The sequence below is a fragment of the Deinococcus sp. AJ005 genome, assembly GCF_009017495.1.
Classification (GTDB): Bacteria; Deinococcota; Deinococci; order Deinococcales; family Deinococcaceae; genus Deinococcus.
Genome location: NZ_CP044987.1, coordinates 1 through 96101 on the forward strand (window position 1 = coordinate 1; position 96101 = coordinate 96101).

General features: G+C 64.8%; 62 protein-coding genes and 1 pseudogene. 26 read left to right on the forward strand and 37 right to left on the reverse strand.

The genetic code is table 11. The features are described from left to right. The 3 genes from DAAJ005_RS00005 to DAAJ005_RS00015 all read left to right on the forward strand — a co-directional run bounded on the left by DAAJ005_RS00005 (position 1) and on the right by DAAJ005_RS00015 (position 4285). Positions 1-2991 (forward strand): BTAD domain-containing putative transcriptional regulator, encoded by a 2991-nt coding sequence (locus DAAJ005_RS00005; RefSeq protein ID WP_192930681.1) that lies wholly within the window; start codon positions 1-3, stop codon positions 2989-2991. Positions 2992-3049: 58 nt separating this feature from the next. Further along, complete coding sequence (locus DAAJ005_RS00010) at positions 3050-3361, forward strand: hypothetical protein (protein WP_151845292.1); 312 nt, start codon at positions 3050-3052, stop codon at positions 3359-3361. A gap of 255 nt (positions 3362-3616) precedes the next feature. Then, positions 3617-4285, forward strand: a complete 669-nt coding sequence (locus DAAJ005_RS00015) for a hypothetical protein (RefSeq protein WP_151845293.1) — start codon at positions 3617-3619, stop codon at positions 4283-4285. A 109-nt stretch (positions 4286-4394) separates the two neighbouring features. On the opposite strand, the gene DAAJ005_RS00020 is transcribed toward DAAJ005_RS00015, so the two are convergent. The 16 genes from DAAJ005_RS00020 to DAAJ005_RS00095 all read right to left on the reverse strand — a co-directional run bounded on the left by DAAJ005_RS00020 (position 4395) and on the right by DAAJ005_RS00095 (position 19461). Further along, positions 4395-4898: a hypothetical protein gene (locus DAAJ005_RS00020; RefSeq protein WP_151845294.1), complete on the reverse strand. Its 504-nt coding sequence runs from the start codon at positions 4896-4898 to the stop codon at positions 4395-4397. Further along, positions 4895-5854: a PASTA domain-containing protein gene (locus DAAJ005_RS00025; RefSeq protein ID WP_151845295.1), complete on the reverse strand. Its 960-nt coding sequence runs from the start codon at positions 5852-5854 to the stop codon at positions 4895-4897. The genes DAAJ005_RS00020 and DAAJ005_RS00025 overlap by 4 nt, the downstream gene beginning before the upstream one ends. A 234-nt stretch (positions 5855-6088) precedes the next feature. Beyond that, positions 6089-7006, reverse strand: coding sequence for a hypothetical protein (locus DAAJ005_RS00030; RefSeq protein ID WP_151845296.1), 918 nt, complete (start codon positions 7004-7006; stop codon positions 6089-6091). Next, complete coding sequence (locus tag DAAJ005_RS00035) at positions 7003-7539, reverse strand: phage tail protein (protein WP_151845297.1); 537 nt, start codon at positions 7537-7539, stop codon at positions 7003-7005. The genes DAAJ005_RS00030 and DAAJ005_RS00035 overlap by 4 nt, the downstream gene beginning before the upstream one ends. Then, entirely contained in the window at positions 7520-10051 is a 2532-nt protein-coding gene (locus tag DAAJ005_RS00040; RefSeq protein ID WP_151845298.1) for a baseplate J/gp47 family protein, read from the reverse strand. Before DAAJ005_RS00040 ends, DAAJ005_RS00035 begins: the two co-directional genes overlap by 20 nt. Beyond that, positions 10051-10506: a GPW/gp25 family protein gene (locus DAAJ005_RS00045; RefSeq protein ID WP_192930682.1), complete on the reverse strand. Its 456-nt coding sequence runs from the start codon at positions 10504-10506 to the stop codon at positions 10051-10053. The genes DAAJ005_RS00040 and DAAJ005_RS00045 overlap by 1 nt, the downstream gene beginning before the upstream one ends. Beyond that, positions 10503-10844, reverse strand: coding sequence for a hypothetical protein (locus DAAJ005_RS00050; protein ID WP_151845299.1), 342 nt, complete (start codon positions 10842-10844; stop codon positions 10503-10505). The genes DAAJ005_RS00045 and DAAJ005_RS00050 overlap by 4 nt, the downstream gene beginning before the upstream one ends. Next, positions 10845-12263 (reverse strand): phage baseplate assembly protein V, encoded by a 1419-nt coding sequence (locus DAAJ005_RS00055; RefSeq protein ID WP_192930683.1) that lies wholly within the window; start codon positions 12261-12263, stop codon positions 10845-10847. Positions 12264-12328: 65 nt separating this feature from the next. Next, positions 12329-13087, reverse strand: a complete 759-nt coding sequence (locus DAAJ005_RS00060) for a hypothetical protein (RefSeq protein WP_151845301.1) — start codon at positions 13085-13087, stop codon at positions 12329-12331. A gap of 868 nt (positions 13088-13955) precedes the next feature. Continuing rightward, entirely contained in the window at positions 13956-14387 is a 432-nt protein-coding gene (locus tag DAAJ005_RS00065; protein ID WP_151845302.1) for a phage tail protein, read from the reverse strand. Next, complete coding sequence (locus DAAJ005_RS00070) at positions 14384-15598, reverse strand: phage tail sheath C-terminal domain-containing protein (RefSeq protein ID WP_151845303.1); 1215 nt, start codon at positions 15596-15598, stop codon at positions 14384-14386. Before DAAJ005_RS00070 ends, DAAJ005_RS00065 begins: the two co-directional genes overlap by 4 nt. A 66-nt stretch (positions 15599-15664) precedes the next feature. Then, entirely contained in the window at positions 15665-16312 is a 648-nt protein-coding gene (locus DAAJ005_RS00075) for a carboxypeptidase-like regulatory domain-containing protein (RefSeq protein WP_151845304.1), read from the reverse strand. A 773-nt stretch (positions 16313-17085) separates the two neighbouring features. After that, a complete protein-coding gene (locus DAAJ005_RS00080) occupies positions 17086-17412 on the reverse strand; it encodes a hypothetical protein (RefSeq protein ID WP_151845305.1) in 327 nt (108 codons plus the stop codon). A gap of 2 nt (positions 17413-17414) precedes the next feature. Continuing rightward, positions 17415-18086, reverse strand: coding sequence for an AAA family ATPase (locus tag DAAJ005_RS00085; RefSeq protein WP_192930684.1), 672 nt, complete (start codon positions 18084-18086; stop codon positions 17415-17417). A 329-nt stretch (positions 18087-18415) separates the two neighbouring features. Next, entirely contained in the window at positions 18416-18994 is a 579-nt protein-coding gene (locus DAAJ005_RS00090; protein WP_192930685.1) for a PIN domain-containing protein, read from the reverse strand. Between the two features lie 8 nt (positions 18995-19002). Then, on the reverse strand, positions 19003-19461 hold the full coding sequence (locus DAAJ005_RS00095) for a helix-turn-helix domain-containing protein (RefSeq protein ID WP_151845308.1): 459 nt from the start codon (positions 19459-19461) through the stop codon (positions 19003-19005). Positions 19462-19630: 169 nt separating this feature from the next. Between DAAJ005_RS00095 and DAAJ005_RS00100 the strand changes: the two genes are divergently transcribed. Next, on the forward strand, positions 19631-19939 hold the full coding sequence (locus tag DAAJ005_RS00100; protein WP_151845309.1) for an HNH endonuclease: 309 nt from the start codon (positions 19631-19633) through the stop codon (positions 19937-19939). Positions 19940-20054: 115 nt separating this feature from the next. Here DAAJ005_RS00100 and DAAJ005_RS00105 read toward each other — a convergent pair whose 3' ends face one another. After that, entirely contained in the window at positions 20055-20693 is a 639-nt protein-coding gene (locus tag DAAJ005_RS00105) for a type IV toxin-antitoxin system AbiEi family antitoxin domain-containing protein (protein WP_151845310.1), read from the reverse strand. A 120-nt stretch (positions 20694-20813) separates the two neighbouring features. Here DAAJ005_RS00105 and DAAJ005_RS00110 point away from each other — a divergent pair, with 120 nt between their 5' ends. The 10 genes from DAAJ005_RS00110 (at position 20814) to DAAJ005_RS18825 (ending at position 35270) form a co-directional block, all read left to right on the forward strand. Continuing rightward, positions 20814-21755: a tyrosine-type recombinase/integrase gene (locus tag DAAJ005_RS00110; RefSeq protein ID WP_226342326.1), complete on the forward strand. Its 942-nt coding sequence runs from the start codon at positions 20814-20816 to the stop codon at positions 21753-21755. Positions 21756-22180: 425 nt separating this feature from the next. Continuing rightward, on the forward strand, positions 22181-22705 hold the full coding sequence (locus tag DAAJ005_RS00115; RefSeq protein ID WP_151845311.1) for a hypothetical protein: 525 nt from the start codon (positions 22181-22183) through the stop codon (positions 22703-22705). Continuing rightward, positions 22702-23379: a VWA domain-containing protein gene (locus DAAJ005_RS00120; RefSeq protein ID WP_226342327.1), complete on the forward strand. Its 678-nt coding sequence runs from the start codon at positions 22702-22704 to the stop codon at positions 23377-23379. Before DAAJ005_RS00115 ends, DAAJ005_RS00120 begins: the two co-directional genes overlap by 4 nt. After that, positions 23360-24118, forward strand: coding sequence for a protein phosphatase 2C domain-containing protein (locus DAAJ005_RS00125; RefSeq protein WP_151845312.1), 759 nt, complete (start codon positions 23360-23362; stop codon positions 24116-24118). The genes DAAJ005_RS00120 and DAAJ005_RS00125 overlap by 20 nt, the downstream gene beginning before the upstream one ends. Before the next feature lie 10 nt (positions 24119-24128). After that, positions 24129-25502, forward strand: coding sequence for a hypothetical protein (locus DAAJ005_RS00130; RefSeq protein WP_192930686.1), 1374 nt, complete (start codon positions 24129-24131; stop codon positions 25500-25502). Continuing rightward, entirely contained in the window at positions 25489-28776 is a 3288-nt protein-coding gene (locus DAAJ005_RS00135; protein WP_151845314.1) for a DEAD/DEAH box helicase, read from the forward strand. The genes DAAJ005_RS00130 and DAAJ005_RS00135 overlap by 14 nt, the downstream gene beginning before the upstream one ends. Before the next feature lie 121 nt (positions 28777-28897). Beyond that, positions 28898-30361, forward strand: coding sequence for a hypothetical protein (locus tag DAAJ005_RS00140; protein WP_151845315.1), 1464 nt, complete (start codon positions 28898-28900; stop codon positions 30359-30361). Between the two features lie 9 nt (positions 30362-30370). Then, positions 30371-32773, forward strand: a complete 2403-nt coding sequence (locus DAAJ005_RS00145; RefSeq protein ID WP_151845316.1) for an AAA family ATPase — start codon at positions 30371-30373, stop codon at positions 32771-32773. Between the two features lie 8 nt (positions 32774-32781). Continuing rightward, complete coding sequence (locus DAAJ005_RS00150) at positions 32782-34899, forward strand: DUF2357 domain-containing protein (RefSeq protein ID WP_192930687.1); 2118 nt, start codon at positions 32782-32784, stop codon at positions 34897-34899. A 206-nt stretch (positions 34900-35105) separates the two neighbouring features. Continuing rightward, positions 35106-35270 (forward strand): D-alanyl-D-alanine carboxypeptidase, encoded by a 165-nt coding sequence (locus DAAJ005_RS18825; RefSeq protein ID WP_192930688.1) that lies wholly within the window; start codon positions 35106-35108, stop codon positions 35268-35270. Positions 35271-35665: 395 nt separating this feature from the next. Here the strand turns inward: DAAJ005_RS18825 and DAAJ005_RS00160 are convergent, their stop codons facing one another. The 3 genes from DAAJ005_RS00160 to DAAJ005_RS00170 form a co-directional block, all read right to left on the reverse strand. Next, positions 35666-36562, reverse strand: a complete 897-nt coding sequence (locus tag DAAJ005_RS00160; protein ID WP_151845319.1) for a hypothetical protein — start codon at positions 36560-36562, stop codon at positions 35666-35668. Further along, positions 36562-38541: an AAA family ATPase gene (locus DAAJ005_RS19335; RefSeq protein ID WP_151845320.1), complete on the reverse strand. Its 1980-nt coding sequence runs from the start codon at positions 38539-38541 to the stop codon at positions 36562-36564. The genes DAAJ005_RS00160 and DAAJ005_RS19335 overlap by 1 nt, the downstream gene beginning before the upstream one ends. A gap of 126 nt (positions 38542-38667) precedes the next feature. Continuing rightward, complete coding sequence (locus DAAJ005_RS00170) at positions 38668-40425, reverse strand: hypothetical protein (RefSeq protein ID WP_151845321.1); 1758 nt, start codon at positions 40423-40425, stop codon at positions 38668-38670. 540 nt (positions 40426-40965) lie between these two features. On the opposite strand from DAAJ005_RS00170, the gene DAAJ005_RS00175 reads away from it, so the two are divergent. After that, entirely contained in the window at positions 40966-41280 is a 315-nt protein-coding gene (locus DAAJ005_RS00175; protein ID WP_151845322.1) for a hypothetical protein, read from the forward strand. Positions 41281-41598: 318 nt separating this feature from the next. Here the strand turns inward: DAAJ005_RS00175 and DAAJ005_RS00180 are convergent, their stop codons facing one another. After that, entirely contained in the window at positions 41599-43056 is a 1458-nt protein-coding gene (locus tag DAAJ005_RS00180) for a replication initiator protein A (protein ID WP_151845323.1), read from the reverse strand. A gap of 650 nt (positions 43057-43706) precedes the next feature. Between DAAJ005_RS00180 and DAAJ005_RS00185 the strand changes: the two genes are divergently transcribed. The 6 genes from DAAJ005_RS00185 (at position 43707) to DAAJ005_RS00210 (ending at position 55253) form a co-directional block, all read left to right on the forward strand. Further along, positions 43707-48563 (forward strand): UvrD-helicase domain-containing protein, encoded by a 4857-nt coding sequence (locus tag DAAJ005_RS00185; protein WP_151845324.1) that lies wholly within the window; start codon positions 43707-43709, stop codon positions 48561-48563. Between the two features lie 571 nt (positions 48564-49134). Further along, positions 49135-49782 (forward strand): hypothetical protein, encoded by a 648-nt coding sequence (locus DAAJ005_RS00190; RefSeq protein WP_151845325.1) that lies wholly within the window; start codon positions 49135-49137, stop codon positions 49780-49782. A gap of 1797 nt (positions 49783-51579) precedes the next feature. Beyond that, on the forward strand, positions 51580-52125 hold the full coding sequence (locus DAAJ005_RS00195; RefSeq protein ID WP_151845326.1) for a hypothetical protein: 546 nt from the start codon (positions 51580-51582) through the stop codon (positions 52123-52125). Between the two features lie 241 nt (positions 52126-52366). Further along, positions 52367-53716, forward strand: coding sequence for a zinc ribbon domain-containing protein (locus DAAJ005_RS00200; protein ID WP_151845327.1), 1350 nt, complete (start codon positions 52367-52369; stop codon positions 53714-53716). After that, entirely contained in the window at positions 53713-54576 is an 864-nt protein-coding gene (locus DAAJ005_RS00205) for a hypothetical protein (protein ID WP_151845328.1), read from the forward strand. The genes DAAJ005_RS00200 and DAAJ005_RS00205 overlap by 4 nt, the downstream gene beginning before the upstream one ends. Before the next feature lie 11 nt (positions 54577-54587). After that, positions 54588-55253: a hypothetical protein gene (locus tag DAAJ005_RS00210; RefSeq protein ID WP_151845329.1), complete on the forward strand. Its 666-nt coding sequence runs from the start codon at positions 54588-54590 to the stop codon at positions 55251-55253. Positions 55254-55327: 74 nt separating this feature from the next. On the opposite strand, the gene DAAJ005_RS00215 is transcribed toward DAAJ005_RS00210, so the two are convergent. Then, positions 55328-55990 (reverse strand): hypothetical protein, encoded by a 663-nt coding sequence (locus DAAJ005_RS00215; protein WP_151845330.1) that lies wholly within the window; start codon positions 55988-55990, stop codon positions 55328-55330. A gap of 555 nt (positions 55991-56545) precedes the next feature. On the opposite strand from DAAJ005_RS00215, the gene DAAJ005_RS00220 reads away from it, so the two are divergent. Beyond that, entirely contained in the window at positions 56546-58540 is a 1995-nt protein-coding gene (locus tag DAAJ005_RS00220; protein WP_192930680.1) for an ATP-binding protein, read from the forward strand. A 23-nt stretch (positions 58541-58563) separates the two neighbouring features. Here the strand turns inward: DAAJ005_RS00220 and DAAJ005_RS00225 are convergent, their stop codons facing one another. Continuing rightward, entirely contained in the window at positions 58564-59691 is a 1128-nt protein-coding gene (locus tag DAAJ005_RS00225) for a DNA cytosine methyltransferase (RefSeq protein WP_226342325.1), read from the reverse strand. A gap of 147 nt (positions 59692-59838) precedes the next feature. Between DAAJ005_RS00225 and DAAJ005_RS00230 the strand changes: the two genes are divergently transcribed. After that, complete coding sequence (locus DAAJ005_RS00230; protein WP_151845332.1) at positions 59839-60255, forward strand: very short patch repair endonuclease; 417 nt, start codon at positions 59839-59841, stop codon at positions 60253-60255. A 105-nt stretch (positions 60256-60360) separates the two neighbouring features. Here the strand turns inward: DAAJ005_RS00230 and drmC are convergent, their stop codons facing one another. The 7 genes from drmC to DAAJ005_RS00265 all read right to left on the reverse strand — a co-directional run bounded on the left by drmC (position 60361) and on the right by DAAJ005_RS00265 (position 76816). Further along, positions 60361-61104 carry a DISARM system phospholipase D-like protein DrmC gene (gene drmC / locus DAAJ005_RS00235; RefSeq protein ID WP_151845333.1) on the reverse strand — a complete coding sequence of 248 codons (744 nt, stop codon included), beginning with the start codon at positions 61102-61104 and terminating at the stop codon, positions 60361-60363. Further along, positions 61101-62957 carry a DUF1998 domain-containing protein gene (gene drmB / locus DAAJ005_RS00240; RefSeq protein ID WP_151845334.1) on the reverse strand — a complete coding sequence of 619 codons (1857 nt, stop codon included), beginning with the start codon at positions 62955-62957 and terminating at the stop codon, positions 61101-61103. The genes drmC and drmB overlap by 4 nt, the downstream gene beginning before the upstream one ends. Then, complete coding sequence (drmA, locus tag DAAJ005_RS00245) at positions 62954-66892, reverse strand: DISARM system helicase DrmA (protein WP_151845335.1); 3939 nt, start codon at positions 66890-66892, stop codon at positions 62954-62956. The genes drmB and drmA overlap by 4 nt, the downstream gene beginning before the upstream one ends. Then, on the reverse strand, positions 66889-71343 hold the full coding sequence (locus DAAJ005_RS00250; RefSeq protein ID WP_151845336.1) for a type IIL restriction-modification enzyme MmeI: 4455 nt from the start codon (positions 71341-71343) through the stop codon (positions 66889-66891). The genes drmA and DAAJ005_RS00250 overlap by 4 nt, the downstream gene beginning before the upstream one ends. Next, positions 71340-74420, reverse strand: coding sequence for a DISARM system SNF2-like helicase DrmD (gene drmD, locus DAAJ005_RS00255; protein ID WP_151845337.1), 3081 nt, complete (start codon positions 74418-74420; stop codon positions 71340-71342). The genes DAAJ005_RS00250 and drmD overlap by 4 nt, the downstream gene beginning before the upstream one ends. Before the next feature lie 696 nt (positions 74421-75116). Next, positions 75117-75314, reverse strand: coding sequence for a hypothetical protein (locus tag DAAJ005_RS00260; RefSeq protein ID WP_151845338.1), 198 nt, complete (start codon positions 75312-75314; stop codon positions 75117-75119). 395 nt (positions 75315-75709) lie between these two features. After that, positions 75710-76816: a hypothetical protein gene (locus DAAJ005_RS00265; RefSeq protein WP_151845339.1), complete on the reverse strand. Its 1107-nt coding sequence runs from the start codon at positions 76814-76816 to the stop codon at positions 75710-75712. A gap of 468 nt (positions 76817-77284) precedes the next feature. Here DAAJ005_RS00265 and DAAJ005_RS00270 point away from each other — a divergent pair, with 468 nt between their 5' ends. Both DAAJ005_RS00270 and DAAJ005_RS00275 read left to right on the forward strand, forming a co-directional pair. Beyond that, entirely contained in the window at positions 77285-80188 is a 2904-nt protein-coding gene (locus DAAJ005_RS00270; RefSeq protein ID WP_151845340.1) for a DUF262 and DUF1524 domain-containing protein, read from the forward strand. Between the two features lie 114 nt (positions 80189-80302). Continuing rightward, a pseudogene (locus tag DAAJ005_RS00275) lies at positions 80303-80497 on the forward strand (hypothetical protein); the annotation flags it as partial. A 24-nt stretch (positions 80498-80521) separates the two neighbouring features. On the opposite strand, the gene DAAJ005_RS00280 reads toward DAAJ005_RS00275, so the two are convergent. The 4 genes from DAAJ005_RS00280 to DAAJ005_RS00295 form a co-directional block, all read right to left on the reverse strand. After that, positions 80522-83287, reverse strand: a complete 2766-nt coding sequence (locus DAAJ005_RS00280; protein ID WP_151845341.1) for a TerD family protein — start codon at positions 83285-83287, stop codon at positions 80522-80524. A gap of 1040 nt (positions 83288-84327) precedes the next feature. After that, positions 84328-86505: a hypothetical protein gene (locus DAAJ005_RS00285; RefSeq protein ID WP_151845342.1), complete on the reverse strand. Its 2178-nt coding sequence runs from the start codon at positions 86503-86505 to the stop codon at positions 84328-84330. Positions 86506-86869: 364 nt separating this feature from the next. Beyond that, positions 86870-88804, reverse strand: coding sequence for a caspase family protein (locus tag DAAJ005_RS00290; protein ID WP_151845343.1), 1935 nt, complete (start codon positions 88802-88804; stop codon positions 86870-86872). Next, positions 88801-90129, reverse strand: a complete 1329-nt coding sequence (locus DAAJ005_RS00295; RefSeq protein ID WP_151845344.1) for a hypothetical protein — start codon at positions 90127-90129, stop codon at positions 88801-88803. The genes DAAJ005_RS00290 and DAAJ005_RS00295 overlap by 4 nt, the downstream gene beginning before the upstream one ends. A gap of 324 nt (positions 90130-90453) precedes the next feature. On the opposite strand from DAAJ005_RS00295, the gene DAAJ005_RS00300 reads away from it, so the two are divergent. Further along, positions 90454-90897, forward strand: coding sequence for a helicase-related protein (locus tag DAAJ005_RS00300; protein ID WP_151845345.1), 444 nt, complete (start codon positions 90454-90456; stop codon positions 90895-90897). A 471-nt stretch (positions 90898-91368) separates the two neighbouring features. On the opposite strand, the gene DAAJ005_RS00305 is transcribed toward DAAJ005_RS00300, so the two are convergent. From DAAJ005_RS00305 to DAAJ005_RS00315, 3 genes are all read right to left on the reverse strand, one after another. Further along, on the reverse strand, positions 91369-92973 hold the full coding sequence (locus tag DAAJ005_RS00305) for a hypothetical protein (RefSeq protein WP_151845346.1): 1605 nt from the start codon (positions 92971-92973) through the stop codon (positions 91369-91371). A 678-nt stretch (positions 92974-93651) separates the two neighbouring features. Then, complete coding sequence (locus DAAJ005_RS00310; RefSeq protein WP_151845347.1) at positions 93652-95205, reverse strand: thiol-activated cytolysin family protein; 1554 nt, start codon at positions 95203-95205, stop codon at positions 93652-93654. A gap of 76 nt (positions 95206-95281) precedes the next feature. Beyond that, the gene (locus DAAJ005_RS00315; protein ID WP_151845348.1) at positions 95282-95686 is read right to left on the reverse strand and encodes a hypothetical protein; all 405 of its coding nucleotides are present in this window, start codon (positions 95684-95686) and stop codon (positions 95282-95284) included. Positions 95687-96101 lie beyond the last annotated feature (415 nt).

Consider the following 96101-nt stretch of genomic DNA (forward strand, 5'->3'; position numbering starts at 1 on the left):
ATGCCCGCACGCGATCTGTCCGGCCTGTACCGTAGCGTTCCCCGACCGGTTCCCAACGAGATCACCCGTGACGCGCTGTTGAGTGTTCTGCAGAAGAGCGAGTGTCCGCTCATCGTCTTGGTCGCGCCGGCGGGGTACGGCAAAACCACACTGCTCGCCCACTACGCCCGTGAGGAACCGCAGCGGGCCGTATGGCTCAGCCTGCGGGAGGACGACGCCGACCCGGCCGTGCTGTGCGCCCACCTGCGAGGGGCCCTCACGGCGCTCCTGCCCTCCCTCGGGCTGGACCGCAGCGCTGCCGCTCTCGTCGCGGGCGCAAGCAGTTCCGTTCATGCCCGCGCTCTGGCAGGTGATCTGTCACTCAGCCCCGTCAACCTCAACATGTTTCTGGACGGTGCCGAACTTCTACAGGAAGCTGCCGAGGACTGGCTGGGCCATCTGCTCGATGGTCTCGGAGAGGGCCACCGGGTGTTCCTCGCATCCTGGAGCGAACCACGACTGCGGTTTGCGCAGCGCGTCGCGGCGGGTACCGCCGAAGTCATCGGCGCCGGTCATCTCGCTTTCACGCGTGACGAGACGGCCCGCTGTCTGGGCCCGCGTGACGATGACAGCGTGCATCGCCGCCTGGACGGTTGGCCGATCGGCGTCAACCTCGCCGCGCTGGGCATCTCCCCCGTGCTCGGTGCCGAGCACATCCTCGACGAGGCGCTGTCCCGTCTTCCCCTGCCCCTCCGGCGACGGCTGCCCGACGCCAGCGTGCTCGACCTCTGGACAGAAGACACTGCGACGGACCTGGGCGTCGACCTGCCTGCCGGATGGCTGCGCGACGTCCGCCGCGCCGGCCTGCCCCTCATTCCACTGGACGGCGCGTACCGCCCGCACCATCTGCTGCGCGAGCGGCTGGACCGTGACCTCCGGCAGGACCCGGGCGTCTATGCGGCCCTGCACGTCCGCGCGGGCCGCCGCGCAGAGACACGCGACGACAGTTGGCAGGCGCTCGAACACTACCGACAGGCCAGGGCGGAACGTGATCTGCTGCGGGTCGCCGGAGGCCTGGCCCCACACCATGAACGCCGCGGGGAATACCGTCTGGTGCGTCAGGTGCTCGAGCCGCTCGGCGCTGCCTTGCCAGTCCCGCTCCGCACGGCGCTAGGTCTAGCGCTGTACGAGACGGGTGATCCGGTGCGGGGCGAGGCGACCCTGCGTGGCCTCTACGCCCAGGGGGAGCGCGATCCGGGACTGCTGTTCGCGCTGGGCATCCTCTGTGCACGAACGGGCCGGCCGGGCGAGCAACTGGCCCTCGTCGAAGAAGGCCTGCGCGGCCCACACTCCCCACGGGACGCGGCTCGTCTCACGCGCCTGTGGGCATCCGCGCAGTTGGCCCTTGGCCGGGCCGACGATGCCGTGAGCACCGCACGCACCGCACTGAAACAGGCACGTACCCTGGACGATCCGATCGAGATCGGCGCCGTCCTCGACGTCCTGCAAGTGGCCTGCCGGGAGACCGGTGACCTGGCAGGCGGCGAGGCGGCGCTGCGTTGGGCCCTGTCGCTGTACCAGCAAGTGGGCATGCCTGCCCGCGCGCTGATCGCCAGCAACGACCTCGCCATGCTCCTGTGGACGCTGGGCCGCCCGCAGGAAGCCGCGCAGACGGTCGATGAAGCGCTCGCCGTCGCCGAGCAGGAGCACAGCGCCGTGCAGGCCCTGCTGCTCGAGACCCGTGCCGACCTGGCTTTCGACCAGCGGGACATGGCCGCCGCCGCCAGCGACTACCAGGCCGCCCTGCGCAGTTGCGAGCATTACGGCGTGGCCACGCTACAGTCCCGGATCCTCCCCCGGCTCACTGACGCCCTGTTACACGCTGGAGATCCGGCCGCTGCGGTCCAAGCCGTGATGCACGCCCGCCTCAGCTTCGGGGACACGGAACACGCACGTTCCGCCCTCGTCTTCAGCGACGGCCTGCTGGCCGGCGATCGTGGCGACTGGCCGGCCGCCAGCCTGGCCTTTTCGGCAGTGACCGTCAGTGGTTTCGGGGCTCCTGAGTCGGTCTACCGGCGCGCCGTCCTGCGCCGCGCCCAGGCCGACCTGCGGGCAGGCACGTTCAGCGCCGCGCGCGTCCAGAGTACGGAAGAGCAGCTGAGGCATGCCGGTCCACTCGACTTCACGGTGACCGACGAGGCGGCCGTGGCCGAAGTGCGCGCCGCGCTCTCTCAGTTCGGGCACGCCGTCAGTCCGTGGGCCGACGCCCTTCCCCGGACCTCAGACACGCCTGTTCCGTCAGACCGGCCGTCCCCCGTGATGCTCCACCTCAAAACCCTGGGCCCCTTAAACGTCACGGTCGACGGCCAGCGGGTCCACATCCCCCTGAGCCGTTCGGCGGAAGTGCTGGTGTGGCTCGCCTGGCACGGAGGCACGGCCACCCGCGGCGAGATCATGAACGACCTCTGGGACGGATCCACCGAGCAGCGTCACATCGAGTACTTCAAAGTCGCCGTCCGGCACCTCCGGACTGCCCTGACGTCGCACCCGGCGATCACGTTCAATCCGGTCCCGTTCGAAGCTGGCCGGTACCGTCTGGCTGAGCAGCTGCAGGTCCACCTGGACGCGCGGCTCCCGGCGCAGGCGTTGCGGGAACGCACGTGCGCTGCCCTCCAGGCTGCTCTCGACGCATATGGCGGCCCCTTCTTGAACGACAGCAGCGTGGAGTGGGCATGCGTCCGGCGCACCGAGCTGCTCGAACAGTCCCTGTCTGCCGGACTGACGTTGGCTGCCACGCTCGAGGACGAAGACAGCGTCGTGGCCGCCGCCACCTACGAACGGTGCCTGGAACTCGACCCACTCAGCGAGGAAACGCACATCAGGCTGATCCGGCTGTGGTCACGCCTGGATGAACCCGAAGGTCTCCGCCGCAGCTACACGCGCTACCAGCGCATGGTGCACGACGAGTACGGGCAGACGCCTGACCCTGCCATCCGTGCACTGGCAGAATGACCGTGAAAGACTTCCCCCTCAGCCCAGACTCGCAGTGGACCCCAAAAAGGAGACGAACATGACCTTCGACGAAGCGCTGGAAATCCTCGTTCAGTTGACCAAAGACCACGGGGGCAACGGTGGCGGACCGTACGTACACCTTCTGCCGGAGCGCCGCCCATTCGAACTGCCCATCACGGTGCTGACGGGGATCGAGATCGCGCTGGTTACGAGTTCGAAAGCTCCAGTCGCGGAGCGCGTGGACGGTCTCAAAGCAGTCGGGCAGTTCCTGATGAGCACGGCCACTCGCGAAACGCGCGTCCACTACGAGGAAATACCACTCCTCGTCCTAGTGAAGGCCCTCACGCCCTTGAAGGGACGTATCGACTAGTGTGCAGCAGGCCGTCCCGCTCCGATCAAAAGCGCCCTATTGCCGCCACGGGTCCTGTCTAGGATCAGAATTCCCGCCCCGTTTTCACCACTGCTTCAGTGGACGCAGCGGTCCATGGCGACAACGGATTTAACTGTCGCGGCAACTGCGTTCCTGTGGCGGGACTTTCTGCACCGGGAAATCCCCGCCCCCGACAGCCTCAGGCTCCTTCCCTGTCGGTGGGGCTCCAGGCAACGAAACCACGTACTATTGAGCATGGACACCCTCCGAAAACCGTACTTTCTGGCTGCGACACTCTGCTTGCTGCTGGTCGTGTTGGTCGAGGTGGGTCAGTCCTTCCGGGGCGACGCCGGACAGGCACGGCCCGGCTTCGGCATCCCCTACCTGGCGCTGATTGACGGGATATTGCTCTACAACATCGCGCTGATGGGTCTGGCACTAATTATCCCGGAACGCGTGCAGGGACGGGTGCAGGGCCTCGTGACGCTGATCCTGTCCACCGCACTGCTGCTGGGGACCCTTGTTCTGGGGCTTGTTGCCTTCGCCACGCTGAGCCTCATGCTGGCCATGGTGTTGTCTTTTTTCGGGTGGCCCATCTATCTCGTCGCCTTCGGGGGGTTCGACAGACACGGGGCCGCGATCACCCTCGCCCTGCTGATGACCTTCAAGCTGGCATTCACGGTTCTGCTGGTGATGGCCCATCAACGCTTCTTGCAAAACCGGAGCCTGGTGATGTTGATCCTGACCTCCTTCATCTGTGGGTTGGTCCTGGTCTGGCTGCACGCCCTGGTCCCCGGAGTACTGGTCAGCGTGACCGATGCCATCGGGGCCATCGTCATTGCCGTTCTGGCGTTCATCTGGGGGCTCCTGCTGCTGATCGGCGGTGCCGTCTCCACCGTGAAAAGCATCCGGTTGCACGTCTGACCCAGCGCCCACGGCCCGTTGCCAGCGAGCCCTCCCTGAGCGCATGAACGAGGCGAGCACCTGGGGCAAAACGGTTCACTGGCCGGACACGACGTCAGTGTTTTTGCGTCTACGGCGATAGCAACGCGATCAGACAGTTGGCCTGCAGACAGGTCACGAGGACCTGCCCACCGTCTCTGAACACGTCCACCAGCACCTCGAGGCGTCCATTGTCGTTCTTGGCGGGCATCGCCTGTCCCCGCTGCACGGTGCCGTCCAGAGCCGTGAAGACGACCTGGGCCTGAAAAACCTGTGAACTCTGCAGCCGCAGCTCACGGGTCACGGCGCTACGCCCGGCGAGAGGTTTGAACAGGACCGAGCAGCTTTGCCCCTGACCCATCTGGAGGCGCTGACGATCGCGGTCGTCGCAGGCCCCCAGCACGAGTTGGATGTCCATGGCCGTGACCGGGCGGCGGCGTACCAGCACGGTGCCCAGTTGCCCGGTCCAGGCGGCATTGCCGGGTGGCTGCTCCGGATTTGGGGGGCGGCTCACCCCGATCAGACTCTGTCCCACCGCCACGTAGGCCGCCAGGACCAGCAGCACCAGAACGACGAAGAACACCCGTGGGGTCATGGTTGCCTGATCATTTCCTTCAGGGTTGTCCCACTGCGCTGGAGATCGAGATAAGGCCTCACGATAGGGTCCTTAAGACAAAAGATGAGTACCGTAGACTGGCATTGTCCTCTCGATATCGCCAGTGTCACCGTGTCGTTTCTCGTGACTTCCTGACCCTGAGGAGGAGTGGTCGACAGGACTGTCCCCACGGGCTCGTTGTTCGTGCTCCATCTCTTGCTGAGCAGGATGTTTTCCGGTTTCAGTCCCCATTGAACCAGTTCCTTCAGCACGTCTGTCCCGTCCTTGCCGACAAAATTCATCGGATGCCGGGACGGCCCGTTGGACAGCACCAGGGTCACGGCGCTGCCCTTCTTGAGCTTGCTGCCCTCACCGGGCTCACTGCGGATCACGACGCTCTGGGGCACCGCCTCGTCGTTCTCCGTCTTGAGCGGATCGGCCACCGTCAGCCCAGCGCCGGTAATGACTGCCCTGGCCTTTTCCAGGCTCAGGCCCGCCACGTTTTGGACGGTGGCGTCACGGCCCAGCAGTAGAAACGCCCCCACGCCCCCGAGCAGCACCACGGCCGCAACGGCCAGCACCCACCACGGGAACTTGCCCCTGGGGACTGGGGGAGCAACTTGCAGAGTCACGCTCTGACCTTGGACCACGTCGTCTGGGAGGCTGACGTCCTGCATATCCAGCCGCAGGATGTGCTGACCTTCAGACGCCGTAGGCGGCAACGTGAATTTGACAGTGTATTGCTGTGTCCCAGCGATCGGGAAAACCCGTTCGGCCTCGCCCTGTACGGCGGCCCAGCTCGCGCGGTCGGTGGCTCTGGGTTGCCATTCGAGGAGCGCGCGGCCCTGCATGGGGCGGCCACTGACGTTGGTGACCACGAAGGTCGCTTCGCCGTGACGGTCTGAGCCGAGCGTGACGGTGTTGGTCGCAGTGGTGACGGTGAATGCAGCGGGCATAGGGCCTCCTTGAAAAAATCCTTCCTCAGCGAAACTTTGGGCAAACGTCTGGCAGTGCGTCGGCCGGATCTGTGACGCCGGACCGTGAGCCGGGCGCGACGAAACCACCGGCCTGGACTGGTTTTGACCTTTGCGGTTTTCGGCCGGCTGTCTCTTCGCTCAGTCCTGTTGGTCGGATAGGACCCGACGGCGCTGCGACACCACGGCGGCCGTCCGCAGACGGCCGCCGCCCGTTCATGTCCAGCCCCAGGGCAGGACGACGCGCCACACCAGCAGGCCGAACGCTGCAGCCAGCAGCACGGCGAGCGTCACGGTCCAGGCCGTGCCGAGGGCGACGCGGGGACTGTGGCTCCCACCCACGGCGTAGCCCATCGCCTCCCAGGGGTTGCCGTCGTAGCAGTACCCCTCGATGCCGTCGGCCACGCCCCCATTCTTGCTGCGGGACCCGGCCACCAGACCCGGAATGAACAGCAGCGCCATCCACGCGGCGTAGGACAGCACGAAGAACGGTCCCACCACGAGATTCTGGAGGACGTGGACGAATTCGTGTCCAAAGAGGCCGGGGCTGGTGTTGCTCATCACGGAACCCTGTGTGAAGGCGTAGTCGCTCTTGATGCGGAAACCCGAGGAATACCGGTGCGCTTCCCGGCGCGTCTCGTCGCTGTGTCCGCCCCACGCAAAATTGATCAGGTGAAGCAGCAGGCCGTTGGTATTGCCGCCCAGGCCCCAGGTCACGTTCAGCGGAAAGGTAAGGAAGCCGAGAAGCCCATGGATGCCCCACAGGCCGTTCATGAAGCCCACGCCTGCGCCGACTGCCGTGACGATGTTCAAAAGTCGGTCTGGACTGGTCAGCCATTGGGAGCCGAACAGTGTGGGCAGCGTATCGAGCAGGCCCGGCCACAGCAGGAACGCCCAGCCGAGGACGAAACCGGCCCGCTCGGGGTGGACGGCCAGACTGAGCAGCCACGCGATGAACACCCGGGCCAGAAAGGCCCCCAGAACGAGCAGCAAGGCGGCTTCGGTGCCGCGCAGCAGCGCCCAGCCCGCCTGCCGTTTGGCCAGTCCCACCACGACACCCACGATGAACGCTGCGGCAGCGGCGATGAGCACGGGGACGAGAGGGGCGAGGAGCAGGGTCCACGTCAGGGTCACGGCGCACCTCCGGGGGCGTTCCACACGATTTCGTGGGTCAAGGCCACGGGTTTTTCCATTTCGCAGAGTTGCAAGACCAGTTCACTCACGGATGCTGACGCCGCCGGCGCGAGCACGAGCAGGTGAAACGCCCGGTGCTGACCGCCGGCGGTGACGTTTTCCCGGACCCCGAAGCCCTCGACACCCGTGGCCGTCTCGAGCATCTGCGCCAGGCCCTGAGCCGTGCCCCGTAGGCGGTTCAGCGGCATGGTGCGGGCGATCAGGCGTCTCAACTGACCCAGACCCGCAGCGTATTGCTGCTCCAGCGGACCGGGACGCAGCAGCCCGTCCAGATCCAGCCAGGAGGCCAGGAAGGGAACGAAGGCGTCCGGCGTGCGGTGGGGATCGAACACCGCGTCTACCTGGGCCAGCGCGGTCTCCAGCGGCGTGATCAGGTCGGCCATCACGTCCAGCGCCGCGCCGAGCGGCTGGTCCGCCTGCGCCGCGCGCTGAAGCACTTCCGGCAGCAGCCGCTCAAGTTCGGCGCGTTTCATCCTCACTCACCACCTCGATGTCGTGTGCCCCCGAACAGAAGAGCCAGGTGGGCGGCAGCGTCACCGCGTCTGCCCCGTCCTCCTGAACGACCGACTGGTAACTCCGGCCTGAAGTGCGGCTCAGCCGCAACCCCCAGGGGCCGCCGGCCAGGGTCAGGCTGCGCGCGGCGGCCACCGCACGCACCGGTTCGAAGCGCCGCACTTCGTTGAGCGGGAGACCGCTGTCCACGCTGGGATTGATCCAGGTGGGCTCGGCCTGCCCGAGGCGCAGTGACGCCACCCCCATGTGGTGCGACGCGGCGTACGCGGTCTCCCCGGTAAATGCCAGGTCCAGGCAACTGCCTCCTGTCCAGCCGGTCTTAAGGGTGATCCAGCCTTCGGGCGGGTCTTCCGCGCCGCGCAGCTCCCAGCGCCGGCAGCCGGGACCGTCCTCGTCGCCCTCGGCGGCCAGCCCGGCCCATAGGAAGGCCCGCGTGCCGTCGTGCTGGACGGCCAGTACGCGCACGTCCTGTTGCTCGAGTCCCATGGCCCGGAAGGACTTGCTGGCGCCCCCACTGGACAGCAGCACCCCGCCGCGGGACTGCGCGGCCACCGCCACCACCGGATCACCCTGTGGAGCGTGATGGACCCTGACCGCGTAGAGGGGGAGGTTGGGCTGGCCCGGCGTGACGGCCACCGGGGTGACCGTGGCCTGCCCCGGCGTCACCCGGACCTCGAGCAGCCCCGTGTCGGTGGCCAGTAGGAGCCAGGACTGGTCGCCGCGCCTGACCCAGTCGGCGTCCCTGACCACCACGTCCAGGGTCAGCGGCGGCTGCCAGCTTTCCCCACAGTCGAACGACACCAGCAGGTGCGCCACCCCGTCCCCGGCCTCGGTGAGCACAGCCAGAAATCCGGCCTGAGCAGCGTGCGCACGGACCAGCCGGAGGTTTTCACCTGCAACGGTCAGGACCGCTTCCCAGCCCTCACCGTCGTTCAGGGAGCGGAACAACAGGTCGTCGCAGGCCGCGTACCACGTCTGCGGCTGAAAGGTGTCGGTGGCCAGGGCGCGGACGGCGCCCCGCGGCTGTTCGTCCACCAGCAGGCCCACCTGGTCGGCCCAGGCCACGCCGGGTTCGGACAGGGCCACGGCGAACACGTGGGAACTACGCAGGGTCTGCCCGAAACGCCAGCCCTCCTCGGTGGATTCGGTGGGCAGGGGATTGATGCCGAGGCGCAGGCGTCGGACGACGTTGGCCCTGATCTGTTCGTGGTTCTGGTAGCGCCGCGCCACGACCCGGGCCCGGACACGTACGGTTTTGACGCGCGCCCACTGCACGTCGCAGGCGGTGCCCAGAATGCGCCTGGCGTCGATCGCCCGCGCGATGTCACCGAGTACCTCGGGTTGCTGCGCGTCTAACAGCAGTGCCGACGTGAGCTGGGCGCGGCTGTCCGGCGCCACCTCCGGCACCAGCACCAGCCCCACGGTGCCCGGGGTCCCGTGCGCCCACAGGGCGCTTTGCGTGAAGGCGCGCGCCCGGGCGACCGAGCGGGCGTGGTCCAGGGCGATGAACTCGTAATCCGACGCCGTGACCGCCCGGTACTGATGACGCACGTGCATCGGCCCGCGCACCAGGGCGTGTTCCAGCGACTCGGCCGCCTGCCCGCCGGACGCCGGGGCGGGATTGGTCACGCCCACGCCTGGAAGCGCGGCCCTCACGGTGGTCAGCGAGCCGGCCGCCACGTTGCCGGCTTCGCCGCCGCCCCGCCAGTACCATGCCCGGATTTCCCGACCGGGTTCCGGCGCCGCCTGTCCACGTAGGACCGGGGCGAAGGTCACCGTCCCGGCCAGACGGTCGGCCAGGTACGTCTGCTCGGTCTGAATCCCGGAAGCGAAGAACGGCACTTCCCGGCAGATGCGGTAGGTCTTCTCCAGCCAGGTCATGACGGGCGTATTGGGATCCACCTCGTCCAGGCGGGTCTCCACGGCGACGATCAGGTCGGCGCCCTCGGCCTCTGGCATCGGCGCGATCAACGGTGGACGGGCCAGTTGCATGGCCGGCCCCGCACTCACCCCGGTGTGGCCCAGCAACTCGGCATGCACGAATTCGGCGTGGAGGGCGGGCACGTCCACCGACGCGGTCCCTGGCGGGAGTTCGGCGTCTCTCATGGTCGAGAACACGGCGGCGGCACCCTGGTCCGCCCGCCCCACGCCTACTTGAGTGCCGGCCGGAAGATGGAGCGTACCGGCGGCGCCGTCCGTACGCGAGAAACGCAGGGTCACCCGGGCCGCCGACGGTGGCAGCAATACCACGCCCAGCAGCCGCAGGAATTCCACGAAGGCCTTGTCCGGCAGGCGGTTCAGACGGTAAATCATGGTGTCGGTGAGAAAGGCGAACAGTTCCAGCAGCACCGTTCCTGGATCGCCGGCTGAGAAGTCCGTCCATTCGGCGCAGCTCTTGCGCGCCCGGGCGATGGCTGCCGCGCGGAGTTGCTCGTAAGTGCAGTCGTCCAGATTGGGCGTGGGCAGCGGCATCAGCGCTGCCCCGCCTCGTCGCCGAGGTTCAGCGCGAATTGCAGGTGGTCTTCTTGCCGCGTGCCCCGGATCCGGTACTGGAAGGTCAGGCGCAGCACCTGCGGGGCATCGGTAGCGCGCCCCGCGTCGAGATGCAGCACCACCGCCCGGGGTTCCCAGCGCTCGACGGCCTGCCGCACGTAATGGATGGCCAGCCCGGCGGTGGTGTCGTCGTTTGGCGCGAACATCAGCCGGGAGAGGTGACAGCCGTACTCGGGGCGCATGACCCGCTCGCCGGGCCGGGTCGAGATCAACATCAGCAGCGACTGGCGCACCAGCGCTGGGCCGCCAACCATTTGAATGCCTCCCCGATGCAGCCGCAGCCCTGCCGGTTCGCCGCGCCGCTGTGGATCGTCCAGGTCCGGATGCACGAAACGCCATCCCTGCTCTGCGGCCCCCCGCTCAGGCGCCGTCATGGCCGTTCCGCCAGCAGATTCTGGCCAGGCCGGCGAACCAGGTATTCCACGATGCCGGGCGGCGTGCCGTCGGTCAGCCCCCGCACGCTGTCGAGCGCCACGCGGCGGCTTTCGATCCACAGCAACCCGGAATAGCCCACCTTGACCTTCAGGGTCCGCTGGCAGGGCTTGATGCCGACCCCGTAATTCGGGCAGAAGCGGATAGGCCGTCCTTCGGGGTCGCTGTCCACCAACAGTGCCTGGCCCTCCACGAACACCAGAGACTGCGAGGCTTCCAGGCCAACCCGCCCGATCTCGTGCTTGCACACCAGTTGGGCTCGGTCCGTCAACAGTTTCATTCAGGCCCTCTCAAAGTTGATGCGTTCACCGCGAATGACCACTTCCTGCCCGGGCGCTTCGAGCACCAGTCGCCGGGCCGCGTGCACCCGGACATGCTCTGGCGTGAGTTCCACGACGCTGCCCTGCCCGTCTTCCAGCACCAGGGTCCGGGCTGCCGCATCGAGTACGACCTTCTGCCCGGCGGCGCTGCGGAGGGTCAGGCGCCTGGCCCGTCCATCCACCACCCCGCTGTCGGGGAGGCCGGCCTGACCGTACAGGCCGCCGAGTAGGATGCCGGGGCTGCCCTCTCCATGCGGCAGCAGCACCAGCACCTGGTCGCCCACGTCGGGCAGCGCCATCAGGCCCCGTTCCGCGCCCGCAGCCACACTCAACACCTGGAGCCAGCCGCTCAGCAGGCCGGCCTGCGCCGGCATCCTGACCTGCACCCGGCCCAGGTCGGCGGGGTCGTCCACCGCCGCCACCACCCCCAACGTCGCCGCCAGCGGCGCGGACGGCCCACGCGGCGGATTGGGCCGGCTGCAAAATTCGGTGACGTAGCCGGATCCGGCCTCGACCCGGTGAACGACTTCCGTGAGCACGAACTCGCCGTTCAGATGTGCGTCCAGACCGTCGAGCCGGACCCCGCTGCCGGGCCGCAGCCGCCCGTCGCCGTCACACACGCCCCAGCAGGTGTGGCTGGCCCCCGAGCGCCAGTCGAGTTCGGCCTGGGCCGCCCACTGCGCCTCCTCATCGCTGTCGACCGGGACCCCCACCAGTTTCCGCACGCCTGCGCCCAGGACCTCCGACTTGGCGGTCGCCATCGGGGTGGGCATGCTCGGTGCCGTCGCCCGGCCCTGCACCGCCGTCACCTGCAGGGCGTTCCAGCCGTACACCTCGACCTCGGGACAGGCCGCGTCCACATTCGATTCGATCCGCGCTTCTAGCAGGTTGCGTCCGAGTTCTAGGACCACGCGCGTCCCGTTGCCTGCCGGCCCTAGAAATTCCAGACAGTCGCCCTGAAGCTGAAAATGTCGTCCGTTCTGCACGCTCAAACCCGTCAGCAGCTCGAGGTCGGACTGCCGCAGCTGCGCGGTCCAGACGCGGGGCAGGGCCTCCCGGTCCAGATCGAGTCTCACCCCCAGCCTGTCGCTGAGGGCCTGGGCGACGTCTCGCAGGCCCTGACCGTCGAGGGTTTGCGCCGGCATGCTCTTGCGCAGCCGGTGTAGCCGGTCGTAGGCCCGTACGCGCACCTCACGGAGGCCGCCCGGCAGGTATTCCACGCTTAGGGCGGTCACCTCGCCGTCAAACAGGGGCAGGCCGCTCCACTCCTCAACCAGGAGACCGTCGCCGATGGTGACCGGCAGGGGCCCGTCGCCCACCAGGCCCAGCTCACAAGCACTGGGCAGGGAGAGCTTGCGCACGACCCGCAGTTCGCGCACGGTCCCCCCCCAAGCGTCCAGCGTCTGGTTGCCCAGGCGCAGACGCAGCGGCGCTCCAGGCGCCGTCATGCCTCGTCCCTGGCGCCGACGGCGCGGCCGAAACCGGACAGGAGTGGGAGTTGGAGCACTTGGCCGGCGCTCAGTTCGAGGGGATTGACCAGCTGGTTGACTTGGGCGATCAACCGCCAGGCCGCCGGGTCACCGTAGGCCTCGAAAGCCAGGGCGTCCAGACGGCTACCGACGTTCAGACCGTCACCCTGGATCTCGACCGTGTCGGCCGGCGCCGGCGGCAGGCCGTCCAGGCCGGGCGGCCACGCGGTCCAGGATCTGGGCGCCGGGGGTTGCGTCTGCGCCGGCGTTGCCTGCGGGGCGGCCAGTTCGGGAATTCGGCGCAGACGCATGCGCAGCCAAGAGCGCTGCGGTGCGCCGCTCGCGGCAAAAGACTCGAAACGCTCGCTGATCGCCAGGATGACTCCGGGGACATTCCACGACTTGCCCCACAGAAACCGGACCCGGGCCAGCGCCGGTCCTGGTCCTCCTGCCTCGGCCAGTCGCCACAGCGGCCGCGTCAGTTCGCGGACGTCGCCGGCCCGCACCGGCTGCTCTTGCAGCGACGTGTCGAACAGCAGGTCCAGCTCCAATTCAGTCACGCCGCCCCCGGCGGCCAGCAGCGGGTCATCATCCTGGAGCCGGGCCCCGAGCAGCCCGCCCACGGACCGCCGCGCCGTGGTTCCCGCCTGTCGCTTGACGGTCAGTTGCTCGGGGTTGAGCAGACACGAGATCCGCTCGTTGCTGGATTCAATCAGGAAGTTGACCCGTTCCACGGTTCACCTGCCTGTTCCCGCTGCACCTCTTTCCAGCGTGCCCGGTCGCGCTGAAACGCCTGGAGATCCTCGGGAGCGTCCTCACGCAGCGGCAGGTCAGCCCAGCCGTCTGGCGCTTGGACGGCCCCTGGTGCGTCTGAGATCGTTTTCCGGGGCGCCTGGGCCGCCGCCAGTGCAGTCGTCATCAACACAGAGCGCCGGGGCTGATCCAGCCAGGCCACGCGGGGCACGGACGTAGGCATGGGCGCATCCATGGCGGCCATCGGGGCTATGGGAGGGACCGTGGCGGCAGCCCGGAAGACGTCACGTTTCGGTGATACGAACGGCGTGCGGGGCGGAGCGGGAAAGGCGGGCCTGATCCCATCGCCTGGGGCAGGAGCGAGACGTTCAGGCGGCCTGGGCGGATTGATCATGGCGTGGGAGCGGGGCAGCTCCCGCAGCTCAGAGTGGACGGTCAGACGAATCGGTGACGCCGCCGGCCAGCGTGGCTCTGCCGAACCGGACGCCGCGTCGACCGAGAACTGGATGCGTCCGGGACGCCCTGCAAGCATGTTCGCGGGCATGGCGACCGTCCCCGGGACAACGGCCTCCGGTGGTGTGGCTCGCGGAGGCGGCCGACCAGCAGGACGTGGGGCGGCCGGACGTGCCGGTTGGGAGCTGGGCGTGGCGGTACTCAGCCCTGTCCACTGGAGCTCAGGCCGGCGAACGTGCGCCAGCCAGTCCTTTGGCGGGGTCGAGGGGAGCCGCCCCGGCTGCATGGGCGGTGCGTCAGCCCGGTCGGGCCCAGTCTCCCACTCTTCGAGGCGGCGCGAGAGGGCCTGCACCCCGAGCCGGAGCCAGCGGCGCAGCCAGGAGGGCGGACGCCGGTTCACGCGCGTTCCAGCGAGTCGTACACGAGGGTCAGGTGTTCCAGGGCCGCGTCCTGACTCATGGCGTCCAGCAGGGCGCCGCGCCACTGCGACGGCCAGGCGTTCAGCAGGTTCCAGCGCATGACCTCGACCGTCCCCTGGGGGTCAAGCATCAGGATGGACACGTTCTTCCGGACCACCTCGCCCCGCACGGCGCTCATCAGCCAGTCCCACAGCTCGTGCGACTGGGTCAGGCCGTACTTCAGTTCCACATCGGCGTATTCCACCCGCCCAGGCAGGGCGCGGGTCACCTGGCCGTTGCCGCCCTCGCGGTAACGGATGACGCCGAGGCGGACGCCCAGGCCGCTGCACTGCGTGAAGTGTCCCTCGACCACGCCCTGGATGACGACTTTGAAGTTGTAGCTGCGGAAGGGGTCTTGGATCAGGGTCATGCGGAATCACCCAGGCTTTCGGTGTCGCTGCGTTGGTCCATCTGGCTCAGCCGGAAGACGATGAACTCTGCCGGTTTGACGGGGGCCACGCCGATCAGGGTGACGACCTGCCCGGCGTCGATCACCTCCGGCGGGTTGGTCTCACGATCGCATTTGACGAAGAAGGCCTCCTGGGGGGTCCGGCCCATCAGGGCCCCGTCGCGCCACAACCGCAACAGAAAGGCGCTGACGTCCCGGCGAATGGATTTCCAGAGCGTCTCGTCGTTGGGCTCGAAGACGATCCAGCGGGTGCTCAGGGCGATGGATTCCTTGATCATGTTGAACAGTCGCCGGACATTCAGGTAACGGAATTCGCTGGCACTGTCCGCCACGGTACGCGCCCCCCAGACCCTGACGCCCTCGGTCGAGAAGAACCGCACGGCGTTCACGCCGTGGCTGTTGAGCTGTTCCTGCTCGGCGCGGGTCAGGTGGTATGTCAGATCCAGTGCGCCGCGCACCGATTCGTTGGCCGGGGCCTTGTGCACGCCGCGTGTCGCGTCGGTGCGCGCCCAGATGCCCGCCATATGGCCGCTGGGGGGCACGTCCACCAGCACGTCGGTCTTGAGTGGATCCCGCACCCTCAACCACGGGAAATACACGGCGCCGTACCCGTCATCCGACTGTCGGGGCCGCAACCCCACCAGTGTGCCCGTGGGCGCTCTGGTGGCCGGGTCGGCGTCGCCGGGAGCACGGTCGGGTGCGGCGGATTTCGCCACGACCGTCAGGGCCATCACGTCCACAACGGCCAGCGGCGCGTCCAGAACCGCGACGCGGTCGCCCAGCTGCTCGCAGTGGCCGAGCAGGGCGTCGTAACTGGCCGCGTCGGTCAGGCCAGGTGCGGCGACGATGGCGACGTCGTCGCGCTGGGCCACTAGGTCCAGCGCCCGCATCAACTCGCCCGCGCTCCCCATGTTGACCACGTAACATCGCTGTCCTCCGTTCTGGAAGAACCCGAACACCGCCTGCGACAGATCGGTGCTCTCCTGCCCACCTGCGGCGTAACTTCGCTGGAATTCCGACCAGTTGGTCACCGCACGGATGTCCATGGGAAAGGCCTTGTGGTCGGGCGCGACTCCAATCAGGGCAGCAGTGCTCGTCCCGACCGCTTCGATGGGTCTGGGGCCACCCGGCACTTCTTCCACATAGACGTCGGGGGCCAGATAATTCGGCATGGAAGGTTCTCCTTCTGGGACCCGCAGACGGGCCGGACGCAAAGCGAGGTGAACAGGATGCGGCACCTATTTGGGCGGGAGAAGCGGGATCTGCCAGTCTGCGGGAGGAAGGGGCGGACGCGCCAAGACGTGCTGGTGGGCGGTCATGACCTCCACGGCGTCTTCTGGACGCACCACCATCTCGAACTGCCCGGAGCGGTCAGTGTAGATGGCGTCGCCCAGACCGTCCACGGTGATGCGGGCGCCGGCGACCGCCTGGCCGTCTCCATCGACCACCCGGCCGCGCCGCAGGGTGGCCGGCGAGGATGTCACGTGGATGGTGTGGCGTGTCGGGAACGGGGCCACCGTCTCGTCCAGCGGCACCGTGACGGGAACCAGCAGGGAGAAAGCTGGTTGGGGCGGCCAGCCCAGGGCCAGCCACAGCTCAGGGGCGACGTCTCCCAGCTCCACCTGGAACTCAGGCTCCTGCATGGCGCTGATCAGCAGTCTCCCCATCTGTTCCCTGACCGAATCGTCGGTGCAGGTCACCAGATAACGGAACTTGACCCGGAGCGGTGCGCGTCCCAGCGTGCGGGGCGGCGGCATGGGCAACAGGCCCAGCAGGGTGAACCGCACGGAGGAGCCATCCTCCCTGGGCGCATCCGAGAACTGTACGGGGTCCAGGCCGCGGGCAGCGGCCCAGCCGGTCAGTTGTCGCGTCACATGGTCAAACATGGTCAGCCTGCCTACGGATAGAGGTTGTTTGGTTCGACGCGGCGCAGGCAGGGATCTTTGCGCTAGGGCAGCCGCACGCCCGATGACACGAATAGAAACGACGATCAGTTCGGCGGGAAGGACTATTCGGATGGTGTGCCGAACTCTCCATGCTGTGCCTCCTCGAGTTGTGGCCGGTGTGCCGCACGGGTACCGTCTGTACCCCATGTCCAGTGTCGACATGCACCGTGACCGGACCGTGATCAGGACACCGCGAACCATCCATGTCGAGTTCGAGTGGAGCGGCCGCTCGCCGAAGACCCGTTGCTGGAAACCGGAGGAGTGCTCGAAGGGGATGTCGCGCCTGGCTGGAGCCCTGATGCCATGTCGTCCAGAATCGCTGGTGAGAAGGTGTTCGACGGCGTCGTCAGTGGAAAACGCGGATCACCAACATGAGGGTCGTCAGGCGAAGATGATCCGGCGTCCCCCCGTATTCGTGCTGAACATCCTGACTCTACTCCGCTCTCAAGCGTAGATAAAGCGCCTCAACCCGAGTCCGGAAAAACGCCCTACTCCATGGCCGAGATCCTGGGGGAGCGAATGTGCCGTGTCATCTCGACCGAAACGGACTGGGCTGGCGGGGAATGCAGCTTAAAGCCCTTGCGCCCGGTGGGCCACGAGGGAAAGAGGACATCGCCTCAAGACGGTTGCTGTCGCCAACGAAGCTGGGTGTCCGTCAAGCATTCCTAACATTGAAAGCAACGTTGAAACATATATTGAGATCAATATATGTTTCAACGTTGCTTTCGGCGTTCCCGTTCCAGCTTCTCTTCAACTGCATCGAGCAACCAGGCGTGCCGTGAGGCAGGTCGACGTCCCCTGGCCTGGGCGTGGCGCAGCCGGTCGATTTCCTGCAACGTACTTTCATAGACCCGCAACTGCACGTTTTTCAACTCGTCGGTGACAGTAGACTTGCCGCCCTCGCCCGAATCGGAAGCCGGCGCCATAGGCATAGAGGTGAGGTCGGCGGCCACGGTACCGCCGCGCCGAATGATTTCCTGCACGCGGTCCTCGGGAATATCGGCAGCGACCACACGCTTCGGAGCCCGGGAGATCGCCATGCCTACTCTCCCCCACTCGCAGCGGCCTGTGCCTTCTGGCCTACCACCTGCCGGTAGAGTCGCTCGAACTCCTGTGTCGCCTTGGAATCATGCGGGTGAAGCTCCAGCACACTCAGGCCCTGAGCTGCGGCGTTGGAATACGCCTTGCGGTTGCCGAGCGAGGTGTCCAGATACTCCAGGGCGTCGGTGTCTTTCAAGGCCTCGGCTGCGTCGTCGTTGTCGCTGCCCCGGGGATCGGCACGGTTCAGGAAGGCGTAGGCCCTCAGATCCGGGTTGACGGTCCGAATCTCCTCGATCAACCGGGCGACTTTTGCCAGGGTCCACACGTCGAAACTCCGGGGGTTGAACGGAACCAGATAGACGTCGGCCAGCGTGAGCGCTGCCCGCTGGCTGGTGGTGTCGCGGCCTCCCGTATCGACCACCACGTCCGCGAACTTGCTGGACAGACGCTGGAGTTCCTGGCGGGCCGCCTTGCCCGTCAACTGGACGGCGGTATAGCCCGCCTTCCCTTCCAGGCGTTCGTTCCGCCAGGCAGAGAAATCCGTGGCGGTTTCCTGATCGTCCGCGTCGACCAGCAGGACGTCGCGGCCGTCGCGCGCAAGCGCGACGGCCAGATTGGTCGCCACCGTCGATTTGCCGCTCCCACCTTTGATACCGCCCACCACATAGATCATGTCATTCTCCATTCCAGATCAAACGTCATCTGTAACGTTGAAATTGATCTGGCGTTCTGTTCAGTTTAGCAGACGTTCCGGGGTATCAGTCGGGATGCCGTGCAGACTGTCAACTCCGTCGCTTCGACGGAGTGAGTCATGTTGATCGAGACTCTAAAATAGACGTTTCCCGTAACGTTAAAACCAAGGTGATCATCGTCCAGGTTGAGAAGACCCGACGGACCTATGCGTGCCTGTCTCTCGTCCCATTCAACGTATGTCTGGCTTGCAAAAGCACGTTAAAACTCAAGCCAGATCAAACGTCATTCGTGACGTTGAAAATGACCTGCCTAACAGATGCCCTGGGCGGTCATGTCCTGCACGACGCTGGACGACTGTGGAAGCTGCAGGCGGGCGAGCCGCTCCGCCACTTCCGGAATCGTGACCGGGGGACGCCGGAACGGGGCCACGAGTTTGCGCAGCACCCGGCAGGTGGCTTGGAGATCCCAGGCCAGCACCGGAGCCAGCCAGAGGTCGGGATGAATGACCTGGGGCGCGCGGGCCGGAAGCGCATGACCCGGAAAATCACTCAGATTGAAGGTCAGCAGGTGGGGTGCGCCGCTCTGAATGGCGGCAGCCAGCACATGCCGGTCGTCAGGATCTGGCAGCGTCAGTTTGGAAATGAGGGGACGAAACCCGGTGACCGACGCTCCAGGAAGGGCCCGGTTCATCAGCGCCAGGGTCTGATCCAGCGGTCCACGGGGAAGACCACGGTCACGCACGAGGGCGTTGATCCATTCCTCGTTGACGTCTGCCGACCAGCGCAACCGGCAACGCTGCTCGATGGCGAGACGGATCAGCAGGTCGCGCAGCAGGGAAGGGTAGAGGATGTTGGCATCGCAGAACGCCTCCGGCGGTGCGGTGGTCAAACCACCGGTCACTTCAGCGTGGCCTTGTACTCCGCCGCATACAGGTCCAGATCCTCGGAGAGTTGGCTCAGGGCGTCTGCCGCCGCGTGGCGCTGTGCGCATTCCGTCTGGTACGCCAGCAGATCGGCCACCGCGATGCGGTGGTGCTTGCCGACCATGCGGTAGGGAATCTCGCCGGTCTGGAGCAGAGTGTTTACGACGTGGGGGCGGCTGACGCCCAGCAAACGCGCAGCACGTGCCGGCGTCACCTCTTCCTCGGTGGTCACCAGAGCCACCGTATGTCCGGCCCCCAGTTCCTGGAGCGAGGTCTGGAGCAACTTCGCCAGCAGCGGCGTGAGCGTAATCCGCTGGGCCTGCGTCCCCTCACCGAAGAGGATCTCCACCTGACCACCAGCCTGCGCGAGATGCTCGGCCAGCGTTCTGAGGTGTTCCCGATCTTCGTGTGGGGGGGTGAAAGCGATGGTCATACGAACAGTCTAGCGTAGTTAACTGAAACAACTGAAACCATGAGCATGAGAGGCTTCGCGAAAATAGATGTTGAAAATAACGTTGTTAGACACGTTATAATAACGTTGTATCTAGGATATTTTACAATGTTTGATTTTGCATGATTTTGCCGACTGGAGGCTGATAAAGGTGAGGCGATCAAAGAATTACGCTACGGTCAAAGATGTAAACACGGGTCAGCGCCGCAAGCTGCACCGCGTTCTGGCTGAGCATGCCCTGGGTCGGCCCCTGTTGCCCGGCGAAGTTGTTCACCACAAGGACGGCGACTGCACCAACAACGCGATCGAGAACCTGATCGTTCTTCCGAGTCAGCGCTACCACGCCCACATCGAGTACCACCTCCGCTGCACGCGGCGCGGCATGCCCTTTCTCTTCCCTGAATTGTTGAGCGGCGTTCAACAGGAACGGCCCGGCACGCTGTTTGAGTATCTCCACTGAGGTGTGGTGGTGCAGGCGTCAGGTGAAGATGATCGGTATCAGAACAAGCGGCAGGTCCGGATACCGGGTGCATTCCAGGTGCCGCAGCCGGGCCAGCACGGGCATCTGCTCCGGATCAGTGGTCCTGGTCATGGCTCAGCACCTCCAGATCGTGGCCGAGGATTTTCCAGACTCCCTGGTCTTTGCCCATCGCCACCAGGGTGTGGACAGAAGCCTCTGGGCGGCGGAGGTAGTTTTTCAATCCTTCAAGATACAGCTCCCGGCCGTACCGGGAGCTGTATCGCAGCAGATCGGTCAGCGTCTTTTCCGCCGTGTAAGTGGTCAGTGACCGGCCCCGCACGTCCTGCACGGCGAGACCGGCGCCGTAGAACTTGGTGCCGAAATAAAACACCTCCAGCCTCGGGTAGTCCAGCACCGGGCGGCGGTGGTTGGCCGGGACGGCGAACTGGAGGGCAGCGGGCCGGGTGGTGGTCAGTCCGTGCAGGTGCAGCGCGCTCACCAGGCAGGGCCGGGCGTACGGAAAACGGAGCTGGACCTCGAGGAGATCGTCTTGTTCTGACGGCACACTCTCCAGCCCACCAGTGTCGGCCAGTCGATAGACCCCCCGCTGGGGACGTTCGATCATGCCGCTCCGCAGCAGTCGGGTCAGGGTGGTGCCGGGGATGCCGGCGCCAGCGGCATCCCCGGCGGTCAGGTAACCGCCCCGACGCGCGAAGAGGTCCAGCACCCGGTCAGTCATGGGCGTGTCGTTCATAACTGTAGGAAGTGTATCAGACTACTCCTACAGTTCTGAACATCGACTGTTTGCATCTCTGAAGGCTTGTTTTCAGTCAGGGGCGCCGACCCCAGAGTTAAGTCATGTTAACTATGGGGTATGGGAATGCAACTGGATGTCTACCGTGTAGAGATTTTTGACCGGGCGAGAGCCTGGACAGACCTCAACCCTGAGGAGAGGAGACGGAGAGGAGTTGAAGCTTGCCGGGACCGGGACACCGAAGCGCTCTGGAGTCTGACCGAGGCTTACCTCACCCTATACGGCACAAGCGGAACAGGCACCACTCCACGAACCCTCAGAACGTATCGCTGGGCTGTAAATAGATTCCTCGACTATGCCGGGCATCAAGCGGTCAACCTCCTGCGCGCGACTTCAGCAGATGGGGTGCGGTTCGTGCGTGCGACGGAGGCTGAAGGGCTCAGCGCCTCAAGTACACGGGTGCAACTCGCCGGGGTTCGTCTGCTCTATTCGGCGCTGCGCTGGGCTGAGGTCACACAGGCTGCCCCTTTTTCAGACGTCAAACCGGTACGAGAAAAAACAGCACCCTGGGACAAGCGCACCCCCTACACCCACGAAGAGCTGCAGGCCCTCGTGGCCGCCGCCGACGCCCGGATGCGCGCGCAACTCCTGCTCTGCGCCCATGGCGGACTGCGGGTGAGCGAGACTCTAGATTTGCACTGGGACGACGTGACCATAGAGGCTAGAGTGCTGACGGTTCGCAACGGCAAGGGCGGCAAACAACGCCGGGTAGCGATGGGGGAGAGCCTGAAGACAGCGCTGGAGGCCCTCCCTGAAGGCGACTGGGTAATCGGGGGCAGCTACCCCGCTGCGGTCGAGCGCCTGCAGCGGCTCTGTACCCGCGCCGGCGTCCCTTACCGGGGACATCACGCGCTGCGGCATTACGCGGGTACGCGGTTGACACGGGAGGGAGCTTCACTCGACGATGTCGCCCGGCACTTGGGCCACGCGGCGCTGGAGACGGCGCGCATCTATGCCAAATGGAGCGATGAAGGGCTGAGGGGACGTATGGCGGGATGGTAGGCAGCTCAACAGAATTTCGGTCCTAGAACGTTTCGGCACTGCCCTTGCACCCGCCCGAAACCAGTTGCGAGCTGTTCAACGGAGTGCTGGACCACACGTTGGTGGGTGGGCAGCCCAGCGAATCAGGTCTGGGTCTCTTTTCCAACCTGCTGCGTGCGTAGCTCTGCAACGACAGTGCCCTGGACACGGCGTGAATGGGCCCAGATCTCTGTTCCCGGCCGTCGGGTCTTCGTGAGGCACCCTGGGCCGGCTCCAAAGTTTGCAGCAGTCCAGTTTCACCTGGTACAGGCCGATCCGGGGCACCCCGGTTCTTTACGGAGTCATCGCGACCGCCCAAGTCAGACAGCAGTGACAGGGAAAATACTTTGCTGGGGGCATGGGCTCACACCGCGATCGGACTCTGCAACTCTCGGCATCCTCCAACTTTGCCTTCTGCTGCCGTAAAACTCTCCTCGCACAGCGCGCAGCGGCGCTATCTTGAGGCGCACATGCCCAAATGGTCCGGCCGCGTCTTCTTTCCCACCTCCGGTGCTGCCAACCGCGCCCTGGCCCAGGGCCGGTATCCGCGTTTCCAGCCGGAGAGCTGGAAACGTCCGGACCGTGGCCCGCGACGTGACCTCCACCGGGAACAACTGGACAGCATCCTGATCACTCTGCAGTACGGCCTCAACCACATGTCCGCCCGCCATCTCCAGCTGCTGGAGACTCTGTTGCAAGACGCGGAAGAGCGCAACCGCCACCGTTGGGCACCGCAAACGCTGGGTGGCGTCTCAGATGGCCTGCGTTCCATCAAGGGCGAGTGGGGCCGGCGGCAGTCGATGCTGAACGGGGAGGTTTTGCTGGAGCGGTGGCCCACGGCGCTGCATCCCCGCAGCCTGACCAGTTGGTCGGTGCAGGATGCCTCCACCCTGGAGGACCGCTGGGCGCAGTTCATGGATGAGCCGTCGTGAGTCTCGCGGGCATCCTCAGTCAGATCACCGTTCAGGCTCCCCGTCCCCTGCCTGTCCTCCTGCTCATCGACGTGAGCGGCTCGATGGCGGAGGACGGGAAGCTGGCCGCGCTGAACACAGCGCTGCGCGACATGGTCCAAGCCTTCGGCGAGGAACGCACCGGCGGCGCGGAGATTCAGGTCACGGTGTTGACGTTCGGTGGCCGTGAGGCGCGCGTCCACCTTCCTCTACAGCCCGCGAGGGACGTGCGCTACGAGGTGATGGAGGCGGCCGGTCATACGCCCCTGGGGTCGGTGCTCGCCCTCGCGACCCGTATCCTGGAGGACCGCACGCTGATTCCTGGCCGTGCTTACCGGCCCACAGTGATCCTGGTGTCCGACGGCGTCCCCACCGACGACTGGGAAGAGCCGCTGGAGGCCTTGCTCGGCGCGCCGCGTGCTTCGAAGGCGCTGCGCCTGGCCCTGGCCGTCGGAGAAGACGCCGATCTCGACGTGCTGACGCGCTTCGCCGGAGACGGACAGGTCCGGCAGGCACACGAGGCCCGGCAGCTGCGGCGCTTCTTCCGTTTCGTGACCATGAGTGTGACCGCGCGCTCGCGCTCGGCGACACCGGATCAGCCGGTGACGTTGCCCGACCTGGGAGAGGACGACGGCTTTGACGACCTGGATGCCTGAGCAGAGCGTGCGCTTCGGCGCTTCGGTGACTGGCCCCGCCCACCGGGAAGCCGACCTCCCCAACCAGGACGCGTGGACGGCGGGGCAGTTCCGGACTGCCGACAGCACGGTGGTGCAGTACCTGACTGTCTGCGATGGTCTGGGTTCCCGGCCGCGCGCACGCGAAGGCGCGCGCGCGGCCACGCGTGCTGCCCGTCTCGCCATACGCCACTGGGGACCAGCGGCGCAGGCCTCGCCCGGCCAGCTGGTCCGGCTGGTCGAGCTGCTCTGGCGTCTAGAAGTCTCGGCACATGATCCCCAGACGTGCGCGACCACCTGTCTGATCGCGGCGGTGCAGACCAAAGGGGACTGTTCCCGCATCACGGTCGCCACGCTGGGTGACGGCCTCGCCGCATACAGCGAGAACGGAGTCGTGACGACGGTGGGTGGACGCGGGGACGGGTATGCCAACCAGACGGTCGCCCTGGGTACACCGCATCACATGGACGCGTGGGCCACCCGGACCTGGGAGACGGCGACCCCCTTCAGCTTGATGCTCGCCACAGACGGAGTCGCCGACGATCTGCGTCCAGCCGCCCTCCCGGCGTTCGTCGACTGGCTCGACGGTGTGGGTCGGCACACACCCCGGGCACGTGGTCCGACCCTGCGGCGGGCGCTCGAGCGCTGGCCGGTTCCCGGCCACAGTGACGACAAGACGATCGCGGTCCTGCAGATGCAGAGGAACCGAGGCAAAGAGTGAAGGTGACAGTGTGAAAGTAAAGGATGAGGGAGGACGCCAGCACGTCCTGACAGGCGAACTGGGGTCCGGTGGACAGGGTGTGGTGTACCTCACTGCGGACGACCGGTACGTGGTGAAGGTGCTCCGGCTCTCGGAAGCCGAGGCGCGCGAGAGCTGGACGCGCCGTCTGAGCAGCGTGCTGACACTGCCGCTGGAGGATCTACGAGTCACGCGCCCTATCCGGCTGCTCGCGCGGCCCAACGTCGGGTACGTCATGGAACGCGTTCCTGGAGCTCAGCCGCTGTCCACTCTGTCGGCCATTCCTCACGCGGCCCCCTCCGCCGTCGACTGGTACCGGGAGACCGGCAGCCTCCGCCGGCGGCTCACAGTCCTGGCGAGGACAGCGGGCGTGCTGAGCCGCCTGCATGCCCGGGGCATGGTGTACGGTGACCCCTCGCCCACCAACGTCCTGTTCGACGAAGCACTGAACGTGCACCTGATCGACGCCGATAACTTGCAGTACGCCTCTCGCCCCAGCGCGCAACGGATTCTCACCCCCTGGTTCGCCGCACCCGAGGTCTACGCGGGTCGCAGCGGCGTCAACACGCTTACGGACGCTTTCGCCTTTGCGGCGATGGCCTTCCAGGCCCTGACCCTGTTGCATCCCCTGCTCGGGGATCAGGTGAGCGAGAACAGTGCAGAGGCCGAAGAGGCCGCCCTGCGTGGGGAATGGCCCTGGGTCGATCATCCCGCAGATGACCGCAACCGGGCCCAGCATGGCCTGCCCCGCGCCGTGGTACTCACGCCCACGCTGCGCGGGCTCGCCCAGCAGACCTTCGGGGAAGGCCTGCTGGACGTGACGCGCCGACCGGGCCTCGCCAGCTGGGAAGAGGCCCTCTGGGAGGCGGTCGATCGTCTGTTGCGCTGCCCCGCATGTGGAGAGGACGCCGACCACGCTCTCCCGGAGTGCCCCTGGTGCGCCGCTCCGCAGCCTGGCCACGTTCAGGTCCAGGTCCACGTGGCCGACTCGGAAAGCGAGGCCCTCGCCCACACCCTCGGGCTGCCCCTGCCCGACCGTCCGGTCGCGCCCCTCATCTGCGGTCCCGGGCTCCCCTGCCTGGTTCTGCCCCGGCATGTCACCGGGCAGCCCGAAGGGCAGGCCCATGTGGAACTGGTGTTCGACGGTGAACGGCTGCAGGTGCGCAGCCTGGATGGCCGTCCCTATACCCTGCAACGAACACAGCGCGATAAGGACGACGTGTCCGTCGACCCGCAGGCCCGTCCGAAGCGGTTTCCCCTGCTGCCCGGCCGCAGCGCCTGGGAGTTGCACCTCGGGGAGTTGGATGGCCGTCACCGCTACCTGACCTTCGACCGGGTGCTGGAGGTGAGTCGTGCGGGCGCATGAGGTCTCGGCCGGCCATACGCAGGTCTATACCCTGGAACGCCTCACCGGCGAGGGTCAGCTGAGCAAGCAAGACGAGGTGCAGCTGCGCTATTCGGAGGCGATGGACGAATTCCTCGTGGTTGCTGAAGGGAGCCGCTGGACCGTGCGGGGGAGTGACGGTCCTGGTCAAGCGCTTCAGTTGATGGTGGCGCGTGGACTGCCGCACCTCGCTTGGGTGGCCAGTCTCCAGGACCGGCAGCTCACCGTGCAGGTTCACACCTTCCCACTGGGCTACCAGTTACCGGAACCACGAGTCATCGGTGTGGACGAGGTCATCATCGACCGGATGCGGCAGTTCGCCGGTACGCGACTTCAGGAACAGGACGTGGTGGACCTGCTCACCCGCGACCTGACCCTGCCGGTCCTGCCAGGCGGAACCATCCGTTTTCTCTACGCGGGGGCGCCCAACCGGCACCCGGAACGGGAGAAGGCACTGCGGCTGATCGGGAAGCGCTGGAACCTCGATGTGGTAGAGCATGACGGAGTCTGGCTGGCCTCACGCATCACCGAGCAGAAGGGAAAGCGCAGTCAGCGCCTTCCCGTGACCCTGCTGGAAGCGCCTTGGACGTTCCAGAGCGTCACCGTCGCGGCACGTGACCGGGAATGGCTGCGCAACCAGAACCTTTCCCAAGCGCTGGACAACCAGAGTTACCTGCACCTGTGGGAGCAGTACCAGAACATCGAGCGGGAGCGGAGCCTCAGGCGCGCCCGGGAACTGGGCGCGCTGCTGTATGCCCGTCGCCCAGAGTACCGGGCCGGCATCTGGCGCTTCCACGTCCAAGCCACCCCGGAACAGTTCGGCCTGCTGCGTCAGGGCGGCAACCTGACCCTGCAGGTCGCAGCCGAGCGGCCCGCGCACTTGCAGGAAGGTCAGGAACCCGTCACGGGCACGACACGTGGCCGGATCCAGGAATTCCTGGCCGAATTTGTTCGGGCCGACGAGGCGGCCGGCATCCTGGATCTGCGCCCGCTGGACCGCGAGGAGAGCGAGCCGCCGCCTGCCGGATACGTCGCAGTGAGTCTCCTGGGGGACCGTATGCAGTTTGAGCGCCGTGACCGGGCACGGCAGGCCATCGTGATGGCCGACACCCCGATGCCGCAGCTGGCCGCCCTGCTGGAGGGCCTGGAGGTGCCACAGCGCCGGCTCCAGCGCCAACCGGCGCTGACGCGCAGCAGCCAGGCGGACGCGGCATTCCGGGGAACCCCCACCACCCGGCAGATCGAGGCGCTCGACATCGCCCTGAACACCCCGGACATCGCCCTGATCCAGGGGCCGCCCGGAACCGGCAAGACGCGGGTCATCGCAGCGCTGCAGCAGCGGCTGGCCGAATTGAGCCCGGACCCCGGAAAACTCGCTGGCCAGACCCTGCTGACGAGTGCCCAGCACGCCGCCGTCGAGAACGCGGCCTCGGCCACCGTGGTCTTCGGGCTGCCCGCCGTGAAGGTGGGACGCAACCGGCGGGTCCGGGAGGAGTTCTCGGACGCTGTCGAACACTGGCGCCAGAGGACGGTGACGCAGCTGCGCGCGCAGCTGGCCGATCAGAACACCCTGCCCCTGGAGGTCCGGTACGCCCGGTTGAGGGACGCCGTCTTGAGCGTGACGACAGCCCCCAGTTCCCGTGACCGGATCAATGCCATCATCCGGGAGATCCTCGAGGTCGGGGGCGAGCACCTGAAGCCCGGGACGCGTGACGGTCTGCGCGAGCTTCTGGACAACCACGAAGTCTCGGCGGCGCCCGTAGAGCAGGACCTCGATTTCATGCGGGCCGCCGTTCGTGGCCTACGCACCGAGGAGGCCTCCTTCCTCGACGACGGAACGATCGCGGCGCGCCGGGTGCTGCGGCGCTTGGACGGCGCTCTTCTCCCCCCGGAAAGTGCGGCGTTGCTGGCACAGGCGGCCAGTTGGGACCACCCGTCGGCCCCACCCTTCTTGCCGCAGCTCGCCGAACTCAAACAGACCCTACTCGCACAGTTGCAGCCCCAACTCGCTTCCCGAGGACCACTCCAGGTTGGTGGCGAGGTGGAAACGGCGCTCAACCTCGCCCTGGGGGACCTGCGGGCGGAGGCCCGCAAGCAGGCTGGGGGACCGGAGACGGTGCTGCACGACCTGCTCGACGCCCTGGAAAACGATCCCCACGGCACCCGTGAGGCCGTCAAGAACTACACGGTCGTGCTGGCGGCCACGTGTCAGCAGTCCGCCTCGCAGGCCGTCCGGGAAATCCGCACGTCGCTGGGCAGTCAGACCCGGGTGTTCGAGAACGTCATCATCGACGAGGCAGCCCGGGTCCATCCCCTGGACCTGCTGATCCCGATGGCCCAGGCCGAGCGACGGATCGTGCTGGTGGGTGACCACCGGCAGCTTCCGCATCTGCTGGAACCCGACGTCGAACGGGAGTTCCAGCAGTCGGTCGAGGGGGCGCAGCAAGAAGCGCTGCACCAGAGTCTGTTCGAACGCCTGTTCAAGATCTTGCAGGAACGCGAGCAGCGCGACGGCATCCGGCGGGTCATCACCCTCGACCAGCAGTACCGCATGCACCCGGTGTTGGGAACGTTCGTGAGCGACACCTTCTACGCTGCCCACAACGCCCGCGAGGCCTTCGGCAACGGCCGCCCGGCCGAGGATTTCGTCCATGACCTGCCGGATTACCAGCAGGCCGTCGCCGCCTGGCTGGATGTGCCGCACGCCCTGGGCGCAGAGCGTGGTCGGCAGAGCAAGTGCCGGCCAGTGGAAGCCCGGGAGGTCGCGCGTGAGGCGCATCGCATCCTGAATGCCCGGCCCGACCTCTCGGTGGGAGTGATCTCCTTCTATGCCGAGCAGGTCCGGGAGATCTACCGTCAGATGGAAGGCCTGGGCCTCACGCAGCGGGGCGAGGAGAACGAACTGACCATCCACGCGGACTACCGGGAAACCTACGGCCCCGACGGCCGGCCGCAGGAGCGCCTGCGCGTGGGCACGGTAGACGCCTTCCAGGGGATGGAATTCGACGTCGTTCTGCTCTCGGCGACGCGGAGCAACGTCCTCCCGGCCACCACTCCAGCGCAGCAGCGTCGCCGGTACGGTCACCTCACCCTGGAGAACCGTCTGTGCGTGGCGATGAGCCGCCAGCAGCGTCTCCTGATCGTGGTGGGCGACGCCGGCATGCTCTGCGCGCCTGGTGAGGACAGTGCCGTACCGGCCCTCGACAGGTTCTACACCCTCTGCAAAGGACCCCATGGCCGTATCTTTTCCCACTGACGCCCGCATCCTGCGGTTCAACCCACGGCTCCCACCAGGACATCCGGGGAGTCGGCGTGACCTCCTGTGGCCTGTCTGGGCCTACCGGGTCGTGGTTCCAGTCACTGCACATCCGGAACGTATGGACCTGTTGCAACGGGCGGTCTTCGGCATGATGCTGCACGGTTTGGTCGAGCCGGAGGAGATCGCGGGTCGCCTCCAACTGCACCCGGACCTGGTGAGAATCATCCAGAAATACCTGCGTGACCGCAGCATGGTGGGGGAACATGGCATCGTGAAGGCCGACGCCGAACGCCGTTACCGAAGCGCCCGCTTCCAGCTGGACGAACAGCCCGACCGGTTCGTCACCGGTTACGTCTTCCAGGATCCCTTCAGCGGCCTGCTGTTGCCCCGACTGGTTCAGGCACTGGAAATTCCCGAGGTGACTGTCGCCGACGGCGGCTTTCCCCAGTTGCGGCTGGGCGAGCGGCTGGTCCGTCCGTTCGTCGAATTTCCGCCCCCTACACCGCCGGCGACGCCCTCGCCCGCCGATGTCCTGGGCGCGGCCGAAGCTTTTGCCCGCGCGCAGAGAAGGGTCCGGACAGACGTCGCACCAGACGACGACGAGCAGCCGGGCCGCAGTCCCCGGTTCCTCCAGCGGATGCAGCGGGTGAACTTCATCGAGGAGCGGCCCGAGCTGATGTTCCTCTCCACTTTCGTCTTCGGTGATGGGCCTGGCGCCTGGGAGGTGGCGGATCCTTTCGGACTCCCGACCAGCCCGCTGACCGCTCTGGCCCACCAGCGGATTCGGCATTCGAAGGGGCTCGCCCAACTGGTCGAGCGCCTGGGCGCAGTGGCTGCGGAGAAACCCGCACCGGCCCGGGACCCGGTAGAGGGCGCCCTCGCCGCACTGGAGCAGCGCTTCGGATTCGGGCTGGAGCGCCATCCTCTCCTACAGCCGCTGATCGAGGCTGAGTTGGGCCATCAGGAGTTCCTGGGCGCTCCCGTGGCGCAGCAGTCCCGTAAAGCCCGCGCCTCCCTGCAAGGAACCCGGTTGTTGCTCGAAAACCTCTTCCGCGAGCTCCGGGCGCGCTTTTCCACCGCTCAGGTGGAGCGCCAACTCGTGGACGGCGACCGCGACCACAACCTGCGGCGTCTGGAGCACGCGGCGGCCGCGCTGGGCTTCGAGACGCCACTGCCGTCCACGCTCACCAGCGTGAAGGTCGGCGACGTGTTCTGGATGGCCAACCGCGACCAGTCGGGCAAGCTGCGGCCGCTGCTGGCCGCTCTTTTGCTGAGCGCGCGCGATCATTCGGCCCATCCTCTGCGCGCGGCGGCCGCAGAGGAACCGTGCCTGCTACAGCGGCTGGACGAGGCCCTGGGCTGGTGTGGGGAAGCGGCCCATGCCGGCACCCCCAGCGTCGCGGTCGAGGAGCGCGCCTCTCCCGCGCTGGAAGTGGCGTACCTGGCTGTCCGCCACCTCTGCCCTCCCACACCCTCCCGGGAAGACGTGCACGCGACTTCCCCTTCCACTCCCGCAGCCGCCCAGACCCTGCGGGTGGCTCCCGAACCGCTGCACATCGGCTTCGACGATCTCGAAGCTTAGAGGAATTCCATGGCGAAGAAGAACAAGCAAGCCCGCTCCACCGCAACCCCACAACCCGCCCCGTCCAGCCCCACCCCTGCCGTGGCCAGCTCCATAGCGCAGATGGTTCAAGCGGCGCTGGGCCTTCACACGGAGGCCCTCGCGGGCGCCACCCTTGAGCAGCAGAGCGCTGCGGCGGAGACGGCCGCCGGCACAGATGTCCCCACTCCCGACCTGCAGGCGGCTTTACAGCAGGCCAGGGCCGCCCAGGAGCTGTTCCAGCAGCGCACGCGCGCAGCCGAGTCCCGCATGGAAGACGCCAACACCAAGGCCAGCGCCGCAGAGCGGCGCGGTGCTGAAATCCAAAAGGAACGTCAGGAGCTGGAGCGAGAACGCGCCGCCTTCCGAACAAGCAAGCAGGTGATCGAAACGGAAAGAGCGGCGTTGGTCACGCGGGAAGAGGAGTTGGCAGGCCGTGAGGCGGATGCCGAGGTCGGATTCCTGCAGCGCCGTGAGGTGGCCCTCCAGAACCTGCGCGCCGAGCTGGAGCGGCTCCGCACGGAGGCCAGCGAGGTGCACGGCAGCCTGCTGACAGAGCGGCAGGCCCACGAGAAGGAGTCGAGGCAGCTGCGCGAGGACCACGCCGCCCAACTGCACGGACGGGAGACCGAGTTCGGAACCCGGATCCAGGAAGCGCGGGAGGCGCTGGGCCAAGAGCTGCGGCAACTGCAGGAGGAGCAGCTCGAATCGAAGCGCCGCCTGCGCCTTCTGGAAGACGAGCGGGAGGAGTTGGGAGAGGAGCAAGGTTACCTCCGTGAGCGGGCCGAGCGTGCGGTGGCCGCCCAACTCGAGCGCGTGGAAGCGCAGGCACAGGCCCTTGAGCACCGGCTCGGGGCCGCCCGGGAGGAGCGTGACCGGCTGGCCGGGCAGCTCGACCAGCGGCAGGACGCCCTGCGCCAGTTCGCGGGCCGCACGCCCGAAGAGGTGCTCACGGAGCTGCTCGCTCTGCGGGCCGAACGTGAGCAGTTGCGCCAGCAGGTCGAGCGGAGACCCAGCGACGACGCGCTGCAACGGCTGCGCCTGCTGGAAACCGAACGGGGGGACTGGGAAGCCGAGCGGATGCAGGCCGTCCAGCGGGCGCAGGAGCTCGAGCTGCGGCTGCACCGCGCCAGTGTGGCCGTGACCGAACTGGAGACCCTGCGCGATCACAAGGTCAGTCTGGAGACGCAGACCACCCTGCTGCGCACCGCGCTGCGCGAACTCCAGGCGGACGTCGACAAGCACATCACGTCTGCCGAGGGCAAGGTCATCTTCCCGTCCTGCACAGACCTGGACATCCGGGCCGAACTGCACGAGCAGCCGGTCCTCGACCCCGAACGGCCGGACCTGCGGCCGTTCATCTCCGAGTTGCAGTTGCGGATCGCCTCCGATCCGCGCCAGCCGCTCCAGTACAGCTTGGAGACCCTGCGCAGTTTCGTGGCGGGGTTGGCCATGAGTCGGCTGCATCTGCTGCAGGGCATCAGCGGGACCGGCAAGACGAGCTTGCCTCTGGCCTTTGCCCGGGCCACCGGCGGCCTGAGCGCCGTGACCGAAGTGCAGTCCGGCTGGCGCGACCGTGCCGATCTGGTGGGGCACTTCAACGCTTTCGAGAAGCGGTTCTACGAGTCCGAGTTCTTGCAGGCGCTGTACCGTGCGTCACTGCCCCGGTACAGCGACACGCCCGTGATGCTCGTCCTCGACGAGATGAACCTTTCCCATCCCGAGCAGTATTTCGCCAGCATCCTGTCGATCCTCGAGAACCCTGAGCGCAAGCAGCTCGCGCTGATGGAAGCGCCCGTCTCGCCCGCTCCCGCGCTGCTGCGCGACGGCCGCATCCTCGACCTGCCGGAGAACGTCTGGTTCATCGGAACCGCCAACCATGACGAGACCACCAAGGACTTCGCGGACAAGACGTACGACCGCGCCCACGTCATGGAACTACCCCGTCATTTCACCAGCGTCACGCCGGCCCGCCTCCCCGACCGTCCTCCTCTGGCTTACAGCGCCCTTCAGTCGGCTTTCGGGCAGGCGAGGTCGGAATATGCCGAGACGGCGGACCAGGCCTACCGCTACCTGAACGGCGAGCTGTGCAGCCTGCTGCAAGACCGCTTCAGCATCAACTGGGGCAACCGCCTGGAGCGCCAGATGAAGGCGTTCGTGCCGGTCATCGTGGCGGCCGGCGGCACCGTGTCGGAAGCGACGGACCATATCCTGGCCACGAAGATCTTGCGCAAGATCCAGAACCAGTTCGACGTCCGTCCGGAAGACCTCTCCGAACTGCAACGCCACCTCGACCGCACCTGGCGTCAGTTGGGTGCCGGTGATCCGGTCCAGTCGATGAGCAGCATCGGCCGGGTTCAGCAACGCCTCGGTGTCGGGCCCGTCCTGGCATGAACAGGGCCGTGTTCAACCGTGTGTCCCGCCGCTCGGAATCCCTCCCGGAGCGGCTGGTCGGTGGTCTCTGGCAGACAGGCAGCGCAGGCCGCCTCAACGGCCTGCCGGCACCTGTCGGAACGCCGCTCGTGCCGGATCTGCGGGGGCAGGTCACCTGGCAGCCCGAAGGCCATGAGGCGGACGGGACGGCACCCGGGCGGTTTCCCGCTGGGGCGTCCGAGCACCTGAAGCTCGGCTCCCTGGAAGACGCACTGACGACCCTGCTCGACGACGGGGGAGACTGGACGCGGTGGGCCGGCCTGTCCCCCATGGACCGGAACCTCGCCGACGACCTGCAGCGTCTGCCCCTGGAAGAGGAAATGGCCCGACATCTGGCTCACCTCGAGGCGGTCTGCCGGCAGCCCCGCACCCACCTGGAGATCTTCGAGGAACGGCAGCAGGTCAGCCGCGCCCGCCAGATTCCGACGCGGGCCATCACCTACCTGGCGTCGCACACGGAGGACTGGGAGAACCGCAGCCTGCGCAGCGTCCGACCGAGACGCATCATCGCCAACGTCCGGGACGAGCAGTACGACATCTACGAGAACCGGGTGGCCGTCCGCCTCGTTGATCACCTGCTGCTGTACGTGCGGCGGCGTATCGCGCGGGTCAGCGAGCTGCTGCATACGCTCGGGGTGGTCGATACCAACGCGCACGAACCGCCCAGCGGCATGTACTGGCGGCAGCGGCGTCTTTACAGCCTGTGGGGCGACGCTCTCGACGTTACCGAGGGGCAGCTCCTGGCGGAGGAGCGGCTTCAGGAACTGCAACGCCTGCGCAGGCAGCTGGAGAGGTTGCAGGGCAGCCTGCTGTACCGGCAGGTCCAGCGCCGCCTCCAGGTGCCGGCGCAGCTGCGCATCACCAACATCCTCGGCAACGATCCGCACTACCGGAGGGTGGCGCGGCTCTGGCTGGCCTGGTACCAGCATGCCCACACGGGCCTGCCTTCTGCCGAGCAGCAGCAGCGCGACGCCCAGGAACAGTCCCGGCTGTTCGACGGTTACGCCCTGTTGCTCACCGTGCAGGCCCTGGTCCAGTTCGGGTTCACCCCTCTGCATGGAGATAGCACACTGCTCGTCCCTGGCACTCGTCTCGATCTGAGCGGCCCTGAAGGCGAAATCAGTCTGGAGGTGGATCCGGACGGGACGCACGCACTGTACCGGCATCACGAATCTGTCTTGCGCGTGGTGCCCCTGTCGACGTCGCTGTCTGCTTTGGAGCGAAGTGAGCAGTCATGGGTCGCCGAAGAGCTCGCACAGCTGGCTCAGGATGCACCGACATTCACCCTGCTGCTGTATCCCGGCGGCGGTGGAGCAGCTCCAGCGCCGGAGTTTCTGGCCCTTGGCACCGAAGCGGCCGCCTTACACCCCTCTCTGGGTTGCCTCCCAGGCTCTCCGGTTGATCTGGAGAGCACAGAGCGTGTCGCGCGCGCCCTCCGATGGGCCCTGACGGGTGGCCGCTACCTGGCCTATCCTCCACGTATTCCGCTGCCTGAGCCACTGCACGGTCTGGGCGCGCCGCCGCCCTTCCTCGGTGGGAGTCGGGAATGGGCGCTTCCCCTTCCCCTGGTCCCCAGTGACACAGGCTGGCGGGACCCGGCACGGGCGTTGCGCACGGAACTCACTCTGGCAGAGCGCACTTTAGCGGAGCTGAAGGCTGCGGGCCACCAGACCCGCACGGTCGAGCGGGAGGCCATCCGCCTGCGACAGGTTCTGACGGCGTGGGAAACCCTTGAACGTGAGGTTCTGACGGCCGAGACAGCGCTGGAGTCTCTCCGCCACTGTCCGATCTGCAGTTCTCAGGGAGCGGACCTGCAAGCCTGGGATCATGCGCAGTTCCGCTGCGAATGCGGAGACTGCGGTGCGGTCTGGAGTGTGCGGCGATGCCCTGTATGCCGGATCAGGCACCCCTGGCTGCGCCCTCGGCTGCGTGCGGTGCCGGTGATCGACCCGCTTCCCGGGTGGGCCGACCGACTGTTCGGACGGGACGTCCTGACGCTGCCAGATCCACATGACCTCACCGACGAGACCTGTCCCCGGTGTACCGAGCTGATGCCAGAAAAGCAGCAAGCAGGGGTGATGGGATGATCAGAGAAGAGGCGCGGCAGGACCGCTGGGAAATCTGCGGACCTCGTACTGAAGACCGTGATGCGCTACGCCTACCTCAACCCCTTGGGCACAACATTGCCGCCTCTCAAAGCTTTCAAGGCAAAGCAGAGCATCTTTATCGAGAGTCTGCCGGTGGCCGGAACCAGGCACGCCAGCCCGGAGGTGGGGCGAACGGCGGCCCCGATATGCACGCGAAGACCGGCAGCATGACGGGCATCTCCAGCCTCAGCGGCTTCCTCATGGTCAAAAGCGGTCGGCTGCTGGTCTTCGCCGTGATGGTGGACAGCTACCCAGCGAGCGGCAGCGACCTGAACCGCTGGCAGGACGACCTGCTCCCGGCCAAATACTGAACCTGCGCCCGCCGTGGTCTGAGTCATCCGGCTGCCGGCCAGGCCCTCCAAATTCATTCGAGGAGCATCTGAACGACGTACAAATCGTGCCGCATGTTGAAGCGCGCCAGGGTACGGGCGTCACCAGCGTGATTTGCGTGCCTGACGACGGGTGGTACGTTCGCGCCAGGGACAGTGGGGGTGCCACCGCTGGTGATCAAGCGAAAGCTGTGACCTTCCCAAGCGATGGCATGTCACGCCAGAGTTCCGGCTGCCCGGCCTGACGCCGGGCAGCCAGGCTCTAGACCCTCGGCCGGATCCGCTCGGCTCGACAAATGTCCACAGTCGTGTGATCGGCGGCAAATCAGGGACGGCCACGGCCGAGATGTAAGACTTGCGTCCTCGGGACTGACGTTTCAGGAACCGGGCACTGGGAATGTCGCCGTGACCGTGAAGCCCGCCCAGGTCGCGTACTCCCGCCAGGCCCGCTCGTACTGCTCCGCCGACAGCAGGTGGAGGTCCGTCTCCTGACCCGGTGCGCCGACGTCCAGCCCCGTCTCCACCGCCACTCCGCCAGCATTTGTCAGGACGTAGCGGGCGTGGAGTTTAGGGCCACCCGGCTGTTCTTCAAGCAGGATGATCCTGACCGAGACGCCGCTGGGGACCAGGCGCTCCAGGTAACGGGTGATCTTGGCAGGCCATGCGCCTGCCGGGAGTCTCGACCCCGTCACGATGTCCACCTCGGTTCCTGCCGCGAGCCGCTCGAAGATCACTACGGGCACGTCCCGAAATCTGGGCATCTCCGGATCGAAATACGGGTCGACCAGCACGACGCGGCTGCTGAGGGCCAGCAGCGGAACCACGGCACCCACGATCCCCTGGGCCGTGCGCGGGACCCGCAAACCCCGCGCCGTCTGGAAGCGCGGCTCCAGGCTGTCCGCGTCGTCCGGGGAAAAGTGTGCCCGCGCGTCTTCGGCGATGATCGCCTGGAAGGGCACCCTTCCATGTTGTGCGACGGCGTTCTCGATCCAGGTAAGTTTGCCGTCATAGGGCCGATTCCTCGGGGAGAACAGGGCCTCCCGTGCAGGTCTGGACAGGCGCAGTTCGGCCAGCCGATCTTCCATGCGGGCGCGCGTCTTGAGCTGGCGTGTCGTTCCCTCCTCAAGCGCGCGCGCCGCCGCGCCCATCCACCGGTTCTCCCTCGGCAGCGGCGCGATCAGGCGGCCAGTGCCCGGCCCGAATTCGTCGAGGAATTTGACCGGGCTGTCGCAGGCCACCACCGATGTGGGATCGACGGCGTACTCGCCCACCATCAGAACAGTTCCTTTGAGCGGTCGGCGAAGAAGCCGGCGGGCCAGTGGTGGACGAAGTCCCCGTCCGGCGAGATCTCCACGGTCTCGATCACCGTGCCGTCCTCCCCGGGGCGGGCGTACAGGACCACGACGTCGTCGACCGTGAGCGCGAGACCCGGCTCGCCCTCATCCTCAGTGGTCTCGCGGATGCGGCGCAGCAGCCGCAGGATCAGGTGTTCGCTGTGGGTTTCCAGCACGAAGGTGTGACCTCGTTCGTGGATGGACTCGACGAAGACGTCGGCCAGCTCGGCCTGCAGGGCCGGGTGCAGGTGGAGTTCGGGCTGTTCGACAAGCAGCCATCGGCCGTTTCCGGCCGCCGCGTTGACGAGCACGGGAAGGACCTGACTGACGCCCAGCCCCACATCCCGCGCGCCGACACTCACCTTGTGACGTCTGTCAAAGAGGTGGGTTTCCTCCGCCGCAGGGAGGTCACTCAGCTGTCCGTGAAGCTCGTTCCACTGGTTTTCCGCCTCTGCCCGCGCAAGCATCGGTTGTAATTTCTTCCAAATGTCACTCGCGTCCTTTGCCGATGCCGCTTCTGCGATCGCCGCTGCCACCTGAGACGCGACATACGCGCTCCTGGCCACACGCTGCTCGACATAAGTCTCGTCGAACAGTTTGCGGTTGCGGACCTCGTAGGCCATGTTCAGCTTGTCGGCCATCCAGGTGTTCACCTGGTTCCGCACGTCTTCCCGCTGCCCGAGCAGGTCCCAGGCCGCCCCTCCGCCGGCCAGCCACCGTCCGTCCTGGGCCTGCCGGCGCCCCAGATGCCGGTCCGGCACAGTCCGCAGCGGCCCCAGGAAGCCCAGTTTTCCCATCGCCGCACCCGCAGCCTGAAATGCCCCCAGCACGATGTCGAGAACGTCGTCCCGGAGATAGCCGATCAGGCGGCTGGCGTCGCGGGTCTTGTCCAAAAGCTTGCGGAGGTCAGCGCTTTCGTCGGCGTGGTAGAGCTGCCATGCCGAGACGAAGGCGTTCATTGCAGGGTGATTGTCGTAGCTCAGCCTGAAAAGAGAGGGCTCCACTGCGAAGACAGCCTCGAAAAACTCCGGAGCGAGGAACCTGGTCAACATTTCGTCACTGAGAATCGCTACCTGGCGTAAGACATAGTCCTGGAAATGGCTTGGGAGTTCGCCCGGGATCAACGGCAGCAGTGCGTAGAGATGGCGTAGGTCTGCAGGGGGGGACGGGACAGCTCCCAAAGAGTGGGCTGCGAGATCCCAGCTGATAAATTGTTGGGCCTGTCCTGGAATGCCCCGCAGCAGATCCGCCTGGGCGATATAGAGATCACGCGCGACAGCGTCGGCAACGGCGTGGGCCAGATCGTCGTGCTGGGCCGGATGGACGTTCTCGTCGCCCATGAGACGCATGAGCGCCTCAGTCCGGCTGCGCAGCAGCCCACAGACCGCCGGATGTTCCCAATTGAGATTGGACACGAAGGCCAGACGATCAGGGGCACGTTCACTGACCTCACCCGTCACCCCGAATCTGGCGAGTGGAATACCGTCTAGGGTGATGCTGGCCGATTTCACCCCCTGGGATACAGAAGAACTCGAGTCCGAGGCAAGGGCGCTATCTGTTTGGTCGGACTCTATGCCTACTCCCAGTTCCAGAATGACCGAACGGGCCTCCCAGCCCCCGACGGCCGGCACCTCGGGATCAGCCTGGAGACAGAGCGTCAGGGTGATGTCCTGTCCCGCATCATGCTGGTGGAGCATGCGCGCGATTCCGCCCAGGTTGACGTGCTCTCCGCCGGCAGTCACCTCGTAGGCATCGACCTCGCCCGTTTCCAAGGCGTGCTTGACGAGCAACAGCGCCTGGAGGAGGCTGGACTTGCCGACGCTGTTTGCGCCGAACAGCAGGGTCAGGGGCTTGAATCTGACGGTCTGCGGCATGCCAAAAGCTTTGAACCGTCCAAGGGCAAAGGAGTCAAGTTTCACGTCCCAAACATTGTAAGTGGCCGTTCAGACAGGGTGCCAGTATCAGCTGAGGCTTCCTCTCCGAAACCTTCGAATGTCAGCCCTGCGCCGTGTCAGACCTGTGAAGTCCGCTCGACAGGTGCATCCTCAAGTCAGACCGGCGATTTTGTCCGCGAGAAAGGTAGTGAGTGGCAACCGTCCAGGAAGGTAAAGTTCATCGGTCCGCATCTTCGAGAGCCACAGCACCTGCACGGCGGCTTGTAACAGGTCTGTGTCGCCGATGACCCGAATCTCCAGTGGTTTGGTGAGCCCTTCGAGCGCAGCTGCGCTGAAGATGGCCGCCCTTCCCTCACTCAGCGGCAGCACTCTCGGCTCGGCCGAAGGAAGCTGAACCCGTAGCGACGAACTCTTGCTCACTGCGACCAAGTCGAGTTGCTGCAGATGCGCGAACGCTTCTTTCAACTCCTCTGCCTCTCCAGCCATGAATTGCCCGTCCCGATGGACGATCAGACGGGTCGGGTGAAGAGCGTCCACCTGTGGAAGCGGGCCATGCTCCCTGATCTCTGAGAGTTCTTTCATCCAAGCGGGAAGCACCTCTGTCAGCAGGTGGGTGGGGATGCGTTCGTTGTTCTCCTCCAAGGGCACGACCCGCTTCCCGATAACGTCTCCAGACCAGTTGACGAGCACCATGGCCAGCACGCTCCGGTTCTCGCGGTGGTGGTTGCTGAGGTCCAAGCCGAGATAGTAGGTGCCCGATGTCGTTCCGGGCAGAGGTTTGAGCGTGTAGGGAAGGCCGCCCGCCGCCCGCAGGACCTTCAAGGCGAGCCGGGTGACCACGCCCCAGCAACGTTTTTTCTCTTCCTGCCCCTTCTCGTCAAGGAAATAAGCTTCACCCACAACGAGCACATGGTTGAACGGTTGCACGGCAGCCCGAAGACTCGTCATCGCACCGTGGGAGAGCGGCTGTCTCGGCAGGACCGTGACGGTGACCAGCGTCTGGCCTTCCTGGAAGGCGAGAGCTGCCTCATGGGTCAGCCTGTCCGGATGCGACAGTTCCCCCGTGCCGGGGTCGTACGTCATCGGCTTTTTCACCCAGCATAGCGGTGCAGATTCCTTCAGTCCCCACTTGGTGTCCCACACCCCGGACACCCAGATGATGGGGAAAGGACCACTCAATTTCTTGATCGCTGTGGCTGGCCCGAACCGGTAAACCAGAGCGGTACGGGCGTCGGAATCATCTGCAGGCAAAACGGCCACCAGCCGTACTGGACGATCTGGTTTCCGGTGCACGCCCTGTTGAATGGTGTCTTTCCGGTGGGCGATCTCCGTGTCGCCGATGACTAGGCGCGGAGAGTCCACTTCAAGTGCTTCAGCATCGCTGAGCTGTCTCGGTTGCGTCAGATCAGCGATCTGGGCGAAGACCGGCTCACCTTGCACGGCCTTGTGGATCTCCGTGATCGTCGGTAAGCGTTCGTCAGAGTTCGTGCGGGAGCGGTAGATGATTCGGAAGCGGGGAGCCGAGAGCGAATCCGCTTCACGGATGGCCTGGGCAGTCAGGTTCGTCCACATTTCCCCGGTGTAAGGATCCACGACCGTCCAGACGTCATCCTTGAAACGACTTCCCAGGAATACGGCGGCCCGTTCGGCCGGTTGCTCCGTCACCTTGGTCCATGTGGGCCGCGGAACGAACCAGCAGTCGTCGCCCTGAAATTCGAAAGTCCATGTCCAGGTCCGGTGGTGGTACAGCTTCACCCACTTGACGCCACTCGGATGGGTGCGTCCGTCATGACTCGCGAACATCGTGTACTTGTCTGCGCCGCGCTGCGTGTAGCCGGCGACGAACAGGGCACGGCGCAGCGTGCCATTCAGGGCCTTGAGCGTGTCGTCCCCTACCTTGAGCGACAACAGGTGTGATTCTGTCGCCTGTGCTAGGGGGCGAGGTGACTCCGCGCCGTGATACACCCGGACTCGTCCGCGGTATTCCACAGCCATCCAACCCTTCTTTCGCCACTGGGCAGCGAGCGCACCCGACCTTTGCGAAGGATAGTCGGTTCGCCGTAATTCGAGTGGGTGGTGCACAAGATACTGATTGCTCAAAAAGGTCTCGGCTGCGTTCACATTTCCCTCTGGGCCTGCCCGATTTCGCAGTTTTTCCGAAGCTCACGTGCAGGCTGAATTTTGATTTGACGGGGTGTATTTGGTCCAGGAGTTGTCAGTCTGCGCGGTGTTGTGCCGAAATCGTGGAGGCTGGTGTGGGAGTGTTCCAGTTTTGCATAGATGGTGATGACTCCATGGTTGACTGCTCCCCTCCGCCTGATGACGCCACATCATCGTCGGCAGGATCACTTGGCACGCTTTAAGATGACCGCATGCCCCGGCAGAAGCTCCCCGCCGCCCCACAGATGGCGCACCTCGTGCAGGCCTCCTCGCGCCGCTTCGGCAGGGATGACTTCCAAAACGTGGCCTCGCCTTCAAGGCGTTCAGGGATCAGCATCGGGGCTGGGCAGCCGTGCAAGGGGGCGAGAACTAAAGGGAACGGGTGGGCGCTGGACACTGTCGCTCTGGCCGAGCCGTTGGCGCATCCTAATGATCACCTTGGCGATAAGGCGAGTACTGCCGGATCACCTGACCTCGCAGGCCAATTCATTCACTGCGCTTCGATTATGGGTGTTGTCCTGCTTTGATGTTCTTTTTAGTGATTTAAAAGATAAAAAAAATGATGAAATCATCATCAGAGACTTCCCATTTATGCTGTGCTAGCGCGTATTCTCGTTCAGAAATCCTCAGAAACTACGGGAGAAATCTACCTCAATTCCTCAGAAACTACGGGAAGAGCGGCCTTCTCCCCTCGGAAACTACGGGATGGCCCACTGCCTCCTTTGCCTTCTCCCCTCGGAAACTACGGGAGCGAAACCCTATAGTTTCCTCGGAAACTACGGGAGATACCAAACATGACATCCCGGCATCTCCTCAGAAACTACGGGAATACGAGGGAAGAATGTCTAGACCTTCCTCAGAAACTACGGGATGGCCACCTGATCATAAAAATCAGCATCCCAGCCCAGCTTTTCCATCTGTTTACTCAGAAACTACGGGAAGAGCGGCGGGCTCAGCCCCTCGGAAACTACGGGAACCGTTCAGATGGTTCTGGAGGTCCTCGATCAAAGCTTCCATGGCAGGCGATCCACCTGACAGGGCGCGTGTGGCCTGCTGAATCAGCTGACGGGCGTCAAGCGTTCCAGCATGAAGGGCCTCTCCCAACGGAGCCCGCTGTTGCAGCGGAAGCCGCTTGAGAACGCCCAGTAGCGTGAGCTGCCGCATCGCCCAGTCCACCAGTTCCTGACCTTTTAGGGCCGCAATGCGCGCCTGGTCTTCCGCGTCTTTGGCCTCCAAATCCTGCTGTTCACGTCGGCTGGATTTCGCCCGCGCGGCCGGTGTGGGTTTTGGAGCAGCCTGGTGAGTGGGGAGGTCGGCGAAATCCTCAGGGCGCTGAACCATCGCCACCATCAGTCCGCCCCGATTCACCACGGGCCGGGTGCTGACTCTGAGGTAGTGGTCGAACCGACGCGCGGCTTCTTCGATGCGCTCTGGAAACACGGTTGACAGGCGGACCGCCACGCCCTGCTTGACCCCTCGCTCGCTGAGCAGTGCCGCGAGGTGCGGATACCCACTCTCCGGCGGCGGCCCGAACACGTACCGCACGATCTTGTCGCGGCCGCGTCCGGTAATCTCAGCCTCGGCGATGTAGCCGCGCGCAAGCAGCTCCCTATGCGCTGGTGCCAGGGTGCGCGACAGGTTGTCCGTCCGGTCACTCGTCAGCCCCAGCCGGCTGCTCCACGCCATCAGCGGCGCGCTGATTTCGGTAACCAGACCGTTGGCCGTGCGCTCGTCGAAATGCAGTGCGTCGAGCTGCCGATACACCGCCCGCACCAGCGGCTGGCTCAGCGAGCGGTAGAACTCTACATCCAGCGGCTTGATGTAACCCGCACGCAAGCTTTCCATGATGGGAGGCGCGAGCTGCACCGTGATCACGCTGGTGCCGCGAATTCCTGCTTTGGAGCGCACGTACGACAAGTAGCTGAGCTGGGCGAACGATTGGGTGGTCCAGGTCTGCGTCCCACTCGCGTACCAGCCCTCGTCAATGGTGTAGGAGGCCTTGTTGAGCCGGATCAAGCTCTCCTGGAGAGACCGGTAGTACTGCGCGGAGTCCGGCAGCCCCGAGGTCTTGAGCAGCGCGTAGGCCGACACGCTGAAGGGACCGTCGGGCAGCCCGGCCTCGAAGCAGAGATTGAGCAGGCCAACCATGAAGTCGTTGTCCAGGCCGTGCGGCACCACCTGATCGGCAGGCACGGTGCAGGTGACGATCACGGGGCGTCCGTCTGGGGTCAGGGCCTGCTTCTGCCAGCGTTGCAGGTTAGCTGGGATGGTCTTCTGGCCGCTAATCAGGGCCAGTCGGCCCAGATTCAGCTCGTCGTAGCCGCTGTTTCCTTCCGGGGCCGGGAGTTGCGGAACACTCCGGGATTTGCTCGGGGGCATGGCGACATTGTAGAGGTCCAGATGGACGATTCCAGAACGCCATTGAAATCGTTGGTCGGAGATAGAAATGTTGGTAGTACCGGGAGCGCTGTAGAACTCTGTAGATTTTGGCTGTAGTTAGCGGGATGCGGATCCGTTCCGAAGATCACGGTCTCGGCGTCCCTGAGAAACTCTCCGACAGGATTGCGGTCGCGCGTCGTCAGGATAGGCGGTCCTGAAAGCATCCGCTGCCCGCAATGCGGTATGCGGCACCGAAGGAGTGAAGCACCAAATCCCCCACTGGCTCCTTGAAATCCCTGGGAGGCCCGGAGTGTCGCAGGCGGATCGGGAATGGCGAGCAAGTCGCTGGCCCTGGCCGGAACACCGAAGATGTATTAGAGCGATGGTTTGTCGCCGTAGACCATCAATCCGAGCTGTAAACCGCGCAATTGCAGGGTCTCCAAGACCTGACCAGGAGAACACGGCATGCATGAGAATGCGCCGGTCACGTCGGGCACAGCCGCTTTTTGGTTGACGGTGTATCAGCAGAAAATTCGATCTGTCCGTAAGGGCAGAGCGCAGCCTGTAGAAGCCGTCTTCGGGAGGATTGCTCTGACCAAAGAGTTGTGAATGTGCGCTCCCTGTCAGATTTTTCCTGATACAACAGGCCAGTGGCCCCCCTGTCTGCCGTCGCGATCGACCTGGAGTTCGGCCCCGAGGGGTTCCGCAACGGCGCGCTCGTCTACGGTGAACATGCCCAGGCGTTCGGGCCGGCCCAGTTGCTGGACATCGCCCATGTGGTGCGCAACGTGCCGCTGCTGGTCGGGCACAACCTGCGCCGCTTCGATCTGCCGGAATTGAGCAAGCTCGTCGGGGAGCCGGTGGTCCTGGACGAGGGTCGTCTGCTCGATACCCTGGAACTCGCCGCCCTGGTGTGGCCGGGACGGCCCAGTCAGGCGCTGGAAAAGCTCTACCGCCAGACGCAGACTGCCAACGACCCGGTGGCCGACTGCCGCGAGTCCCTGCAGGTGGCGGCAGACGCGGTGCACGACGCCCCGGGCCTGCCCGGCGTGGTTCGGCACTGGGCCCGGCGCCTGCTTCCGGTCGGCACCCTGAGGGACCTGCTGCCCGAGGGGCCGGACGACTGGACGGCGGTGGAAGCCGAGCTGGGCGAGGCGCGGGCGCAGGCGCTGCGGACATACCTCACCTGCCTGCCTGCCGGCAGGATCGAGAACCTGGGCGCCGCCGTTTTCCTGCACTGGTGCCTGAAACAGCATGACCCCAGCCACCGCCGCCCGGTGTGGGTGGAGTTCACGTTCCCGACGTTCCTGGAGGCCGAAGCCTCACTCGGCCCGCTGGACACGTCGCCGGCGGCCCTGACTGCCGAACTCCGTGCCATCTATGGACCGGACTACGCCTTCCGCGACGGTCAGCTCGAGATCGTGCAGACGCTGCTGGCCGGCGAGGTGGTGCCGCTAGGCCTGCTGCCGACCGGGGGAGGCAAGAGTTTGACGTTCCAGTTCCCCGCTCTGCTGCTCAGCCGGCTGCGGCGCGCGCTGACGGTGGTGGTGTGTCCCCTGACGGCACTGATGGAAGACCAGGTCCTCAACCTGCGCGTGCAGCTGCCCGACTACGCCGAGCGGGTGGCCTACCTGACTGGCAACCAGTCCCCGGACGAGCAGCGCGCCGTGGTGGACGGGGTGTGGGAGGGCCGCGTCGACCTGCTGTACATCAGCCCCGAACGCCTGCGCAACCCAGGTATGCAGCGCCTGCTCTCGCACCGACGGCCAGCCCTGTGGATGCTCGACGAGGCCCACACCTTCAGCCAGTGGGGCATGGACTTCCGCCCCGATTTCCTGCGGATCGCGCGCGCGGTCGCCGAGATCCACCACGGTGCGCCGCCCCCGCTGCTGGGCCTGGTCACCGCGACCGCCACCACGCGGGTGTGCGAGGACCTCGAAACCAAGCTGGTCGGCGCGCTGGGGCCAGTCCTGGGGCGGCCCATGCAGTGCGTGCCGGCGTCGGCCCCGTTCCAGTGGCGCGGGGAGATCACGACCGAGATGGTGCGCCTGCCCCTGAGCGAGCGGCTGGCCGCCATCCGGCAGCGGCTGCTCGTCACGCGTGGTCAGGGCGTCTGTATCGTCTACGTGCGCTCGCGCAAACAGGCCGAGACGTACGCCGAGCAGCTCGGCAGCGACATGCGGTCCGAGCCTTTCCACGGCGGCCTCTCCCCGAAACGCAAACAGCAGACCCTGGAACGCTTCAAGGCCGGGGAACTGGACGTGGTGGTGGCCACCAACGCGTTCGGCATGGGCATCGACCAGGCGGGCATCCACACGGTGCTGCACGCCAACCCGCCCGGTACGCCCGAGGCCTACCTGCAGGAGATCGGCCGCGTGGCCCGCAAGACGGGGGAGACCGGCCGCGCCGTGCTGTTCTGGGACGAGCAGGATTTCCAGTTCGCCTTCGAGTTCGAGAAGCAGTCGCGGATCGGCAACAGCAAGAACCTGCGCGACTGCTGGGGCATCGTGCGCGACCGTCTGAAGGAAGATCCGTCGCGCCGCTGGGTGTCCAGTTTCGAGTTCGGCGCCGCGCTGCCGCAGACAGATCCGGACGACCTGACCACCCAGGCGCGGGTGGCGCTGTACGCCCTGGAGGCCTACGAGCTGGTCAAGGAGGGGGAGACCCAGCCGGCCCGGATCCACCTGCGCCTGACCGGGGGCCAGGGGGATCTGGGTGAGGAAGGTCGCCGGCTGCTCGGCGTCCTGAAACGCCAGGGGTTGCAGCCGGGCGACGAGGTTGCCCTGGACATCCGTGAGGCGGCGCTCCTGGCGGCGCTGCGCCCGGGCAAGGTGGTGACGGGCGCGCGGCAACTGGTCAAGTCCGGACACGCCCGCTGGAGTTACGACCTGACCCTGCGCGCCCGCAAGAACACCCGCACCCGCCTGGACCGGGCCGGGACCAGCCTGCGCGCGCTGCTCGAGCAACTCGGTGCCCATCCCGACGCGGACTTGGGCCGGATGCACGTCCAGGCGATCCGCGAGGACCTGGCTGCCCGGCGCAAGTCCGCGCAACTGGAGCTGGCCCTGAAGGCGTTTGCTGCCCTCGGCCTGGCCCGCTTCCGCATCACCGGGGGGCAGGCCAGCCTGGAACCCATGGCAGATGCCCCGGCGCGGGCGCACTGGAGCGCCTTCGCGCTGGGCCGCTTCGAGGTGGTGCAGGAGGCGTGGGGGGTCCTGGAAGCGGCGCTGCGCGAAGCGGACAGCGATACCCTCGTGCTCAACGCCGCCGACCTTGACGCGCGGCTGCCGGACCATCCGGGTTCACTCAACGCCATGGAGTGCCTGCTCGCCCTGGAGACCCTGGGCATCATCGACGTGGCGCGCAGCGACGAGATGCAGGGCCGCGTGTTCTACCTGGAAAAGGGGAGCAAGTACCAGGGAAGCAAGGCGCCGCAGTACAACCCGGCGGCCTTCAAACCGCTCGAGCAGCACTACGCCGACCGCACGCGGCGTCTGCACGCCATGCGCCTGATCGCCCTGGAAGAGCGTGAGACAGGCCGCGTGGAGTTGCTGCGTGATTATTTCACCCTGAGCCTGGACGCGTTTTGTCAGCGGCACTTCGCCGATCCGGCCAGCGCCGCCGTGCCGCAGATTCCCGAGTACGCCCAGCGCATCCTCCAGGGCCTGAGCGAGCCGCAGCGGCAGGTGGTCGAGGACGAGACCAGCCGCGCCATCCTGGTACTCGCCGGTCCCGGTAGCGGCAAGACCCGGACCGTGGTCCACCGCGTCGCCAACCTGGTGGTGCTGCGCGGCGTCCCGGCGGACCGCGTGCTGGTGCTGGCCTACAACAAGACGGCGGCCGGGGAACTGCGGGAGCGCCTGGCTGCCCTGATCGGGCCGCTGGGGGTCCGGGTGGACGTGTTGACGTTCCATGGTCTGGCCCGGCGGTTGACCGGGCTGAGCGACCGGGACGCGGTGGACGAACGTGGCCGGCGCGTGATCGGCGACGCGGCCCACGCCTGGCTGCTCCAGCAGGCCATCACGTTTCTGGACGAGCAGCCGTCCACCTACCAGTACGTCCTGGTGGACGAATATCAGGACGTCGACGACCTCAAATACCAGATGATCACCCGCCTGGCCCGCTTTGAGCGGGGCACCGACGGCGCGGAAGACGACCAGCCCGGTTACCTGGTCGGGGTGGGCGACGACGACCAGAACCTGTACGGCTTCCAGGGAGCCGACATCCGTTTCATCCGGCAGTTCCAGCAGGATTACCGCGTGGCCGGGGAGCAGGTCGTCGGGCTGATCGACAACTACCGCAGCGCGCGCCGCATCGTCGAGACGGCCAACGCGTTCATCGACGTGGCGCTTTCCCCGGACCGGCGACTGAAAGCCGGATCCCTGCGCGTCCGCAGCGTCCGCACCGAGGCAGGCAGGGTAAGTTTCGGCCGCTACGGCGTGCGGTACCACGCGGCGCGGGCCATCGCCGATCGGGTGGCGCAGCTGGTGGCCGACGGCACCGCGCCGCACGAGGTGGCGGTCCTCGCGCCGCGCTGGGACTGTCTGGAGGAGGTCGAGCACTGCCTGCGGGAGCGCGGCCTGGCCAGCCAACGCTACGACTGTGACGACCACCTGCGGCCCGTCAACAGTCTGGTCGGGCGCCACCTGCTGGGGCAGTTGCGCGCCCAGCTCACCACGGTCACCTCCGACGCAGCCGCTACCCTGGAGCAGTTGCGCTCGCCCTACAGCGCCGGTGACCGGGCTTTCGGTGCACTGCTGGCCGCTGCCGCCGACCTGCGCGACGTGACCTATGAGGCGCTGGCACTGAAGCTCGAGAGCGCGCGGCCACTGTCGGGGGGCCAGGTGGTCCTGAGTTCGTACCACTCGGCCAAGGGCAGCGAGTTCGACGTCGTGTTCGTTCTAGACGAGGGGGCCCGCGAGGACGACGACGCGACGCGCGCCCTGTATGTCGCCCTGACGCGGCCCCGACAGGAGCTGTACCTGCTGCGCAGCGTCCACGCCTGTCACCCGGCGTTCAAGGCGGCAGCGTTCATGGCCCGGCTCCAGGCCATCGGCGTCGAGCCGTTCACGGTGGACCGCAGCCACGTGCCGCCGGAGACGGTCACGTTTACCCTGGATCTGGGGCCGGGCCAGTTGTGGATCAGCGCGAAAGATGTGGTGGGGGAAGGCGGGCGCCGCGCGGTCGACGGCTATGCCCGTCAGTGGGGACCGCTGGAGCTCCGGGCCGCCGTCACGAAAGACGGGAGCGGCCGGGTGTACTACACGCTGCGGACACCGCGCGGCGTGGTGGCGCAGACCCGGGCCTTCGATCCCCGCCTGGACAAGGACCGGACCCTGAGACGCCTGCACGCCCTGCTGCGTGACGGGGCGCGTTGCCAGGCCATGGCCAGCACAGTGATGATGTGCGAGCGCGACGACGAGTGGTACGCCCAAGTAGGGTATCTGGGAGATGCCCTCTCGCACTTCGTCGCGCTGCCCTCGCTGCTGATTGAGCGAGGGCTGTAGCACCGAAAGGGTGTTCATACCTTCAACCTGGGCTTCCATCTTGTGGCTGACCATAGATTGTAGATATGTCGTTTTCTGCCTCTTTAGTGGTTGGTGGTATTTTCAAAGCTGCAGCCAACAGTGCCTTCAGGACCGCGCTGCCTCAGCTGCTCAACCCCTGGGGGCGTCAAACAGGCCGGCAGCAGATCTAAAATTTGATCGAATGCGAAATGCACGCTGACAACGTATCAAACGGTGCTCGCCCCTGTGGCCATATGTGCGGCGGAAAATCGGTTCTCTCGTGCATCTGCTGCGGCGCGTTCCACCAGGCCATATGCGACACGGACAAGGGAGGGTGTGACCGACGCGAATGCCCTGTCCAGCACCCCCGGGGCATTTGGCAACGCGATCCCTTCGGTGCGGTACTGGCCCCACAGAGACGCCTCCTGACACCTGAAAATCACAGGGGTTTCGAGACCTGAATGCCCTGTGGTTGCCCTGCATCTGTCGGTCCGGCCTGCGGCGAAATTTACGTGAACCCCCGTGTGCCAATCTGCAGTGCATGGCCAGCACCGGCCACCAGGAGGCAAGCATGAAACCAACCCCGCCCACCCCGCTCCAGAGCGGTCAGCCAGCGCCCAGATCGCTCGGGACGCTGCTGGCCCAGGTCAGCACACCGCCGGCGACGCTGCTCGCGCGCGATCCTACCGCGCCCACCCGCACCCAACACCTGACGTTGCGTGATGCGGGGTCTCATCGGTTCACGGTCACCGAGCGCGTCATTGAGGACCAGGACGTGATCGTCGACAGCCACTGGGTGGTCAACCGCTGTGACATCGAACGGCTGCTGGGGACCACGCCTCTGCCCCGCGCCCTGTACCATCTGGCCGCCCTGGATACCCCCTGTTGCCGTGACTTCGACTCCAGCCTGACCATCAGCGCGGCCGCGATCCGCTGCGCCACGTGGTCTGAGCTGATGCACGAACAGCCCAGGTCGGGTCTCGTCGTGGGAGACGAAGGCAGGTGGGAGGTATACGCCTCCGACTGGCACGCGCTTTTTGGCAATCTTTTGCCGAACGTGTTCGCCGATACCCAGGCGGTGCGTCGCCAATTCACCAGCGGCACCTGGCCTGAGCCGGAAGTGCCCTGGTCAATTCAGCGCGCGTGTTTGACCGGGTGGCGGGTCTGGCAGCAGCGCGAGGCCCTGGAACTGATCGAGAGAATGAACGCTGACCAGTAGGACGGAGCGCGGTGCGGATGGAGTCCACGAAGGGGGCGGCGAGTGTATCTCGCCGCCCCCTTCCACCTATCCGGTCTTCTTGGGCAGAAGGCGCGCCGATGTGTATCCGGAAGATATCGGACTTATATCCAAGCTGGGAGCAACGTGTGACGCCGCACATGTCGGGGAGAGGCCAGCACATACGGCGTGCACAACTCGGCGACTGCTGGCGGACGCCACGCGAAATGCACATGACGCAGGTACACAGCTCAGCAGACCGCGCTGCTTGCCATGAAATAAACTGTGCATCATCCGCCATCACGGCGGCGTGCGCAGGACAGCGATAGCTGAGACGGCGTATGGAGACGCGACGGGGTACTGACGGCCACGACGCACGTTCGACACGCGCCGCATCTGCCCACAACTCGCAACGCGCGCAGCGACACCCGACTGCGAATCATATTGGTCATCTATAAGGTCAAACCGACTCCATTGCGCGCTTCACCCTGCCGTACGGACGCCTCACGGGGAGCCGTGCACCGCCCTTCCAGTCCTCGCTTGCGCCAACTTCCTTATCAGAACAGTCCTGGAGATCTGTTTTCTGGATTTTCCTCGTGAAAAGCCGTCCCAGACGGGCTGGATCTTGCACTTTGTGTTCCAGATTTCCTTTCATGGTCTCATAGGCGTTGGGCCTCCACGCGGGCGTCCCTCATCCGGCTGAACTTAGGCCTGTAACGGACCGGCCCAGCGCAAAGGTGTAGGCAGATGCAGGCGCTTTGAGATGCTAGACGCAGGTTCGCCTCTCAAGGGAAGCGGCAGCAGCCACGCACTGAAAAACGGGCGATAGGGCGCCGCATGGTGAGCGACAGGCACACCAGTACGAATGCGGCGGCGTCATCCCCTGTCTGGATGCACCTGCACGGCACGGTGAGAACAAACGCGTTGTCACTCAACTGAGCAGGTGCACAGTGCAGACGTGGAGTGGGTAACGGCACGGCGCGTCGACGGGAGCAGCGCGCACTGCCGAGACAGACCGCACAGTGCACCACCCAAACTAGACCCGCAAATGCGTTCGTTTGGCGACTGGAAGACGGATGTGGACACGGGGGAGGGGAGACATACATCGCTCGAAAGAGGCAGAAACAAACCCCGAAGAGCGCAGGGGATCAAGAGGTTGTGATGACGGGACAGGGTGCTGCGCCGCCGATCATAGAGGCGCAGACAAGTGGGGGCTGTAGGACAGCACGTGGCGTGTACGAACAACAGTGTCGATGACCGCGAGGTGCGGCACCGGAATACACCACGCATCGTTGTCGAGACTAAACACACACCGCGTAACGCGCGCGGCGCAACAGCAACAGCCAGCAGAGACACCACACTCCGTAGCCCCCGAGAAACGGGTGACGCAACTCGCGCTGAAGAACCGGTCTGACCGCGTGAGTCGCTGTGACGCTTGAGGTGTGCAAAACCAGTGCGCGTCAACACGGAGATGAGGAGGAGAGCGAAGGCGACAGGGGCCAGGCGTCATGCCTGGCCCCCGCCTTGGTGGACACAGGAAGGGGGCAGCCAACGAAAACGGCGAAGACGGGGAAAGAGGAAAAAAAGCCCAGGACAACCGGAATGGAAAGAAAGAGAGATGAAAGGAAAAGTTGTCGCCAAACTGCCCACCTACGCACTTGCCCTACTCACACCAGCCAGATGGACAGCGACGTTTCAGTCTCTGCTGTTCTCGGCCACCAAGGAAAAAGAATGTTAAATCCACTGACCGCCCATTTCGTCGAGCTGCCGCTGTAGCCCACTGCCGCCCAGACCCTCACCTTGCTGCGCCTCGGCGCGGCCCACCGCTCTGCCGAACGACTCACCATGGACCAGGCAGCCCTGGCGCCCGAAGGCAAAGACGTGGCCCTCGCCGCGCTGGCGGGCGGACTGGATCACGCTGACCGCTCTGCCGCAGGCGAGGCCAGGGCTCTCGCGGCAACGTCGCTGTTTCAGGCGTGCCCGCCGGCCGTCCTCAAGAACGCCATCGCCTCATGCCGGTGTGGGTTGAGGCAGGCCGCCGCGCGCGGCGTCGACGGCCTGCCGCAGTGCCGCGCTTCCCACGTGATCGCCGGCCCCGGACTGGTGCGGCGTGCAGGACCTGGAACGCTTCACATCGACGGCGTCGGGGAGGTGCGGGCGGACCTGATCGGTATGCCTGACTGGGCGTACGACGCCCTGTGGCTCAAGCCGGCCTACGACGAGTCCACCCACGTCGCTTCTGAGGAAATCGAGCTCGTGTATTCGGGGTCCGCGTCTTTGGAGGGTTGCTGGAGCGAGGGGGACTGGCAGTGGAAGGTGACGCTCGATTTCGCTGAGACCTGGTAGGCGGCGTACACCGTGTCCGGCGGCGAGGACCAGAAGGAAGAAGGCGGGAACAGTGGGGTCAGGCTGATGGCCTGACCCCATCTGTAGAAGAAGGAAGACAAAAGAAAGCCCGGAAGAGCAAATTTTTAGGAACCAGGGGGATGCCAGAGAAAAAAAGACACGCCGTCAGGGCACGTGAGCGGGAACCACCAGCGGGAGCAGAACGCAAACGCAAAAACCCACTCACCACACTTGGAGTTCCATGCCACAACCACCACTGCGCCTCACCACGCGCATTCACCCATCGCCGGCGCAACATGCGCGCCTGCAACTCATGTGGGACACCCTGCTCGCCGCACAGAGTGCACTGACCACCTGGCTGTACCACCACGCCGGCGGGGGCACCCACTCACTGCTGACCACCGCTTCCCGTCAGGCCGGGAGTTTGCCCGTGACCACGCCGCGTCCCCTACGGTCACTTCCTACCCTGACCCAGATCGAAGACGAGGTCCGCTACGCGCGGGACGCGCTGGGCTGGGCGCAGGTGTTACCGGCCAGCGCGCTGCGCTGGATGGCCGCCGAGACTGCGCGCGAGTGGCGCGGCTGCCCGCACGGCCCCCTGCCCGGTCCGTGGCCCCAGGACCGCGCCCCAGAACTCCACCTCGGCAACGCCGTGCAACTGCGCGACGCCGTCACACTGCAGGTCGCGCCACTTTCGCCCAACGAACTGGTGACGGCGGATCTGTACCTGCCGGGGCCGTACTGGACCGCGCTGCTGCGCCGTCAGCGGCGCCGGCAGGATCACGAGCACGCACGTCATGACGTTCTGGAGCGGGCCTGGCTCGATGACCGGGACAGAGGTGCGGCCAAAGAACTGCTGGCTCGGCGCGCGCGCGGCGGACCGTGGGCCGAGTGGTCCTGGCCCGACCTTCCTGAGCCGCTGCCTGGAGAGCCGATCAGCCGCGAACGGACGGTGCTGCGCTGGGTGGCCGGGAACGGCCTGCCCGGGCGCTGGGTGGCCGAGTGGGCGTTCAGCGCCGGCGACGGCGTGGCTCCCCGGTGGGTGATCGACGACGTGCTGGGCGTCGACATCGGCTACCATCATCCGTTTGCCTGCGCATCTGGCACGCTGAACACGCTCACCCCCAGACCGTTTCAGGGTTCGTTCGCGCCTCCAGGGCTGTCCGGCCACGCCTTTTTCCACGGAGCCTGGGCGCGCGCGCGGCACCGACGGGCTATGTTCCTGCGCCTGCTGCCCCTGTTCGAGACGCAGCTGGACCTCGCGCTGCAACACCGCGCGGTGGCCACCGAGCAGGTGGCCTGGGGCGGCTTCGCTCAGCGGGGGTTCCCCTTCACCTCCTACGCGCTGGACGTTGGGCTGGTGGCCTGGCTGACCTGGCTGGACGCCCTGGCACCCCAGCACGGGGTGCGGATCCTGCGGGTCCCTCCGGCCTACACCACGCGCACGTGCAGCGCCTGCATGCGGCTGGGGCCACGCCCGGCCTCTGGTCAGCCGTTTTGCTGCGTGGGCTGTGGACACACTTCCCAGGCCGATCTCAACGCGGCGCGCGTCATCCGGCGACGTGGCCTGGCGCTGCTGGGGCGGCCATGACCCTGAACGTTGACGGCCTTCCAGAAGATCTCAGAGAGCACCAACGGTATCTGCCGTTTTGCCTGCGTCCACGAGGGAACGGCCGGCTGGGCAAGGTGCCGCACGCGATGAGTAACAGGGAACTGCAGCCTGTGGACGTTCGCCGCACTGAGACCTGGTTGAGCCTGACTGACGCGGCAGCACTGGTGTCTGCTGGCCGCGCCGACGGGCTGGGACTGGTACTTGGCCTGGACCTGGGGGTGGTGGCCGCCGATCTGGACAGCGCGCTGCGGGACGGCAAGGTGCTCCCGTGGGCCATGAACCTCGTTGCGGAACTCCACGGCTACACCGAGGTCAGCATTTCAGGTACTGGGCTGCACGTGCTGGTCCGGGGCTACCTGCCGCTGGGACGGCGCCGTGCCGGACACCTGGAGTTGTTGGACTCCGGGTTCGTGGCTTTGACTGGGCACCGTCTCGCCGGCTCTCTGGCCACCGTTCCACATCGCCAGGGCGCGCTTCAAGCTGTCTACGGCCGCACGTTTCCCGCTCCAGTTGCTCACGGCTCTCCGGCCCCGTCCCTTCCTCTGGCTGACACCGAGGTGCTGGCTCGGCTGCTCGCCATCAAGAACGCCCACAAACTTGCCCGGTTGCTGGACGGCGATGTCGACGGCTACATCAGCCCGTCGGAGGCCGACTTCGCGCTGGCCCGGCTGCTACGTTTCGGCACCCAAAACCCTGAGCAGATCGCGCGCCTGATGCGCGCTAGCGCCTTGGCGCGCGCGCGCTGGGATCGCCCTGCTGGGCTGGGACTCACCTACCTCCACCGGACCATTGACCGCGCCCTCGTCCTCGGCGGCCCCACGCTGCCGCCTGCGCCATAAGGAGAACCACCATGACCGATCCCCAAAACCACGAGTACACCGTTTCGCTGTTCCCCACTCAGTCTCAGATTCACGCCCTGAATGCGCTCAGCAACCACGCCCACCGCATCGAGAGCGCTGCCCTGCAGCAGGCCCAGCTCAACATGGTCTCGTCGCTCGCAGCGCTGCTGGGGGGCCCAGACCACGCGTTGCGCGGCGACGAGGCCGAGGTCCAAGCCCTGCTGGCGTTGCCGACGATGGCTGCCGTCCCACTGGGCCTGATTCGCCAGGCGGTCACCGGGCGGCGAGCGCGGATCAAGCGCGGCGACCTGGCTGCGCCGGTGCAGCCAGTCGCGGTGGCCGGGGAAGGACTGATCGTACCGGCCACCGCAAACGGTCTGACCCTGGACGGCGTCCCTGGAGTGATCAGCGTCGGCATCGACCATCTGCCCCTCTGGGCCGCGCAGGTATGGCGCCATGCTGCTGGTGGTGCAAAACCCACACTCGATTCACGGTTGGGGACGGCCAGCGTCACGGGTTGGACGTACGTCGAGCGCGGCACCTACGCCGGCACTCCCGGCTGGACCGCTGATCTCGCTTTCCACTGGGATACGTACCCCACCTGGCAACTGCTGCGCGATGGCGACGACCTGGGCGACGAACCTTGGCGGCGCGGAGTCCGCCATCTGATGGTCTAAGGCACAGAGCGGCGCGCCTGGGGCGTGCCGCTCTGTCTGTTCTCAAGCTGTCTTGTCTTCGGCGTGCCGACCGCTCAGGGCTCCACCGCGCGTGCCCGCGCCTGTGCCAGCGCCGCCTGCACCTGTTGTATCGTCCTGACATGGGCCGGGACCGTCAGGATCCACGGCTCTCCATCATCCTCGCCGTATAGGTAGCCGCCCTGTTCCGGCTCCGAGCGCCTGCCGAAGAGCGCGCCCGTACGGACCCGCTGAATCAGCCACTGGCAGCCCACGTCCGAAGTGGCCACCACCTCGGCGTCCCACCACGTCCACTCCGGATGGCTGCACACATCGAGGCCCACCACCACCCGGGCCGTGTGGTCCAGCATGGCGCTTTCCAGGGTGATCTGCTCCAGACTCGTCGGCGTCTTTCTCGACTCGCACCGGAGGTCCCGCTGCAAGGACATCAGCCTCGCCCCTTCGGCGAGGCTCCGGGCGGTGGGCACCGGACCGCCCTGGGCGATGTCCTCCAGCAGGAGGCGGATCTGCTGGCCCTGCGGGCTGTGGCGGACCAGTTGGCCGGTCTGAGGGCAGCGGATCTCGTCCTCGGCGATGTACATGTCCTGACCCAGCAGGTGGCGGGCAGCGCGCTCGAAGCGCGCTTCGACGACTTCTTTGGGCGTCGTGTTCCCCATCAGGATCAGCAGCGTGAGGAGCTGGGCGACGGGCAGGCTGATCGGGCGCTGAAAAGGTTTCATCCTCTCGACTCTGGCACCACCCCCTTTTGCTGAAATTTTTTGGTGGAAAGGCGTTTCGAGCGTGCCGTAGCGGCCGGCCAGGCGTTGTATTTGCTGAGACGGCTGCCACCGCCCAGTGGAGACGCTCGGACAGGGGGGTGGCGGAGAGACCCGGTTCTGTGGCATGGGCAACCGGCAACCCTGCCTGAACCTTTCCTTGGCCAGGAGCGGACCTGTTTGGTGACGTCGAACACGCCGCCAGGAGTGGCCGCCTCAGGTGGATGGAGCGGCGTGGCAGCCAGGCAACGAATTTCTGGCCCGCAGTGTGTCGTCTGACGGTTGGAGAGAGGATTTCCTATGGGCCTTTCGGTGAATCGGAGATGCATGTGCGCCTGGCCACAGTGGGATCAGTGCATCGCCATAAGGAAGGGCTTCCCACGTTGCGGACCCCTTGGATGGGAGGTAGCGGATCTGTATGTCGCCGACTGCTCCAGCGTTTTGATCTCGGCCGATATAATGGCCGTCGCACAGATCCAAATCACTGCTCGACTAGGACACGTGCATCCCGGAGGGAACATGTCCGCACCTGAAACTGCTGCCGATCAGTTCAAGATGACCATCAGCCTCAACGTCTTGAACCATCTGGGAATCAACCTCTACAGCAACATCCCAGCGGTCCTGTCGGAACTGGTCGCCAACGCTTACGACGCCGACGCCACTCTGATCGAAATCACCATCGGTGACGACGAGATCCTGGTGAAAGACGACGGGGTGGGCATGACCCACGACGAGGTCAACAGCCGGTTCCTCAACGTCGGCTACGACAAGCGGAACGACACCCGTAATCCATTCTCGCGCCTGACCGCCAAAGGGCGACTCCCGATGGGGCGCAAGGGCATCGGCAAACTGTCCGTGTTCTCCATCGCCGAAACCGTGGAAGTCCATACGGCCCGGGACGGCGAGTGCAGCGCATTCGAGATGAGTCTGCCGGAAGTGAGGGCTGCGATCCAGGACCGGAACAGTGCCAGCGATTATTTCCCGCCGCCCGTGGAGCCTTGCGAGGCCGCCGAGGGAACGACGATCAAGCTCCGCGATCTGAAGAAGAGGACGGCCAGTACGGCCGCCTTTCTCAGGCGGCGTTTGGCCCGCCGCTTCGCGGTGCAGGGTGGCCTCGACAGCTTCGTCATCTCGGTGGACGGTACGCCGATTTCCGTCGAGGACCGGGACTACTTCAAGAAGGTGCAGTTCCTCTGGTATCTCGGTCCAGAGAGCAGCGGTTACGCCGCCCTCGCCACACAGGCCGAGAAGACCGCCGAGATCCAAGCCACCGAAGTCCGGGACCGTGACGGTCATCCCGTCGGTACCGTCTCGGGATGGATCGGAACCGTGGAGAAGCCCAGCGATATCGAAGAGCAGGACAACGTCATCGTCCTCCTCGCCCGGAAAAAACTCATCCACGAAGACATTCTCCGGCAGTTCCAGGAGGCGGGGATCTACGCTGATTACCTCGTCGGGGAGATCAACGCGGATTTCCTCGACGCCGACGATTTCGAAGATGTAGTTACGAGCGACCGTCAACGCATCAAAGAAGACGACCCACGCTACGAAGCGCTCCGTGATTTCCTCACGAAGAACGTCCTCAAACGCATCCAGGGTGAGTGGACCGACCTCCGTCTCGAAGTCGGACGGAAGAAGGCCATCCAGAATCCTGTGGTCGCAGAATGGCTCGCGTCGCACACGGGCGATACGAGACGCGTCGCGGAAAAAATGCTCGCACGGGTCGAAACCTTCAAATTCGTCGACTCCGAGAGCAAGGTCGAACTCTACAAGGCCAGCATCATGGGTTTCGAACGCCTCGCCCTGCGCGATTCGTTGAGCGCTCTGGACAAGCTCGACAAACAGGAGGACTTCGACGCCACCATGCGTGTCCTCGCGTCTGTAGACGAGCTCGAAGCCGCTCATTACCACCAGATCGTGAAGTCCAGGTTGGACGTCATCCGGACGTTGAAAGCGAAACTGCCCACCGAGAGGGAGAAAATCATTCAGCGCTATCTCTTCGAGCATCTCTGGCTCCTGGACCCGTCATGGGAAAGGGCGACGAACATCCCTCCCATCGAAGAGGAAGCGATCAAGACGGCATTCAAAGGAATAGACGCGAAGCTCAGCCCGGAAGAAGCCGCAGGGAGGGTCGACATCCGATTTCAGAAGGTGGGAGGCGAACACGTGATCGTCGAACTCAAGAAGTTCGACCGAAAAGTCACCGTGATGGAACTCGTCGTGCAGATCGAGAAATACGTGAATGCGCTGCACAAATGCCTCACGGAACAGCTCGGTCAGCACAGCCCCGCCATCCGAGCGGTCTGTCTCGTCGGAGAGAGGCCGAGCGAAACGAACGAGCGGACACTGAAGGCGATGGAGGCCGTAGGCGGACGCGTGATGACCTACGGCGAGATGATCGCCCAGGCAGAGGCCGGATATGCCGATTATCTGGAAAGCGATACCAAGGTCGGCAAGATCGCCCAGCTGGTCGAGCGCCTGGAAAAGACGTTGGGATCGGGACCGGCCTCATAGCCGGCTGACGTTACGGTCTCTGGTCAGTCGTCCGCTGCCGAGGGTTGAACGTGTTCGACAGTCGTTGCAGAGAGGGACGTGAGCGGGGCGTCGAGTTCCGCCAGCCCGAGATGGGCCATGATCGCCCGTCCGATGACCTGGCCCAGGACGGGCGGCACGGCGTTCCCTATCTGCCGTCCCTGGTTGGTAAACGTGATTTCATCGCCCGGCTTCGTGAATTCGTAAGTCTGCGGGAAGGTCTGGAGGAGGGCCCCTTCACGCAGGCTCAGTCCCCGGTCCTGTGTCGGATGGACGAAGCGGCCGGTCCCTATGTTGTAGAACTGGGTGGTCATCGTCGGGGACGGGAAGGCGGGGTCGAGTCGCCCATAGACGGACCCGTACGTCGCCCCGCTCGGTTTCTTGTGGCAAGCGAGCCGCAGGTCATCGTGCCAGTCCGCCCAAGTTCCTCCTGGGCGTGACGCCTTCGCACGGGCCAGGTTCTTCTCGCCCAGTCTGAAAGCCTTATGGAGCGGGTCGCGCGGGTCCGTCTGGCCGTTTTCGAGGGTAGGGAGTCCCTCCAGCACTGCTCCGGCCGTGGGGTACTCCTTCTTCGAGAAGAGCTTCCGGGGCAGTTCCACGCGGCCGCTCTTGGAAGCGAAGAGCACCAGACGGCGGCGGGCCTGTGGGATACCGTAGTCGGGGCCGAAGACCTTGTACTCGCAGACCTCGTAGCCGGCCTGCTCCAGACGCGCCTTGAACTCGGCATAGACAGGAAACTTTCCTTTCGTGGCGAGCCGCACGACGTTTTCCATGCTCACCACGTCGGGCTGCACTTCGAGAATCAGTTCCAGGAACGCGCGTAGCGGCTGCCATTCCTGCTCCAACTCGGCCTGCTCCTTGCCGATCTTCGTCTTCGCGGCAGCTGTAGAGTACGGCTGACACGGTGCGCAGCCGACCAGCACCCTGATGCTGTCCGGAGGGTAGTGTGCCTCCAACTCCCGGGCCGTGAGTTCGGTGACGTCCTTCGTATGGAACGCTGCTCCCGGGTTGTTCTTCTCGAAAGCGTAGCTGCAGTCCTTCTCGAGATCGTACCCGGCGACCACACGGACGCCTTCGTGGCCGAGACCGTAGGTGAGGCCACCGACACCGCAGAACAGATCGACGGCGACCACAGGCCGGTCACCGTTCCGGTTTCGGAAATTTATGGGTTTGGGCATGGGCATCATCTCACTGGCTGCGACTATAGAACATTCCGGAACGACGCCATGCAGGACTCCCGGCCCTCGGAGGTCCTGTACGGTCTGCGTTATTTTACCGTCATGGCCGACAAGCTCTCGCGGGAACAGCGCAGCGCCCTGATGGGCCGTGTCCGCCAGCGCGACACCGCTCCCGAGCTCGCCTTGCGTTCAGCCCTCCACCGGCGTGGACTGAGATTCAGGAAGAACGTCAAAGGCCTGCCCGGCTCGCCGGACATCGTCTTCACGCGGATCAAGGTCGCCGTGTTCGTCGACGGCAACTTTTGGCATGGCTACGATTTCGACGCCTGGAAGGACAGGCTCCAGCCATTTTGGCGGGCCAAGATCGAACGCAACATCGAACGGGACAGGCAAAACGGGACGGATCTCGAAGAGCTGGGTTGGCAGGTCGTCAGGATCTGGGAAAAGGACATCAAGAAGAGGTTGGACGAGGTGGCCGAAGAAGTGGCCGCTGTGGTGGAACTCCGGCGCGGCCGGTAGAGGCAGGCACACCTGTTCGCCTCGTCGGGAGGCCACCGGGTCCGGGTGGCCCGGCCCGCGCGCGGGATCCGGACCTCCATGCGGCGAGAGCGGGGTTCCGGCCTGCTATGGAGCAGGGGAGAGGATCCGCCGGTCGACCAAGGCACGGAGGTGTCGGGCCAGACGGAGTGGTTGACGTCCTCCGCTGACGAGGACGCCCAGTTCCATGTTGCGCCACATGGCCGCCCCCGTGAGGTTCGCGCTGGTCACGAAGGCGGTCCGGCTGTCGGCGACGGCGCATTTGGCATGGATTTTTCCCCGTGGTCCGCTCGTTCCCGCACCGTTCCAGACGTAGACGGCCGCGCCCGGCACTGCGCTCCGCATCGCCGTGACGCAGTCGCTGTCGAGACTGCCTCCCAGGGCGACCGGCGCCTCCAGGACGATGACGACGTCTACCCCCCGCCCCACCGCCCTCCGGAGGGCGGCGGCCACGGACTGGACCTCGTAGGCGACGAAGCTGACGATCTGGAGCGTCGCTCGGGCACCGTCGATCAACTGCACCAGGACGATCTCGGTTCGCCTGATGGGCACCTCCTCCGTAACCGGGCCGGTCCATACCAGGTCGATACTCTCACGCTCCCGCAGGTCTTCGGCGGTGACGGCCGCCGCCCGGAGAGCCGAAGCGAGCTCGGCCGGCGACACGTCCGAGACGGACCAGGCGACGTACAGTTCCCGCTCGGCCGCCGAGGCACCCTGTGGGGTGGCGCACACGGCTCCGCCTTCGGCCCGGCCGGCCAGCCGCTCGACATGGCCAGCGGGCATTTCCCGGACGACGGCGGCTACGGCCCGCCAGAGGCGCAGGTCCTTCACTCGAAGTAGCCGGCGTCGCGACACTCGAAGGTCGGTCCCAGCAGCGCGCGGTCCAGGTAACGGTTTCCGCGTTCGCAGGAGGTCTCCGCCACGAACCCGCAGGCATGGCAGCTGGCCGAGTGCAGGGACCGGTCCGCGCCGGGATCGTGTTCGGAGCACAGCGGATCCGACGAACAGACGTAGGCGCGCTGGAGGGCCTGGCGCAGGATGCGCCCGAGATTCTCGGGTTTGCCCAGTTCGACCAGGCCGCCCAACGTTCCGTCGGAATCGGCGGCGGCGGTGTAGAGCAAGATCCCCGCCATGGGAGCGGCCGGGGCGTCGCTGGCGTAGATGCGCTCGCGGATGCTGGCGGCGTTGTAGCCGCACTCGAGGGCGAATTCCCGGATCAGCAGGTGGGAGAGGGTGTGGAGCATGGCGTAACGGACGCCGGGATAGTGGGCCTCGGGGTCGAGCTTCCGGCTGGCCCGCCACCCCCGGTGCCCGGCGAACAGGCGGGCGTCCCGCCCTTCGACGGCGGCCCGTAACGTCCAGGAACGGACGGCTTCCTCGTCGAACCGAATGAACACGCCTTCGCCGTGCACCTCGTTTGCCGGAATCCACTCCGGAGGCCGGCGGCTCAGGCCCGCGACCCGCTCTCGGCCGCTCTCGTCGAACACTTCTTCGGGAGAGTCGACACGCGTGAATCCGAGCAGGGCATTCACTTCCCGCAGCCGCTTGACGAGCGAGACCGACGCGAGATGTGCGGCGTAGCGCGGCGGCGGGGCGATCCGCTCGGCGAGGAAGTGCGGCCACCCGCCCGGGACAGTCGTCGGCGACGTCAGTACCTCCCACTCGGGCCGCTTCATCTCCTCCTCGGTCACATGGCCCTCCGGCCCCGGCGGGCCGGCAGTGCGGCGGACGAGCGCTTCCCACACGTCCCCCACGTCCAGGTGGTCGATGTACGGAAAGCGGCCCTGTCGCCGGAGGACCTTGAGGATGCCCCGGAGCTCGCCCTCGTCCTCGGCGTCTTTGATCTCCTCCCACGCCTCCTCGACGAACTGTGCCACCGGCGTCTCCGCGAGGGGGATGGCGAGGGCCGACAGGGTGACGGGGAACCAGGCGTTGGTCGCCCCCAGGATCACCGGCCTGGCCTGTTCCCCGCACGGTTCCTCGTCGAAGGCGTCGAGGTGGGGATGTCGGCCTCGGCAGGCCGGGAGGGTCTTCTTGCCTTCCTCGCCGAAGGCGAAGACCAACGAGCGTGCCGTCTCGCAACTGTCGCACCGCACCCACAGGTTTTCGGTCTGCAGCGACGCGCCGCTCTCGAAGAACCGGAGGGTGCCCTTGCAGGCCGTCGGGCCGCCGTGGACGAACCAGTGCCACGGAAAGTCGTCCAGGTGGCCTCTCGTGCAGGCCAACAGGAACCGTGCCGGGACCGCGTCGGACTGCTTCGCCGTGCCGGTCGCCTTCTCGCAGTTCGGGTGCACGAAGCGCGTCCGTTCGGGCGCATAAGGAGCCGGGATGAGCTTGAACAGTCCAGAGTCGTATTCCGCCAGCAGACCGCATTTCACGCAGCGCAGCCAGCGGGGGAAGGGGCGGACGGGCACGCCCTGCAGGGCTTCGGGAGACAGGGGGGCGACGTCCTCGCCCGCGATCGGAGGGCGGCGCAGGCTGCCGACCTGTGCTCCGAGTTCCTGCCGCACGGCCGCCAGGAGGCGGGGCTCGTCGATCTCCGCACAGAGCCCTTTTTCCCAGTGGCCGAGGCCCATCGTGAGTACGGAGAGGTTCGGCAGGTCGACGAGCGCTCCCGGTCCATAGGTCCAGAGGAGTTGGCTGGGGCGTACGGATCCTACGGCGGCATCGGTCTTTGCGGTCATTCTCTCTCTCCTGGCCGTCCGGATACGGACGGCGTGCGCCAGGCCGGCCCGTCGTCCACCTTCGACTGGCTCATGATCAGACGGACACCGGGCTCGACTTCGCGCAAGGAGGTCGGCGCGGTGAAGAGTTCCCAGGCGCCGAGGCCCGGCCTGGACAGGAGTGGCGCGACCGTGCCGCCGCCCTTTTCGTAGCCCAGCTCCCGTCCGGGCCGCGCCGCTTCATGTACCCAGCGGTCGAAGCGGTGGGCGAGCATGTCGCCCGTGTCCGCTTCGACCTCCGTGCTGCCCGTGACGTTGCCTGCGCGCCCCTGGACGGCGGCCCGGGCGGGAGCGATCTCGGTTCTCGCGAGGTGGTCGAGCCGGCCCGCGCCCGTATTCGGGTTCAGCGGCGCCTGACCGAGGCGCAACATGCTCACCAGCGTGCCGGTGAGGCCACGGTCCATGGCGCGTGGCGCGAACGGGGTCACGGACTGAGCTTCGACGTGCTTGTAGAAAGTCGCGTGGTAGTGCTCGAAGGTCTCGTAATGCGACAGGTCGCGTGGACGCGACCACGCGAGGGCGGTGACGACCAGGCCGGGGAAAGAGCGGCCTACGCGGCTGGTGGCCTGGATATATTCCGCAGTGGTCTTGGGCTGACCGTTGACGGCCATCAGGCCCAGACGGTTTATGTCGACGCCCACCGACAGCATGTTCGTCGCCAGGACGATGTCCACCGAGTGGTCCTCGCCCTTACCCCACTTGGCTTTGTGTTTCACTTCGAGCCGGTCGAGCGTCGCAGGGATCTTGCGGCTGGAAATGCGGGAAGTCAGCTCTTCCACTTCGCGGACCCCGCGTTGCCTGAGCCCCGGGCGGCCGATGCGGCTCATCTCGACCCGGTACGAGCGGGTCTGCACGTCGTCTTCCGCCAGGCGTTTCATGCCGCCCAGGTCACGCAGGGAGTTGAAGTACCCGACCAGGGTCATGTACGGGTCGGCCTGCTGTCCGAAGCGGTCGAACAGCGCCTGTCCCGCCGTCAGGAGCGCCACGTAGATGCGGATGAGCATCGCCGGCTTCGAACTCCCCGGCGCGCAGATCCCCAGATAGAGGCGCCCGGGGACGTCGGCGACGTCCCGGCGCACCGAGAAGTAGTTGTCCTCCACGTCCACGCCGTGGGGCGGAAAAACGGTCACTCGGCGCAGGAACACGTTGTTGACCTGCTCTGCGGCCTTCCGGACGGTGGCAGTGGACGCGATGACCTTGGGCCGGACCGTCCGGCCGTCCAGTGTCCAGGAACACAGCGCGTCGATAGCGGTCTCGTACAGCCCGACCATCGTGCCGAGCGGGCCGCTGATCAGGTGGAACTCGTCCTGGATGATCAGGTCCGGGGGCCGCAACGGGACGATCTTCCGGACGGTGGTCTTCGGCAGCCTGCCTTTCGGTGCGTGGGTCCCGCTGCAGTCCGGTACGTCCGGCCATATCAGGCCGTGACGCGGGCATTCCTCGTCGGCCCGGCCGAAGAGCGTGCGGATCGCGCCGCGCCACGCCATCAGCGCGAACTTGTCGACCGTCGCGATCAGCATGCTGGGCGGGCGCCGGTAGATTTCTTCGTCCACGACGACCACCGGTAACCCGGGACTGTCGTCGGCGTCTTTCGAGAAGCGGCACGGAGTGTCGCTCAGGCTGTCCGAGCAGTAGATGCGTGTCCTGCTCTGGTCGAGATCCACCACGACGTCCCGCTTCGGGTCGATCGGGGAGCCGCACCAGGGGCAGGTGGTCAACTGTGCCGGCGTGGAGCCGGTACCGAGGTTGCCGTCACGCTCGTCCTTGATGGACTTGTGGCTGTCCTTGGTGGTGTTCGGCGTGCTCTTCATCCCCACCCACAGCCCGATGCCGAACGGATGGATCCCCCACTTGGCGGAATCGGCCGTGCGCAGGACCTCCATCGCGCAGACCAGCGTGGTCGCCCGCTGGAACTGCTGCAGCGTCAGCAGACGCAGGGTGTAGCGCATGATCACCGTCAGGCCGCGCGTTCCGTCGAGACCCCCGAGATCGCCCTGGAGACGGCGGACCGCCATCGCGAACGCCGCCACGCCGAGATAGGCCTCCGTCTTGCCGCCGCCCGTCGGGAACCACAGCAGATCTGCCTCGGCTTCCAACGTGGAGGTCCGGTCCGGATGCGACGGATCGGCGAGGGAGGGGAGAGAGAGCAGGACGAACGCCAGCTGGAACGCCCGCCAGGAACGGTTGCGCGGATCGGCGTCCACCGCTGCGAGATCCGGCGTGCCGCCGCGCCGCCGCTGCAACGCCCAGATGCTGTGCACACGCTGGTCGGCCATCGCCAGGTTCGCGAAGCGGAACGCTTCGAACGCCAGGTCGTCCTGTTCGAGCACCCGGACGCCCTCCCGCAACCGGGCGAGAACACCATCACAGCGCGTGAGGGCGTCGGCCGCCGACACGTTCCAGTCGTCCAGCGAGGGATCGTGTGTGGCGGTACCCGGGGCGAGCTTCGCGCGTTGCCGCCCTATCCACGCCGCATAGTCGTCCGTGAAGGCCGTGAGGCCGGTGACCAGATCTCCGCGTTCCATGGCCGCCAGGCGCCGCATGTCCAGCAGATCGGCCGGGACGTCCGGCCCGAGCGCAGGGGTTTCCGTGACCGGTACCTCGAACGCCGGAACCACACTCGTGCGCACCTCTACGGCCCGCTCACGGTCTTCGGGGTCGACCGTCGCCGTCACGGACGTGTTGTGTCCCACTGCGAACTCCACCTGGCGGCGGTACAGCATTTCCAGCGCCTCGCGCTCTTCGTCCGCACCGTCGGCTTCCAACGGCGGCCGCCGACGGAATACCGACTTCCCGGCGAGGTCGCGCACCGTGAGCTCCGGCTGGAACAGCCAGGCGACGTCTTCCTGCGAGGCCGGTTTCGACTGCATGTTCACCAGGAACAACGTCACCAGCCGCTCCTTCCCGTTCGGCGACCAGCGGACGCGGGCGTCCACGACCACCGAGGGCCACGACGGATCGGGGGTCATCGGCGCGGCATCCCCATCGAGATCCAGGGGCAGCACCAACTCGCCCCCCATCGGCACGCGCTTCCAGACCCGCGACGGCTTTCCGGTCTTCTCGGTGACGTGACGTTCGCTCTCCCGTCGCTCGTAGCGGCCCCAAGAGGCCCGGACCGTGAGGTGGGTCGTGTCGTCCGCCACACAGAAGGTCAGCCCCATGGACGAAGGGACCAGGGAAGCGTTGGTCGACGGATCGAGCTCGGCCGGCTCTTCTTCGACATCCCGGCGTCCCGACGTCTGTCCGAATTCCTGGCCCGGGTCGGACGCCACGCCCTCCCGCAGGCGCAGGTCGGGTTGCGCCTCCCCGGCTTCTTCAGGTGCGTCCGACACCACGTAGGGCAGGGAGTCGCGCGGCGCGAGCTTCCCGACGAGGTAACGGTCCCTCACGCCCATGTCCGGGATTTCTTCCTCCGGCCCTTCCGCCGGACCGAGCAGGTCGTCCTCGAATGCCAGGCGCATCAACGACCGCAGGTACGCCTGGTCTTCCACCACCGGCAGAGCGTCGAAACCGCTGCCCGTACAGCCCCGCAACGCGCCCTCGAACACGGACCATTCCAACCTTTCGAGCGGCGACGTCGTGGCCGCGACGCCGATCCCGGCGGCCTCCAGCGACGGCTCGGATTCCACGTCCGTCTCGGCGTCGAAATACACCACGGTCCTTCCAGGCAGGCCACGTAACCGGAACACGCCCGCGAACTTCAGGACACGCTGTTCCCCACCGACCGCTTCCACGATCGCCAGCCCGTCGCCTTCTGCGATATCGCGGTAGTTCTCCAGTCCGCCGGGAAGCTCCACGCCGTGCTCGCGGAGGTTGACATGGTCACCGAGCAAGACGGTCCATGCGCTCGGCACCCTGGGTGGACGGACCTGCTTTTTCTCGTTCGTCTTCGTCATCGCTCTCCCTGTCGCTGGAACTTGTATTCGGTGCCGCGCTTTTCACCCTGCCGTTGCACGGTCCCTTCAGCCAGTAGCGTGTCGATCACCGCTTTCCAGTCGGCTTCCGACAGGCCGCTTTCCCTGAGGATCTCCGCTTTCTTGAACCAACGTCTGCTTCGCTGCAGCACGGAAAGGACGGCGGACTGGGCCGCACCTGACATCCTCGGCGGCTCGGGCGTAGACATGTCGAAGAGCGTCGAGCCCGTGTGGATCGGTTTTCCTTTGGATGGAGACTTGGTCTTGGGTTTTTGCGGCAACTGCGCCGCCGCCTGTTCGCTGTCGTAGCGTTCCTTGTTCAGGGAGGCGAGGCGTCTGAGGAGTTCCAACCGGGCCGATTCGCTGATCGTGAACCGGGTCCGGTCTTCGGCGGGGAGGTAACCGACGTCATGGAAGCCGTGACCGAGGTCGACGTCGCCGAAGCCGTAGAGCATTTTCAAACGCTCGTCGACGGCGACGTGGACATCTCGCAGCGCCGAGATCTCGGGGCCGATCTCGGACGGATCATGGAGGCGGTTGTATATGCCGGTGAGACCCACGTCGAAGACCTCGTGTGCCCGTCTGCGCGCGGCTTTCAGGCGCTCGCCAAGTGAAAACAGTTCATCGGCCTTGAGAATTTCCGGGAAGGGAAATGTTTCAAAGCAGTCGGTCGGCGTGTAGCGCATCCGGGTTTCCAGTGACGAGCTGTATTTCCAGGCCCAGACCGTGTGGAAATTCGAGTTCAGGAGTGCGTAGCTGGCGTGGTCGGAAAGACTGATGATCCCCAAAGCATTCGAAAAGATCTGGTCCGAGTGACAAAGTTCGAACGTAGGATATTTCGTCGCCTGTGTGGCGAAGGCTAAGACTGCTTGGAAGTCGACATTATTCTGTGTCCATCCGGATGGATGAGTCCAGAATTTTTTACCACGTCCGATGGCATGGTAGAGACCTGGCCGCTTTTCGGCGTGTATCCACCACTTTTCAGGTAATGGTGTACGCAACGCAAATTTTCCTTCCTCATTTAGCCTTTGTCTCTCACCTTTGACATCACGCTCAACGATTCTCAACACCTCGACATAATCTTTTGCAACTTTGCCTGGAAAGTCTAGGGGTACACTCCCCTCTTTCAGCCAAAGACGCTGCCGTCTCGGATCCGCATCTACCCAGTATCCCGTGGCATCCCGATCCAGGGGCCAGTCCCAGAAATTGATTACCCAGCGCGAGGCGGCTTGTCGTGGATGGGACGTGAGATCGTCACCTGTGAGATATGGGTAGACGACATCGGCGGAAGCCGGATTTTGCTCTAGAAGTTGCTGAGCCACCACCTCGGACAACACGAATCCCATCCCCAAGGTGATTGATCCCTGAAACGATTTCCCGGAGTTGGATGCGAGTGAGAGCGCTTTTTTATCGTCCTCATCGGTGAGGAAGGAGGAGATGAAAGTAACCTCTTCGCCCGATAAGCTCCGCACACCCTGCCATTCGCCTCGGATCATGTGGATCCGGCTCGTGACCACCGCTGCGGCCCCGGGCCAGGGCTCGTTCGGATGCGCCTCGTAGACGAGTGCACCCTCGTTGAGCAGAGGGGTCAGGCCGACCTCCCTGGTGTCGCCCTCGGCGATGGTGTTCACCGCCAGGAGACCGGCTGTCCCACCGTTCCGGAGCAGCCCGAAGCACGACAGGAAGAAGTAGGCGACGAGGTCGGCCGAGCCTTTTCGGCCTGACGCGACATACTTCACCAGGTAGTCCCTGAACGCGGTACCCATGGCCCCCGTGATCTTCTGCCCGCCCAGGAACGGCGGGTTCCCGACGAAGGCATCAAAACCGCCGTTGTCGCGCGCGAACACTTCGGGAAATTCCAGTGGCCAGTGGAAAGGTGTACGGCGGGATGCGCCGGCCGGCAGGTCGACCGAAAGGGCACGGTCCGCCCGTTGCGTGACCGCCAGTTCACCTCGGGCTTCGCCTTTCAGCATGGCGTCGACTTCGTTGACGAGGGACAGGCGCGCCGCTTCCAGATCACCCTTGTTCGTGGCGTGCCGCATGGACTCACCCACCAGGGCGTCCGCCGCCAGTTCGGGTCTCCTGAGGACTTCCCGGGCTTCCCGGTCCAGGGAGGCCATCGCTTCGACGTCGCGGATGTCCCGCAAAGGAATAGCCCGGAGTCGCCCACGCAGGGCGACCGCACGGGTCAAGGCTTCGCGCACCCCACCGGCAAAGACGTAACGGTGCGAGCCGGGCGTGGGATCGAGATCCATTTCGACGAGCTGGTCGAGGTCGCGCAGCCCGAGCAGGCTGTTGCCGTGCCGGAGGTTGTGGTCGAGGAACCCGAAGGGGCGGTTCTTGGCCAGCGTGACCAGCCAGACGGAGAGCTTGGCGAGTTCGACGGCGACCGGATTCACGTCGACGCCATACAGGCAGCGTTCCGCGACGAGGCGACGGGCTTGCAGCAGCCGCTCTTCCGAATCGGTCGCCAAGGGTTCCGCACCACCGAGTTCGGGCAGCACCTCGCCTTCGGCCGTCACGGCCTGCCCTTCCTCTTCGGCATCCAGCCACGACTGCACGACGCGGTCCGCCAGCCAGCGACAGGTCTGGACGAGGAAGGCACCCGAACCCATAGCGGGATCGCAGATTTTGAGGTCGAGGAGTTCGGCGGCGCTCTTCAACCTCCACTCTCCTCTCGGCCTTCCTTCGGACGGACCTATGTAGGCGAGGGGTTCGAGCGTGGTCGCGACGATGCGTTCGGTGAGCGCTTTCGGCGTGTAGTGGGCGCCCGTGGCACTGCGGTCGCTGCCGCCCGTAACCGCGAACGCACCTTCCTGATAGACCAGCGGCTCGCCCCAGGGATCGGTGCGGAGCACGTTCGCGAAGGGGAGGAGCCGGCGAGCGAGTTCCTCGTGGCCGCCCGCCCGCCGCAGACGGCGTCTCAGGTCGTCCGGTACGTCCCGGTCGAGCAGCCGGGCCAACGTGGTTTTCCCGGCCTCGGTGGTGCGGCCGGTCAGTTCGGCCAGGACTTCGACGAGACGGGCACGTCCATCCAGGCCGGCGGATTCCAGGCGTGCGAGAGGAACGTCGGGAACCTTCTTCTGGCCGGTGCCTTCGAGACCGAGGGTGATCTCGGGAACGCGGGATACGGTGCGCTCCAGCAGACCTTCGTAGACGTGGCCGATCTGTTCGACGTCCAGGGCGCGGTACGAGAGCGTCTGCGCACCTTCTTGGCCCTTGATCCGTTGCAGGGCGTCTAGGAGCAGGAGGACGGTGCGGTTGTCGATGGGTAAGGGATCGGCCGCCGTGTCGCGCCAACCCGTGCCTGCGGGACGGCCTTCCAGAAATGGGAACCGATCGGGGTCGAACAGCGAGCCGCCGAGGGCCGGAAGACGTAGGGTTTCATGGTCCACACCGGCGTACACGGCGCGGAACACGGCGAGCAGGCGGCTCCAGGCGTCGAACCGGCGTTCGAGGACACCGTGTCCGTCACGCTCGTCCGTTTCTTCCAACTGCGCGCGTAGTGTCGAGACCGCGTAATACCCGTCCCATACGGGTTCACCCAGCAGGAGCAGGCCGCGTTCCTCGGCGCTGAGGACGAACACCAGCCGCATCATGACGGTCAGGCCCGCCTCGTACAGGGCGCGCTCGGTGACACCTTTCAGGAGCGCGCCGCCCCGGTCACGGTCCGCGCGGTCCAAGGCCCGGACGAGCACTTCGACCGCCCGCGCGACCTGGGTGCCGAGGGTCCCCGTGACGTCGTCCTTGGCGTCCGCCGAACGGTCTACGATGTCCATGAAGGTCTTCTCGGGCGGCCCGAACATGGTGCGTGCCTGCAAGAAGGTGTAGAAGGCGCGGAGGGTGACGGGTTCGAGCCACCACAGGCGGGCGTACCAGGTGACGGTGCCGACCACGCTCCCGGGCGGGGCATCCACCAGCGTCCACCGTTCACCGTTCGTGACCAGGGCCGATCGGACGCCTTTGGCCCGGCACCAGGCGGTCGCCAGGTCCAGGGAAGACGTGGCCTGCCGTGAGGCGCGGTCCAGCGGCGAATCGGGGGGCAGGACGAACACCGCGAGTTTCGGGAGCCCTTCTGTCCGGCCGAGCAACCACCCGGGCCGCACGTCTTCCCCGGAGTCGGGGAGGGTATGCGTCCACGCCTCGTCGCCGGTCTCGACCGGCTTCAGGAGGTTGGCACGGTATTCGAGCAGCTCGGTCAGGACGAGACCGATCCACTGGCCGTGCAGGGCGGACAGTTGCGGATCCTGCTCGTCGACCGCGTCGCGCCATTCCTCCCAGGCGCTGCGTACGCGTTGCCGCTCCGACGTGTCGATGCTGTCGAAGCTCTGCGGATAGGCTTCGCCCAGCACCTTCGGCGCGAGGTAGAGGCCTGAGGTCTCCACCAGCGAGAGCCAGTCGTGGACCGCTTCGATCCGTGTCGCCGAAGTCACCGTCTTTCTCCGGTCGGGTGCCCAGGAACGAGGAAGACGACCGCGACCGGGAAAGTGCGTTCGGTCGGATCGGCGTGTCGCCGCTGGACGGCGGCCAGTTCGCGTTCCCGCTCCTCGGGGATACGCTGCAGCCGGTCGGTAAGGGCTTGCCGATCGCGCTTCAACTGTTCCTGCTCGGGAAAACTGAACAACAAGGGCATCATGGGCTCCTCACGGTCGATCTCGGCGCGCAGGGCCTTCTCGAGATCGTCGAGTACACCGACCACATCGGCGATCTCCTGCTCCTTGCGGAGATTCAGGGTGTTCCTGAGCGACTGCAGTCGATCGGTCGATCTCGCCCTCACGGCGGAGCGGACAGCGCCCTCGTGCTTCGTGAATCGCTCGGCCAGAGCAGCGAACAGAGCTTTCTCAGGAGTGTAGGGCACGGAACCGTCCATCAGCTCTTTCATCCTTCCCACCGGCAGACGGTCGAATCGGTCGTCGCGCAGCTCCCCGCCGGAGAGCGTCAGTTCCTCGTGCAGTCGGCGGTGGTCTCCACCGGTGATCAGCAGGCGTGACCAGACCTCCACGACTGGACGCTCCAGCCCGGGACTCGTCCGCACGGCGACGCGGTGGAGCCGCTTGCTCTCTTCGAGCGACCAGACCTCCGCCCGCAGGAGCCGCAAGGCCAGCTGCACCAGATCGTGCTCGAGATGGGCGAGAACGACGTCGTCGCGCCCTTTCGCCACGGCGTGGTCGAACGTGACGGGACGGCGGTCACCCGTGAAGGGATGGTGCAGGCCGGTGCTCGCCCGGTCCCAGGCGCCGGTGAGTTCGGGAATCCGGAAAACGCCGTCGGCCGGGGCACCGGCCAGGGCAGCCGCGACGAGGGGGGGTTGTCCGTCGATTTCCAGCGCCAGCGCCACGGCCCGACCGACACGCTCGGGAGTGAGGCCGAACTCCTCGCGCGAGGCGACCAGCCGTTCATGCAGGTCCGTGACGCGTTTCCGGAGGTCGCGCTCGAACGCCAGGGTGCCTTTCCGGACGCGGCCGGCGGTCTCCGCATCGCTCGTGTCGAGCGTCCGGGTAGAAGTGCTCTTGAGCATCGCGTTCTCTATCTGCCGCGCGAGCACCGGCCCGACACTGCCGAGATCTTTGCGGATCTCCTCGACCTTCTTCGCCGCCCGGAACAGGAACTCCGAGTCGTCGTCGTCCCGGGCCGAAGGATCGGATTTTCCCACCGGGTGCCAGATCAGGACTTCCGAACTCTTCTGACCGTGTCGGTCGATCCGCCCGTTGCGCTGCTCCATCACGTTCGGGTTCCACGGAATTTCGACGTGGATCAGGTAACGGCACCAGTTCTGCAGGTCGATCCCTTCGGAGGCGGCGTCCGTCGCCAGTAGGATGCGCACCGGCGAGATGTGCGGGTCGGCCTGGAAGGCCGCCTTGACCACCTCACGCTCGTCGTGCGGAAGGCTGCCGTGCAGTTCCATGAGCCTTTCTCCGCCGAATCCGTGCGTCGCGAGGATTTCTTTGAGCCAGGAGTGTGTGGCCCGGAACTCGGTGAAGAGGATGACCCGCTCGCCGTTCCATACCCCCCCGGGCCGCAGGTGAACTTCCAACCAGTCGAGGATGGCGCGCGCCTTCGCGTCGGGACGGCTCTTCGCGCGCTCGGCCCAGTCCGCCATGCGGCGCAGTAGATTCTCCTGTTCGGACGTCGCCGCCGGGACCAGGCGGGTGGCGGTCCGCGCAGCCCCTTCGAGCGCCTCCTCGGCTTCGAGGTCGTCGGCGTAGTCTTCCTCGGCCCGCTGGACCGCGCGGCGCAGGATGCCTTCCTCGAACCTGTCCACGGCACGTTCACGCTCCTGGCCGAGCCCGCTGCGGTGTACGGCCAGGGTGTTCGCGAAGGCCCTCGGAGACGAGAAGAGCCGCTTTTTCAGCAACTTGAGTACGAAATGCACCGCATAACCGGAGACCGACCCCTTGACCGACTCCACCCGGCTGCGGCCGTACTGCGCCAGCAGCTTGTGCACGGCCCGTTCTTCCTCGTCGTAGGCGACCTCCAGAGCGAGCAGTTGCCGTTCTGGGTAGATGCGCTTCCCGTCGGCGTCCACGAGGTCGGACTTCAGGCGGCGGACCATGATCCGCTGCAGTTGCTGGGGATCGGGTTCGACCGTACGCGAGAAGCGCTGGTCGTCCAGCAGTTCGAGGAGCGCCGTGAAAGATTCCTGGTACCCGTTGTGGGGGGTGGCGCTCAAGAACAGACGGTGTTCGAAGTGGGGCGTGAGCTTCCGGATCAGTCGGGTACGGCGGCTGTCCGTCGCGTATTTCCCGCTGCCGCTGGGGGCCACGTTGTGCGCCTCGTCGACGACCAGAATGTCGAACTTGCGCGGCAGGGTAGGCGTCGGTGGGAGGGCGTCGTTCAGCCAGCGGAGGGCTTCGCCGCCCTTCATCCAGTCCACCGACGCGATCAGCCTGGGGTACGACGTCCACGGGTTCGCCTGGATGCCTCTCTTCCGGCGCAGTTCGCGCACGTATCCCGTGTCGACGATCCGGAATTCCAGGCCGAACTTTTCACGCATCTCGCTCTGCCATTTCAGCTGCAACGAGGCCGGACAGACGACCAGCACCGTCCTGGCGCGGTGGCGCAGGAGCATCTCCTGGATCACCAGACCGGTTTCGATCGTCTTCCCGAGACCGGTGTCGTCCGCGATGAGCAGGTTCACACGGGCCATGTCCACGGCCCGTGCCACGGGATCGAGCTGGTAGTCCTCGATACTCGCGCCGCTCCGGAACGGTGCCTGCAGGAGCTTCCGGTCGGCGTTCGTCGCCGCGCCCCACCTCACTGCGTCCAGGAAGGCGTCCAGGTCAGCCGCGTCGTCCCAGTCGGTGATGCTGGGAAGGCCTGCCCGCTCGATCACGCGGCTGCCCGGCTCCAGACCCCAGACGACGTCTATCTCCTCACGCGCGCCGTCCTCGTCGACAGACGCCAGATGGACGAGCGCGGTTCCGGTGTCGTCCATCGTCGACGTCTGGACGTCGCCGACCACCCAGCGTCGGCGACGGACTTCGACCAGCTGGCCGGGTTCAGGAATCATCGGCGGGCGTCTCCGGCCTGTGGATGCTGCATTTCGACAGGTTAGTACAGTCCTTGCCGTCATGCCGCCGAACTTGGGCTCGTGCCGTCGGCTTACGGCGAGAGATCCCAGGCCTGAGTTTCGTATGCAGCCCGACGCGTCCATGGCCGAGCTCACATGGGCGTGGCCGGGAGTGTACCGAGGTCGGTTTCGGAAGTGTGGGCGATGCCCAGACCCCGCCTGAGATCACCCGTGGCATGCGCGCTTTCGTGCGATCACAAGGGCTAGATGTGCTTGTGGAAAGCGACATGTCGACAGCCGCGACCTCCGCAGGTGATAGGCCGCTCACTGCTTCGTCCAAGTGTCCACTTGACGCCGCCGTCTTGGGCGGCTGCCCACACACGTTGCCGTCCTTCCAGTGGACGTTTCCCAGGTGATCGGTGATCGCAGACGCCAAAGCGGCCCACGTCCGGGTGCTGATAGCCGCTGCCAGAGGCGACTCGAAAATCTCTACGAGGCGAACGGCAGTGTCACGACACTGCCGTTCGTTAGTTCTGACAGTGCGAAGGGTCCCACGCCCCGGCACAGATGCCGATGGACAGCGAGAGCGTGTGGGACGTTCTAAACAACGACGACCTGACCGAGGAAGGTATGTGCCCACCTCACTCGGTCAGGTCCGAACATGACGGAATCCCTGACGAGTGGGGGGCTCGGAGCTCAGAAGAGTTCGAAGCCGCAGGCCCGGATAGCCTCGTCGACCCGGGTCCAGTTCAGCCCGATTTCCGGATCGTGGTCGCGCTCTACATTCGCCAGCACAGTACGAGCTTGGGCGTCAGTCAAATCCGCTCTAGTCTGGACGTCGTGGATGTTCCAAACCAGGGCTATGGCGTCACCGCGCTGAAGTTCGGCCTCCAAGCCCCTCGGTGTAAGGGCGTGTTCCTGATGCTCGCTCATCGAAAACCTGTCTGCGGCTGAAAGCCCTGGTCTTCGGACCTGGGGAGGAAGCCGCCGTGGCTCACCTCGGGTTGCATGGGAGAAATCGTCTTGCCGTACGGGCGTTTCGAAGAAGTGGCGGTAAAGTCCATCCTCCCCGTCCTCCTTCGCGGTAGGAGAAGATACCGTCAACCCGTATGAAAATTCATCCGAAGTGAGCTGCCGATCCATGTCGGGGTGAGGTCTCCGGCACGTGTGGGTACCCAACCTCACGCTGGAAGACGAACCGGTCTCAGGCATGACGCAGGTGAGGCCGAACAGACTGTCGGAGATCGGTGTACTGGAGTTCTACTCCATCAAGGCGACGTGGCAGACGGTCAGGAAAACCACGCCTTCAACCCTTGTATGGCCTTTCGGGCGCCCGCATTCCCAGCCATTCCACCAAGAAGGCCGCCGATCACGGTTCCCACGCCAGGGAAAATCGCAGTCCCCAGCGCAGCGCCTGCCGTTGCACCCCCCCATGCACCACCTGCACCACCCGCATGCTCCAAGCCCCTGCCGGCCACCTCAAGCCCGCTCAGGTCACCCTTGGCCCAGGCCATCATGTCTTTGCCCACTTCGATCCCCGTCGCAGCTAGTGCGCCTGGTGCGCCCCCCCTGCTGAGTACTTTCAGCCCAACCCGCGTGCAGCCCGCCGTCACCGCCGTCGTCATCGCGGCTGACACGGCGCCGCCGGCTGCAGCGAGCGTGGCATCTCTGGCCACCGCGCCAGCCGCCTCCAGCGCGGACTTGTCACCATTCGTGACTGCGGCGATGTTGCTCACCATGGAAATGGCTCCACCGATGACCGCTCCCCCTTGTGCGCCGCTACGCGCCGCCTGGCCCATCTCTCCGGTGACCAGACGCGCTCCCATATTTCGACTCTGTGCCTGTTCGTAGGACAGCGGTCGACTCGCTGCATCGCCGTGTTCAACCCGCGCGGACGTGTTCTGGCTGGTATCGGCGTAATTGCTTTGTCCCAGTCCATCCACCCCACGTCTGCTGGCAAGGCCGCGCACGCCGTCGGCCTGATCCGCCGGCACGACCTTCTTCATGCCGTCGTACTTCTTGGCCGAAATGGCTTTGGTAGTTCGCGCGACCGTCTTGCAGTTCTTGACCTGTACGCGCGCCACCACCACGTCACCCTGTGTGACGTTCAGATCGGCGGCGGCCCCGCCGGTGGTGCGGTGGGCCCGGACCGTCAACCCTTTGCGAGTGGCGTCTGCATTGAAAGTGGCCTCGTGATGCACTTCGGCACGAAACCCGGCTTTCTGGGGGTTGCCCTGCCCGGTGCGGTTGATCTTCTGGAGATTCTTCAACCCTAGGCCGATCTCGGCGGCGGGAGCCACATGCTGCGCGTTCATCGCTATGGTCGCGCCGGCCATGAGATCGTGTTCAAGGCGCTCGTCTTCAGGAAAGGCATCTCCGGGTACGTATCCAGTCATGTCGACGATACGGTGCGTGTTCTGTGGACGTTCCCTACACCCGTCGGGGGTAGATCGCCCCCCCGAATTCCAGCGCCTGGCCGAGCCCCTGCTGACATCGGACAGCCCGTTTCTATCCTCAACGAAACGGTTGTCTTGGGATAGGTAAGGAATACGCACTTGCTGTCCTGTCTTTCGCCGTCAGCCCTTATCATTGGAGACACATGATCTGCCAGACCAACGAAGCCGGGCGCCGCCTCTGGACTGCCGCCGACAACCCCCGCCTCAGGTTCTTGAGGAACTGGTGATGACCACCACTCGGCAGGACGAGACGCTTGGTCATTGCCACGCCAACCTCCACCGTACGTGCGATCTGCCGCTGCTCCGGCTGGTGTCGGGGGGGCTGGATGTGTCGATCCTGATGGTGGTGGCAGTAGGTGGGGATGCGAGGGACTTGGAAGTGGACGCAGACACGGAGGCGACGCCTTAATGGAAGCAAGGCAGGAACTTTTGTTGGAACTGCTGGCCGGTCCAAACCAGCAGTTCGAGATTCCGTTGTACCAGCGCCGATATTCATGGACGGACGCCCAGCGCGCCCAGCTCTGGGCAGACGTGTTGCGGGTAGCCCAGGCCCCCGGGGGGCGCAGGCACTTCACCGGGCCAGTTGTGTTCACCCAGCCACGCTCCGGGATGGGGGCCAGTTCCCTGAACCGTTCACGCCTGATCGACGGCCAGCAGCGGATGACGACAACCACACTCTTGCTGCACGCCCTGAGCGAGCATCTGCAGGCGCATCCGGCGACAGCCGCAGCGCTGGGCAAAGAGGCTGACCGACTGCGCGCTGATTTCCTGTTCAACACGAAGTTCAACGATGATCGGCACTTCAAGCTGCGGCTGAGTCGGGCGGACGACGCCACCTTGCGGGCCGTTCTCAAGGGAGAGGACTTGCCGGAGCCGGCGGCGCGGGAAGTGCTGGCCGGCGTCGCCTTCTTCCACAAGAAACTGCAAGAGCCTGGGCTGAACGTCGCCCAAATCTGGGAGGGCCTGAATCGGCTGGAAGTCGTGCAGATCATGCTGACCGAGGGCGTCGACGATCTGGGCCTGATTTTCGAGAGTCTCAACAGCACCGGCAAGGCACTGGCCCAGGCGGACCTCATCCGCAACAACGTTTTGATGGGCCTAGACGAACAGGCCCAGAACACCCTGAGCGAGAAGCACTGGCAACCGATGGAAGAGCTGTTCGCCGAGACCGGAGACGGCAGCTATGACCGCTTCATGCGCGACTTCCTGACCCTGCGGAGCCGCAGCATACCCAACGAGAGCGAAGTCTACGAGGCGTTCAAAGCCTACCGGTCCAGCCTGCCCAGGCAGACCACCGTGACTCAACTGGTCCAGGACATCGCACAGATCGCGCAGCACTTTATGCGCATCATCCAGCCATTCAAGGAAGCGAATCCGGTGGTCAGGCTGGCCCTGGAAGATCTTGGGGCGCTGCGGCTTCAGGTGATCCAGCCGTTCGTGCTGGAACTGCTCGAAGACCGTCAGAAGGGCTTGCTGGACCATGCAGGGCTGACGCGCGCGCTGCGCCTGCTCGAATCGTTCCTGATGAGGCGGGCAGTGGTGGGCGAGCGCACGGCCCCCCTGAATCGCTTTTTTGCCACCCTGGGCCGCGATCTGCCCAAGCACGAGGATTACCTGCGGAGCCTGGAGCGGGCGTTGGTGCGCTTTCAGGACAGTGACCGCGACGGCTTCCCCAGCGACGAGGTGTTCCGCGCCGCGTTGCAGGAAGTGCCGATCTACTCCCGCCCGGTCTGCAAGCCGCTCCTGATGCGTCTGGAGCGCAAGCTCAACGAGAAAGAAACGTTCGGTGGCAGCCTGACCATCGAGCACGTGATGCCCCAGAACGCAAATCTCAGCGAGTCCTGGCGACAAATGTTGGGGGAGAACTGGCAGGAGGTTCAGGAGAAGCTCGTCCACACCCTCGGCAACCTGACGCTGACGGGCTACAACAGCGAACTGGGTGACCGCTCCCTGGCCGAGAAAAAGACCCTTCCACCGAAAGCGGGCGATACGGTGGAATCCGAGCAACCCAAGGGTTACAAGTACAGCCGCCTGCTGATGACGCGGGCCATCGCCGATGAGGCTCGGTACGCAACCTGGGACAAGGACGTCATCCAGCAGCGCGCCGCGAAACTGGCCCTAGAAGCGAACTCCCTTTTCCCCTTCCCAGCCTTCACTTCCGAAGAACTCAAGGAGTTGCGCGCAGAAGGCCGCCAGCGCAGCAAAACGCCCACCGTCGAAGGTCATCTGGAGACCAGCAGTCCGGCGCTGCGCACCCTGTTCATGAACTTTCGCTCGCGGCTGCTGGCCCTTGATCCTCAGGTGATGGAAGCGGTCAAAAAACAGTATGTGGCCTATAAGATCGCGGGCTCCAACTTTTGTGACATGGTGCCGCAGCCATCGCTTCAAACCATCAAATGCTGGTTGAATGTTCCCTTCCACGATCTGGACGACCCTGAGCACCTGGCACGCGACGTATCGGAAAAGGGCGGTGCAGGCGACGGCAACGGCGAACTGGTCCTGGGTCTTCAAACCGATCTGGATGCGGTCTTGCTGATGGCGAAGCAGGCGCTGAACCATCAACTGGCGCTCAAGCAGACGTCGGCCCAGGCCAAAACTTCCTCTGGATCTGTGGATTTTACGAAGCTGACTGATAGTGCTGCACAGGTGCTCGAAGAACTGGGGTCGCGTGTGATCGGCCTAGGTGGGCGCAGCAACGACACGAAGCACTGCCGGACTTTCCGCGAACACCGGGTCTTCATGGAAGTGCAGCCCCGACGACATGGCGTCAAAGTTGCGGTCAAGCTGGACCCGGCAGTCCTGGAAGCCGACGCCCTCACAGGTTGGGGAGTCGATGGTCAGTGGCTGAACCGTACGCTCGAGGACCTGAAATCCCTGAACGACGCGTGGCCCGCCATCGAAGCCGCCTACGTACAGCAGAAACAAGGTTCTGGCAACGGAACTTCCGGCTCGGTCACCAGCGCGCAGAGCAAGGCGGCCAAGGCACTCTTCGAAGCGTTCCTGGTGGCTGGACCTGAGATCGGGCAGGACGTACAGGCGGATCCAACCCAGAAAAGCCTGAAATTTACGGTGGCGGGGCGCGAGTTCGCTCGGATCTACAGCAGTTTTTACAGCAGAGGTCTCGTCGCAGTGAGGTTGAACGTTCTCCCCGACACCTTGGACAACCCGGCGAATCTGGGCGGTACGGTTGATTCTGACCATGGGACCATAGGTTTTGTGCAGGGTCATTTTGAGGCCGTGGGCCATTCGGTGGATGATCTCCCCTTGCTTCTCGGACTCATCAGACAGGCTTATGAGGCGCATCGTGGCTGAGTGCCGTGCATAAGTACAGCGAGGATCACCTGATCAAACAGATCGCCACGAAGCTGGCCAGACAGTTGGGTTGCTACGCTGTCGCTGCCATCGCTCTCAGCAGCTCGTCGGGCCTACACTCTGCCTGAACACTTGAATCGGCTGCGCCAGCGGAGGCTGAGTGGGAAACGCACGCTGGCGCTGCGGGAGTTCGCGCTGGGACTCGAAGGTCTGGAACGCTTCGTGGCGGGAGAACCTCTGCGGCGCGTCCACGAGTGCGTTTTCGGGGTGAGCGCGCTGGAGAGCGAGGTCCTCGATCCCCGGCTATAGGGTCTGATCAGGGAAGCAGCTCGGTTACAGCCCGTTCAGCAACTCCTTCAGTCCGCTCACGTGGACGCCCGCAGGCTGTGAGACACCGGGACTCAGACAGATTACCTGGTCACCGTCCTGCATGGCTCTGGCCGGCTGGTCCGCGATCAACAGCGCGGGACCCTGGGGGACGCCGATGTCAGCGTCCCCACTGGCGATCCCATCTTCGGCGAGCATTCGGAGGTCCACGCTGACGCGGCGGGCGAAATTCTCGCGGGCCTCCCCTTCCCCGCGCCGCCACTGGTTTGCCCCACAGCGCACATTCTGGGCGCGGGCGATGTGGGGCGCAAGGACGGTCACCAGGGGGACGCCCTGGGCCGCCTGCGCCACCTTCGCGCCAAGGTCCACCATGCCGTCCCGTTCGATCACGCGGTAGCCCCCCTTATCGCCAGCCAGTTCCAGAAAGATGATTTCTTCCCGGCCTGGCTGGGTCAGGTCGACAGCCAGCAGCAGGCACGAGGTCTGCTCGCCCGACAGACCGAACTTGAGGCGCACGGTACCCAGGTCCATCTCACGCGTGTCCGCGTCTACGTCGGCCCGGCTCATCACACCGCAGGACGCGCGCGCCATCTTCGAGAACGGCACGCTGGTAAACGAGTACACCGAGGCCAGCACCAGCGTCGCCCCAGAGGCACGCAGCTCGGCCAAGTCGAGATCGACGTACTCGGTGGCTCCCACGGGCAGTGGGGCGCTGCGCAGGTCCCCGGAGTGGACCATGCCGGGCTGGCGCAGGCTGCTGTAACTGCACATTCCGATCTGCTGGCCCCACACGTCGTAGGCCATGGCCGACAGGTCCAGGTCGATCGAGCCTGCACCGCTCTGCTCGGCCCAGTGGACGAACAGCCGCGCAGTGGTGGCCGGCACTGCCCCCACAGGCGTCAGGGGCAGACGGCTGCCGGGAGCCAGACCCTCGTTGCCGTTCGAGGCGGCGCGGGCGGAAGGGGCCAGGCGCACGCCCAGCATGCCGGGTTCGATCTCCAGCAGATCCAGCGCCGGCGCCGCTGCGCCACGGCGCAGCAGCTCGTCTTCCAGGATCATCTGGGCTTCCCCGATCACCGCCTGGGTCAGCGGCATGCGGGTGTCGCCGAGGGCACGGGTGGTGGCCTTACCACGTGAACGGAACACGCGCGTGGGATCCGGCGCCCCGCGCCCAGCCAGGTGCGCGTGCAGTGAAAGCAGCATCACCGCCGTCAGCCTGGGCGCCGCTTCCTTCAGGGCCTTCAGGGTCTGAGGTGCGTGGCCCTGGACGCCGCTTTCCAACCGGAGCAGACGGTCCAGGCTGCGGGCCAGCAGTCCGGGCCGGGTGAGGAGCAGCGCCAGGGCCTCCCCGAGTTCACCGCCGGCCAGCGCCAGTTCCACCCCGCCGAGCAAGCTGCGGGCGCGCGCCCGTTCGCCTGGGGTCTGCGCACCCATTTTCTGGGCCAGTTCCACCGCCTGGGGGTGCAGTGCACCGAGCTGGCCCACGTTGCCGCCGGCGGACAGCAGCCCGGCGAGGGCCGCCACGTGGGGAAAGCGCTGCGGCGCTTCGTGGACGTGCAGTCGGGCCAGAACGCGCTTGAAGGCTTCGGGGTAGGTGTGGACCGCTTCCCACGCCAGGGTCTGGCCGCCTGTCCCCTGTCCGGTCAACCCAGCCAGGCTTCCGTTCAGGGCGCCCAGCACCTCACGGCGCTGTGGACGGCTCAGGCGCGGCACCCGGACATGCGGAGCGCGCTTGTTTTCTGCCAGACCGAGCAGGTTGCTCTCCGGGCTGATCGGCGGGCGGGCCAGCGTTCCGCCGCCGCCGCCCCAGACGTCGAGGATACGCAGCAGATCGACGGGCATCAGGCCCAGAGGCGAGGTCCGCAGTTGTTCGAGAAGCCCGCCGGCTCCGCCAGCGATCAGGGTGCCGACCACCAGCGCACGGACTTCGCGCTGCGGCATGCCGTGGCCGATCAGATGGTCCAGGATCGCCGTGGGCGACCGGCGGGTTTCGCCGCCCTGGGTCAGCAGGGCGCTCAGGGTGATCAGGTCATTGCGTTCCGTCTCCGACAGCGGGGTGGTCGAGGCAGCCAGGTTCGCCAACGCACCGAGCAGAGCCTGCGTCAGATCACTTCCGCCTGGTGCCAGGTCCACGCCGCGCGCGGGCAGCGGGCGGTCGGCGGCGCGTCCCCGGTCCGCCAGGGCCAGCCGCATCAGTTCGTCCGCGTCGCCCACGCGCAGGTGGCAGACCGCGCACGCGCCTTGGGCCAGGGTCCCGAGGATGCCCGTCGAGCACGCCTGGATGGACCGGGCAACGCCGGCGCTGACTGCTGGACTCCAGGTGCCGGACAGCACGTTGAGGTTGCCGCGCAGCGCGCAGGTCCCGGTACTCTGGGCTTCCAGGCCGTACCACGCGCCCAGGCGCTCCAGAAAAGCCGTGCCGGTGTCCAAGACCTGGCTGCGGGCGAAGTTGCGAAGCTGGGGCAGGCTCGGCGCGGCGCCGCGCGCGGCCCGCAGCGCCGCCACGCTGTGCTGCATCACGCCGAGGAGTTCCGTAGAGCTGGCCCCGTTCAGGGCGTCGATCAGTGCAGGGGTGGGCAGCGCGCCGGCAGCCAGGACCTCACCCAGGACCCGGGAAGCGCCAGGAGGCATGGCGTCACCCGCAGAGGCACTCCCGACATTCTCGCCACCAACCTCGACAGCACTGAGGCGGCGCAGCAGGACTTCGGCGCGGGCCGCTGGATTGACGGGCAAGCGGGGTGCTGGAGTCGTGGCAGTGTCGGCGTGGGTCATGGCGTGGTCCTCTTGGATCGGGTCTGGGTTGCTCATCAAAAAAGGCGCTTACAAGGAGCGCCAGAGGTACGGACTGAAATGGAATGGAGCAGAGGCCGGAAGGCGAACGCGCGGAAGTCTGTTAGAGGAGTGAAGGATGCGCGTTCAGGGGGCCGGCCCCGCCCATAGGCAGGGTTTGGGGTTGCGGAAGGCGGCAAGGCGAGATCAGGGACAGTGAGGAAGGATGCCTGGCCAGGGGCCGCAACGCAGTCAGTATGTCAGGTGGGCGGACGCGGCGAAATCTGCCGGATAGCCTACCTGTGTTGCACGGTGAGCAACCGCCTGAATACCCTGAGCGAGCGCGAGCTCCTGCAGAAACTCGAACAGATGCTCGGCGAGGGTCCACCAAAAACCTGGGTAGCCGACGGGTGCGGTGCTCGTGGGCGGTGGAATCACGGCCACCCGTACCAGCGTCCGCCTGATACGGATTTAACGGACGATATACGGCAAGGTGCCCTGCCCCGAAGTTATCTATGTCTATGGCTGCGCGCATGCATTGGCCCAGGCACCAAAAAAGAGTCTGCACTGGGAAGACGAAAGAAACCTGCAAACCACGGAATCCCAGGTCGTTTCCTCCCCGCCCTTCTCGGCCTTTTCTTTCCCATGCCCATGCACTGGCCCAGGGGGAGAGAAAGTTTAAACCGCTTACCCCGTTTAGGGCTTGACGCTGATCCCGGAAAGCGCCTCTGGGACGGCAACAAGACGAATCCACTTACTCCTCAACCTGAACAAGCCATGTTTTCTGCTCGGCGTTGAATGATCTCCCGACCTCAAGGTGCAGCACATCGAAAAAACAGCTTCTGTCCATTGAACCCTACAGATTCAGCAAAATGGCAGTGTCGCCTCCCAATGCACGCAAAATGCTCTCCCAGACAGCCTGGAGGCTAGATCGCTCAAGCCCTAAACGGGGTCGCTTACTCGATGTGGCAGGCTTGAAAGGGCGTACCTAGCCGGGAGCATGCCCGCAAACTGCCTGGGGTCCTCTTTTTTCAGCGCCATGCTCACTGCTGTTCGCTTCCCAACCACCGCCCTTTAGGTTTTCCTGGCGTGTCCCGCGATAAGTGCCCATCTTGCCTGATAAATATGGACCACTGGCGGCACAACCATTCGACAAGCGTCGTGGCTCGCTGCCAGTAATCGCCCGTCTGCCCCTTGAGCAGGGCTATGGAGCGCTCAGATCGAGAACTGAACCGGTCGACTGGAGGTAAGACGCTTGACGCATTGCCGAACAGCTGTCGTCGTAACTCCGGGGAGGACCGCATTTCATCCCCGGATACTGCGCCGACGAGAAACGAAGAGATCAGTTGGGCGAGGATGGAGTTGGGGTCAAGTGACTCGGGCAATTTCCAAGATGTATTTTCGTCGTCTCCTCCCACTGTTTTTTCGAGGCGAATTTGCAGCAGGTTGAGATTTAACCAGACCAACAGCCCATGTGCCATTCCCGCAGCTCCACTCCGAAACTGCGGGTTCCACTCCCAGACCTTGTCCGGCGGGGCGAACAACCTGATCTCGCTCCTCCCGGAATCTTTTGCCGGAAGCACTGACCATGACCGAATACTCCCCCCTGCCGTCACGAACATTGACGCTTCCGGCACGACACATTGAAGCAAGTGGAGACTGCCTGCCCAGGATCTAAGAGCATGAACGTTGATTCGTAGCTTAGGACTAATGAAAAAAGCCCTTTTTATCGACCAGGCATCCGCCGTTGACCTGATAAGATCATAGACATGTGGTTTCAGATCTGATCCCGTGTAGAGGAAATCTAAATCGCCGATCAGATCGAGTGCAGCCTTTAAATCGAGGTTAGAATTGCGCTGCATATAAGCATCAATGAAAGCGGCCGATCCGGTTAATAAAAACTCGTGCTCAGAGCTCACGCTGTTGAGCGCCTCAACCAATCCTCTCAGGCCCGATCCATTCCGTACAGATACTGCCTGCGCAACTAATCGGCGAACAGACGGTGTTACCCATGGTTCCCCATACATCCTGGGGCTTTCTGCCGTCAACTCAACGAAGTCAGGCGCGCATTGAACGAGTTGCGCGAGCTTGGCAAACCTGGGTAGATGATGGGCGCTATGGCGGGTTTCGAGCACGACCCACCGCCCAGCCAGGGCCGGCGACGCGAACGATGAGCCGCGTATAAATTGGGCTGGCGTTTCAGTCCGCATCTCCTCGCCGAAGCAGGGCTTCAGCGGTCCAACTGCGGGCCAGTCCATGTAGTTTGAAAGGACGCCCGACTGGAGTTGGGTGACGGCCACGACTTGCGGCAACACTGCCGGATACGCCAAACGCCACTGACGGTCCTGGAGATTTCCGTCGTTGCCTTGGCGGTTGCCTGCCGCAGCGAACAGCATGGGGTGCCCATCACCCCGGCGAACTCTCGAGGCGTCCATCTCCTCGAGAATCGACTCGAAAATTGGAAACGATTGCACGATGCTGCCGAGTGGAGAGGGCATGCCAGATCGGTCTCCACACCACCAGCCCATGTCCAATGAGAAGTTCACGGCGGACACCCGCGCGTTCGCATCACAGACAGCCAAGCCAAGTGCGCAAAAGGACCACAAATCTATGGTGGTAGGGCTTCCCCTGTAGCCCTCAAGGTAATACCCGAGGACACTCAGCTCCCCGGCTTCGTCGCCGACGCGTTCGTCGACGAACGCGTCGGCGACGGCGATCATCACGTCCTTACAATGCTTCTGGCCGAGGTCGATAACCACCACGACGGGCCGGGGCGTGACGTCGTCCACGCTGAGACTGTGCACGATCCCGCTCATCGCCACCGCTTTTCTCCACGCCCTATCACCACGGACATCCACATCAAGCCGCATGGCACAGATAGGACCGACGGGTGCGTTCCAATCGCGATCGCCGCCCTCGTCTCCCACGGATTGTTGGATGGTCCCCGTGAAGTTTAGGCTCGTCACGACAACGTTGGAGCGAGCGTTGAGCCATGTGGCCAGTGCAAGCTCACTGCCTGGAGCAGTAAAATAAACGCGCAACGCAAGCCGCGTGGCTGGCGAGTACAACGTCCATGCCGGGTCGTGCAATCCGATGCTTGGACTGGTGCCTGTATGGCGAGCTTCGATCGGAAGGAGCTCCGGTGGGGGCAACAAGTGTCGTTCGAGAGAGAGAACCGTGCCTGGGGCAAACTTCAGACAAGGCGCGTCGACTAAAGTCATGGGTCTCCTCCTGCATCGGCCCAAAGATGTCGCAGGTTGATGGCTGCACGTGTGTACATATGCCAAGCGTTGCTCCTACAGGGGGTCTGGCCTGAAATAGAACATGTGGTCGACGGGGAATACTGACCCTGTAATGTCATGAAAAGCAGCAATGGCGGAAATACGGCCGCGTTACTTGGGGATATGGAGGGACGTGAGTCCAGACTCGCCAGCCGGAAATTGGCCGGCGCACCCGTGCGTTGGCATATGGAGCGGCCTGAGCGCTGGTACAGCACATCCATAACCCCCCCCCCGTCGGCAGATCACGATTGCGGGGAAGACAGTAGGTACTCGCGAGTCTACCTTTTGGATAGATACCGAACATCTATCTCTTGTCTGGTCTCTGCTCGGGGTTCGGAGTTCCCGATGGGGCGACGAAAGTACAGAACATCCCACCTGAGCGAAAGGCTTTCAAGGCGCGGTTGACCCGTTTTGGGACTTCACTCTTGGCCGCACCAGCCTCTTCAAGATCCCGGGCGTGGTTCACTAAGTAGCTGAAGGCGTCGGCGAAGGCAGGTAGCGGCCGTGACTGCAGTGCGGTCATTTCCTGCTGAATGGCCTGCAACCTACCTCCCTGCCTCAAACGCTGTTCGGCCAACAACACTTGGCCGTCGCTAATGCTGGGAAACAAGCGGGCGAGATTTTCAACCCAGTCATGCAGGCGTTCCAAGTGATTGGCGCGCAGCAGAACGATGGTCGCCAGCGTCGCGCTGATAGGAGAGGCCATTTTCTCTCGTAATGCTCGCTCCATCACATCTTGTTCTTCAAGTTGAGCTGCGGCATGCAATGCGCTCTCCATACGGTACTTCCACCACACCTTGACGGCTTCTCCAAGCACACCATTCGTTTCTGGAGAAATACTGACCTCCACACGATCAAGTACTTGCTGATATGACTTATCAAGAAAGAACAGGTCGGCTAGGAGTTTCACCTCTGATTTTTCACTAGAGAGGTCCGGTATGCATATTGTAAATGACTGGTTTCTGTTAACGAAGCGGAGCCATATCGTCCCTATCATGTCTGGTGAAACCCACATACTCCGACGCGAGAGTGATGAGATAAGGAAGGTGAGACGAATAGTCGAACCGTCGGCCAACCGTTGCATCTTTGGTTCATAAATCTCTAAGTGCGCGGGATACCATTCAGCATCTTCAAGGGTCCGGAAGGTTGCGCTCTCCACCACATCCCGCCAATCGTGAGACTGATATTCGTCCGGGGATTCCCATCCGTTCCCTCGCGTCGGCGTTGGACTGTCAAATGACAGCGTGGCTCCTCCACCTGTACTGCCAGGTGTGTCAACGATTACCGGACGTGGGCTAACTTCCGCCAGAGCGAGTTGGTCGAAGTGTCCGAACATACGCACGGGCTGGTCAGCTCTGGAGCCGTGTTCCCTGTGCAGGGCCGCAACCCGCCGAGTGAGAAAGGCCTGCAACTGTGCTGGGGCGATCTTGCAGACACCTTGCACGCACTCCAGCTCCATGTCTGGCTCGCCACCCAGACCCTCTAGCAGAGCCTGACCGAACAAGGAAATGTCATTACCTGGAGTTGGTGTCGCGGGTGCCCAGGCTTGCAATCCGCTGGCGGTCGCATAGACCCGTAGGGTGATCCGCGCGGGATTAGCGTAACGCGATCCCTGCACGGCGAGAATCCGCCGTCCCTGAATATCGAAGTCGAGCAGGCGGTGATGATCGTTGCGGCAGGCGTCCAGGAAAAAAAGCTGCGTGGGAACCCGGCAGGACGCCAGCGCACGTTTGAGGTGATTGGTGCTGATTGCGTCGTCGGGGTTGTGGCCTGGAGGCCGCAGGTAATCGCAGGGCAGCAGAATCTGCTCATCGTCAAAACGTTCCAGACCATGACCGGAGAAGAAAAACACCGCGCGGCTCTTTGCGGCGACGTCAGGCGGCAGCGCGTTCATCTCCGCCGCCCAGAATTCGATGGCCTCGGTACAGTTGTCGAGCGTGGGACGCACCGGGAAATTTCCAAGAGCTGTGTCGTATCTCGACTCATCTGGGCTAGGGGATAACAGCACCCACGCCTTGGCCAACGGTACGCTCTCACACTGATACTTGGCGATCAGCCAGTCGTAGAAGCGGTGTGCCGTCAGTGCCGATACACCCAGTTGGGAGAGATCGTATGGGTCTGGTGCGACATTGACTGGTGGCGCGCCCTGAAGATGGTCATATCGACTCACTCCAATAATTACGGCGTATACACCGGGTGTTCCGGGCTCCCAAATGGGATTTTGTAGTGCCCCGTTCATGGCAGGCTCCAGCCCTGGGCGCGTGCGATCTCAATTTTTTCGGCCAGGCGGCGATAGAAACTGACCCGTTGCAGGCAGCCGCTGTGAGCAGCGGTGAATGGCAGTCCAGAGTCGTATGGCTCATCTTTTACGCCACGAACTATGTCCTGGACCGTAAAACTGAGCACGTCGTTGGGGTCCCAGACATTCCACCAGGCACCGAGGCGCGCTGCGTCAGGCCGGTCTATTGGCGGGGCCGCCCGCCCGGATCCAGCGGCAGGAGCTGGAATCCCCATCTGATGACGGAACAATCCCATCTCCAGAAACAATCCGACCTGCGACGCGGTGGCGCACCAGAAGTCGATCCGGGTATCAGCATGGCGCTTGTCCAGTTTCAAAAAATGTGTGAGGGCGTCATACATCAGTTGCCCACCCATACTGTGTGTCAGGACCACAAGGGGCTCGCCATCCATCTGAGGGGCCTTGCGCGCGGTATAGAGGGCGTCAAGGAGGCGTTGGGGGATCTCGCCAATATCTGTGCCTTCCCCGCGCCTCGCGAGATACCAGAACACATCCCCAAAAAACAGCGTGATCAGATTGTTCAGTGGAGGACGTGCTTGCAGGGCAATGCGGGAAGCCAAAGTACTGGGCCAGCTCGCCGCGCGGCTCAGCGCCTCGTCGAGCCGGCTGCCAAGTCCTTTCAAGGTGTCCAGGACGCCCTGTGGAATCAACGCGTCAGTTGTCCGCTGGCTCTGCAACTGTTCGGTCAGCAGGCGTTGGAGCTCAGCTGCTTCCGAAGCGGCATCCGGCATCTGTCTCAAGAGGTTGACCTCGGACTCGTTTCTGGCCAGTCGGTCCGCGTCGACAAGCAATGTCGCCAGTTGGCGGTTCTTAGTGTCGTCGTCGCCGACAGTTGTACCCGGCGCGAGGAGTTCGACGATCAGGCCGTTGAGGAGGTCTGATCGGTCGTCCGCGTTCAGAGAGCTCCAGCGCGAACTAGGGGAGCGCGGCGCTGCACCGCTGGCAATCAAGCTTCCTGCGGTCGTTTCCTGTCCTGCCTCCAGAGGAATACCTTTTAGAAGCTCAGGCCAAGCGAGTGTTTCGAGGACACGGTTCCTGAAATCAGTCTCGTCTGTACTGCCCATCCCAAGAAGACTGCGGGGGCGGGAACGACCTCCCCACCGGAACTGCACCCCAATATCTCCCCAGTAAGCTGCTCCGATATGGACCTCATCTGGAGCCTTAGGGTTCAGGACTGGGGCGACATAGGCCCTGAGCAACTGCTCCACTCCGGTCCAACCAAGGGGATCGCGATTTGCGACCCCGTGCACGAACACAATGGGCATGTTTACCCTCCAAAGCGGTACAAACGTCTGCGAGTGCAAGAGAAAACTGTTCGACGGCGGAGTGGCCTAAGCTTTAAATGTGAGGACGAGACTGTCCACCACCCCGGTTGGGGCGATCCGAACGTCTTCCCTAAAAAGCTATCATGTTATTTAGCTTACATTTTGAATTTTTTAAAAAGCTACATCTCCTGCAAATTTCACTGTGACTCAGAGGGACGATTTCACCGCAGTTGGAATGGGCCGATTGAAGGGTAACCTCACCCTGAGCGGGCGCTACGGACTGGGGAGAGTGGTGTTCGTCAATGGCGACGACCGCGCGCATGATTGCTGGGTCAAACACTGGCCCTGGCCCGCAGGGCGGCAGCTGAGCGCTTCAACGCCGGCGAGGCGCACTTCTTGGTGTTCATGGAAGCCGACGGCCAGGGCATCGCCTTGCAGCGCAGCTGTCACACCCTGATCCAAGTGGATCTCCCGTGGAATCCGATGCGGCTGCGCCAGCGGGTCGGGCGCCCCAACCGCTACGTTCGGCGCCATGCGGTCGATGTCCTGATGCTGTGCAATACCGACACGGTCGAGTCGCTGATCTGGGAGCGGCTTGTCGGCAAGATCCAGCGCATCACCCAGATCCTCGGGCAGGCGATGGACGAGCCCGAAGACCTGCTGGAACTCGTGCTGGACATGACGGATCCCAGCATGTTCACCTCGCTGTTCGTCAAGGCGTCTCGGGTGCCGCGCGAGCGGCTCGGTGCGTGGTTCGATGACGTCTGAACTTCGGATTGCCGCCTGGAACGGCCGGCGCCAGTGAACCAATACCCTGTATCTGCCCGACTATCAGTGGCTGCATGCCCTGTGGGCACTTCTGCCATTATTCGGTCGACGCTCCAAGGCTGCCATACGCTGGGGGCAATAAATGTCAGAGGCAGCGTGGGCCCGCGCGTCCGCGACATTGCGGCCGCCAGGTCCGATCCGTGCGCTTAAGTGGTCAGGAAACAGCCAGTCACCTGGAAGAGGGCCGGCACGCTAGGCAGCGCTGGTATACGCGCGGCGCGGCGCATCACCACCTGTTGCTCGACCGACTCACAGCGGATGTCGTCGCTGGCCTAGACAGATAGGTCCTTGGGTCCGGCTCGGCACTGAGCGCGCGATTGCCTGCTGGAGGACGTGGTGTATTGGAGGGGTGATTCGTCGGCCTGAGCCACTGGACTGGCCGCCCTAAATATCCTACGAATATACCGGCGATTAGGCGGTCTTCCCTTTGACTGCGTCAGCGACAAGCGGGGGTTTGCTAGCTGTGGTGAACTGCTCCGTCATAGGCAGGAGCGTTTTTGCGACGCCGGCGAGACTGGCGACTGCAGCCACCGTCACAGCCCCGTAGGTGAACGCTGTCACGTAGTCCATGATGGTGCTTCCCCACGGCTGACCGGTAAAGTACAGCGTTTGCAAGCCCGTGACGCTTCCCAAAAGCCAGGCCACGAGCGCGCCTACAAGGACCCCCATCCAATTCCACAGAAGCAGCGGAGCGATGCTGGCCAATGTCGTTGAGGGTGCACGTCTCCGATGAGGGAGAACACCGTTCGCCAGGATAAGGGGCGATGCACTTCCTCGCCGTCGGGCGGCATTCATTTGAGGCGGGCGGAGGCGATTCGCCCTGAAAGCTGCGATTTCCCCATCTTGCTTGACCACAAAGGCCTCAAGCATTGAGGTGCGGAGGACGCTCAATCCTATAAGGAATTTTTGAAATTCGGCGGCGGTAAGGCCTTGCCAGTCCGTTACGTCATCCAATTCCCTCAGCAGAGCACTGCGCGCCTTCTCCAAGTCGGGGGAACCCGTGACCTTGATTTCATCCAGCAACCTGTAGGTCGTCAGATGCTCTGCCAGAAGCGTGGCTTCATAGATGGTTTTTTGGATAGGTTCAACTTCCTGGATCTCCACTTGGCGCATTTCGTCAAGTTTATAGTCTTTCCTGCGATTTGCACCTCCTAGTTGCACACGATTTAGCATGTCAATCACAAAATAGTCTGTCTGATCAGCTTTTTTAAAATTACGTTGCTCAAGCATTTTCATCTGATCGTCCAGTCTGCCTACGTCGTCACTCAAAGTTCGCCAGTCGAGCAAGGCTTGTGCAAGCCTCTCTGCATGTTCAGTAGGTAGCCAGAATTTATACCATGTTAAGTAAGCCCTGAGTTCCTTATCGCTGGTATTCAGTGCATAATTTCCACGAATCAGCGGGAGTTTGGAAATTTCATCGAATCCCTGCATTTTTAGCATGACTCGCAACTGCTGAATCGCCGACCAACGGGTAAGCAGAAGACCCACCAGTGTTGAAAATACAACGCCAGCCAGAATGAGCCAGAACGCTATGAAAACTGGTGCTCTCACTGTGAGCTTCAGATCCTTCAGTTTCTCGTCTCCTGTTACAGCATAGATGCCGGGAATAACCTTGTTGGCTACCTGTCGAGAGATAGCTGGAATGGTTGGAGTGGTGGAGGCTTGTGCATACGCAGCCCCCGAATTTTTTCCAGGCGATGGGGGTATCTTCGTGAGAGCTGGCTGGACCTTTACCAGTGACGAAGTACGCATCAGTCTTGTAGGCGTGAGGGCAGAGGGTGTTCCGGAACTCTGGTTTGGAGCGGCCGGAGGATCGACCGGATAAAAACCTTGAAGAACGCCCTCAGCGGTGCGGCAAACAAAAACTTGCTTACTGGGCACGGTGGTGTGGGTCAGTCTGATCCCCGTCTCCGGATTACACCAACCCTCTGTCGCCGGATTGGCAAGGAGATCGTTCGTATCCTTGACAAATGCGAGAGAGGCAGGAGCCTTTGTTGTCGGTTGAATGGCGGTCACGCGGGCGGCTTGTGTGATCGCTGGAGTTCCGGGTGCGGAACCTCGCACGATGTAGACCACTGGCTCCGACGTGGCTTCGATACAAAGGGCCGCCCCCGGATTGAGGGCTTCGTCCCCCGACAGAACTTTTGATCCAGAGGTCCACGTCTTTGCAGTCCATTGAGGTCCGGAGCATGTCTCAGAATGAATGGAGACTAGGGGATTCCCTTTCTCCGAAATGGCAGTAACGCTAACTTTCATGGTCTCAGTCGACGTATTAATCACCGAAACATTGCCCGTGCCCGGATGCGTCTCGACAGTCCAAGCTTTGGGCTGCTGTGCGTGTACCATGCTGATACTCGTCACCAAAAACAAAAGTGTTGGGCGCCACACGTTCATTACTTCCCTCCCAGGGTTTTGGCCCACGCTTTCAGCACTCTCAACAAAATGTGCTGTCAACAAGTCGGGTGTCCATACTCGGGCGGTCCAGTTCGTTTGCAGTTAAATCGTACCTTTATTGCCTCGCCGAAAATCAAATCACGTAAGCACGGTGATGGTCGAGGTTGGTCTGGAGCAGTGTGGGGGCAACTCGGATTGCCCTTATCGTGGTACCCGAAGTGATCCGAAAAATAGACCACGCCAGCTATCAAACTGTGATGAAGGAGGGGCACTGCCTGCCCCTCCTTCATCACGTCGCGGCTAAGGCCTGATCTGGACGCCTGCAAGCGTGCATTCCGTGTAACCCGAACCGGAGCTGTGTCCGCCAGGGCTCCGCGCATGGGCATGGAAGGAGATTGTCTGCGGCTGAGATCCCACTCCGGGGAACTCGGCCCGGTTGCTGAACGTCACGACGCAGTAGTTGTCGGAACCCCGGGAACCCGTGACGTTGGCCTTGGTTCTGGCCTCGTCGATGTAGTACCGGGGCGGGGCCGTGTAGGGTACCTCGCCGGAATCGCAGCTCTTGCGCTCCCCTGTCCAGCTGGTTCCGCCCGTCTCGCACTTCGCAGTCAGCTTCGGCGAAGGCTGCTCGTCGTGTTTCTGGGCACATTTCCGCAGGTTGTACTTAGTCGTTTCGCTCACGGCCACGACCTGGTCCGTCGCCATGTCTTTCATGGTGTAGGAAATCGGCTTGTACTGGCTGAGGGCCGGCTGGTTGCTGAAGTACTGGTTCAGGTCACCGCTCAGCATCAGTTGCTGGGCGTAGGCGTTGTCGCCACCAAACGTCGTGACCTCGATTCTGGTGTTTTTCAATGTCCGTTTCACTTCACCGGAAAGCTCGAGCTTGGCGTTGTTGACCACCGCGTTGTAGGCGGCTGATACTGCAAACTGCAGGCGGTCCATGTTCTCGATCGACGTGAAGGTCAGCATCACGATTCGGCCGTAGGTGACGGACGCCGTATAGATCGGCAGGTTGTCCTTGCCCAGGTTGCCAGCCGCCAGCTGCGCGTCCAGATCCGCTCTGGTCAGGCCGACGAAGAAGTCGTCGGTGGTGGGCGGACGGACCATGGAAACCGTGAACATGTTCTCCACGACGTACACGCTGACGCGGTTTTCATTGCTCTTTTTTTCCGTCGCCAGCGACGCGTTGGCTTTGAAATTCCCGTACCGTGCGGACAGTCCGAGTCTCAGCAAGGCCGATTTGACGTCGTTGACCTCGGACTTGCTGCCGTCCAGTTTCCCGCCGACTTTGGTGCCCCGCCCAATAGCCTTGGCCACGAGTTTTCCGACAGCTTCCTGGACCGTGGCTGGATCCGGGCTGTCCACCGTTTCGTAGACGCCCTGATCCAGCAGGTTGATCCAGACTTTGAATGGCGCCCGCTTACGGACCGGAAATTCCTGCAACTCACCGTAACTGGCGTAGCCCCGGCCCTGAAGGAGCCCCCCCACCCAGAGCGAACTCTGGCCGGGATCGAGGACCACCAGATCGCGCGGCGTGGTGGTGATGGAACGGGGCTCGACACTGCACGAGTACGTGCCGTCGCCGGCGTCCTCGGTGGACGGCTTGCCGTCGGGATCGGGGACGTCGCCGTCTGTGCCGACGAGCTTGGCCTGCAGGGCGTACTCGCTCCACGTTGGCAGGGCCTGCGCCTTGACGAAGGAATTGTAGATGCCTGTAGGGTCTGGCGTGGGTGTGGGGGCTGGCGATGGCGTGGGGGGCGGTGTCGGGGAAGGTGTGGGTTTGGTGTCCTGCTGGCAGGCACTCAACAGGGTCATGAGGCCGGCCAGAATCATGGATCGCGTGGTGATGTTCATCTGTTCTCCTTGAGATGGCGGTCTTGGAATTCAATTGAGAACCTCAGCAGTGAAGAGAGGCTGGCGGAGGGAACGGCTAAAAGGGGAAATAGTCGTGACGGGTGAGTTTCCCCGCCAAGGGATATGCGCGGTGCATCCATCCGGTCGGGACCGCACCCTCAATGCACATCACGGTCAGGTTGCTGGTCTCCGAATACCATGCTGTGAAGGTCTCAAAATCGGCGACCTTCTGCCAGCGGGGTTTGAAGCCCATCCCCTGCAACCTGGCGTGGATCTGCTCGCGGACCGCTTGATAGGCCTCGGGTGAGCTGTACGTGAACGTGGCGTCTGCGATCAGCTGATCGACAGGGCTCACGGCGGAACTGACTTCGCTCGTGTCCATCAGGGCGGTATCCTGTAAAGCAGTGGCCGCGTATCCCGGCTGGACCAGTGTGGCCAGCAGGGTCAGCATCGCGATTCGGGTGGCGGAGAACAACGTCATGGGAAGACCTCCTGATCAGGACAGGCCTGACCGTCCGTGCCCCGCCTTAGCGGTGGGCACGCGTGTGAGATGAAGCGACTGGACCCTGGACGGACATCGTCGGGATGGGCCGCTGTGGCCGTGCCCGACGGGGTGAGGGGTGATGTTCCCTGCCCTGACTACAGCGTGCCAGTCGTGCGGGGAAGGTCTGGGGAATAGGGCAGGGAATCTTCGGTGGGACCCGGAACTTCAACGGCGAACGGAAATCCGGTTCCGGCCCGAAAATGTGGCGTTGAGGCCACATGACCCACGCGTGATCAGGATGCCCTGAGGTCCGAAGGGATACGATCTGGTTTCCTCGCGCCGTTTCTGGTTTCGCCAGTGGTCAGGAGCCTATACTGACCGGAAGTCCACTGCCCGAAATTCAGGAGCGCCC

What these genes read in the sequence shown, in the direction of transcription:
- DAAJ005_RS00005 (WP_192930681.1), top strand. Translation starts at nt 1, where the DNA reads ATGCCCGCACGCGATCTGTCCGGCCTGTACCGTAGCGTTCCCCGACCG.
- DAAJ005_RS00010 (WP_151845292.1), top strand. Translation starts at nt 3,050, where the DNA reads ATGACCTTCGACGAAGCGCTGGAAATCCTCGTTCAGTTGACCAAAGAC.
- DAAJ005_RS00015 (WP_151845293.1), top strand. Translation starts at nt 3,617, where the DNA reads ATGGACACCCTCCGAAAACCGTACTTTCTGGCTGCGACACTCTGCTTG.
- DAAJ005_RS00020 (WP_151845294.1), bottom strand. Translation starts at nt 4,898, where the DNA reads ATGACCCCACGGGTGTTCTTCGTCGTTCTGGTGCTGCTGGTCCTGGCG.
- DAAJ005_RS00025 (WP_151845295.1), bottom strand. Translation starts at nt 5,854, where the DNA reads ATGCCCGCTGCATTCACCGTCACCACTGCGACCAACACCGTCACGCTC.
- DAAJ005_RS00035 (WP_151845297.1), bottom strand. Translation starts at nt 7,539, where the DNA reads ATGAAACGCGCCGAACTTGAGCGGCTGCTGCCGGAAGTGCTTCAGCGC.
- DAAJ005_RS00040 (WP_151845298.1), bottom strand. Translation starts at nt 10,051, where the DNA reads ATGCCGCTGCCCACGCCCAATCTGGACGACTGCACTTACGAGCAACTC.
- DAAJ005_RS00045 (WP_192930682.1), bottom strand. Translation starts at nt 10,506, where the DNA reads ATGACGGCGCCTGAGCGGGGGGCCGCAGAGCAGGGATGGCGTTTCGTG.
- DAAJ005_RS00050 (WP_151845299.1), bottom strand. Translation starts at nt 10,844, where the DNA reads ATGAAACTGTTGACGGACCGAGCCCAACTGGTGTGCAAGCACGAGATC.
- DAAJ005_RS00065 (WP_151845302.1), bottom strand. Translation starts at nt 14,387, where the DNA reads ATGACCCTGATCCAAGACCCCTTCCGCAGCTACAACTTCAAAGTCGTC.
- DAAJ005_RS00070 (WP_151845303.1), bottom strand. Translation starts at nt 15,598, where the DNA reads ATGCCGAATTATCTGGCCCCCGACGTCTATGTGGAAGAAGTGCCGGGT.
- DAAJ005_RS00075 (WP_151845304.1), bottom strand. Translation starts at nt 16,312, where the DNA reads ATGTTTGACCATGTGACGCGACAACTGACCGGCTGGGCCGCTGCCCGC.
- DAAJ005_RS00080 (WP_151845305.1), bottom strand. Translation starts at nt 17,412, where the DNA reads ATGGCGATCTCCCGGGCTCCGAAGCGTGTGGTCGCTGCCGATATTCCC.
- DAAJ005_RS00085 (WP_192930684.1), bottom strand. Translation starts at nt 18,086, where the DNA reads ATGATCTATGTGGTGGGCGGTATCAAAGGTGGGAGCGGCAAATCGACG.
- DAAJ005_RS00095 (WP_151845308.1), bottom strand. Translation starts at nt 19,461, where the DNA reads ATGACCATCGCTTTCACCCCCCCACACGAAGATCGGGAACACCTCAGA.
- DAAJ005_RS00105 (WP_151845310.1), bottom strand. Translation starts at nt 20,693, where the DNA reads ATGAACGACACGCCCATGACTGACCGGGTGCTGGACCTCTTCGCGCGT.
- DAAJ005_RS00110 (WP_226342326.1), top strand. Translation starts at nt 20,814, where the DNA reads ATGGGAATGCAACTGGATGTCTACCGTGTAGAGATTTTTGACCGGGCG.
- DAAJ005_RS00140 (WP_151845315.1), top strand. Translation starts at nt 28,898, where the DNA reads ATGGACCTGTTGCAACGGGCGGTCTTCGGCATGATGCTGCACGGTTTG.
- DAAJ005_RS00145 (WP_151845316.1), top strand. Translation starts at nt 30,371, where the DNA reads ATGGCGAAGAAGAACAAGCAAGCCCGCTCCACCGCAACCCCACAACCC.
- DAAJ005_RS18825 (WP_192930688.1), top strand. Translation starts at nt 35,106, where the DNA reads ATGCACGCGAAGACCGGCAGCATGACGGGCATCTCCAGCCTCAGCGGC.
- DAAJ005_RS00160 (WP_151845319.1), bottom strand. Translation starts at nt 36,562, where the DNA reads ATGGTGGGCGAGTACGCCGTCGATCCCACATCGGTGGTGGCCTGCGAC.
- DAAJ005_RS00175 (WP_151845322.1), top strand. Translation starts at nt 40,966, where the DNA reads ATGACTTCCAAAACGTGGCCTCGCCTTCAAGGCGTTCAGGGATCAGCA.
- DAAJ005_RS00180 (WP_151845323.1), bottom strand. Translation starts at nt 43,056, where the DNA reads ATGCCCCCGAGCAAATCCCGGAGTGTTCCGCAACTCCCGGCCCCGGAA.
- DAAJ005_RS00190 (WP_151845325.1), top strand. Translation starts at nt 49,135, where the DNA reads ATGAAACCAACCCCGCCCACCCCGCTCCAGAGCGGTCAGCCAGCGCCC.
- DAAJ005_RS00200 (WP_151845327.1), top strand. Translation starts at nt 52,367, where the DNA reads ATGCCACAACCACCACTGCGCCTCACCACGCGCATTCACCCATCGCCG.
- DAAJ005_RS00205 (WP_151845328.1), top strand. Translation starts at nt 53,713, where the DNA reads ATGACCCTGAACGTTGACGGCCTTCCAGAAGATCTCAGAGAGCACCAA.
- DAAJ005_RS00210 (WP_151845329.1), top strand. Translation starts at nt 54,588, where the DNA reads ATGACCGATCCCCAAAACCACGAGTACACCGTTTCGCTGTTCCCCACT.
- DAAJ005_RS00215 (WP_151845330.1), bottom strand. Translation starts at nt 55,990, where the DNA reads ATGAAACCTTTTCAGCGCCCGATCAGCCTGCCCGTCGCCCAGCTCCTC.
- DAAJ005_RS00220 (WP_192930680.1), top strand. Translation starts at nt 56,546, where the DNA reads ATGTCCGCACCTGAAACTGCTGCCGATCAGTTCAAGATGACCATCAGC.
- DAAJ005_RS00230 (WP_151845332.1), top strand. Translation starts at nt 59,839, where the DNA reads ATGGCCGACAAGCTCTCGCGGGAACAGCGCAGCGCCCTGATGGGCCGT.
- drmB (WP_151845334.1), bottom strand. Translation starts at nt 62,957, where the DNA reads ATGACCGCAAAGACCGATGCCGCCGTAGGATCCGTACGCCCCAGCCAA.
- drmA (WP_151845335.1), bottom strand. Translation starts at nt 66,892, where the DNA reads ATGACGAAGACGAACGAGAAAAAGCAGGTCCGTCCACCCAGGGTGCCG.
- drmD (WP_151845337.1), bottom strand. Translation starts at nt 74,420, where the DNA reads ATGATTCCTGAACCCGGCCAGCTGGTCGAAGTCCGTCGCCGACGCTGG.
- DAAJ005_RS00265 (WP_151845339.1), bottom strand. Translation starts at nt 76,816, where the DNA reads ATGACTGGATACGTACCCGGAGATGCCTTTCCTGAAGACGAGCGCCTT.
- DAAJ005_RS00270 (WP_151845340.1), top strand. Translation starts at nt 77,285, where the DNA reads ATGGAAGCAAGGCAGGAACTTTTGTTGGAACTGCTGGCCGGTCCAAAC.
- DAAJ005_RS00280 (WP_151845341.1), bottom strand. Translation starts at nt 83,287, where the DNA reads ATGACCCACGCCGACACTGCCACGACTCCAGCACCCCGCTTGCCCGTC.
- DAAJ005_RS00285 (WP_151845342.1), bottom strand. Translation starts at nt 86,505, where the DNA reads ATGACTTTAGTCGACGCGCCTTGTCTGAAGTTTGCCCCAGGCACGGTT.
- DAAJ005_RS00290 (WP_151845343.1), bottom strand. Translation starts at nt 88,804, where the DNA reads ATGAACGGGGCACTACAAAATCCCATTTGGGAGCCCGGAACACCCGGT.
- DAAJ005_RS00295 (WP_151845344.1), bottom strand. Translation starts at nt 90,129, where the DNA reads ATGCCCATTGTGTTCGTGCACGGGGTCGCAAATCGCGATCCCCTTGGT.
- DAAJ005_RS00310 (WP_151845347.1), bottom strand. Translation starts at nt 95,205, where the DNA reads ATGAACATCACCACGCGATCCATGATTCTGGCCGGCCTCATGACCCTG.
- DAAJ005_RS00315 (WP_151845348.1), bottom strand. Translation starts at nt 95,686, where the DNA reads ATGACGTTGTTCTCCGCCACCCGAATCGCGATGCTGACCCTGCTGGCC.